Origin of the sequence: Billgrantia montanilacus (assembly GCF_003336675.1) — a bacterium.
GTDB classification, from domain to species: domain Bacteria; phylum Pseudomonadota; class Gammaproteobacteria; order Pseudomonadales; family Halomonadaceae; genus Halomonas; species Halomonas montanilacus.
This window is the reverse complement of the sequence record NZ_QPII01000002.1, coordinates 1-115,343: the sequence shown is the minus strand read 5'-3', so window position 1 is coordinate 115,343 and position 115,343 is coordinate 1. Positions and strand designations below refer to the sequence as shown.

General features: G+C 62.0%; 87 protein-coding genes and 2 pseudogenes (1 of these 89 running past the window's edge). 51 read left to right on the top strand and 38 right to left on the bottom strand.

Translation table 11 applies throughout. The features are described from left to right. Positions 1-1,642, top strand: partial view of a methyl-accepting chemotaxis protein gene (locus tag DU505_RS03145; RefSeq protein ID WP_114477552.1) — the 3' portion only. Its footprint begins 296 nt before the window's first position; only the last 1,642 of its 1,938 coding nucleotides appear in the window; its start codon lies off the left edge, out of view; it ends in the stop codon at positions 1,640-1,642. 47 nt (positions 1,643-1,689) lie between these two features. Here the strand turns inward: DU505_RS03145 and DU505_RS03140 are convergent, their stop codons facing one another. From DU505_RS03140 to DU505_RS03095, 10 genes are all read right to left on the bottom strand, one after another. After that, positions 1,690-2,097 carry a RidA family protein gene (locus tag DU505_RS03140; RefSeq protein WP_114477551.1) on the bottom strand — a complete coding sequence of 136 codons (408 nt, stop codon included), beginning with the start codon at positions 2,095-2,097 and terminating at the stop codon, positions 1,690-1,692. A 12-nt stretch (positions 2,098-2,109) separates the two neighbouring features. After that, positions 2,110-2,544 carry an acyl-CoA thioesterase gene (locus DU505_RS03135; RefSeq protein WP_245947757.1) on the bottom strand — a complete coding sequence of 145 codons (435 nt, stop codon included), beginning with the start codon at positions 2,542-2,544 and terminating at the stop codon, positions 2,110-2,112. After that, positions 2,541-4,826 carry a bifunctional salicylyl-CoA 5-hydroxylase/oxidoreductase gene (locus DU505_RS03130; RefSeq protein ID WP_114477550.1) on the bottom strand — a complete coding sequence of 762 codons (2,286 nt, stop codon included), beginning with the start codon at positions 4,824-4,826 and terminating at the stop codon, positions 2,541-2,543. The genes DU505_RS03135 and DU505_RS03130 overlap by 4 nt, the downstream gene beginning before the upstream one ends. A gap of 84 nt (positions 4,827-4,910) precedes the next feature. Then, complete coding sequence (locus tag DU505_RS03125) at positions 4,911-6,485, bottom strand: indolepyruvate oxidoreductase subunit beta family protein (RefSeq protein ID WP_114477549.1); 1,575 nt, start codon at positions 6,483-6,485, stop codon at positions 4,911-4,913. Next, entirely contained in the window at positions 6,478-8,634 is a 2,157-nt protein-coding gene (locus DU505_RS03120) for a thiamine pyrophosphate-dependent enzyme (RefSeq protein ID WP_114477548.1), read from the bottom strand. Before DU505_RS03120 ends, DU505_RS03125 begins: the two co-directional genes overlap by 8 nt. 57 nt (positions 8,635-8,691) lie before the next feature. After that, positions 8,692-10,011: a TRAP transporter large permease gene (locus DU505_RS03115; protein WP_245947756.1), complete on the bottom strand. Its 1,320-nt coding sequence runs from the start codon at positions 10,009-10,011 to the stop codon at positions 8,692-8,694. Next, a complete protein-coding gene (locus DU505_RS03110) occupies positions 10,008-10,538 on the bottom strand; it encodes a TRAP transporter small permease (protein WP_114477546.1) in 531 nt (176 codons plus the stop codon). The genes DU505_RS03115 and DU505_RS03110 overlap by 4 nt, the downstream gene beginning before the upstream one ends. After that, positions 10,531-11,508 (bottom strand): TRAP transporter substrate-binding protein DctP, encoded by a 978-nt coding sequence (gene dctP, locus DU505_RS03105; protein ID WP_114477545.1) that lies wholly within the window; start codon positions 11,506-11,508, stop codon positions 10,531-10,533. The genes DU505_RS03110 and dctP overlap by 8 nt, the downstream gene beginning before the upstream one ends. A gap of 41 nt (positions 11,509-11,549) precedes the next feature. Continuing rightward, positions 11,550-12,638 carry a cyclase family protein gene (locus tag DU505_RS03100; protein WP_114477544.1) on the bottom strand — a complete coding sequence of 363 codons (1,089 nt, stop codon included), beginning with the start codon at positions 12,636-12,638 and terminating at the stop codon, positions 11,550-11,552. 359 nt (positions 12,639-12,997) lie between these two features. Further along, positions 12,998-13,717, bottom strand: a complete 720-nt coding sequence (locus tag DU505_RS03095) for a putative metalloprotease CJM1_0395 family protein (RefSeq protein ID WP_114477543.1) — start codon at positions 13,715-13,717, stop codon at positions 12,998-13,000. 75 nt (positions 13,718-13,792) lie between these two features. Between DU505_RS03095 and DU505_RS03090 the strand changes: the two genes are divergently transcribed. From DU505_RS03090 to DU505_RS02955, 28 genes and pseudogenes are all read left to right on the top strand, one after another. Beyond that, entirely contained in the window at positions 13,793-14,014 is a 222-nt protein-coding gene (locus tag DU505_RS03090; RefSeq protein WP_114477542.1) for a DUF2835 domain-containing protein, read from the top strand. Between the two features lie 127 nt (positions 14,015-14,141). Then, positions 14,142-15,365, top strand: a complete 1,224-nt coding sequence (locus DU505_RS03085; RefSeq protein ID WP_114477541.1) for a GGDEF domain-containing protein — start codon at positions 14,142-14,144, stop codon at positions 15,363-15,365. A gap of 296 nt (positions 15,366-15,661) precedes the next feature. Continuing rightward, positions 15,662-19,690 (top strand): EAL domain-containing protein, encoded by a 4,029-nt coding sequence (locus DU505_RS03080; protein WP_245947755.1) that lies wholly within the window; start codon positions 15,662-15,664, stop codon positions 19,688-19,690. A gap of 146 nt (positions 19,691-19,836) precedes the next feature. Further along, on the top strand, positions 19,837-21,516 hold the full coding sequence (locus tag DU505_RS03075) for a PilZ domain-containing protein (protein WP_114477540.1): 1,680 nt from the start codon (positions 19,837-19,839) through the stop codon (positions 21,514-21,516). Positions 21,517-21,832: 316 nt separating this feature from the next. Then, positions 21,833-22,252, top strand: a complete 420-nt coding sequence (gene fliS / locus DU505_RS03070) for a flagellar export chaperone FliS (RefSeq protein ID WP_114477539.1) — start codon at positions 21,833-21,835, stop codon at positions 22,250-22,252. Between the two features lies 1 nt (position 22,253). Then, positions 22,254-22,646, top strand: coding sequence for a flagellar protein FliT (locus tag DU505_RS03065; protein WP_181872711.1), 393 nt, complete (start codon positions 22,254-22,256; stop codon positions 22,644-22,646). Further along, the gene (gene fliK / locus DU505_RS03060) at positions 22,643-23,950 is read left to right on the top strand and encodes a flagellar hook-length control protein FliK (RefSeq protein WP_114477537.1); all 1,308 of its coding nucleotides are present in this window, start codon (positions 22,643-22,645) and stop codon (positions 23,948-23,950) included. Before DU505_RS03065 ends, fliK begins: the two co-directional genes overlap by 4 nt. Next, entirely contained in the window at positions 23,931-24,203 is a 273-nt protein-coding gene (locus DU505_RS03055; RefSeq protein WP_114477536.1) for an EscU/YscU/HrcU family type III secretion system export apparatus switch protein, read from the top strand. Before fliK ends, DU505_RS03055 begins: the two co-directional genes overlap by 20 nt. A gap of 32 nt (positions 24,204-24,235) precedes the next feature. After that, positions 24,236-24,871 (top strand): flagellar transcriptional regulator FlhD, encoded by a 636-nt coding sequence (gene flhD, locus DU505_RS23015; RefSeq protein WP_340148239.1) that lies wholly within the window; start codon positions 24,236-24,238, stop codon positions 24,869-24,871. Next, a pseudogene (gene flhC / locus DU505_RS03045) lies at positions 24,868-25,456 on the top strand (flagellar transcriptional regulator FlhC). Before flhD ends, flhC begins: the two are co-directional and overlap by 4 nt. 200 nt (positions 25,457-25,656) lie before the next feature. After that, the gene (motA, locus tag DU505_RS03040; protein ID WP_114477534.1) at positions 25,657-26,529 is read left to right on the top strand and encodes a flagellar motor stator protein MotA; all 873 of its coding nucleotides are present in this window, start codon (positions 25,657-25,659) and stop codon (positions 26,527-26,529) included. Further along, positions 26,526-27,473, top strand: a complete 948-nt coding sequence (gene motB / locus DU505_RS03035; protein ID WP_114477533.1) for a flagellar motor protein MotB — start codon at positions 26,526-26,528, stop codon at positions 27,471-27,473. The genes motA and motB overlap by 4 nt, the downstream gene beginning before the upstream one ends. Positions 27,474-27,514: 41 nt before the next feature. Beyond that, the gene (locus tag DU505_RS03030) at positions 27,515-29,887 is read left to right on the top strand and encodes a chemotaxis protein CheW (RefSeq protein ID WP_220250359.1); all 2,373 of its coding nucleotides are present in this window, start codon (positions 27,515-27,517) and stop codon (positions 29,885-29,887) included. After that, positions 29,884-30,378 carry a chemotaxis protein CheW gene (locus DU505_RS03025; protein ID WP_114477531.1) on the top strand — a complete coding sequence of 165 codons (495 nt, stop codon included), beginning with the start codon at positions 29,884-29,886 and terminating at the stop codon, positions 30,376-30,378. The genes DU505_RS03030 and DU505_RS03025 overlap by 4 nt, the downstream gene beginning before the upstream one ends. A gap of 145 nt (positions 30,379-30,523) precedes the next feature. Then, positions 30,524-31,909 carry a methyl-accepting chemotaxis protein gene (locus DU505_RS03020; protein ID WP_245947754.1) on the top strand — a complete coding sequence of 462 codons (1,386 nt, stop codon included), beginning with the start codon at positions 30,524-30,526 and terminating at the stop codon, positions 31,907-31,909. A gap of 81 nt (positions 31,910-31,990) precedes the next feature. After that, on the top strand, positions 31,991-34,180 hold the full coding sequence (locus DU505_RS03015; RefSeq protein ID WP_114477530.1) for a methyl-accepting chemotaxis protein: 2,190 nt from the start codon (positions 31,991-31,993) through the stop codon (positions 34,178-34,180). 143 nt (positions 34,181-34,323) lie between these two features. Further along, complete coding sequence (locus tag DU505_RS03010) at positions 34,324-36,519, top strand: methyl-accepting chemotaxis protein (RefSeq protein WP_114477529.1); 2,196 nt, start codon at positions 34,324-34,326, stop codon at positions 36,517-36,519. Then, complete coding sequence (locus DU505_RS03005) at positions 36,516-37,394, top strand: CheR family methyltransferase (RefSeq protein ID WP_114477528.1); 879 nt, start codon at positions 36,516-36,518, stop codon at positions 37,392-37,394. Before DU505_RS03010 ends, DU505_RS03005 begins: the two co-directional genes overlap by 4 nt. 139 nt (positions 37,395-37,533) lie before the next feature. After that, positions 37,534-38,595 (top strand): protein-glutamate methylesterase/protein-glutamine glutaminase, encoded by a 1,062-nt coding sequence (locus DU505_RS03000; RefSeq protein ID WP_114477527.1) that lies wholly within the window; start codon positions 37,534-37,536, stop codon positions 38,593-38,595. A gap of 55 nt (positions 38,596-38,650) precedes the next feature. Then, positions 38,651-40,405 carry a methyl-accepting chemotaxis protein gene (locus tag DU505_RS02995; protein WP_114477526.1) on the top strand — a complete coding sequence of 585 codons (1,755 nt, stop codon included), beginning with the start codon at positions 38,651-38,653 and terminating at the stop codon, positions 40,403-40,405. A 62-nt stretch (positions 40,406-40,467) separates the two neighbouring features. Beyond that, complete coding sequence (gene cheY, locus DU505_RS02990; RefSeq protein ID WP_114477525.1) at positions 40,468-40,857, top strand: chemotaxis response regulator CheY; 390 nt, start codon at positions 40,468-40,470, stop codon at positions 40,855-40,857. 37 nt (positions 40,858-40,894) lie between these two features. Next, on the top strand, positions 40,895-41,584 hold the full coding sequence (gene cheZ / locus DU505_RS02985) for a protein phosphatase CheZ (protein WP_114477524.1): 690 nt from the start codon (positions 40,895-40,897) through the stop codon (positions 41,582-41,584). A 146-nt stretch (positions 41,585-41,730) separates the two neighbouring features. After that, positions 41,731-42,963, top strand: a complete 1,233-nt coding sequence (flhB, locus tag DU505_RS02980) for a flagellar biosynthesis protein FlhB (protein WP_181872710.1) — start codon at positions 41,731-41,733, stop codon at positions 42,961-42,963. Continuing rightward, entirely contained in the window at positions 42,960-45,041 is a 2,082-nt protein-coding gene (gene flhA / locus DU505_RS02975; RefSeq protein ID WP_114477523.1) for a flagellar biosynthesis protein FlhA, read from the top strand. The genes flhB and flhA overlap by 4 nt, the downstream gene beginning before the upstream one ends. 3 nt (positions 45,042-45,044) lie before the next feature. Continuing rightward, complete coding sequence (flhF, locus tag DU505_RS02970) at positions 45,045-47,246, top strand: flagellar biosynthesis GTPase FlhF (RefSeq protein WP_181872709.1); 2,202 nt, start codon at positions 45,045-45,047, stop codon at positions 47,244-47,246. 180 nt (positions 47,247-47,426) lie between these two features. Further along, complete coding sequence (locus DU505_RS02965; RefSeq protein WP_147273040.1) at positions 47,427-47,843, top strand: hypothetical protein; 417 nt, start codon at positions 47,427-47,429, stop codon at positions 47,841-47,843. Further along, the gene (locus DU505_RS23055; protein ID WP_114477520.1) at positions 47,840-48,301 is read left to right on the top strand and encodes a flagellar protein FlhE; all 462 of its coding nucleotides are present in this window, start codon (positions 47,840-47,842) and stop codon (positions 48,299-48,301) included. The genes DU505_RS02965 and DU505_RS23055 overlap by 4 nt, the downstream gene beginning before the upstream one ends. 29 nt (positions 48,302-48,330) lie before the next feature. Beyond that, on the top strand, positions 48,331-49,047 hold the full coding sequence (locus DU505_RS02955) for an RNA polymerase sigma factor FliA (protein ID WP_114477519.1): 717 nt from the start codon (positions 48,331-48,333) through the stop codon (positions 49,045-49,047). Positions 49,048-49,145: 98 nt separating this feature from the next. Here the strand turns inward: DU505_RS02955 and DU505_RS02950 are convergent, their stop codons facing one another. Both DU505_RS02950 and DU505_RS02945 read right to left on the bottom strand, forming a co-directional pair. Continuing rightward, on the bottom strand, positions 49,146-50,348 hold the full coding sequence (locus tag DU505_RS02950; protein ID WP_114477518.1) for an EAL and HDOD domain-containing protein: 1,203 nt from the start codon (positions 50,346-50,348) through the stop codon (positions 49,146-49,148). 95 nt (positions 50,349-50,443) lie between these two features. Next, positions 50,444-51,220 (bottom strand): EAL domain-containing protein, encoded by a 777-nt coding sequence (locus DU505_RS02945; RefSeq protein WP_114477517.1) that lies wholly within the window; start codon positions 51,218-51,220, stop codon positions 50,444-50,446. Between the two features lie 242 nt (positions 51,221-51,462). Between DU505_RS02945 and DU505_RS02940 the strand changes: the two genes are divergently transcribed. From DU505_RS02940 to DU505_RS02930, 3 genes are read left to right on the top strand one after another with little or no spacing between them, the layout of a single operon-like run. Next, positions 51,463-52,299: a motility protein A gene (locus DU505_RS02940; RefSeq protein WP_114477516.1), complete on the top strand. Its 837-nt coding sequence runs from the start codon at positions 51,463-51,465 to the stop codon at positions 52,297-52,299. Beyond that, the gene (locus tag DU505_RS02935; protein WP_114477515.1) at positions 52,292-52,975 is read left to right on the top strand and encodes an OmpA/MotB family protein; all 684 of its coding nucleotides are present in this window, start codon (positions 52,292-52,294) and stop codon (positions 52,973-52,975) included. Before DU505_RS02940 ends, DU505_RS02935 begins: the two co-directional genes overlap by 8 nt. Before the next feature lie 34 nt (positions 52,976-53,009). Continuing rightward, positions 53,010-54,995 carry a putative bifunctional diguanylate cyclase/phosphodiesterase gene (locus tag DU505_RS02930; RefSeq protein WP_114477514.1) on the top strand — a complete coding sequence of 662 codons (1,986 nt, stop codon included), beginning with the start codon at positions 53,010-53,012 and terminating at the stop codon, positions 54,993-54,995. 28 nt (positions 54,996-55,023) lie between these two features. Here the strand turns inward: DU505_RS02930 and argF are convergent, their stop codons facing one another. Further along, positions 55,024-55,944, bottom strand: a complete 921-nt coding sequence (argF, locus tag DU505_RS02925; RefSeq protein ID WP_114477513.1) for an ornithine carbamoyltransferase — start codon at positions 55,942-55,944, stop codon at positions 55,024-55,026. 158 nt (positions 55,945-56,102) lie between these two features. Between argF and DU505_RS02920 the strand changes: the two genes are divergently transcribed. Further along, the gene (locus tag DU505_RS02920; RefSeq protein ID WP_114477512.1) at positions 56,103-56,456 is read left to right on the top strand and encodes a Grx4 family monothiol glutaredoxin; all 354 of its coding nucleotides are present in this window, start codon (positions 56,103-56,105) and stop codon (positions 56,454-56,456) included. A gap of 40 nt (positions 56,457-56,496) precedes the next feature. Here DU505_RS02920 and rnt read toward each other — a convergent pair whose 3' ends face one another. Then, complete coding sequence (gene rnt, locus DU505_RS02915) at positions 56,497-57,162, bottom strand: ribonuclease T (RefSeq protein WP_114477511.1); 666 nt, start codon at positions 57,160-57,162, stop codon at positions 56,497-56,499. Positions 57,163-57,346: 184 nt separating this feature from the next. Between rnt and DU505_RS02910 the strand changes: the two genes are divergently transcribed. From DU505_RS02910 to DU505_RS02900, 3 genes are all read left to right on the top strand, one after another. Further along, positions 57,347-58,567 (top strand): argininosuccinate synthase, encoded by a 1,221-nt coding sequence (locus tag DU505_RS02910; RefSeq protein ID WP_114477510.1) that lies wholly within the window; start codon positions 57,347-57,349, stop codon positions 58,565-58,567. A 62-nt stretch (positions 58,568-58,629) separates the two neighbouring features. Further along, a complete protein-coding gene (locus DU505_RS02905; protein WP_114477509.1) occupies positions 58,630-58,932 on the top strand; it encodes an HlyU family transcriptional regulator in 303 nt (100 codons plus the stop codon). 123 nt (positions 58,933-59,055) lie between these two features. Continuing rightward, positions 59,056-60,195, top strand: a complete 1,140-nt coding sequence (locus tag DU505_RS02900) for a DUF294 nucleotidyltransferase-like domain-containing protein (protein ID WP_114477508.1) — start codon at positions 59,056-59,058, stop codon at positions 60,193-60,195. A 33-nt stretch (positions 60,196-60,228) separates the two neighbouring features. Here DU505_RS02900 and DU505_RS02895 read toward each other — a convergent pair whose 3' ends face one another. The 6 genes from DU505_RS02895 to DU505_RS02870 form a co-directional block, all read right to left on the bottom strand. Next, a complete protein-coding gene (locus DU505_RS02895) occupies positions 60,229-62,961 on the bottom strand; it encodes a sensor histidine kinase (protein ID WP_114477507.1) in 2,733 nt (910 codons plus the stop codon). 4 nt (positions 62,962-62,965) lie between these two features. Next, positions 62,966-63,178, bottom strand: coding sequence for a hypothetical protein (locus tag DU505_RS02890; RefSeq protein WP_114477506.1), 213 nt, complete (start codon positions 63,176-63,178; stop codon positions 62,966-62,968). Beyond that, complete coding sequence (locus DU505_RS02885) at positions 63,175-65,238, bottom strand: 3'-5' exonuclease (protein ID WP_114477505.1); 2,064 nt, start codon at positions 65,236-65,238, stop codon at positions 63,175-63,177. The genes DU505_RS02890 and DU505_RS02885 overlap by 4 nt, the downstream gene beginning before the upstream one ends. Further along, positions 65,238-65,609 (bottom strand): response regulator transcription factor, encoded by a 372-nt coding sequence (locus DU505_RS02880; RefSeq protein WP_114477504.1) that lies wholly within the window; start codon positions 65,607-65,609, stop codon positions 65,238-65,240. Before DU505_RS02880 ends, DU505_RS02885 begins: the two co-directional genes overlap by 1 nt. 256 nt (positions 65,610-65,865) lie before the next feature. Next, on the bottom strand, positions 65,866-68,037 hold the full coding sequence (locus DU505_RS02875) for a cytochrome P450 (protein ID WP_114477503.1): 2,172 nt from the start codon (positions 68,035-68,037) through the stop codon (positions 65,866-65,868). A gap of 90 nt (positions 68,038-68,127) precedes the next feature. Then, complete coding sequence (locus DU505_RS02870) at positions 68,128-69,186, bottom strand: phytoene/squalene synthase family protein (protein WP_114477502.1); 1,059 nt, start codon at positions 69,184-69,186, stop codon at positions 68,128-68,130. A gap of 675 nt (positions 69,187-69,861) precedes the next feature. Here DU505_RS02870 and ispH point away from each other — a divergent pair. The 3 genes from ispH to DU505_RS02855 all read left to right on the top strand — a co-directional run bounded on the left by ispH (position 69,862) and on the right by DU505_RS02855 (position 74,254). Further along, positions 69,862-70,869, top strand: a complete 1,008-nt coding sequence (gene ispH / locus DU505_RS02865) for a 4-hydroxy-3-methylbut-2-enyl diphosphate reductase (RefSeq protein WP_114477501.1) — start codon at positions 69,862-69,864, stop codon at positions 70,867-70,869. 365 nt (positions 70,870-71,234) lie between these two features. Next, on the top strand, positions 71,235-71,870 hold the full coding sequence (locus DU505_RS02860) for a cyclic nucleotide-binding domain-containing protein (protein ID WP_114477500.1): 636 nt from the start codon (positions 71,235-71,237) through the stop codon (positions 71,868-71,870). Between the two features lie 176 nt (positions 71,871-72,046). Next, entirely contained in the window at positions 72,047-74,254 is a 2,208-nt protein-coding gene (locus DU505_RS02855; protein WP_114477499.1) for a CHASE2 domain-containing protein, read from the top strand. Positions 74,255-74,265: 11 nt separating this feature from the next. Here the strand turns inward: DU505_RS02855 and DU505_RS22475 are convergent, their stop codons facing one another. The 10 genes from DU505_RS22475 to metG form a co-directional block, all read right to left on the bottom strand. Next, positions 74,266-75,861 (bottom strand): FecR family protein, encoded by a 1,596-nt coding sequence (locus DU505_RS22475; RefSeq protein ID WP_181872708.1) that lies wholly within the window; start codon positions 75,859-75,861, stop codon positions 74,266-74,268. 11 nt (positions 75,862-75,872) lie between these two features. Then, positions 75,873-77,285, bottom strand: coding sequence for a hypothetical protein (locus DU505_RS02835; protein WP_114477495.1), 1,413 nt, complete (start codon positions 77,283-77,285; stop codon positions 75,873-75,875). Further along, complete coding sequence (locus tag DU505_RS02830; RefSeq protein WP_114477494.1) at positions 77,282-78,055, bottom strand: 3',5'-cyclic-nucleotide phosphodiesterase; 774 nt, start codon at positions 78,053-78,055, stop codon at positions 77,282-77,284. The genes DU505_RS02835 and DU505_RS02830 overlap by 4 nt, the downstream gene beginning before the upstream one ends. Positions 78,056-78,424: 369 nt before the next feature. Beyond that, positions 78,425-78,709: a hypothetical protein gene (locus DU505_RS02825; protein ID WP_114477493.1), complete on the bottom strand. Its 285-nt coding sequence runs from the start codon at positions 78,707-78,709 to the stop codon at positions 78,425-78,427. A 149-nt stretch (positions 78,710-78,858) separates the two neighbouring features. Beyond that, positions 78,859-79,605: a YdcF family protein gene (locus tag DU505_RS02820; RefSeq protein WP_114477492.1), complete on the bottom strand. Its 747-nt coding sequence runs from the start codon at positions 79,603-79,605 to the stop codon at positions 78,859-78,861. A 16-nt stretch (positions 79,606-79,621) separates the two neighbouring features. After that, positions 79,622-80,683 carry a hypothetical protein gene (locus DU505_RS02815; RefSeq protein ID WP_114477491.1) on the bottom strand — a complete coding sequence of 354 codons (1,062 nt, stop codon included), beginning with the start codon at positions 80,681-80,683 and terminating at the stop codon, positions 79,622-79,624. Positions 80,684-80,780: 97 nt separating this feature from the next. Continuing rightward, complete coding sequence (gene nth, locus DU505_RS02810) at positions 80,781-81,419, bottom strand: endonuclease III (RefSeq protein ID WP_114477490.1); 639 nt, start codon at positions 81,417-81,419, stop codon at positions 80,781-80,783. Between the two features lie 22 nt (positions 81,420-81,441). Continuing rightward, positions 81,442-82,224, bottom strand: coding sequence for an electron transport complex subunit RsxB (rsxB, locus tag DU505_RS02805; RefSeq protein ID WP_114477489.1), 783 nt, complete (start codon positions 82,222-82,224; stop codon positions 81,442-81,444). Between the two features lie 86 nt (positions 82,225-82,310). Next, complete coding sequence (locus tag DU505_RS02800; protein ID WP_181872707.1) at positions 82,311-83,909, bottom strand: diguanylate cyclase domain-containing protein; 1,599 nt, start codon at positions 83,907-83,909, stop codon at positions 82,311-82,313. A 180-nt stretch (positions 83,910-84,089) separates the two neighbouring features. Further along, positions 84,090-86,132, bottom strand: coding sequence for a methionine--tRNA ligase (gene metG / locus DU505_RS02795; protein ID WP_114477487.1), 2,043 nt, complete (start codon positions 86,130-86,132; stop codon positions 84,090-84,092). Between the two features lie 151 nt (positions 86,133-86,283). On the opposite strand from metG, the gene DU505_RS02790 reads away from it, so the two are divergent. Beyond that, positions 86,284-86,823, top strand: coding sequence for a DUF421 domain-containing protein (locus tag DU505_RS02790; RefSeq protein ID WP_114477486.1), 540 nt, complete (start codon positions 86,284-86,286; stop codon positions 86,821-86,823). A gap of 147 nt (positions 86,824-86,970) precedes the next feature. Next, positions 86,971-87,240, top strand: a complete 270-nt coding sequence (locus DU505_RS02785; protein WP_114477485.1) for a hypothetical protein — start codon at positions 86,971-86,973, stop codon at positions 87,238-87,240. A 372-nt stretch (positions 87,241-87,612) separates the two neighbouring features. Here DU505_RS02785 and DU505_RS02780 read toward each other — a convergent pair whose 3' ends face one another. Both DU505_RS02780 and DU505_RS02775 read right to left on the bottom strand, forming a co-directional pair. Then, entirely contained in the window at positions 87,613-88,116 is a 504-nt protein-coding gene (locus DU505_RS02780; RefSeq protein WP_114477484.1) for a hypothetical protein, read from the bottom strand. Between the two features lie 116 nt (positions 88,117-88,232). Next, positions 88,233-88,368: pseudogene (locus tag DU505_RS02775) on the bottom strand (transposase); the annotation flags it as partial. 280 nt (positions 88,369-88,648) lie between these two features. On the opposite strand from DU505_RS02775, the gene DU505_RS02770 reads away from it, so the two are divergent. Both DU505_RS02770 and DU505_RS02765 read left to right on the top strand, forming a co-directional pair. Further along, the gene (locus DU505_RS02770) at positions 88,649-89,614 is read left to right on the top strand and encodes a calcium/sodium antiporter (RefSeq protein WP_114477483.1); all 966 of its coding nucleotides are present in this window, start codon (positions 88,649-88,651) and stop codon (positions 89,612-89,614) included. Positions 89,615-89,789: 175 nt separating this feature from the next. Next, positions 89,790-92,165 (top strand): DNA polymerase II, encoded by a 2,376-nt coding sequence (locus tag DU505_RS02765; protein WP_114477482.1) that lies wholly within the window; start codon positions 89,790-89,792, stop codon positions 92,163-92,165. A 56-nt stretch (positions 92,166-92,221) separates the two neighbouring features. Here the strand turns inward: DU505_RS02765 and DU505_RS02760 are convergent, their stop codons facing one another. The 3 genes from DU505_RS02760 to DU505_RS02745 form a co-directional block, all read right to left on the bottom strand. Then, positions 92,222-93,358, bottom strand: a complete 1,137-nt coding sequence (locus DU505_RS02760) for an LBF_2804 family protein (protein WP_147273037.1) — start codon at positions 93,356-93,358, stop codon at positions 92,222-92,224. Between the two features lie 158 nt (positions 93,359-93,516). Further along, positions 93,517-94,845 carry a glycerophosphodiester phosphodiesterase family protein gene (locus tag DU505_RS02750; RefSeq protein WP_245947753.1) on the bottom strand — a complete coding sequence of 443 codons (1,329 nt, stop codon included), beginning with the start codon at positions 94,843-94,845 and terminating at the stop codon, positions 93,517-93,519. 390 nt (positions 94,846-95,235) lie between these two features. Further along, a complete protein-coding gene (locus tag DU505_RS02745; protein ID WP_114477479.1) occupies positions 95,236-95,865 on the bottom strand; it encodes a glutathione S-transferase N-terminal domain-containing protein in 630 nt (209 codons plus the stop codon). 181 nt (positions 95,866-96,046) lie between these two features. Here DU505_RS02745 and DU505_RS02740 point away from each other — a divergent pair, with 181 nt between their 5' ends. The 3 genes from DU505_RS02740 (at position 96,047) to DU505_RS02730 (ending at position 100,737) form a co-directional block, all read left to right on the top strand. Continuing rightward, positions 96,047-96,319, top strand: a complete 273-nt coding sequence (locus DU505_RS02740; RefSeq protein ID WP_114477478.1) for a hypothetical protein — start codon at positions 96,047-96,049, stop codon at positions 96,317-96,319. Between the two features lie 265 nt (positions 96,320-96,584). Further along, positions 96,585-97,637, top strand: a complete 1,053-nt coding sequence (locus DU505_RS02735) for an efflux RND transporter periplasmic adaptor subunit (RefSeq protein ID WP_114477477.1) — start codon at positions 96,585-96,587, stop codon at positions 97,635-97,637. Positions 97,638-97,650: 13 nt separating this feature from the next. Continuing rightward, positions 97,651-100,737, top strand: coding sequence for an efflux RND transporter permease subunit (locus DU505_RS02730; protein WP_114477476.1), 3,087 nt, complete (start codon positions 97,651-97,653; stop codon positions 100,735-100,737). On the opposite strand, the gene DU505_RS02725 is transcribed toward DU505_RS02730, so the two are convergent. The 3 genes from DU505_RS02725 to DU505_RS02715 form a co-directional block, all read right to left on the bottom strand. Then, positions 100,680-103,898 carry a transglycosylase domain-containing protein gene (locus DU505_RS02725; RefSeq protein ID WP_114477475.1) on the bottom strand — a complete coding sequence of 1,073 codons (3,219 nt, stop codon included), beginning with the start codon at positions 103,896-103,898 and terminating at the stop codon, positions 100,680-100,682. The genes DU505_RS02730 and DU505_RS02725 overlap by 58 nt on opposite strands. Before the next feature lie 166 nt (positions 103,899-104,064). After that, entirely contained in the window at positions 104,065-105,540 is a 1,476-nt protein-coding gene (gene thiI, locus DU505_RS02720; protein WP_114477474.1) for a tRNA uracil 4-sulfurtransferase ThiI, read from the bottom strand. A 156-nt stretch (positions 105,541-105,696) separates the two neighbouring features. Continuing rightward, entirely contained in the window at positions 105,697-105,978 is a 282-nt protein-coding gene (locus DU505_RS02715; RefSeq protein WP_114477473.1) for a hypothetical protein, read from the bottom strand. Between the two features lie 623 nt (positions 105,979-106,601). Here DU505_RS02715 and DU505_RS02710 point away from each other — a divergent pair. The 5 genes from DU505_RS02710 to DU505_RS02690 form a co-directional block, all read left to right on the top strand. Then, positions 106,602-108,836, top strand: a complete 2,235-nt coding sequence (locus DU505_RS02710; protein WP_114477472.1) for a TolC family outer membrane protein — start codon at positions 106,602-106,604, stop codon at positions 108,834-108,836. Between the two features lie 109 nt (positions 108,837-108,945). Next, the gene (locus tag DU505_RS02705) at positions 108,946-111,117 is read left to right on the top strand and encodes a type I secretion system permease/ATPase (protein ID WP_114477471.1); all 2,172 of its coding nucleotides are present in this window, start codon (positions 108,946-108,948) and stop codon (positions 111,115-111,117) included. Next, positions 111,117-112,547, top strand: coding sequence for an HlyD family type I secretion periplasmic adaptor subunit (locus DU505_RS02700; protein ID WP_114477470.1), 1,431 nt, complete (start codon positions 111,117-111,119; stop codon positions 112,545-112,547). Before DU505_RS02705 ends, DU505_RS02700 begins: the two co-directional genes overlap by 1 nt. Beyond that, positions 112,547-113,170 (top strand): response regulator transcription factor, encoded by a 624-nt coding sequence (locus DU505_RS02695; RefSeq protein ID WP_114477469.1) that lies wholly within the window; start codon positions 112,547-112,549, stop codon positions 113,168-113,170. The genes DU505_RS02700 and DU505_RS02695 overlap by 1 nt, the downstream gene beginning before the upstream one ends. Before the next feature lie 207 nt (positions 113,171-113,377). Further along, positions 113,378-115,343, top strand: a 1,966-nt coding sequence (locus DU505_RS02690; protein WP_181872706.1) for a retention module-containing protein, incomplete at its 3' end; no start/stop codon positions are given.

The following is a 115,343-nucleotide window of genomic DNA, read 5'->3' as shown; positions in this document are numbered from 1 at the left end:
GGCGAACCTTGATCCGGTACGCCAGGTCGAGATCGAATCGATTCAACACCTGCTGGTACGTATCGCGGAGCAGAGCGGCTACTACGATACGCTTTTCTTCGTCGGCGAGGATGGCATCGGCGTAGCCGGCGTGAGCTATGACGGTGGAGCGGCGGTGTTGTCTAGCGACGATGCCCGTGCCTTCGACGTGGCCGACCGCGCCTGGTTCCGCGAAGCGATCCAGGGGCAGCCAGTCTTCTCCCAGCCGCTGGTATCGCGTGCCACGGGAAATCAGGTGAGCAACGTGGTGGCGCCGGTCTTCGCCGACAATGGCGATGTCGTGGGGGTGGTGCGTGCGGCGGTACGCCTCGATGTGCTGTTCGAGCGCATGGCCGAGATGTCGCTGGGCGGCAGCTCCGACACTTACCTGCTGGGGGGTGACGGCATGCCGGTCACGCCGGTGGCGGCGTTGGCGGGTGAGAGTCGTGAGCTTGCGACCCAGGCGGCGGTTGCAATTGGCACCGGCGAAAGCGGCGTGGGGCGCTATACGAATGTCGCCGGAACCGCGGTGATCGGTAGCTATACCTACCTCCCGATGCTTGACTGGGGCCTGGTTGTCGAAGTGCCGGTAGGCGAAGCCCTGGCCGAAGTGTCGCGCCTGTTCTGGATATTGGTGGGCATCACGGTTCTCATCGTCTCGATTGCCGTGCTGGTGAGCCTTGGCATGGTGCGCTCGGTGGTGAAGACGCTGGGCGGCGATCCGCAGCGGGCCGCGGAAGTGGTAAGAAGGGTGGTGCAAGGCGACCTGACCATGCGGGTACCGGTGAAGCGCGGCGATACCACTAGTCTGCTGGCCCACATGCACGAGATGCAGCAGAACCTGCAGGCGATGATGGGCGATATCAGGCAGACGGCCGAGTCGGTCAGTGTGGCCAGCAGCGAGATCGCCCAGGGCAACGAGGACCTGGCTAGCCGCACCGAGCAGCAGTCCTCCTCGCTGGTCGAGACCGCATCCAGCCTCGAAGAGATGACCGCCACCGTCAGGCAGACAGCAGAGTCGGCCACCCAGGCTCGCGAGCTGACCACTGAGCTGGACGACCAGACGCGCAATGCGAGTGGAGTGGGGCAGCAAGCGGCGGAGTCCATGGGTAGCATCAAGCAGGCCAACCGGCGTGTGGAGAGCATCGTCGAAGCCATCGACGGCATCGCCTTCCAGACCAACCTGCTGGCGCTGAATGCCTCGGTAGAGGCGGCCCGGGCCGGCGAACACGGTCGTGGTTTCGCCGTGGTGGCCACCGAGGTGCGTCAGCTGGCCGGCCGCTGCTCGGCCGAGGCCAACAAGATCCGCGAGCTGGTCGACTCCAGCGTGGCCAGTGTGGACGAGGGCGAGCGGCTGGTGAATTCTGCAAGCCAGCAGTTATCCACCATTGCCGAAGGTGTGAAGCGGGTGTCGAGCTTTATCAGCGAGATTGCCACGGCGGCCACCGAGCAGTCGTCAGGCATCGAGCAGATCAACACGGCGGTGAGCCAGCTCGATGAGGTGACCCAGCAGAACGCGGTACTGGTTCAGGAAGGCACCGCTGCCAGCCACTCCCTGAACGACCAGGCACGCGAGCTTGCAAGGCTGGTGCAGCGTTTCAAGATCGATGAAGCGGTGGCTTAGCAGGTTGTACCGGTGGCCGGGGCGCTTGATGGTGAAAATTCTTTCACTCAGTCGCCTGGCACTACCGCGGTGGCTTCGATCTCTACCCTGGCCCGATCTTCGACCAAGTCGGCGACCTGGACCATGGTCATGGCGGGAAAGTGTTTGCCCAAGACTGCGCGATAGGCGGCACCCACTTCCTTCAACCGCGCCAGGTACTCCTGCTTGTCGACCACGAACCAGGTCAGCCTTACCAAATGCTGGGGGCCGGCGCCGGCTTCTTGCAGCACTTGGAGTATATTGGTCAGTGCTTGTTGCACCTGGGCAACGAAGTCGTCGCTTTCGAACATCTGGTCACTGTTCCAACCGATCTGGCCGCCCACATAAATGGTGCGGCCCGAGGCTATGATGCCGTTGGCGTAGCCCACGGCTGGCTTCCAGTTGGCGGGATGCAGGAGTTCATGGAGGGTGGTCATGTTCTGATTCCTTCAGGTGCCGTTGAGTAAAAAGTGTTGGCGCATGGCATCGGGCCATGGCAATGGCCGGCCGGTTGTCAGGTCGATCAGTACCAGCGTCACCTGGGCGGTCAGGCGGCGCTGGTCGATGCAGGTGGCAGTGATGTCGAGCTTGAGGCTGGTGCGCCCTACGGTCTGAGGAACGAGGTGGAAGGTCAGGCTCTCTCCCAGCCGACTGGGCGCATTGAACTCAGTCTCCAAGGAGACGGTAGGAACGCCTCTACCCGATTCCACGAGTTGGTTGAATCCAATTCCCATGGTGTCATCGAACCAATCCTCGACGACCGCGTTGATCATTTCGAGGTAGCGCGGGTAGAAAACGATGCCTGCCGGGTCGCAATGCTCGAAGCGCACCTTGCGTCGGCTGGTGAAGCCTTCGTTCATGCTGGTCCTGGTGTCATCGCTCATGTCCAGCCCTCGCCGCGTTCGGCCAGGCGCTGCAGCTGATCGCGGCCGGGGCCATAGGGTTGCGGCCAGTCGCACTGGCTGTCGCCAAGGCCCGCCGCGGCGTGCAGCGTCCAGTAGGGGTCGGCCAGGTGCGGCCGGGCCAGGCACACCAGGTCGGCGCGGCCCGCCATCAGGATCGAGTTGACGTGGTCGGCCTGATAGATGTTGCCCACCGCCATGGTGGCGATGCCGGTCTCGTTGCGGATACGATCGGAGAACGGCGTCTGGAACATGCGGCCGTAGACCGGCCGGGCCCGCGTCGAGGTCTGACCGGCGGAGACGTCGACGATGTCCACCTCGGCGGCTTGCAGCAGGCGGGCGATCGCCACCGCCTCATCGGGGATGACGCCCTCGTCGCCGACCCAGTCGTTGGCCGAGATGCGTACCGACAGCGGCTTGTGGTCGGGCCACGCCTGGCGCACCGCGCGGATCACCTCCAGCGGGTAGCGCATGCGATTTTCCAGCGAGCCGCCGTATTCGTCCTCGCGACGGTTGGTCAGTGGCGTGATGAACGACGACAGCAGGTAGCCGTGGGCGGCATGCACCTCGATCATGTCGAAGCCGGCGCGATCGGCCATCGTTGCTGCGGCGACGAATTCCTCGCGTACGCGGTCCATGTCGGCGCGGTCCATGGCCTTGGGTATCTGGTTGCGCTCTGACCAGGGCACGGCGGAGGCCGCCAGAATCGGCCAGTTACCCTCGGGCAGCGGCGCGTCCATCTCCTGCCAGCCGAGCTGGGTGGAACCCTTGGGGCCGGAGTGGCCGATCTGGGCGCACAGCTTCGCCGGTGTCTCGGCGTGGACGAAGTCGCACAGTTGCTTCCAGGCCACCTCGTGTTCGGGGGCGTAGAACCCTGGGCAGCCCGGGGTGATGCGTCCCTCGGGCGAGACGCAGGTCATCTCGATATAGACCAGCCCGGCACCGCCCTTGGCGCGCTCGGCGTAGTGCACGAAGTGCCAGTCGGTGGGGCGGCCGTCCACCGCCTTGTACTGGGCCATGGGCGAGACCACGATGCGGTTGGAGAGGGTCATGCCGCGCAGCGTGAAGGGGGCGAACATGGGCGCGCGGTCGCTTTCCGGGTTGCCCGCCTGCGCCTGGAACCAGCGTTCGGCGCTCTCCAGCCACGCGGGGTCGCGCAGGCGCAGGTTCTCGTGGCTGATGCGCTGGGAGCGGGTCAGCAGCGAGTAGTTGAACTGCACCGGATCCAGGTCCAGGTAGCGCTCCACCTGCTCGAACCACTCGGTGGAGTTGCGCGCCGCCGACTGCAGGCGCAGCACCTCGGTGCGGCGTTCCTCCTCATAACGGGAGAAGGCACTGGCCATGTCGGGCTCGCTGTGCAGGTACGCCGCCAGGGCGATGGCGCTCTCCAATGCCAGCTTGGTGCCGGAACCGATGGAGAAATGCGCGGTGGCCGCGGCATCGCCCATCAGCACCACGTTGTCGACGCTCCAGCGCTCGCACAGCACCCGGGGGAAGTTGATCCATGCCGAGCCGCGAATGTGGTGGGCGTTGGTCATCAGTGCGTGGCCGCCCAGATGCCGGGCGAAGATCCGCTCGCAGACGGCGATGGATTCCTGCTGGCTCATCTCGCCGAAGCCGAAGGCCTGCCAGGTGGCTTCGCTGCACTCGACGATGAAGGTCGCGGTGTCGGCGTCGAACTGGTAGGCATGGGCCCACACCCAGCCGTGCTCGGTCTTCTCGAAGATGAAAGTGAAGGCGTCGTTGAAGGTCTGGTGGGTGCCCAGCCAGACGAACTTGCAGGCGCGCACGTCGATGTCGGGCTGGAAGTGCGAGGCATAGTGCTGGCGGGTGCGCGAATTGAGTCCATCGGCGGCCAGCACCAGGTCGAACTCGCGGCTCAGTTCATCGATGCGGGCCTCGGGAATGTCGCTTTCGAAGCGCAGCTCGATGCCGAGCTCCCGGGCGCGCTGCTGCAGCAACACCAGCAGTTTATGACGACCGATGCCGCAGAAGCCATGGCCAGTGGAGACGGTCTTCACGCCATCGTGGATCACGGCGATATCGTCCCAGTAGGCGAAGTGCTCGCGGATGCGCGCCGCACTGACGGTGTCGTTGGCAGCCAGGTTGTCCAGGGTCTCGTCGGAGAGCACCACGCCCCAGCCGAAGGTGTCGTCGGGGCGATTGCGCTCGAGCACCACGATCTCGTGGCTGGGATCGTGCAATTTCATGCTGATGGCGAAGTAGAGGCCGGCGGGGCCGCCGCCGAGGCAGGCTATCCTCATCGTTGCTCTCCAGTGTGTCACACCTAAAATGTTTAAGCTTAAAGCAAATTGGCGTACCTTGGTTCTAATAAGCCACACTTGCGTCTATATCTGCTTCACGGCGATACGCGAGTCGTCCGCTGCCATGGACGTTTCCGGCTTCCACTCACCCACGCTACGCTGCAAGGTTTCGCCCTTCTCGTCGGCGAGAGCCGCGTCGCGAAGCTGGTGCAGGCGTGCGGCGGCATCGGGCGCTTCGCCGAAGCGCTCGAAGGCCTCCATCACGGTGGTGAAGCTGGCCAGGCCGCGGCGGTGTGTATCGCCATAGCCTTTCACCAACCCTTGTGCCTTGATCACCTCCAGGGCGACCTCCGGAGAGATGGCAAGCGCACGATCGACCGCTGCCAACCAGGCAATGATGCGCTGGCGCTCATCACAATAGCGCAGGGTCTTCCTGCGCCAGCGCCGCAGGCTCGCCACGGTCAGCAGCAGCAGAAAGCCTCGCAGCCGCTGGGGGCTGATGCGTCGACCGCGCTGGGTCATTCTTGCCAGGGGACGGCGAACCCAGCCGGTACGCATCACCCAGCGTCCGAGGCCGGTCGGCAGGGTGTCGCAGATCTCTTCGACGCGTGGATGCATATACTCGGCGGTATAGACGATCTGGTCCGGTTCGGCCTTGACCTCGTTGCGCACCCGCGCCAGGCGGTCGCAACGGATTTTCAGATCGGCGACACGAATGGTGTCCTCATAGCTCATCCAGAGTGCCAGATGCCGAGCCAGCTCTCGCAGAACGCTGTGATCCAGGTGTGCTTGGATTCCTGCCATGCGCAGTTGTAACAGCTCCAGATACTCGCGCGCATAGGGGATATCCTGATAATGGATCAGGCGCAGGACGCCCTCGTGCACCACCGGACGCACCGGTTCGGGGAAGCGGCTATCAATCTCGGCTTTCAAGGCGACAAGTTCCGCCAGCTCTGCCTTGGGTGGGGTGGCTTCATTGACTGAGGTGGTGTCGCTCGGTGCGCTATGGGGTTCGGCGTCCTGTGCCTGCTGGTAGCTTTCATCGAAGGCGCGCAGGCTTGCCGAGACTCCAATGCCACCGTCGCGTATCGCATTTTCGAACGCTTCACGGGGGAAGGGCAGCGTATGGCTGCCGGCCAGTGCGCCGAACAGTACGGCACTGATGACACTGCCCTGGCGGTGCGCAGTGGCTTCCATATCGAATTCGATGAAATGCTGGGCATGCTGCCGAAGCTGCTCACGGACTGGTTCCGGGTCGAGGATGCCGTTGCCCATGGCGCTTTTTTCGGTGATGCCATATACCCGGTGGCTCGAGGCAATCACCGTGGTGCGGTCTGGCGTCACGAGCCCGCGCTCCAGGGCTCGGCCCGCTTCCATGAACTCGGCGGCCAGCACGATATCGACGTCTCCCGGCGACGGCATCAGGGCCAATACCGGTGCCTGGCCGGCGCGCTCGGCCTCGGCCTCGGGAAACAGTTCCAGGTAGTAGATGGTGGCTCCGGTGCGCTGGGCGACCCCGGGCACCGAGGTCGCCTGGGCCAGGTAGCCGTTGCTTTCGGCCAGGTGGACGATCCAGTCGGAGAGTACCCCGCCGCCCTGGCCGCCCATGGCCATGATGGCCAGCGTGATCGGTCGTTTGGCTGTGGTCACGTCAGGCATGGGTTTCTCCCGATAGGTGAGCCGATGGGGGCAACGGGGCCAGGCGCTTTTCGCGCCACGCCTGCAGGCGCTGAATGATCCCCTGGCGCCAACGGTGCAGCAGGCGATCCCAGCGATTGGGGTGGCTGATTACGTCGGCGCGATAGAAGGAGGGGCAGAGCACGGCGGCATGGGCTGCCTCGCCACACAGGCCGCAGCCCACGCAGGTGTTGTCCACGTGGGCAACGGGGTGTTCCCGCAGAGGATCGGGGTTGGGCCGTATCGATAGGGAGGGGCAGCCGGATATGCGGATGCAGGAGTGGTCCCCGGTGCAGGTGTCGCTGTCGACGCCGAAGCGCTGGCGGACGGTGCGCTTCCCCTCCTTGAGCGCCTGGCGGACCTTGGGTTTTTCGCGCCGCTGCAGATTCAGCATACACTCCGACTGAGCGATGATGACCTTGGGCCCCTTCTCCCGGGTGGTCAGGGCTTCGGTGAGCGTCGCCTTCATGCGCTGGACGTCATAAGTGTGATCGATCACCCTTATCCACTTCACCCCCACGCCCTTTACCGCCTGCTCGATCGGAATGTTGGTGCGACGTATGGGATTCTCGGCGCGAGAGGAGGGAAGGTCTTGCCCTCCGGTGGCTGCGGAATAAAAGTTATCCACGATCAGCAGCACGTCATCGTCGCCGTTGTAGACGGCATTCGCGACGCCGTTGGTCAGGCCGTTGTGCCAGAAGCCACCATCACCCATCACGCTGATGGCGCGGCCGCCCTTGGAACCGTGGAAGGCCGAAGCCGCGGAGGCCCCCAGGCCATAGCCCATGGTGGTATTGCCGATATTAAAGGGCGGGAGGATGGAGAACAGGTGACAGCCGATATCGCAGCTCACGTGGCGCGGCCCCAGCTCACGCTCGACGAGCTTCATGGCGGTGAAGATCGGTCGTTCGGGGCAGCCCGTACAGAACCCCGGTGGGCGAGGTGGCAGGGTGGGTGCCTGCTCGTCGGGGGTGGGCAGTGCCTCAGGCTGTGGCAGCAGCGTCGGCGCGACAGCCGCAAGGAAGCCGCGCAGGCCCTTGAGCATCACCTGGCCATTGTATTCACCGGCCTTGGGCAGTACATCCTTGCCATGCAGTCGAGTGTCGATATCGGCACGACGCAGGATACTGGCAAGCGCCTGTTCCAGGTAGTCGGGCTGTCCTTCCTCGATCATCAGCACGGCACGCTTGTCTGAGCAGAAGGCCTCCAGCTCATCGTTCACCAGCGGATAGGTGACGTTCAGCACATGCAGGGGGATGCGACTATTGCCGAAGGTGTCGGCCAGGCCGAGGCGCTCGAGCCCGCGAATGACCGTATTGTAGAGCCCGCCCTGAAGAATCAGGCCGATGTCGGCATGATCGCCGGGAAAGGTCTCGTTGAGGCCGTGCTCCTTGATGAAGTTCACTGCCGCCGGCCAGCGCGTATTTACCTTCTCATGCTCATGCTGAAAGCTGGCGGGCGGCAACACGATGCGGCTGGTATCGCGAACCGGGTTGGCCAAGGCGTCGTCGATGGTGAAGCTGGGCGAGCGGTTGGCCTGGGTCTGGAAGCGCCCGTGGACATGACAGGCGCGAATACGCAGCTCCAGCATCACCGGTGTGTGGCTGGCTTCCGACAGCTCAAACCCTTTCTCCACCGCCTTGACGATGGAGGGCAGGTTGGGGCGTGGGTCGAGCAGCCAAATCTGGCTCTTCATGGCGAAGGCGTGGGTGCGCTCCTGCATGATGCTTGAGCCATCGCCGTAATCTTCGCCGACGATGATCAGCGCGCCCCCGGTCACCCCACCCGAGGCCAGGTTGGCCAGTGCATCGGAGGCGACGTTGGTGCCCACGGTGGATTTCCAGGCCACCGCACCGCGCAACGGGTAGTTGACCGAGGCCGCCAACATGGCGGCGGCGGCGGCTTCGCTGGCGTTGTTTTCGAAGTGTACGCCCAGCTCCTCGAGAATGTGCTGAGCGTCGTGAAGCACATCCATGAGATGGGAAATCGGCGCCCCCTGGTAGCCGCCCACGTAGGCGACTCCTGACTGCAGCAGCGCTTTGGTGACGGCCAAGATGCCCTCGCCCTGGAAGGTTTCGCCCTCTCCCAGGCGTAGCTTCTTGACCTCCTCGACAAATGTTCTTTCAGCCATTGTGATTGCCTCGTCGCGTGGGTTTTCAGCCCAGGGCGTGAGTGGTGTTTAGCGGTTTCAGCGCATCATGTCGGGCAGGCCGGTCGCCAGCCAGGGCAGTGCAACGACCAGCGCCAGAACCAGTAATTGCAGGATCAGGAAAGGCAGTGCCGCCTGGTATACCTGGGTCAGCCGGATTCCGGGCGGCGCCACACCTTGCATCACGATCAACAGCAGCCCGAAGGGCGGTGTCAGGAAACTGATCTCCATGGCAACCAGGAACAGCACGCCGATCCAGATCGGGTCGATGCCCAGGGTCGAGACGAGTGGCATGAAGAACGGCAGGGTGATCATGATCATGCTGATCTGGTCGGCAAAGCAGCCCAGCACCAGCAGTACCAGCAGCATGCCGAGTACGACCATCAGCGGCGTCAGTTCCCAGCCCGTCACCACTTGCAGAAGCCCGCTTGTGGCACCGGAGAATGAGAGCAGTTGTGAGAAGGTGGTGGAGGCAACCAGCACGAAGAGGATCATGACCGAGACCTTGGCTGTCTCCATCAGCGACGTGACCAGTGAGTCCAGGCTCAGGCAGCGATAGCAAAGCGCGGCAAACGTGGCGGCGACGGCGCCGAAAGCGGCAGATTCCGTGGGCTCGGCCCAGCCGGTCAGCAGGCTGCCCACCACGGCCACGAAGATGCCGCTCAGCGGCAGTACATAGACACAGAAAGGTTGCCAGCGCTGCCATGTGGTCAGGCTGGTATCCACGTCGTCGGCCGGAGCCAGGTCGGGATTTCTCGCACAGCGGATCATCACGTACAGGAGTACGGCGACGCCCATGAGCATGCCAGGAATGATGCCGCCTATCAGCAGCTGTCCGATGGAGATGCCGGCCAGGCTTCCCAAGGTGACCGCCAGCGCCGAAGGGGGAATCAGCATGGCGATGCCGCCCACTGCCATGATGGGCCCCATGGCGATGGAGGGGTGGTAGCCACGCTTGAGCATATCGGGGAGCAGTGAGCTACCCATCATGGCGGTGTTGGCAATGCTTGACCCGGAGAGCGTGGCGAAGGCCGTGCCGCCAAGTACCGAGACGATACTCAGGCGGCCGGGTACACGCTTGATCAACCGCTCGATGGCGGTGATCGCCTTGTAGGCAAGACCGGTGTGAAACAGGATTTCACCCATGAGCACGAAAAGGGGGATGGGGATCAGGGAAAAGCTGGTGATGGCCTCGGCGCTGTTGCGTGCCATCTGCATGATGCCCATCTCGCCGCCCATGAAAACGAAGGCCCCGACGAGGTTGATCGCGATGAAGGCGAAAACGACCGGCAGGCCCAACGCCATGAGCAGGATGAGTCCGCCTATCAGCAGCAACAGAGCAGAATGCCATTCCATCATGTCACCTCTCGCCGCGGCAGCATGAGGCGCCACAGGCGGCGCAGGAATTCGAGAGTCAGCAGGGCAAAGCACAAGACGGGGAGCAGGAAGGTCCACCATTCGGGGAACACGAACGACTTGTAGACCATGGTTCCTCGGCTCAGGTAGTCGGTGCCGGTTGCCAGAAGGAAATAGCCGAAGCATAGGCTGATCAGCGCGCCGAGCAGGTTGATGCCCATTTCCAGGAAATTCCGATAGGGCCGCGGCAGCGCCTGCTGCAGCAGGTCAACCCGTACGTGGGCGCCGTGATAGAGCACCCAGGGGGCGGCAAGAAAAGTGGCGGCGGCAATGGCATATTCGCTGCCTTCCACTGTGCCGTAGATCGAGCCGAAACCCAGGTTTCGGCTCATGACATTGAGAACGATGACGATCGACACGACACCGATGATGACACCTGCGGCCAGGCCGCAGGCTTGCATCACGTAATGGTACGTCTTCTGTAGGGGTGAGCGCGCGGCCTTGTCATCGGCGAGTGCTGTGTCATTCACTGTCCAGAATCTCTCTCAGCCGCTCAGTATTTTCAGCATGCTCCTGAGCCAGCCGTTCCCACTGCACTTCGTAGGCCGTCTCGAGGAAGCGCTCCCGGTCCTCGCCCTCGAATTCGATCACCTCGATACCCGCTTCGGCCTGACGGCGCTCCTCCTCAATGTTGATTTCCTCATTGAGACCATTGAGCTCTTCCAGCCAGATCGCCTTGTCGGTGAGATAGTCACGTTGCTCGTCGGTCAGGTTGTCCCAGGTGTTCTGGTTGACCAATACGCCGACTTCCACGTGGTAGAAGCCGGGGTCGACGCGGTAGCGGGTATGCTCCTGCCAGCCGAGATCGAAGATGCCCTGGACCGGCCAGCCGTAGCCGTCAACCGTGCCTCGCTCCAGCGCGGTATAGACTTCGCCAGGCGGGGTCTGGGCCGCTTCGCCGCCCATGGCTTCGACGAAGGCGCGGTATACCGGCGTGATACGCATGCGCAGCCCGTTGAGTTCGGGGCCGCTGATGGGCTCGTTGAGATACAGGTGGTAGCGATTGCCGTAGTTGGTATAGGCCAGGTAGTGCACGTTCATCTGCTCGCGCCACATCTCTTGCAGCTGCTCGAAACGGCCCGTTTCCCGCAGTTCCTCGGGGGAGTAGCGCGTCAGGTTCAGGGCGTGGGCTGCCGGCAGGGAACTGGTGTAGAACGCCGAGGTGACGAAGGCCATGTCGACCACGCCGTTGCTTACCGCATTGCCTATCTGGAAGGGCGGCATGGTTTCAGGGCCGCCGATGAAGTTGATCTCGATCGGTGCATCCGGATCGTTCTGAATCTCTTCGAGAAACATCTCGAAGGTATGCGGAATGGCAGTGCCGGAGTTGAAGGCGCTGACGGTTCTCAGTGTCGCCGTGTCGGCGGCAGCCTGGGTTACCAGCCCCAGGGAGACCAGGGCGGCACCGATGGTGGTGGTCCAGTGGATATTGCGGTTCATGTTGTACTCCCTTGTTATTGTCGTGACGGGGTTCGTGATTCTCAGGGTTGCGCCGGAGTGCCGATGGCAACGGGCCTGACCGGCGCCTGGGCTGCTCCCTTCGTCAGGGTGGGAAGGATCATGGTGCAGGAAGTCCAGACCTGATCAGCCGCCAGATCTGCCAGCCGCGCGTTCTGGATCTGGTAGATGCCCGACTGCGTCAGGTTGTGGTGATGGATGGCGAAGGGCAGGCCATCCGGCACGCCTTCGGGTATTGCCTCGCCCGTCAACATGCCTTCCGGAGCAGGATCGGTGAAGGGGTTATCCAGGGCGACCAGCACGACAGCCTGCTCTTCCAGCCACGCCATGGTGTCGTAGGCAAGGCCTGGTCCCTGAGCGTAGTAGCGCTCGTCTCCTGCCTCCCATAGGTTGCCCCAGCCGGTGTGGATGTAGAGCACATCGCCGGGCAGCAGGCCACGCCATGCGAGTCCCTGGGCCTCGATCATGCCCTGGATGTCGTCGCGGGTGACCAGGTCGCCGGCCGCAAGGGCCTCACCGTCGTTAAGGTATGCCGCGGCATCCAGCAGCACGGCAGAGGAAACGATCGGCGGAAGGTTCTCGAGGCCAAGCCTTTCGAGCGGTGCATCCGGAGTAGGCTTGACGTCGTCCTGGGAGAACCCGCCGTAGTAACGCAGGTCCTCGGCGGGAAATTCCCCTTCACCGCTCCAGGGCTCGGAGAGGTGGGCGAAATGGCCCAGCCCGTCCAGTTGGGTGCCTTGACCACCGATATTTCCGTTGATCGACTCGGTATTGAAGCCGTGGCGAGTGCCTGGAATGCCACTGGAGGGGTCGAAGCGATAGGACTCGGGTTCGGCAAACGGCGACTGCGGCATTGTCGCAGTGCGTGGGTAAGCTAGCTCGTACGCCTGTGCCCCGGGCTGCATGAGGTGGAAGGCGCAGCGCTGCCATGTACCCGAACTCTGGGTATTACCCATGCCGGCTTCATCGCCGCGGGGCCAGGGTGGCACAGGTGTCTGCTGGATGCTCTCCAGGTGGGCTTGGTGTTCTCCTGGCGGGGCCGCCAGGGCCGTTGCAACGTTCAAGGCTGCTATGCACGCGACAGTGGGCAGCAGTATCAAGCGGGATGTCATTGTCGTTGTTCCCTTGCTTGCTGAATTACCAACACATTGTGATAAGCACTGCTCGCTTGGCGGCAGGGCTGAAAATCAGCCTAGGTAGAAATGAAATATATTTCAAGGTTGAAGTTTCAGGTTTGAAACTTCGTGCGCTAATGAAAAATGAGTATGATGGTCGTTCAGGGGGCGTTCAGGTGGTGTTCAGGAAGGGCATTAGGGCCGCAAACGCTAGCATCGGCGCAGGGCTGAGGTCTGAAGGCGGGAATACGCAGAGGTTAAGATGTGTGGATGCAAGATGGACAGGCGCCAGTCGCGATGGAAACCTGGAGCGCCGAACCGAGTACTCGAACAGCGATTCTCTTAGACGGGGGCGCTTACGCCTTCCCACTCAGTTTGCCGGTGCTGGTGCCGCTGCCGATAGCGGCGCGGGCGATGATGTCATAGTTGGAAAGGGAGATCTTGCTGGATTCGAGCGTGCCGCTGCCGCTCGCTTGCGAGCTGGCTGTGGCTTCCGAGGTATTGGGCTCGGGGCGCTCGGCACTGTGTCGCGCGCTGGCCTGCTGGGCTAATTCCAGCGTAGCAGTAAGCAGGTGCTGGCGGGCCTGGGCGGCAATCTGGTGGTCCTTGGGCGATGGATCGGCCGGTGCGAGGGCGGCGCTGATCACCTGCTGCATCTTGCCGATGGTGGCGCGGGGATCGCCGGGGACGGGGCCGTAGTCAATGGGCACCTCGCCGGCCACGGCATAGCGCTGGCCGTCAGGGCCGCGCTCGAACTGGTAGCTGACCGCACCGGTATACTGTCCGCCGGCGACCTGGTGGGCCAGCTCATGCTGGCGCACTTCTCGGTCGATGGTCTTCAGCTGATCGAGCTGGCGCAGCTCTTCCTGGCTGAGCCTTTCACCATTGGACTTCTGTGGGGCCTCCGCTTCTGCGACCTTGCCTTGGGTCGCATCCTCGGCAGCCCGGCCAGCCGCCTCGCCATTGGCTGGTTCACCAACCCGCCGTGCGGCGTCGGCGTTGCCGACAAGGCCGGCGCCCGGCTGCCAACTGCTGGAAGAGAAGGGCACGGGGCCGATGACAGTGGATGCATGCATGGTGAATGTCCGTAGGGCGGGCCGAATTGGGGTAAAGTATTGGCGACTTTTGCGTTGACGGCAACCTGACGAACCATGCCAACCATCGACGTGGTGATCGAGCTTTCCCATGATGCCTGCCTGGCCCATTACGAGGGCCGGGTCGGGCAGGTGCATACCCGCAGCCTGGATGGCAGGAAGGTGATCTTTCCCGCCGAGGCGCTGCGCCGGGTGGTGACCCGGGATGGGGTGCATGGCTGCTTCAGGCTGACCTTTTCCGATGTGGGGAGGTTTGTCTCGATCGAACCTCTCACCTAGTCTTGCCCTGGATCAAACTCTGTTACATTTTCGAGCGTTCAGCGCTGTTACAATTCGGCTCACTTTGGCACAGTTCGTGCGGCATGGGCTGCTCGTTGTTAAAGGCTTGTCAATTTGAGGTCAGTGGATGGTCTTCAGTAAACTGAAGGAAGCAAGGAACAGCGAGCGCCGGAGTCGCCGGCTCGACCTGCTAGCCGAGCCGCCCGAGGCGGGTCATGAGCTCTTTGTCGGCTTCAGCTCGCTGCGCGATACCTTGAGCAGTCGCCACCACTCCCGCGATTTTGCCTTTGCCCATGCCCGCTATCTGCGAAGTCGCGTATTGGCCCTGGGGATTATCTTCGCTATTCTCTCGCCGCTTTGGATCGTGGTGGACGCCCTGGTGCTGCCCACGGCGGTGCTCAAGTACACCCTGATCGGGCGGGTGGTTCTGATGCTGGGCCTGGTGGCCGTGCTGCTGCTGGCCCTGTTCAGTCAGGAGAGGATCCGCCGCATCCGGTTCTGTGCCGGTATGCTACTGGCGCTACCCGCCGCGTTTTATACCCTGGTGTTGGTCATGTTGCCCCCGGGCGAGCTGCACAACTTGGTGGGTTACGGGTTCATTCCGTTCCTGCTGGTGGCATCGCTTAGCGTCTTCCCATTCACGTTGCTGGAGTCGCTGTTCGCCGGTATCGCCCTGCTGGCGCTGCAGGTGTTTTCCCAGGTGGTCGACGGCAGTTGGTTGACCGGACACGGTGCGGAGGCCTTCTGGCTGCTGTCGAGTCTGCTGGCTGTGGCCATGGCTGCCAATCATTTCCAGCTCAGTCTGCTGCTGCGACTCTATCGCCAGGCCACCCATGATCCGCTGACGGGTCTGTTCAACCGCGGTGCCTTGGAAGTGCACCTGGCCAAGATCCAGGCCTGGCAGCGCGACACCGAGGGGCTGGATAGTGCTGGCAGCGTACCCTGTTCGCTACTGATGCTGGATCTGGATAACTTCAAGCAAATCAACGACACCTTTGGCCACTCTGTGGGGGATGGTGTGTTGAGCCAGTTCGCCGATGTGCTGATCCGGCAGACGCGCAAGCACGACTGTACGGCACGCTATGGTGGCGAGGAGTTCGTGGTGTTGCTGCTTGGCAGCGGCCAGGCGAGAGCGATGGAGATCGCGGAGCGTATCCGCTTTGCCGTGGAGGCTTTCGAATTTCTCGACCGTAACCGACGTCGTATTCCGGTGACGACTAGCATTGGTGTGACCCAGTTGATGCAGGACGAACCCGCTCAGGAGGCGCCCAAGCGTGCCGACGAGGCGCTCTATCGCGCCAAGCATGCCGGTCGCAATCGTGTCATGCCCGCAGAGTCATTTCCGGCCTGACAGGGGAGGGCTTTTTCCCTTCTTCTCTGCCTCTCTCCCTCTCTCCCTCTCTCCCTCTCTCCCTCTCTCCCTCTCTCCCTCTCTCCCTCTCTCCCTCTCTCCCTCTCTCCCTCTCTCCCTCTCTCCCTCTCTTTCCCGCGTCTTACCTGCTTTCTTGAACGAGGCGCTTATAGCGTCCGCCTTTATGGTCGCCCAGGATTCCCCTACGCAGAAGACTATTTGTGATAGGGCCTCAAGAATTTTGCCGTGCTGCCGATAACCCCGCTATCAGGACACATTCACGAGCAGGGGGCGATATGCCCAATAACTCTCAGCAGATAGCGCTACAGACCCTGCTGATTCTGGTGCCGATTCTGCTCATGGTCATGGGAGTGTTCAACGGTCTGGCGAACTGGCAGCTACCTGTTGACTTGCATCCCTCAAAGGCCAGCCTACCCTTGATGCTGCTGGTGGGCGGCGGCCTGCTTGCGACCATGCTGGATCGCCCCCGTTGGGCCCAGCTCTGCGGGGCGTTGCTGCTGCCATTCGGGCTGCATGCACCGCTGTTGGCCCTGCTGTCCGAATTGAGGGGGGAGCGGCTGATAGCCTGGTGGGAGCCGATTGCCCTCTCCACCAGTATTGCTGTGTTGGCGACAGCTGCCTGCTTGTTGGCCGGCACTGCGTCGCCCAGGGCGCGTATGAGCTGGATGACAGCAGGCCTGGTCGTGGTAGTGGCGGGTGGGCTCAGCCTGTCTAGCATGATCTGGTCGGGTGGCATCATGCCCGGCCCTTGGGGCACGGCGTTTGCAACGCCCTTTACCGCGTTACCTGCTTTGCTGAGCGGTACGGCCATGATTCTCATTGGTCGCCGCTCCTCTGCACCGCCCGTGCTGGGTCGGGCCATGGTACTGGCCTTGGCGGGAGGGGTGATGGCCAGCGGCCTTGCCTGGTATGCACTCACCTGGCAGCAGTACGAGGCCAAGAATCGTCATGCGGCGGAGCTGCTCACCAACTTCAAGGTCACCGCGGAACGTGCCGTCGATACGCAGCAACAGACGCTCCAGCGCATGGCTGAGCGCTGGTCCTACTATGCTGGCCGCCCACCTCTGCCGATCCGCGATACGGAGTTCGATAGCTACTTCCGCGATATGCCGAGCCTACTGTCCCTCTATTGGCAGGATGAGAGCGAGCGCTTTCAATGGGGGCGTGATCGAAGTCTCGACCTGTCGTTACCTCACTGGATACGACAGGAAGATACCTGGCTGCTGGATTGGCTGGCGGTAGGTGGCAGCTACCCGCGGTGGGTGCTGCCTGACGAGCTGCGCCCCGAACTGGCCCTGGTATCGGTGCCGCTGCCCGGCATGCGCAGCGGCCAGCTAGTGGGAGTGCTTGATCTCGAACGGCTGCTGGGGGAGGAAATGCGCTCAATCGTCACGCCGCAACTGCTCTCGCTTCATCGCCATGACAGCCTCTTGGCCGCCAATCACGACCCCCAGCGAGAGCGAGGCATGAAGCTGCACCGGAGCCTGCTGATGTTGCCGGGCGGGGCCACCTTGGAAGTACGTGTGCACGACGCCGCTTCGGGTCCGTTGGCTATCGGCGGCCTGATGCCACTGAACGTGGCGATCGGCGGCCTGATTCTCAGCTACCTGCTGGCCTTCAGCCTGGGCATGGCAAGCCTGAACCGCCGACGTTCGATCTCCTTGGCCAGAACCCAGCGGCACCTGCGTGCCCAGCAGCGCGTACAGACACTGATCGCCCGCGACCAACCGCTAGCCGAGACCCTCAAAGCCATCTGCCGTATGGTCGAAGCCCAGGCTCCCGGGTCGTTGTCTAGCATCATGCTTTGCAATGATGAAGGCTCGGTGCTGGATGCTGTCTATTCGGTCAGCTTGCCCGATCGCTATTGCGAAGCGGTGCGTGGCATCGGCGTGGGGCCCGAATCCGGCGCCTGCGGCCGTGCCGCCCATATCCGCGACTTCGTGGTCTGTGCCGATATTGCCAATGATCGGCGCTGGACTGGTTACCATGGGCTGGCCGCCGACTATGGTCTGCGCGCCTGCTGGTCCTATCCAGTGATTGCCAGTGACGGTCGCGTGCTGGGCGCCTTCGGCACCTACTTTCGGGAGCCGGGGGAGCCGACCCGTGCCGATCGTCGTCGCATCATCGAGTCGGCGGAGCTGGTGTCGTTGGCAGTGGAGCGCGAACAGAACCGACGCGCCCTGCGCGAGAGCGAACAGCGCTACCGCTCATTGTTCACCTATCACCCCGATGCCGTCTTCTCGCTCGATCTGCAGGGCTATTTCCTCACTGCCAACGCCGCCTGCTGCGAGATAACCGGCTACCCGCTTGAGCGGCTGACCGGCCTGCACTTCGCCGAGCTGCTCGAGCCCAGCGACCAGGCGCGAATCGCCCAGCTCTACCAGGACGCCGGCAAGGGCGAAGCCTTCCGCTACTCGCTGGCCTTCAAGCGGCAGGATGGGTCAATGGTCCATCTCGACCTGACCAACCTTCCTATTGTCGTCAACGAGCGGGTCATCGGCTTCTACGGCATCGCCAAGGACATGACCGAGCGCTATCGGCATGAAACCGAGCTGCGTATTTTGCAACGTAGCGTGGAGGCGAGCATCAACGGCGTGGTCATCGCTGATGCTCAAACGCCGGGCCTGCCGATCATCTATGCAAACGAAGCCTTCGAGCGCATGACGGGCTACGCCAAGGAGGAGGTGCTGGGGCGGAACTGTCGATTTCTGCAGGGCCGTGAAACCGACCCGGAAGCCATTGAGCAGGTTCGTCGCGCCCTGCTCGAATGCGAGGAGGTGAACGTCACCCTGTGCAACTACCGCAAGGATGGCTCGCCCTTCTGGAACAACCTCTACCTGGCGCCAGTGCGCGATACGGCTGGCGTGGTGACGCACTTCGTTGGCGTGCAGCACGACATCTCCGAGCGCAAGGCCTACGAGGCGAAGCTCTCCTTCCATGCCAGCCACGATGCCTTGACGGGCTTGGCCAACCGCTCGTTGTTCGAGGACCACCTGCTGCATGATGTGCAGCTGGCTCAGCGGCACGGCAGGCACCTGGCGGTGCTGTTCGTCGACCTGGATGACTTCAAGCCGATCAACGACAGCCTGGGCCATGAGGTGGGGGATCAGGTGCTGGTCCAGGTCGCCCAGCGGTTGGCCGATGAGCTGGATCCCGGCGATACGCTGGCCCGCTTCGGCAGTGATGAGTTTGTGATCCTGCTGCCGGAACTGAGCCGGGAGGAGGCCGCCCTGAGGCTCACCGAGCGGCTGCTGGCCTGCGTCGGCCGGCCGTTCCGTATCGCTGAACAAGAGCTCTATATCGGCGCCAGCGTGGGAATCGCCTTCCTCTACGAAGGGCTGGAGAACCCGGTGGAGCTGATCCAGCAGGCCGACATGGCCATGTATCGCGCCAAGCAGAAAGGGCGGAATGCCTGGGAATGCTTTACCAGCGATCTCAACGATGAGGTGAGCTCCCGCATGGCGTTGCGCAACGACCTGCAGGAAGCCATCGAGGCGGAGAATTTCGAGCTGCATTACCAGCCGCTGCTGAATGCAGCCGACGGCAGCGTGGCGGGCTTCGAGGCCCTGGTGCGATGGAAGCACCCGGTCAGGGGCTACCTCTCTCCGGGGCTGTTCATTCCGCTTGCCGAGGATACCGGGCAGATCGGCCCGATCAGCGAGTGGGTACTGAGGCGAGCCTGTCGCGACATGTGCCTGCTGGCCGTGCAGGGCTACGGACACCACCGGGTTTCGGTCAACCTCTCACCGCTGCAGTTCCACCGCCCCAACTTCATGACCAACCTGCAGCAGGCCCTGCTGGAGACCGGCCTCGCTCCTGATTATCTCGAACTGGAGTTGACCGAGGGCATCCTGATGAATGACACGGCCACCGCCATCGCCACGCTGCACAAGCTGCGCGACATGGGGGTCGAGGTCTCCATCGACGACTTCGGCACCGGTTATTCCAGCCTGAGCTACCTCAAGCAGCTGCCGATCGGCAAGATCAAGATCGATCGCAGCTTCATTCGCGATGTCACCACCAACCCCCATGACAGCGCCATTGTCCAGGGGATCATCTCCATGGCCCACCACCTGGGCCTCGAGGTAGTGGCGGAAGGGATCGAGGAGCGTGACCAGCGTGACTTCCTGGCCGAGCACGGTTGCGACGTCTTCCAGGGGTTCTACTTTGCCCGGCCCATGCCGCTGGATGGTCTCAAGCGTTACATGATCGAGCAACACCAGGCTTCGCCCGATAGCCCGAACCCACCGGCCGCTTCCGATAGATTGCGGCTGATAGGTAGGGATTGGGTAGGTAGGAATTGATAGCTGGTGGGAAGACGTAAATGGCAAGCATGGGCGGATATCGCGTATCAGGTTGACTGAATATGGCTTCGGCCCGGTGTTGGCAGGCCGAACGAGTGACGTAATGACATAGTCTCGGGATCGCCCGGATCGAATAAGAGGCAAGAATGACGAAGGCGCAAGGTGATTTTGTACGAGTCGGCAGCCCGGCTGACATCGAATCGCTGTTGGATTCATTGATCCAGCCCGGGGGAGCATCGCTGCTGCTCGATAAGCCCGACAGTACGCCGATCCCGGTGGTGCTCATGGAGCAGATTCCGGCGGAGTCGCTGCTGATGGATATCACCGCAGTGCGTGAGATCGGCGGTGAACTCAGGCGTGGGGTGGGGTTTCGTCTGCTGGGCCAGGTCCAGGGCAAGATCGTGCGCACCCCGATGCTCAAGATGGTGGAGAGCGAAACCCTCGGCGGCAGGGTGGTGTGCCACTGCGAGTACCCCCTCTATCTGGAAGAGATGCAGCGTCGGGAGGCGTTTCGAGCCCGGCTACGACTGGGCATGGAGGTTGGTGCCATCCTTCGCGGCGATGGCGAGGCGACCGTTCAAGGCGACCTCAAGGATCTCTCGCAGCAGGGCTGCCAGCTCGAACTGCCGGCTTCAGCCGCGTCGCTGCTCTCTTCGGTGTCAGCGATCGAGATCGAGCTCTGTTTTCCCAATGGCACACGCTTCGCGATCAAGGCGACTGCCTGTCATACCGTGGCGGATGCCGATCGTCAGACGATACGCGTCGGGTTTCGGTTCGAGGGCTGCAATGCCGAGCAGGAGCGCAAGCTCTGGTTTTTCGTGCGTGAGATAGAGCGGGAGTCATCACGCTATGCGGAAGAGGCGGATGTGGGGCGCCTGCCTTCCATGCTCTTCCAGAGCCAGACAGCCACTTCGGCGCCGGTGGGACGCCGTAACCTGCTGAGCTACCCCACTCCCATGGCGCGTCGCCTGGCACGGGTGGCCGGATACCTGGACGCCCAGCTACTGGAGTTGCAGCAGGGGGATGTTATCGACTCGATCCAGCTTTCCCGACATGCCGACATGCTGCTGATGCTGGCCGATGAGGACATGGAAGCGCTGCAGTTCGCCACCCGCTGCCTAGGCCGCGAACCCTGGCTGGTTCGCCATGGGCTCGGGGTGGCTGTTCATATTCTGGCCCTGGCGAGTGGCAGTACGGTACCGCGAGACGTTCGCAAGGCCCTGGCGGCAAGCGCCATGGTGCACGACCTTGGTAAAGGACTGGTGGCCGGCACGCTGCTGTCGGCCACCTCGCTAGAGGCGGGGGGCTACGCCCAGCTGCAGGCGCATGTACCGCTGCTGATGAATGCTCTGTCCGGTTGCCAATGGCTCTCCCCCGGGGTGGTCAAGGCGGTGGTGGAGGGGATCAATGAACGCCTGGACGGCAGCGGCTATCCGGGCGGGCATGAAGGTGATCGGCTGCAGGAGCTCTCCCGCATGAGCGCAGTCGTAGACGTGGTCGACGCCATGCGGCGCGACCGGCCCGACCGCCCAGCCTGGCGAATCGAGGCCGTGTATCGGCACTTGCTGACTCATTCCGGGCAGTTCGACCCGCGCTGGGTGAAGCGCTATATCCAGCGTTTCGGATTGCGCCCGATCGGTTCGCTGGTGCGCTTTGCCAATGGGGATTTGGCGTGGATTCAGCGGCTCGACCAGCAGGGCAAGCCATTCCAGGTGCAGCTGGCCCACGCCGTGGAGCCTCCGGGCGAGGCGCTGGGGGAGGTGCTGCGTGGCAATGTGATCGCCCGGCTAGGCGAGCCTGTCGAGGAGATTCCCGTCTCGACCTGAACAGGGCATCGGCGTTTTGCGCCCGCTGGGTATGGGGTTGCGGGCGCGGCCCGACATTTAAGTTATCCGGCATGAAGCCGATACAGGGAAATAACCCCAAGGTTGCGGGCTTTTCGCCAGAACCCCGGGCGTGGGGCCTGTCAGAATAGTCGGGATAAAAAAGTACTGTGCGACTACTGCATCCGTAAGTGTTCGCCGGAGTCCGTCTTGGGGCGCAAGGAGTACTTGTTCTTGGCTTCATAGCGTAAGTCCAGGCCTGGTAGGTCTCGTGCCACGATTGCCGCGAGACCAATCAGCTAACAGGAGAATGACTGCCATGAGTACCATGCGAGGAGCCGCCGCCTATGGCCGCGGGGCCGGAGCCTATGCCCGGGTCGGTGTGGAAAGCGGTGTGATGTCGGCGAGCCCGCATCAACTGATCGTAATGTTGTTCGACGGTGCCCAGGGGGCGGTGCGTGCCGCCCGCATCCATATGCAGTCCGGTAACGTCGCGGAGAAGGGCAAGTCCATTTCCAAGGCGCTGAACATCGTCAACAATGGCCTCCTGGCGGCGCTGGATACCGAGAAGGGCGGTGAGATCGCCGAGCGCCTCGGCTCGCTATATGAATATATCTCCCGGCTTCTCCTGGCGGCGAACCTGCATAACGATGAGGAGAGCCTCGACCAGGCCGAGCGGTTGTTGGAAGACATTTCCTCCGCGTGGCGGGAAATCGGCAGCGGCGGGGCGCAGGGTTGATATGGCGATGAACAATGCCGGTGGTCCGGAAGCGGTGATCGCCGGTTACGTTGAGCTGCAGAAGCAGGTTGCAGCGATGCTCGAACTGGTGCACGGCGGTGAGTGGGAAACGCTGATCGAACGGCAGGCCGACTATCTGCAACTGGCGGAACGGCTCAGGCGGCTCGATGCTGAAGTGCCGCTGGCCGATGCCGATGCGGCGCGCAAGGCAGAGCTGCTGGAGTCGATCCTGGTCGATGACCTGTCGATTCGCGAGCAACTCATGGCGCGTCGCGATGAGCTGGGTCAGCTGTTGGACAGCTCGCGCCGTCAGCGTGACCTGCATCGTAGCTACGGCAGGCAGGCTTCGTCAGTGGCGAGCCCCTCCGATCACTTCGGCCAGGGAATCCCGTGAGTGGCATCACGCCACTGCTGGATACGCTGCTCCATCAGGTATTGGGCAAGCGTGTCGATACGGCGCCGCCGCGTGACCTGAACGAACCGGTTCGTGCCGTCGATCCCGGCGAGGGGCCCCGGGCGCTGCACAGCGATTCGCGGCTTGAGGGGCGTCGCCCCGCCGCCACGCCTCTCCCCGGCACCAACTCACCGCAGCAGCGCGGCGAGACACCGGCCGGGCAGGCGGATACTTCCCGTCCTGCGGCTTCTATCCAGACCCACTTCAGTCCTTCGGCACGAACCATTGCCGATCTATTGGTTCGCTTTCCGGCGCCCCCCTCGGTGCTTAGCCCCACGTCGCCGCTGATGGATCTGAACGAGGCGCCGAATGCGACGACGCTGGCGAGCCGACTGCAAGCTGGTGTGCGTGACAGCGGCCTGTTCTACGAATCCCATCTGTCCCGTTGGTATCGCGGTGAAGTCTCTCGCCAGCAGTTGGAGCGGGAGCCGCAGATGTGGCGAACCCTGCGCTTTTCACCGGCTTCCTCAGCGCCCGCTTCGACGGTACCCGATGCTCGTGGTGCTACCGGGTCAGCGGCGCCGGGGACCCTGGCGTCCACCGCTGCCTCCGGGCCGCTAGCTGCCGGCAGCGGGCTTGCTCAGGGGCAGGCGGCGCAGGCAGGTACCTATGCCGCTACCGGTGCGCTTCTGCCGGGTGGGGCGGCCGGTGGCCCGCTGCCAGCTGGGGGAGCCATGGATAGCTCGGCTGCGCCACTGCGTGACACGGTGACCACCGGACGCGGTAACACTGCCCAGGGACAGGCTGTCGGTGCCGAGGCTGTCGCCGGACGGGAGGCGGGCGATGGCCAGGTCCGTGCTCGGCCGGCGGGTGGCGAGGCGGTTCACGAGAGCCTGCAGGGGGTGGTTAGACACCAGTTGGAAATGCTGGCGACACCGATCCTCCGCTGGGAGGGGGATGTCTGGTCTGGGATTTTCATGGCACTGATGGTGCAGCTGCCCGCCGGTGCCAGGCGGGACGGCGAGGAGGGGCAGGCGGGCGATGACGGCGAGGCACAGCCGGAAACCTGGCACTCCGAACTTCAGCTCAGGGTACCGAGCCTTGGCGACATCCGCGTGGGGATGTGGCTTCGCGACACTGATGTCAGGCTGGACTTGAAGGCGCACGACGATGCCACCCTGACAATCCTGCAGCGGGGTATCGCCAGGCTCGAAGAACGGTTGAGAGCCGCAGGCTTGACGACGGTGCTGATCAATGCCCAGCTCTTGCACAAGGAAGGAGCCGATGATGGAACCGGGGCCTGAAAAACGTCGTCAGGCGATTGCCCTGGCGTACCGTGATGGTGATGATGCGCCACGGGTCCTAGCGAAGGGGTATGGCGACATGGCCGATCGTATCCTGGCCGAGGCGAAACGGCAGGGGATCTACGTGCATGATGCGCCGGAACTGGTGTCGCTGCTGATGGGCCTGGACCTGGATGAGCGGATTCCGCCGATGCTCTACCAGACCATCGCCGAGCTGTTGGTGTGGGTCTATGAGCTCTCTGACACGCAGTAACAGAGTTAAAATAAGTAAAAAAATGTTATTAAATGTATATGCATATCTTTTTTTCTCGCTTGTCAATCCCTTCGGCCGCCTTTTTTTGCTTTATTGTCCAGCATCTTAACAAAATAGTGCCAGAGACTGATTTTTTTCATCACGATCATTTGCGTCGTAATGCTTTTGGCTGGTTGGCAACGCTGTTTCAAAACCTCACAATAGGTTCCGTAGAAAAGCACGTCCTTATGGGTGCTGTTCCGGCTTTTGCTGATGCACTTCATCGGCAGCCACTGCACTCTACGAAGACCATAAAAAAATATATGGACACGCGTCATCGCGTGCAGGGAACCGACATGAAGACCACGAATCACCTGGATGACATCCAGGAACTCAATCTCGCCTATCTGCTGCTGGCCCAGCGTCTGCTCAACGACGATCGCCCCGCGGCAATGTTTCGCTTGAAGCTCGATGACGAAACCGCAGACCTGCTGCTGTCTCTGGGTGCCGCCCAGTTGACCCGGCTGGCCCGCACCAATCAGTTGCTGTGCCATTTCGGGCTCGATGGCGCCGAGCAGTTGCGTCAAGTGGTCGAAAACCCCCGTGACAATGGATTGTCGCAGTTCCACGCTTCTTTGCTGATGGCAGGGCGTGGTTCGGCATCCGTTGCGCGGGGGGGAGAGGCATGACACAGCAGAAGAGCCTTGTCACCGAAATGCAGCAGGTGCAGTTGGCCATCGAGCTGATCGAGCTGGGTGCGCGCCTGCAGGTGCTGGAGACCGAGACCGACCTGAGCCGTGCACGCCTGATACGGCTTTTCAAGGAGGTGCGTGGCATGTCCCCCCCCCAAGGGAATGCTGCCCTTCTCGACCGACTGGTTCATCACCTGGTTGCCGAATGTGCATGCTTCGCTGTTTTACAACGTCTTCCGCAGCTTGCGGAAGGAGCAGCAGTGCGAGCGCATGCAGGCCTTCGTTACCGCCTATCGGCTGTATAGCGAGCAGGTGAGCATCGATCAGGTCGAGCCGGTGCTGGGTCTAACCCGTGCCTGGACTCTTGTGCGGTTCTTCGAGAGCGACCTGTTGCAACTGTCGGCCTGTACTCAATGCAGCGGCCATTTCGTCGCCCATGCCCACTCACCCGACCATGACTACGTCTGCGGCATCTGCATGCCACCATCGCGGGCAGGCAAGACGCGCAAGCGTCGTGAAAGAGAGGCGGCCCAGTTGGCGCCGGTGGCCATTGACCTGCCTGCTGCGCGTTGCGCCAGCTGACCCAGCCTCCTCGGGACCGCTAGGCATCCAGCCCTAACCGGTCCTGACTGGACTCCCTTCGCCGCCCCGGCCCTGTGCCGGGGCGGCGTTGTTTTTCTCGTTCATTTTTGTGCTTTTTTGGGCTCCGGCCTCAAGTCCTGGCAGGCCTGGCCGATACATTGAAATATCGACAAGTCGCGTCCCTATTAAGGATATCGGTTGTGCTGATTCTGCTTGGCTATCTCGTTGTCATACTCTGCGTCTTCGGCGGTTTCGTGCTCGCTGGCGGCTTCCTCGGTCCGCTCTACCAGCCGACCGAACTGCTGATGATCGGCGGGGCGGGTGTGGGCGCTTTCATCGCGGCAAACAACGGCAAGGCGATCAAGGCGACCTTCAAGATCATTCCCAAGCTCAAGCGCACCCGCAAGTACAACAAAGAGATGTACATGGAGTTGCTCGCGGTTCAGTTCAAGCTGCTCAGCAAGATCCGTCGAGAGGGCATGCTTGGCATCGAGAGGGACATCGACACTCCCCAGGAGAGTGCCCTGTTCCAGGAGCATCCCCGGGTTCTGGCCGATCCGATGATCATGGATTTCCTTACCGACTACCTGCGCCTGATGGTCAGCGGAGGCATGGATCCCATGGAGATCGATGAGCTGATGCTCCACGAGATCGAAACCTTCGAGCAGGAGGCCCATATACCCGCCGATGCCATCGCCAAGGTGGGTGACGCCATGCCGGCATTCGGCATCGTCGCGGCGGTCATGGGCGTGGTCAAGGCATTGACCTATGCCGATGCGGGGCCTGAGCAGATGGGGCAGATGATCGCCCACGCCCTGGTCGGCACCTTCCTCGGCATCCTGATGGGCTATGGCTTCATCAATCCGGTCGCCAGCAGTATCGAGCGACAGATCAAGGAGGCCGAGAAGATGCTGCAGTGTATTCGCATCACGCTGTTGGCCAGCCTGCATGGCTACGCGCCGCAGCTGGCCGTGGAGTTCGGCCGCAAGGCACTGCACACCGCCGAGCGTCCTGGCTTCACCGAGCTGGAGGAATATGTTCGTAACGCCAAGGCGGGTGCGGTAGGCGAATGAGTGCCACCGGCGACAAGCGACCGATCGTCATTCGGCGCAAGAAAGTAGTCCACGGTCATCACGGTGGCAGCTGGAAGATCGCGCTTGCCGACTTCATGACCGCGTTGATGGCGCTCTTCCTGGTGATGTGGATTCTGTCTGTGGCAAGCGAGGAGCAGCGTCAGGGGGTGGCGGATTACTTCAGTACGCCGCTGACCAGCGCCATCGGTGGTGGCGATCGCTCGGGCAGCACCCAGGTCATTCCGGGAGGCGGGCCCGACCCGGTGCACAGCGATGGTGAGCGGGCGCGGGTCGATACCCGCAGCCAGACCCGGCCCAGCGATCAGCAGCGTCGTTTCTTCATGGACCTGCAGCGTCGCATCGAGGCCGTGATCGAGGCGGACCCGGAGCTGCGCGAACTGCGCCAGCAGATGCGCTTCGACCTGACGCCCGAAGGGTTAAGGATCCAATTGCTGGATACCGAACAGCGGCCCATGTTCAACATTGGTAGCGACCGCGTCGAGCCCTACATGCGAAACCTGCTGCGCACCATCGCACCGCTGCTCAACGAATTGCCAAACTATTTGAGCATCGGTGGGCATACCGACGACCTGCCCTTTGCCGGCGGATATCGCGGCTACAGCAACTGGGAGCTTTCCGGCGACCGGGCCAATGCCTCGCGACGTGAGCTGGTGGCCGGCGGCTTCGACTCGGATAAGCTGCTGCGGGTATCCGGTTTTGCCGACCGCGTGCCGCTGCCGGATACGGATCCGCGTGATGCCGACAATCGCCGGATCGAACTCTTGATTCTGCTGCCCGAAGTGGCGGAGTACATCCGCAGGCCCAGTATCCTCAACGGTCCTGGCGTGCCCAGTCCCATGAGTTCGCGCCTGGAAGGTGAGGTGGAGCTGGCGCCAGTGGAACAATTTACGGAAAGCCTGCGTCGCTCGCTCAACCCGCAGTGATCGGGGCTTGGAACACATTCTGACACCAGGTGGTAATGCGCATGGATATCACGGATTTCTATGACACTTTCTTCGAGGAAGCCGAAGAGCTTCTGGCCGACATGGAACGCTACCTCCTGGAGCTTGACGTGGACGAGCCGGATACCGAAGAGCTCAACGCCATCTTCCGTGCCGCCCATTCGATCAAGGGCGGGGCGGGGACCTTTGGCTTCGATGCGTTGCAGAAAACGACCCATCTGTTCGAAAACCTGCTCGACCATACCCGCAAGGGAGAGCTCGCCCTGCGCCGGGATATCGTCGATACCTTTCTGGAAACCAAGGACATGCTCAGCGATCAGCTAGACGCCTACCGAAATGGCGACGAGCCCGATCAGGAAGCCTTCGAACGCATTTGCCAGACCCTGCAGCAACTGGCCCTCGAAGAGATCGGGCAGGACCTGGATGGCGGCGGTGCCGCGGCACCGCCGCCGAAGCCCGCGCCCGTTCCCGAGGTTGCCCCTGCCAGTCCGCCGGAGCCGGTCAGGTCTGCCGATGGCGACCAGCGAATCGTGACGCTGCTTAATGTGGTCGAAAAGGACCGCCAGCTGCTCGTCGAGGAGTTGGGTCAGCTTGGTGACGTGATCTCCCATCAGGGGGACGAGCAACGCTATGAGGTTGTGCTTGCCTCCAGCGACAGCGACGACGATATCGAAGCCGTGATGTGCTTCATCATCGATGCCGATCAGTTTCAGATACGGCCCGCAGTCACCGGCCAGACCGAGTCAGCGGCCGATACGCCTCTCGTCGCCGGCGAGGGGCAGCGGGTCATCACGTTGCTGAATGTGGGCGAAAAGGACCGCCAACTGCTCGTCGAGGAGCTGGGTCAGCTTGGTCAAGTGATCTCCCACCAGGGAGACGAGCAGCGCTACGAGGTTGTGCTTGCCTCCAGCGACAGCGACGACGATATCGAGGCGGTGATGTGCTTCATCGTCGACCCCGATCAGCTCCAGATCAGCAAGGCAGGTGAGGCTGTGCCGCCTGCGGAGGCAGCAAAGACAGGGGCAGCGCCGGTCGCGGCGGCGAATACCGCCAAGCCTGCTGCCACCCCCGAGCCGGCCGAGAAACCACCGGTGAAAGCGGCAACCGATAACGGCGTAAAGCCCGCCCGAGGCAAGTCCAAGGCAAAGGGGCCCGAGACCTCTTCCATTCGCGTTTCCGTCGACAAGGTCGATCAGATCATCAATCTGGTGGGCGAGTTGATCATCACCCAGTCGATGCTGGATCAGACGGTGAGCGACATGGATGCCGTTGCCGACAGCGCCCTGCTCAACGGCATGAGCTTGCTGCAACGCAATGCCAGGGATCTCCAGGAATCGGTGATGTCGATCCGCATGATTCCGATGGACTTCGTTTTCAGCCGCTTCCCCCGGGTGGTACGAGAGACCGCCGGTAAGCTGGGCAAGGAGATCGAGCTGGTCACCGAGGGCGAGTCCACCGAGCTGGACAAGAGCCTGACCGAGCGAATCATAGACCCGCTGACGCACCTTGTCCGCAACAGCCTGGACCACGGTATCGAGTTGCCGGAGGATCGTGTTGCCGCGGGCAAGCCCCGTACCGGGCGCCTTACCCTGTCGGCCCAGCATCAGGGGGGGAACATTCTGATTGAGGTGGTGGATGACGGCGCCGGCCTTAATCGTGACCGCCTGCTGGCCAAGGCGCGCGAGAACGGCCTTCCCGTCTCCGACACCATGAGCGACGACGACGTCTGGCAGCTTATCTTTGCGCCGGGCTTCTCCACCGCCAAGGCGGTTACCGACGTCTCCGGCCGCGGTGTGGGCATGGACGTGGTCAAGCGCAATATCCAGGGCATGGGTGGCCATGTCGAGATCATGTCGAAGCCCGGCGAGGGGACTCGGATTCGCATCGTGCTGCCGCTGACGCTGGCTATCCTCGATGGCATGTCCATCAAGGTGGGCGACGAAATGTTCATCCTTCCCCTGTCGGCCGTGCTCGAATCCCTGCAGCCGTCCAAGGGGGACCTCTATGCCATGGCAGGGGACGATGTCGTGCTCAAGGTGCGCGACGAGTACCTGCCCGTGGTGGCTGTCCATGAAGCCCTGGATGTGCCCGGCGCCAAGACGGAGCTGACCGAGACCATTGCGGTCATCGTACAGGGCGAAGGGCGTCGATATGCCCTGCTGGTCGATGATCTGGTCGGTCAGCAGCAGGTAGTGGTCAAGAACCTGGAAACCAACTACCGCAAGGTGCCGGGAGTGTCGGCGGCCACCATTCTGGGCGACGGCAGCGTGGCCTTGATCCTCGACATCACCGGCCTGCATCGCCTTAGCCGTGCCAAGAAGGAGGTGCGCCGTCCCGAGCGTACCTACCAATCTCTCGAAGCCTTAACCGACAAAGAGCTGGAGACTTCCTCATGAACCAGACGACCGAAGCAGCCATCACTGCGGCCGAAGCCCACAACCGTGAATTCCTGGTGTTCTCGCTGGGCGAGGAGGAGTACGCGGTCGATATCCTCAAGGTGCAGGAGATCCGCGGCTACGAGAACGTCACGCGCATTGCCAATGCGCCCGACTTCATCAAGGGCGTGACCAATCTGCGCGGCGTGATCGTGCCCATCGTCGACCTGCGCATCAAGTTCCACCTCGACAAGGTGGAGTATGGCGGCCAGACCGTGGTGATCGTGGTCAATGTCGAGGATCGAGTGGTGGGAATCGTGGTGGATGGCGTTTCCGACGTGATGACGCTATCGCCCGATCAGATCAAGCCAGCGCCGGAATTTGGGGTGACGCTCTCGTCCGACTTCCTCAGCGGGCTCGGTAGTCTAGAGGACCGGATGCTGGTGATCGTGGATATCGACAAGCTGCTGACCAGCGACGAGATGGAACTGGTCGAGCGCGTGGCTGAATAACTTGATTCGGCTCAAGTTTTCTGACTGCTGGTCGATAGTCAACCCAGTGGATGATCTGCGCCAGGCCAGGCTTTGGTTTGTCGCTCACTGCTACTTGTCTCCAACACTAAACGGGCCCTGGCCCTGCCGATCATGAGGGAATGACGTGAAGCTTCTCGACAACCTGACTGTCCGAGCCAGCTGGGTCCTGGTGCTGCTGTTCTTCGGTGGCATGATCGTGGTGCTCAGCGTACTGGGGCTGTATGCCCTGCAGCAGGGCCATGCCGCGGTTGCCGAGATGGCACCCCATGCCGGTGAATCGGGAGCCCTGTTGTTGCAGTACTTCGATGTGGCGGCCGGCTGGATGCGGTTGGCCATCCTCGCGGTGCTGGTTGGTTCGGCGCTGGTGATGGCGGTTGTCATGTGGGGGATCACGGTCAATGTGCTGCAGCCGCTGGCCCGGCTGGTCGGCTATTTCGAAGGCCTGGCACGGGGCGACCTTTCCCAGCCGGTGGAGAACCGTGGCAACAATGAGATAGGCAGGCTGTTCATCTCTCTCAAGCACATGCAGGACGGGCTCTCCGACACCGTGGGTACCGTGCGCAGCAGCAGCGAAGGCATCTATCAGGGCGCCCATGACATTGCCCGAGGCAACGGCGAGCTCTCCTCACGGACAGAGCAGCAGGCGGCTTCGCTGGCCGAGACCGCATCCAGCATGGAGCAGTTGGCTGCCACCGTGGAGCAGAATGCCGACAATGCGCGCCAGGCCAGCCAGCTGGCGGCGGAGGCGTCGCGCACTGCCGCGCAGGGTGGTGATGTGGTCAGTGATGTGGTGTCGACCATGCACGACATCAGCGACAGCTCACACAAGATGTCGGACATCATCGGTGTGATCGACAACATTGCGTTCCAGACCAACATACTGGCGCTGAATGCCTCGGTGGAGGCGGCCAGAGCCGGTGAGCACGGCCGTGGTTTCGCGGTGGTGGCCCAGGAGGTACGTAGCCTTGCCGGACGCAGCGCCTCAGCCGCTGGCGAGATTCGCGGCCTGATCCACGCCTCGCGGGAGAAGGTGGACGTGGGCACCGCTCGCGTCGATCAGGCCGGCCAGACCATGGCCGAGATCGTGGCCGCCGTTCAGCGTGTCAGCGACATCATGGACGAGATTGCTTCGGCGTCGCTGGAGCAGAGCAACGGCATCGGCCAGGTCAACCAGGCCGTCACCCAGATGGATCAGGTGACCCAGCAGAATGCCACGCTGGTACAGAATGCCGCAGCCGGGGCCACGCAGCTGGAGGCGGAAGCCGGGCGCTTGCGTGAGGCGGTGTTGCGATTCCGCTTGGCGGGGCAGGCGGTGGCTGAAGGCGCCTCAGCGAAACAGGGTGTAGGCAAGGTGCAGGTTGCTGGCAAGTCGCTGCAGGCGCCACCGACGCACGATCCTTTGCCTGCCAATCGACGCAGCGGCCATGAATCGTCGCCCGGAATGTCTCGAAACAGTGCGTCACGTCATGACGCCTCTCGAAACGAGGAAGAGGAGTGGGCCTCGTTCTGAGGCTGGAAGCTCCCACACCGGTGGAGGCACGTCATCGCGCCGCCGCTCCTGATGAATCAAGCGCTCAAGGGAATAATAAACATGCGTGACAATCAGCCGGTAACGCAGCGCGAATACGCTCTGGATGACAAGCAGTTGTTGATCTCCCGCACCGATCTCGAGGGCCGGATTACCTATGCCAACGAGGCATTCGTCGAGGTCAGCGGTTACAGCCACGAAGAGCTGATCGGGGCGAATCACAACCTGATTCGTCATCCCGACATGCCGCCAGAGGTGTTTGCCGACCTGTGGCAGGTGCTCAAGCGTGGCGAATCCTGGGAAGGGGTGGTCAAGAACCGGCGCAAGAATGGCGACCATTACTGGGTCAGGGCCACGGTCACGCCGATCATCGAGAACGGCCAATGCCTGGGCCACACTTCGGTACACACCGCGGTGGATTCGAGCATTGCCGCTGCCACGGGCCGTGCCTATGAACGCCTGCGGTCAGGCCGCACCGGTCTTGCCATTCGTGCTGGCCAGGTGGTGCGTCGCGGCCCCCTGGGCTGGGTTTCACGTATCAACCTGCATAGCATCCGTGCACGGCTCTCCATGCTCACTTTGTCGGCGCTGCTGTTGCTTGCGCTCAGTGGCGGCGTTGGGCTCTATGGTATTCAGTTATCGGGCGAGCGACTGGCGGAGCTGAACCGTGACGGCCTGCAGGATGTCATCCGGCTGCAACAGCTTGACCAGTTGATCAATGAGGGCCCGCAGCGGCTTTCCGGCTCAGAGCGGATGGCCCTGCTCAATGAGCGCCATGACATTGCCGAATCGCTGACGGATGGCGGTATTCGTCTTGACGCGCTGTGGCAGGAGTATCTCGCCCGCGAGGTCAACCGGACCTCAGTCGCGATGGCATTCGACGACGCACTCACCGACTATCTGACAGAAGGGCTGGAGCCCATGGCAGAGGCCCTGGGTGGCCCCGAGGCATTCGATGCCATGATGGCGCTGAACAACCATACGGCCGGTCTGCGTGAGAGTGCCGACATATTGTCCGGACTTGTCAATCAACTGGTGGATCAGCAGCGGCTCGCGGCCTTGAGCATGGCGGAAGACGCCGAGCGTGGGCAGCAGCAGATGCTTGTCGGCCAGCTAGGCGTCATGGCGCTGGGCTTCGTGCTGCTGTTGATTATCAGCGTATGGATCCTTCGTGCCATCACCCGGCCGGTGCGTCGTGCAGCGGACTTCACCCTGCAGATAGCCTCCGGCAACCTGGCGGTGGACACGCCGAAAAAGAGCCGCGATGAGATCGGCGCGCTGCTCGGTTCTCTGGACATCATGCGTCGTAGTCTCTACAGCACCACCCAGAATGTGCAGAAAGGCATCGACGTGGTGACGCCGGCCTCGCGCTCCATTGCCCGTGGCAACGAGGATCTCTCGGCTCGTACCGAGCAGCAGGCCGCCTCGCTGCAGGAAACCGCCTCCAGCATGGAGGAGATGACCACCACGGTGCAGCAGAATACCGACAATGCGCGCCAGGCCAGCGGGCTGGCGCTGGACAACGCCGGCCGCGTGCGAGATACCGGCGACCTGATGCATGGCGTGGTCGAGACCATGCAGCGGATCACCGCCAGTTCCAACAAGATGACCGATATCATCAACGTCATCGACGGTATCGCCTTCCAGACCAATATCCTCGCCCTGAACGCCTCGGTGGAAGCGGCGCGGGCCGGTGAGCAGGGTCGCGGCTTCGCCGTGGTGGCCGGCGAGGTGCGCAGCCTGGCGGGACGCAGCGCGGATGCCGCCAAGGAGATCCGCCAGTTGATCGACGGTTCCGCCAGCGAGATCAAGGAGGGGGCGGCCCAGGTACAGAAGGCCGAGAGCGCCATGGCGGAAGTGGTGACCGCATCCACGCGGGTGAACGACATCATGGGCGAGATCACCGCCGCCTCCGAGGAGCAGAGCAGCGGTATTGGCCAGATCAACCAGGCGATTACCGAGATGGATCAGGTCACCCAGCAGAATGCCGAGCGTGTGCAGCAGAGTGCGCGTGCGGCCAGTGATCTGCAGCGTCAAGCGGAACTGCTCGACCGGATGATTCGCGTCTTTCGCCTGGGCGGCGCTGGCCCAGAGAAGGTGCCTGGCCCGCGGGAAGCCCAAGGGCACCACTCCGGCGGCCCCAGGTGGAAGCCGACTGACAATTCAGCCTTGCAGCGCGACCCGTTACCCGCCAGACGGGCGCCAGAGAGCACGCAACGGCCATCGGCCGAGGAGGAATGGACTGCTTTCTGACGCTAGCGGAGCTGATGCATGCGTGCGCCGTGATGGAAGGGCTTATCACGAGGATCGTATGAAGGGTGGTTACGACGGACTTACGTGAAGAGTCCAGGTAAAGGGCTTGGGTTCTCCGGACTAGGGGACAAAGGATACGACACATGCGCGATAATCGGCCGGTGACACAGCGTGAGTATACGCTGAGCGATCAGCACCTTTTGATCACTCGCACGGACCTGGAAGGGCATATCACCTATGCCAACGCGGCGTTCGTCGAGGTCAGTGGCTTCAATCATGATGAATTGATCGGCTCACCCCACCATCTCATCCGTCATCCCGACATGCCGGCAGAGGCGTTTGCCGACCTGTGGCAGACCATCAAGCAGGGCGATACCTGGCAGGGTGTCGTCAAGAACCGTCGCAAGGACGGCGATCACTACTGGGTAAATGCCACCGTCACTCCCATTCTCGACGAGGGCAAGTGCCTCGGCTACACCTCTGTGTGTGCCAAAGTCGATCCGGCGGATGCCGAAAAGACCGCGCGCGATTACGCCCGTCTGCGCGAAGGGCGAGCCAGGCACCTGGCATTCCGCCAGGGTCAACTGGTGCGCCCTGGCCCGCTCGGGTTCTTCGCCCGCCTCAACCTGCATACCATTCGTGCCAAGCTGGTCATGATGACCCTGGTCCCCGTCCTGCTACTTCTGCTCAGCGGTGGCGCGGGGCTCTATGGACTGCAGGTATCGGGCGACCGCGTTGCACAGCTCAACAACAACGGCGTACAGGACATCGCCGATCTTCAGCGTATCGACCAGCTCCTGAGTCAGCTGATGATCGACCTGGAGCGTCCGGTGCGCAATCCGCGAGCGCTGCGCCTGGAGCAGATCCACGAACTCGACGATGAGGTCAATGTTGTCGTCGAGCGCATTGAAACCTCCTGGCAGAGTTTTCTGAAGGGCGAAGACGCCAGCCAGCCGGAGATTGTCACCCTGGACGGGCAGCTCGATGTTGCCGTACAGGAAGGTATTCGCCCCACGCTGGCCGCCCTTATCGAGGGCAGCGGTTTCGCCGCCTACGAGGCCTTCAATGATGTGCTTAGAGCGGAGGTCGAGCTTATCGGGGAAAGCATCAACGTGCTGGTGGAGGGCAAACTGGCATTTGCCGATTCCCTGGCGGAGCAAGCGGCCCAGGGGCAGGCAGTCATGCTCAAGGCGCAGGTCATCGCGGTATCGCTCGGTGTCGCCTTCCTGATCATGCTGGGTCTCTGGACCATGGCCTCGATCACCCGGCCGTTGCGTCGAGCGGTGGATTTCACCCTGCAGGTCGCTTCCGGTAACCTGGCGCTGCGTTCCCCCGAGCCGCGGCGTGACGAGGTTGGCCTGTTGCTCAAGGCGCTCAACACCATGCGTCGCAGCCTCTACAGCACCACCCAGAGCGTGCAGAAAGGCATCGACGTGGTGACGCCGGCCTCGCGCTCCATTGCCCGTGGCAACGAGGATCTCTCGGCCCGCACCGAGCAGCAGGCCGCCTCGCTGCAGGAAACCGCCTCCAGCATGGAGGAGATGACCACCACGGTGCAGCAGAATACCGACAATGCGCGCCAGGCCAGCGGGCTGGCGCTGGAAAACGCCGGCCGCGTGCGAGATACCGGCGACCTGATGCATGGCGTGGTCGAGACCATGCAGCGGATCACCGCCAGTTCCAACAAGATGACCGATATCATCAACGTCATTGACGGTATCGCCTTCCAGACCAACATCCTCGCCCTGAACGCCTCGGTGGAAGCGGCGCGGGCCGGTGAGCAGGGTCGCGGCTTCGCCGTGGTGGCCGGCGAGGTGCGCAGCCTGGCGGGACGCAGCGCGGATGCCGCCAAGGAGATCCGCCAGTTGATCGACGGTTCCGCCAGCGAGATCAAGGAGGGGGCGGCCCAGGTACAGAAGGCCGAGAGCGCCATGGCGGAAGTGGTGAGCGCATCCACGCGGGTGAACGACATCATGGGCGAGATCACCGCCGCCTCCGAGGAGCAGAGCAGCGGTATTGGCCAGATCAACCAGGCGATCACCGAGATGGATCAGGTCACCCAGCAGAATGCCGAGCGTGTGCAGCAGAGTGCACGTGCGGCCAGTGATCTGCAGTATCAGGCGGAACAGTTGGACCAGGCCATACGGGTGTTCCGCTTGCGCGGTGCGGGACCTGAAAAGGTCGAGCTCCTGACGTCAGCTCAGACGAAGACCAGGGAGCAAAGCCCGAGACCTACCGTGCCGTCTCTACAGCAGGACCCACGTCCGCTGAAGCCGTCACCGGCGAAGCAACACGGCAAGGCAACATCATCCATGGATGAAGAGTGGGAAACGTTTTGACGACAACAGACTCCGGCTCCGGCCTCGATCGGGGCCAGTGGTCCGGGCTCGGTCAGCTCGAGCGTGATCTGATCCTGACCGACGAGGACTTCAACCAGATTCGCAAGCTGATCTACCAGCGTGCGGGCATCGTATTGGCGGAGCATAAGCGCGAGATGGTCTACAGTCGACTTGCCAAACGCCTGCGCCACCACGGCTTGACCCGTTTCAGCGATTATCTGGCAAAGCTTGCACGCCAGCCTGATGCGCGGGAATGGGAGGCGTTCACCAACGCGCTGACCACCAACCTCACCGCATTCTTCCGCGAGATGCACCATTTCCCGCTCCTGGCCGAGCACGTTCGCCAGGTCAGTGGACCGGTGCGTGTCTGGAGTGCCGCGGCGTCTTCGGGGGAGGAGCCCTATTCGCTGGCCATGACGCTGCTCGAGAGTCTGGGTGCGAAGGCGGCCGATGCCCGGGTGGTGGCAACCGACATTGATACCGAAGCGCTCGAACGAGCCCGAGCGGGGGTCTACCCCATCGAGCAGGTGCGCAAGCTCGATGAGGCTCGCGTCAAGCGTTTCTTTCACAAGGGCAAGGGGCAACACGAGGGATTTGCCAGGATCCGGCCCGAAGTCTCTTCGCTGGTGGAGTACCAGTCAATGAACCTGCTGGCACCCCAGTGGCCGATCAAGGGCCCGTTCGATGCGATCTTCTGTCGTAACGTCATGATCTATTTCGACAAGGAGACCCAGGCTCGGATTCTCGAGCGCTTTGCCCCTCTGCTCAAGCCCAACGGACTGCTGTTTGCCGGCCACTCCGAAAACTTCTCCTATATCAGCAAGGTCTTCCGGCTGCGAGGGCAGACAGTCTACACATTGGCAGGCCATCGCTGAACGTACTTGCCGTCCTGTACGGCTGCCATCTTTTGCCGTCTTGGCGCTAAAGTTTTGGCCTTCCAGGCCGATGGTAAAGCTATAACGTCATTCGCCTTGGGTCGCGTCGAGCGGCCCTGGCCATCAAGGAGGCCTCGTCTTGGGATCGAACAGGATCAAGGTGCTGTGTGTCGATGACTCAGCGCTGATACGCGACCTGCTGACCGAGATCATCAACTCCCAGCCGGATATGGAGGTCGTGGCCGTAGCGCCGGATCCATTGGTAGCGCGTGATCTCATCAAGCGCCATAACCCCGATGTGCTGACGCTCGATGTGGAGATGCCGCGCATGGACGGCCTCGACTTCCTGGAGCGATTGATGCGCCTGAGGCCCATGCCGGTTCTGATGGTGTCGTCACTGACGCAGGCGGGCTCCGAAGTCACGCTTCGAGCCCTTGAACTGGGTGCTGTCGATTTCGTGGCCAAGCCGGCACTGGGGATACGCAATGGCATGATGGATTATGCCAACGATATTGCCGAGAAGATCCGTGCCGCCGCCAAGTCGCGTCCGCGACAGGCCAGGCGGCCGGAGGAGACCGCACGTCCGACGCTGAAGGCGCCGCTGGTTTCCAGCGAGAAGCTGATCATCATCGGGGCATCGACAGGAGGCACGGAGGCGATACGCGCCGTACTGGAGCCTCTACCGGCCAACAGTCCGGCCATTCTGATCACCCAGCACATGCCGGGCGGATTTACCCGCTCCTTTGCCGAGCGACTCGATCGCCTGTGCCAGATATCGGTCAAGGAGGCCACGGACGGCGAGCGCGTATTGCCGGGGCATGCCTATATCGCCCCGGGTGACTCCCATCTCAAACTGGCTCGTAGTGGGGCCAACTATGTCGCTCGGCTGGACGACGGTCCGCCGGTCAACCGGCATCGCCCATCGGTGGATGTGCTCTTTCATTCCGCTTCGACCCAGGCGGGCCGCAATGCCATCGGTGTGATATTGACCGGAATGGGCAAGGACGGTGCGGCGGGGTTGCTGGAGATGCGTCAGGCCGGCTCGGCCACGTTGGCCCAGGACGAGGCGAGCTGCGTGGTATTCGGCATGCCCCGAGAGGCCATTGCCCTGGGGGGGGCCACGGAAACCATCGGCCTTGACGATATCCCGGAACGCCTGATGGCCCTGGTGGCGGCTTCCGGCCGGGCACAGCGGGTATGACCAAAACAATGATGATTGAAGCTGCTAGCGTCACCGCGCGCGAGGAACTGCCGATATGAGTCGATTCATCCGCAACATCAGTATTCATGCCGCCATGGTGTCTGTCCTGGCAACTTTCGTCGTCTTCATTGCGTTGATCGCCGGCATGGGCTTCGTGGCGGAACGAAATGCCAATCGTGCGCTGTCAACATTGAACGAGATCAGTGCCGAGCAGCTGAACGAGATCAACCGGGCTGATGCTCTGCTCAATGCGGCAAGGGTTAACCTCGAGATCGCTTCCAACCAGGTCATGCTGGGTCGCATGCAGCAGGCCAACGAAAAGCTCGACCTGGCGCTCAGCCACCTCGACCGTTCCGCGCAGCGACTTGCCAATTTTTCTGCCGTCCCCAAGTCGGCCCAGGGCTCTGCCCACGCTACCGAGGTGGAGTCGTATTTCACCACCGTGCTCGATCTCGTTCGCCAACAGCATGTTGCTCTCGACGAGCTCAATACACCGGGTTTCGGCAATCTGCGCGAAGAGCTGGAAGCGCCGAGCAATGCGCTTGCGGAAAGCATTACCGCATTCGTTGACTATGGTTTCGGCACGACTGATGCGCTTATCGAGGACTTCCACACCCAAGCCCTCTGGTTCGAGCGAGCCGGGCTTGCTTTGCTGATCCTGATCGGTTTGTTGGTGATTGGGATCTATGCCGGCTTGCGCCAGATCGTTATTCGCCCCCTGCATTCGGCGGTACAGCATCTGCAGACCATCTCCAAGGCCGACCTGACCGGGAAAATCCCGGAGGGGAGCCATAACGAGATCGGTAAGCTATTCAATGCCATGCGTAACATGCAGCAGAGCCTGGTGCGTATCGTCGGCCAGGTGCGCGACAGCAGCGGCTCGATTCATATCGGTACTCGCGAGATCGCCGGCGGCAATGCCGATCTTTCGTCGCGCACCGAGCAGCAAGCGGCTTCGCTGCAGGAGACCGCTGCGAGCATGGAGGAGATCACCGCCACCGTTCGCCAGAACGCCGACAATGCTCGCCAGGCCAGCGGCCTGGCGCTGGATGCTTCCACCACCGCGGAGCGCGGCGGGGAGGTGGTCGATCGGGTGGTGCAGACGATGGGCGGCATCTCGACCAGCTCGAAGAAGATCAGCGATATCACCAGTGTCATCGACTCCATCGCGTTCCAGACCAATATCCTGGCGCTGAATGCCTCCGTGGAGGCGGCCCGGGCCGGCGAGCAGGGTCGCGGTTTTGCCGTCGTGGCTGGCGAGGTGCGTAACCTCGCCAGTCGCAGCGCCACGGCCGCCAAGGAGATCAAGGAGCTGATCGACGATTCGGTCGCCCAGGTGAAAGCGGGGTCGACGCTGGCCGAGCAGGCCGGGGAGACCATGGACGAGGTGGTGGCGGCGGTTCGTCGTGTCACGGACATCATGGACGAGATTTCCGCGGCCTCGCAGGAACAGAGCGACGGTATCGAACAGGTCAGCCAGGCGGTGGGGCAGATGGACCAGGTTACCCAGCAGAATGCCTCGCTGGTGCAGCAGGCAACCGTGGCGGCATCTTCTCTGGAAGAGCAGGCCAGTCGACTTGAGCAGGCCGTGGCGGTGTTCCGTCTGGCCGGTGATGCGCTCCAGGCCCCGCGACACACGGCCTCCAGCGCCTCGACCGATAAGGAGCCGAGCCGTGCCGACAGGGCGGCCCGTACTCGAGTGCCGGCATTGGCCAGACCTGCTCAGCGCCAGGTTGCCGAGGTGGATCCCAAGCCGCAGCGCAAGACGCGCAGCGAGCCTGTGGCCGAGGGCGAGTGGGAAGAATTCTGAACCACGACGGTGGTGAGGGCCGCCGTCAGACAACTATTGCATGACACTAACGAGGAATCCCGATGACTGACAAGAACATGAGCTTTCTGGTGGTCGATGACTTCCCGACCATGCGCCGGATCGTTCGGAGCCTGCTCAAGGAGCTCGGCTACACCAATGTCGAGGAGGCCGAAGACGGCCAGGAAGCATTGAGCAAGCTTCGATCAGGGGGCTTCGAGTTCGTGGTCTCGGACTGGAATATGCCCAATCTCGATGGACTGGAGATGCTGAAGCAGATTCGTGCCGACGATGGGCTCAAGGGGCTGCCGGTACTGATGGTCACCGCAGAGGCCAAGAAAGAAAATATCATCGCTGCTGCCCAGGCAGGCGCCAGTGGCTATGTGGTCAAGCCGTTCACGGCCGCAACCCTGGAAGAAAAGCTCAACAAGATATTCGAGAAAATGGGCAAGTGATTGCCAGGCGGTGGATCCTGGTGAAGGAGACGACAAGATGAGCGCAAACGAGCAGCCTTGCGAGGCGCAGCCGTCCAGCGCCGCAGGCGATGATCTGGTGCAGCGTATCGGCCAACTGACGCGTACTCTCAGAGAAAGCATGCGTGAGCTGGGCTTGGACAAGGAGATCGAGAAGGCGGCGGAAGCCATTCCCGACGCCCGTGACCGCCTCAGCTATGTGGCGACCATGACCGAACAGGCCGCCGAGCGGGCATTGAACGCCATCGACAAGGCGCAGCCATTGCAGGATTCACTCACCGACGGTGCCGCATCGCTGGACAAGCGTTGGGCGGAGTGGTTCGCCGAACCCAAGGAATTGGACGAGGCGCGCGAACTGGTCAGCGAGACCCGCTCCTACCTGGCTGCTGTGCCGGACAAGACCCAGGCGACCCAGAAAGAGCTACTCGAGATCATGATGGCCCAGGACTTCCAGGACCTGACGGGCCAGGTCATCAAGAAGATGATGGATGTGATTCGTGAGATCGAGCACCAACTGGTCCAGGTGCTCATCGATGCCGTACCCGAGAATATGGACCGGGAAACCATGCAGCAGAAGGCCAACGATCAATGGGAATCGGATCGCAAGCGTGAAGAGAGCTTGCTTAATGGCCCTCAGGTCAAGCCCGGTGTCGATATCGTGACCGACCAGGACCAGGTTGACGACCTGCTCGACCAGCTGGGTTTCTAGCTCCCAGCCCGCCTACGTTGTTACCAATAACGCTTCTGCGCCGGAGGTCATGGTCGATAAGGCCACGATCATCGGCGCTTTTTGGCGTATTACCCCTCCCCTGAAGCCCCCACAATGGCCAGCGTGCACACGAATGCCCGGATGCCATGGCCGACGAAAGCAGTGATCAGGAAAAGACCGAAGAGGCCACGCCACGACGACTCGAGAAGTCGCGCGAGGATGGCGAGGTTGCCCGTTCCCGCGAGCTGACCACGTTCATGCTGCTGCTGGGTGGGGTCGTTGGAATGTGGTCCATGGGTGCCATGCTCTATGACCAGTTGGGCCTGGTGATGGAGCAGGCCTTCCTCTTCGAGCGGCAACAAGCCTTCGAGACGGGGCCTATGCTGGTCAACGTGCTGAACCTGGGGCAGCGCACGCTGTGGACGATGATGCCGCTGTTCCTGTTGTTGACGCTGATCGCCCTGGTGGCACCGGCGATGCTGGGAGGCTGGCTGATATCGGCCAAGTCGCTCAAGCCCCAGCTGTCTAAGCTGAATCTGTTCAAGGGCTTGAAGAGGATGTTCGGCGTGCAGGCCCTGGTCGAACTGTTCAAGGCGGTAGCCAAGTCGATGCTGATCGGTGGGGTAGGGATGGCCTACCTCTATTTCAATCGCGGGGAGTACCTTTCGCTGTTGGATCAGCCCACGACCCAGGCCCTGGCGCGTGCGCTGATGATGGCAGCAGAGGCTTGCGGACTGATGGTGCTGACGCTGCTGGTGGTCATCCTGATTGACGTGCCCTATCAATTGTTCAGCCATGCCAAGAAGCTGCGCATGTCCAAGGAGGAGGTCAAGCGTGAACACAAGGAGAGCGAAGGTGATCCGCATGTCAAGGCGCGCATCCGCTCCCAGCAACAGGCTATGGCGCGAGGTCGGATGATGAGCAAGGTGCCCGAGGCAGACGTCATTATCACCAACCCGACCCACTATGCGGTGGCGTTGCAGTATGACGAGAAACAGATGGGTGCGCCGCGCGTCGTGGCCAAGGGAGCCGACATGGTGGCGGCACGCATCCGGGAGCTGGGGCAGGAGGCCGGCGTGCCCCTGCTCGAGGCACCGCCGCTGGCGCGAGCGCTGTATCATCACGTCGATATCGACAGGGAGATACCGCTGGACCTGTATACCGCAGTGGCGGAGGTGCTGGCCTGGGCCTTCCGTCTCAAGCATGTGTCGCACGAGGGAGGTGACGTGCCGCCTACGCCCGAGGATCTACCCATACCGCCTGCGATGGCCGTGCCCGTGCCCGGTGACAACGTCGAGGCTGATCGAAATGCGCCACAGGACAATGCGTCACAAGGCGGTGCGCCACAAGACAATGACTCCACCGGGGGACGCCAATGAAGTCCCTTAGTCACTTCATCGGTCGTCGCGACTGGATGGGCGACGTGCGCATGAAGCTGCTGGCAGGCCCGATCCTGATCCTCATGATCCTGGCCATGATGATCCTGCCGCTGCCGCCTTTTGCGCTGGACATGCTGTTCACCTTCAATATTGCGCTGGCGATCATGGTCTTGCTTGTCAGCATGTTCACCCAGAAACCGCTGGACTTCGCCGCCTTCCCGGCGGTCCTGCTGTTCACGACCTTGCTGCGACTCTCGCTCAACGTGGCCTCTACCCGCGTCATTCTGATGGAGGGGCACCAGGGGGGCGATTCCGCCGGCAAGGTGATCGAAGCCTTCGGCACCTTCCTTGTAGGGGGCAACTTCGCCGTCGGCCTGGTGGTGTTCCTGATTCTCGTCATCATCAACTTCATGGTGATCACCAAGGGCGCCGGTCGTATTGCCGAGGTGGGTGCCCGCTTCATGCTCGACGCGATGCCGGGCAAGCAAATGGCCATCGATGCCGACCTCAATGCCGGGCTTATCGGCGAGGAGGATGCCCGCAAGCGGCGCGGGGAGGTGGCCCAGGAGGCGGACTTCTATGGTTCCATGGACGGTGCCAGCAAGTTCGTGCGCGGTGATGCCATGGCCGGCCTGGTGATCATGGTGGTCAATATTATTGGCGGGCTACTGATCGGCATGCTTCAGCACGACATGGGCTTCGCCGATGCGGCCAGGACCTATACGCTGATGACCATCGGTGATGGCCTGGTGGCTCAGATTCCGGCGCTGGTGATCTCCACTGCCGCAGGCGTCACCGTCTCCCGGGTCAACACCGAGGAGGACGTGGGTCAGCAGATGATCAGCCAGCTGTTCGTCAATCCCCAGGTGCTGATTCTGGCCGCGGTGGTCATGGGCCTGCTGGGCATGGTCCCGGGCATGCCCAACATGGTGTTCCTGATCTTTACCGGCCTGCTGGCAGGCCTGGCCTGGATGCTGACCCGTCAGGCGGAGCAGCGCCTGGTCGAGCAGGAGATCAGTGCCGAGCCACCACCACCACCCGAGGCCCCCGAGGCGAGTTGGGACGATGTCCAGCTGGTCGATACCCTGGGGCTCGAGGTGGGGCACCGGCTGATCCCGCTGGTCGATCAACGCCAGGCGGGCGAATTGCTGGGCCGCATCAAGAGTGTGCGCAAGAAGTTTGCGCAGGAGGTGGGTTTTCTACCGGCGGTGGTGCATATCCGCGACAATCTTGAGCTGGGTGCCAATACCTACGTCATTACCCTCAAGGGTGCCGAGATCGGCCGTGCCGAGGCTTTCCCAGGGCAGTGGCTGGCCATCGATCCCGGCCAGGTGACGGGCCAGCTGCAAGGCACCCCCACCGAAGATCCGGCTTTCGGCCTGCCCGCGGTGTGGATCGATTCCAGCCAGCGCGAGCATGCCCAGGTCTATGGGTATACGGTAGTCGATGCCGGCACCGTGGTGGCGACGCACCTCAATCACGTCCTGCATCGTCACGCTGCCGAGATGCTGGGGCGTCAGGAGGTGCAGAAGCTGCTCGACAAGATGGGTGAGGAGCAGAAGTCCCTGGTCGAGGACGTGGTGCCCAAGGCGATCAATCTGACCACGCTGCAACGCATCCTGCAGAACCTGCTGGAAGAGGACGTTTCGATTCGCGACATGCGTACCATTCTCGATACGCTGGCGGAATATGCGCCCCAGCAGCAGGATGCCAATGAGCTGACCGCCCTGGTGCGAATCGCCCTGGGCAGGTCGATCACCCAGCAGTGGTTCCCCGGCCAGGATACGCTCAATGTCATTGGTCTGGAGGCGCAGCTGGAGCAGGTGCTGATGCAGGCTATGAACGGCAACGGCGCCCTTGAACCTGGGTTGGCGGAGACACTGATGAGCCAGTCGGAGCAGGCATTGAGCCGCCATGAAGCGAGTGGTGAACCGCCTGTCATGGTGGTTCAGCACAGCCTGCGCCCGTTGCTTTCCCGTTTCCTGCGTCGTCGACTGCGTCATCTCGTGGTCATGTCACAGGCGGAAATTCCCGATGATAGGACACTGCGCGTCACGACGCTGGTGGGAGGTCGATAAGCGATGAGTGTCATGCGTTTTACAGGCGTCAACAGCCGAGATGCCATGCGTCAGGTGCGCGAAGCGCTGGGCGACGAGGCCCTGATTCTGGCCAATCGGCGGGTCGACGACGGCGTCGAGATCCTGGCCATGGCCGAGTCGGCTGCGCCCGCTGGTAGCGATGCCCCCGAAAGCCATGTGCATGAACCGAGCCCTGCTCAGCCGGCTCCTGCTGTCGAGCCGGCGGCCTCGAGTGCCTTCGAGGCCATGAGCGCAAGGCTGCTCGAGGAGATGCGCGACATGCGGGCATTGCTGTCACGCGAGCAGGGACCGCCGGAAGCTGTCGGCGGCCTGCGCGAACAGCTGTTGCAGATAATGCGTGAAGCCGGGTTCGGCCAGGAGCTGGCCGGTGAGGTGGTCTCGGCACTGCCGGAAGAACTGGCCGGTCATGGCGTCGATGACCGTGCCATGAGCTGGTTGCAGCGCCAATTGCTTAATCGCCTGGAGGGTCTCGACGACGAGGGGGCCTTCCTGGATCGTACCGGTATCGTAGCCTTGATCGGGCCAACGGGAATTGGCAAGACCACCACCACGGCCAAGCTGGCCGCGCGTTACGTGATGCGCCACGGTACCCGCCCGGTCGCCCTGGTGACAACGGACAGCTTTCGTATCGGCGCCCATGAGCAGCTGCGCATCTATTCGCGCCTGCTCGATGTCCCCATGTATGCGCTTAACGCCGATCAGCCGGTCTCAGACTTGCTCGAACGCATGCGCGGCAAGTCCTGGGTGATCATCGATACCGTGGGCATGAGCCAGCGAGACCATCGTGTCATCGAGCAGGTGGCGCATCTGCGTGGCGGCGACGCCCCGGTGAGATTGGTGCTGCTGTTGAATGCAGCCAGCCAGCCCGAGACGCTGGAAGAGGTCGTGATCCGCTATCGCCAGGCGGCACAGGCGGCGGGCGCCGAGCTCGTAGACTGCATCATCACCAAGCAGGATGAGGCCGGCCGCCTGGCGCCGGTTTTGGATATCGTCATGCGTCATGGCTTGCGCCTGCTGTTCGTCTCCCATGGGCAGCGCGTACCTGAGGACATGTCGGTGGCCGACGTACCGATTCTGATCGATCAGGCGCTGGCGTCCCGAGTCTCCGTCCCGTCATCGACGGCACGCCAGGGCGCGGCGGACATGCCGGCTCGCTCCCCGAGCCTGCTGGGGCAGGGGCGTCGTTTATCCAGCACGCTGCAGGCCTTGCGACAGCGACTGTCCGGCTTCGGGCAGCTGGAATCGGTCTGGGACCTGCTCGGTTTGCCGGAGTCCGTTCAGCAGCACCGGCTGGGGGCAATGCTGGCAGTCTATCCGAAAGCCGGTCAGGCACTGGGCATGCTGTGGAGCGAGCGACGGCGCGTCAAGGGTGAGCGTTGGTCGATGCCGGATATCGCCCTCGATCCGGATGGAGTCTGGCTGGCATTGCCGTTGCTTCAGCACCTACAGGTGCCAGGGCAGAAGGCGCGGCTGGAAGAAACGTTGCACCGCTTGTCGGTCAGCGTACACCTGTTGAACGGCCTGCCCGATGGAGAGGCCGCAGACTGGCTGGAGCAGCAGGCGTTGACCTGGTGCAGCCAGGTGCGCGGCAGCCAGCGTGTCGAGCATGCCGGCGAGCGTCAGTCGCTATCGGCACTGGGCGAGCTGGCCGAGCCAATGGGTGACGTAGCGTGCCGCTTCCGCGGCGCGCCGGGGCGCATGAACCTTTCAAGTCTGCCGGTGGCGGTGTCCCCCAAGGCCGGCAAGGGCGTCAGCGAGACGATCGCGTCGCGAGCCTGGCTCGGCGAAGTACGGGACGCCGAAAGCGGTCGCGTCCTGGCGAAACGCTACTGGATCGCACCGGCGCGATTGGGACGCGACCCGCAATCGCTGCTGCTGGCGCAGCTTCAGGGTGACGCACTGCCTCAGCTTACCCGTCGAGCCTGGCAGCGGCTGGCGCCAGCGGAACTGGGTGAGGTCCGGCCTGATGTGCGGCTGCTGATGGCAAGTGGGCTGGCCGCAGTTGCGGTGCATCTGGACCTGGCCGAAGACGAGGGGGCCATGGACTTGCGTGCCGAGCTGCTGGGGCTGGCCGGGGGGAGGCAGCGTCGCCGCGATCTGGCACTGCTCGAATCGCTGGTGCAGCTGTTCATGGTACGCGATGCCATTCGGCATCTGGGTCTTGGTGAAAGGGAGGCTGGCTAGATGGGAATGGATCAGGCGGCCGGTCTACGCAAGTTGGCGACCACGGCCCCAAGGCCACCACAGGAGACGTGCCCCGATCACGTTGCCGAGATGTTGGTAACGATGGTAGGGACGCAGCCAACGGCTGCCCATTCAGTTGACCCTGACCGCCCCGCTCGGGCTTCCGCGGGCAAACCGACGTTGGAGAGACGACCGGCCAGTCATCTGGTGGATGAGACGACGCTGATGGTGTTGGGGCTCCCCGGTAGTGGCTCGTCTCATACCGGCAGGGTGATCGAGCTCTTCGAGTACTGGGCCGACCAGGGCCGGGAATGGGTCGGTAACCCCCATGCCTGGCGTGTGGTGGCCCTGCCTGTCGGCAGCCCGCACCTGCCTGTGCTGGTCAGCGAGCAAGCGCGGTGGGCGCTATGGGTGGATGCCGATCCAGAGGCATTCCGCCGCGCCTATCGGGTGCTCAAACAAGTGGCCGAGCGGGGAGGGCCCAAGCGGTTGGTCCTGGTGCATCCCCCGAGCGTGGGGCGACAGGGGCTGCTGAGCAATCTTCGTCATGCTGCGTCAAGCTACCTGGGCATCGAATTATTAGTGTTGGCGAGATGAAACGAATCCGAGCGTGGACGAGGCTGGTAACCGGGTTGGGGTGCGCTCTGCTGGCCTCCCAGGCACAGGCATCGGGTAGTTGGGTGGCGACCGCACCTTCGGTGCAGGTGGTCATGCCCGACCGTCCGGTTCAGTCAGCCGATTTGGCACCTCCCACGGCTGGACTGGCGATAGGCCAGGTAGTGGGACGGGTAAGCTGGCAATTCACTCCCCCGGCAGGAGGAGAGGTGGACGCTCGACTCTGCCACGTGGGGGGCTGTGTGGTTCTGGCAGGGCCGCGTGGGCATACCGAGGCATTAGCCGGCATACCGGCGGACTCGGTGCTCTACTTTCAGTTTGCTCTGCAGGATAGCCGACAGCGTGCCATGACACTGCAGGGGCTTCAGGTCATCGTCAATCATCATCCTGGGCCGTCCTTGAACCAAGCGAGACCGGTTGAGCGAATCAGAACCCTTTGAATTGGGCTGTCAGCGACGAGAGCAAGAGTATGTACACAGCACGAGGCAAGATCGACCAGGGGGATATGCTGGCGGAATATTATCCGCTGGTGAGACGTCAGGCGCTCACCCTGCAGGTGCGTCTTCCGGCAAGCATCGAGCTGGACGACCTGATTCAGGCCGGTACGGTTGGGCTACTCGAGGCCATGGGGCGTTTCGACTCCTCGCAGGGCGCGAGTTTTGCCACCTTTGCCAGTCAGCGCATACGTGGCGCCATGCTCGATGAGTTGCGAAACCGTGACTGGCTGCCGCGCAGCGTGCGGCGTAACGCCCGGGCTGTCGACGAGGCGGTCCGGCGACTAGAACAGCATCTTGGCCGGCCCGCCGAGGAGACGGAAATTGCTGCCGAGCTGGATATGGATCTGGCGACGTATCGCCAGTTGCTGAACGATACCAACAGTGGCCATTTGCTGCCGTTCGAGGCGCTGCTGGCAGAGGGTGTTGAGCCTGGCGTCGCGGACGCCACCATGGATACGCCCTACAAGCAGTTGATCGATCAGCAGAAGCGGCAGCAACTGGTGGAAGGAATAGAGGCGTTGCCGGAGCGGGAGAAGCTGCTGATGGCACTCTACTACCAGGAGGAGCTGAACCTCAAGGAGATCGGTGTCGTGATGGGCGTGACCGAGTCCCGGGTCTGTCAACTCCATAGCCAGGCGGTCAGTCGGCTTCGCAGCCGACTCGCCGAACAGGGCGATGAGGAAGACTAGCGGGTCCTGTATCGCCCTGGCGGGTTCTTTACCAGGGTTCTTCAAGGGTTCTTCAAGGGTTCTTCAAGGGGTCTTCAAAGGATCCTTTGAAGCGCTGATCATAGATTGTTCATCAGGGAGCGGGCGCTGGCCAGGGCTGCCATGTAGCAGCTATGCAACTGATCCGCAGGCATGTCGTTGGCCGCTTCCTCGACCTGACGCTCATGATTCTCGCAGAGTGTCAGCACGGCACCGAGCGGACCGGTTCGATCCTTCACGGCATGAATGATGAGGGGATTGAGCGGTAGCTGTGCGAACAGGGTGTCTCGGTCCTCTTCGAGCAGGGCATCCATCATGGAGAATAGCCCGGTGGTGAAGGCATCTTCGGCGTCCAGGCCGCTAAAGGGGGCCGACAGGTTGCGGCACATGAAGGCGCGGATCAGCGCCATGCGCAGGATGATTCTGGATGAGGGCTGGAGGCTGGCCAAGGTCAGGGTAAGGATGAGGCGGCGCAACTCGATCAGGCCGAGTACTTGCATCGCCCGGTGCAGGTCGATCTCCCTGCCTCCGCGATTGAAATAGGTCGAATTCGCACGGCGCAGCACGGCCACATGCAGGTGGGGGATCTGCACCACGAGCTCCTGGAGACGATGGATGTCGCTATCGTCTTCATAGAGTGCGCGAATCAGGCGGATCTGGGCCGCGCGGTTGCCGTGTCGTCCCCGCGGTGCGGAGGCGATGAAGCTGGGGCGTGCCAGGTAGTGACCATTATAGTAGGCGCAGCCGATCTCGCGATAGCGCTCGAGCTCTTCTCGTTCCTCGATATTCTCCACCAGAAGCTTGATGTTGCGGGCGGGGAGTCGTTCGAGTGTCTTGGCATCGAGTTCATCGGGTTTCTTCACCAGGATGATGTCGGTTCGGGGCAGCATCGCTTCGAGATGCCGCTTGATCAGGCTGGCGGGAAAGATCATGCGATAGCCCCGCTCGCGGATGTCGTCCAGGCGAGCGAGCAGGACGTCGTCCACTTCCGGCATATCGGCGATGCCGATGGCCAGGCGGGGCGCCGGGGTGGGGAGAAGCTCGGGGCGGTCGAGCCACGCCATCGGCAGGTCGATGAATAGCGTACGCTCGCCGAGCAGGCCCGCATCCCCGAGCTCGTAGACCGCGCCGGTCAACGCCCTGGCGGTGGCGGCCATGGTGTCGTCCGACTCGGATGCGCTGTTTGGCCGATAGACCAGGCGGTCAGCCACATGGGCGTGATTCGCATCGTGAATCGGATGGAGGGCGATGGTGCAAGGATCGAGATCCACTTGCTCTGGCATGCTGCTGGGCTCCCTGCTGAGCGACACGGCGCTCAGATGTCGTCATGATTCGATGTTCTGCGTCTTTTCGACCGATCGAGGTTTCTTGCACACCGCTACAGTGCCTGTTTCAAGGCGTGAAGCTTTGGCTCCAGACCGGAAGTCAGGCTTGCCAGGCTGGGGCGCGCATAGAAGAAGCCCTGCTGATGCGTGAGACCGTTGCGCCCCAGCCAGAGGGCTTCTTCTCGGGTTTCCACCCCTTCGGCGATGAGGGCGATATCCAGGGCTTTGCCAAGCCCGACGATGGCTCGAAGGATGGCCTGTCGGCGTGGGTCGCTGTCGCAGCCATCAATCAGGACGCGGTCGATCTTGAGCCGATCCGGGCGGAGATCGGTCAGCAGATCGAGGTTGGCGAAGCCGTTGCCGAAGTCATCAAGGGCGGTGGTAAAGCCCATGCTACGGTAGGCTTCGATGATGCCATGGAGGTGTGCCTGGCTGTGGACCTTCTCGGTCTCGGTGATTTCGAAGACCAGTCGGTTCGTGGGCCAACCCACCTGGGCAGCGATTACCAGGGTTGCCTGGATGCAAGCGGAGGGCTCGTAGACGGCATTGGGCAGGAAGTTGATCGACAGGTCCTCGGTCATGCCCAGCTGGCTGGCGAGCTCGATGGCTCGGACGCGGCAAGCCTGGTCGAACCGGTAGAGGAGGTCGGGAGTGACCTGGGACAGGATACTGTAGGCCGACTCGCCGCCGGGGCCGCGTACCAAGGCTTCATGGGTGGTGACGCGGGAAGTTTCCAGGTCCACGATCGGCTGGAAGGCCATGGTGAACGCAAACGGGAGCGGTCCCTCGCAGATGGTGCAGCGTCCTTCCTTTTCGGCGCATTGATGCATGCAGACTCCCGTCGCTTTCAGTCGACTGTGGGGAGCGGATTCCCCGTTACCCGTTGAATCGGCAGACGCGGACGAAACTTGAGCCCCGTTTCTGCCCATGCTGAACGCTGCATAATTTGGAGGGAGCAGCGAATTGCTTGACATAGATCATGTGCGGCCGGCTTCTCGCCAGCTTGCACCTCAAGTTTCGGCTTACCCCGCCGATTGATGCCCTAGACTCGAAGCCCCTATCAGGAGCCCGCATGAACCCTTCAACCATCATCGGTATGTTCGCCAGCGTCATCCTGCTGGTCAGCGTACTATTCTTCACCGCCGAGTCGCCACAGAGCTTTGTAAACCTGCCCGGGCTTGCCATCGTATTGGCTGGAACCATGGCGGCCACGTTCATCAGCTATCCGCTCAAGGAGGTCGTGCGGGTGGTTCGCCTGGTGGGGCTGGTGTTTCGGCGCGAGAATACCTACATGCGAGACGACATCAAGGAACTGGTGGATATCTCGCGGCTGTGGTTCAAGGGTGATGTTCGGGCCGTCGAGGAGGCCTTGGAGAAGGCGCGCAATCCCTTCCTGCGTACCGGCATCCAGCTGGTGATCGCCAATACCAAGGAGGACGAGATCTTCGACCTTCTGCGCTGGCGCATCGCGCGACTGAAGGCACGCGAACATGCCGAGGCGCAGATATTCCGCACCATGGCCACCTATGCGCCGGCCTTCGGCATGATCGGCACCCTGGTGGGGCTGGTCAACATGCTGGAGGTCATGGAAGCCGGCGACCTTCATGTCATCGGCCCGCGAATGGCCATCGCCCTGCTCACGACCTTCTACGGCATCCTGCTGGCCAACCTCGTCTTCAAGCCCATTGCGGTGAAGCTCGAGCGCCGCACCGAGGAGCGCCTCATCGCCATGAACATGGTCTTCGAGGGGATCTCGTTGATCACCAAAAGGCGTCTGCCCTCTTTCATCGAGGAGACCCTCAACTCTTTCGTCGCCAACTATCACGACGAGATTCGCGACCCTATCGTGACCGAGCGCTCGCGTGCGGCGGGCAATGGGTCGGCAGGAGGGAAGGGGCAGAATGCTTGATCGCGGTATGCGTGACATGCTTGCCCCGCCGACGGTGGAGAGCGACGGCGATGGCTGGCTGATGAGCTATCTCGATGTCCTTACGCTGCTCATCACCCTGTTCGTATTGCTGCTCTCGTTGTCAGGCAACGGCCTGGCCATCAAGGGAAGCCAGCATGGCGGCGAGCTCGCTGCATTTATCACGCCCCAGGCCGAGGCGTCGGCGCGTATGGTCGCAGGGTCGGGGCTCAAGCCGCGCCATGATGGCCTGCAGCCCCAATTCTCCGGACTCGATATCGAAGGCGTCAGCATGGCAGAGGGGCAGCAAGGGATCACGCTGCGGATCGATGACAACCTGCTGTTTTCCAGCGGCCAGGCGGACCTGACCTCTCAGGGGCGAGAGGTGCTGGGTCGCTTGCGCGACGTGCTGGATGCCTTCGATGGCGACGTCTCGGTGGAGGGGCACACGGACAGCATTCCCATTGCCACGGCACGCTTTCCCTCCAACTGGGAGCTCTCGTCGGCGCGGGCCATCGCCGTGCTGCGGTACCTGGCCGAACTGGGCGTCGATATCGAGCGGCTGCGCGCGGTGGGTTACGCCGAGACCCGTCCCCTGGCAAGCAACGACTCCGCAGAGGGCCGCGCCGAGAACCGTCGGGTGGAACTGCTGCTCAAGCAGGAGCTGGGTGCGAGGTGACTGAAGGCGAAACGATCTCACGGGCCATCGAGCGATGATTCATGCTCGAGACCAGCGGCCGCGGCGGCGCTGGTCGACACGACAGGCCACTGCGCTGTATCTCGTGTCGATCGTCGTCGTGCTTCCCGGCATGGCCTTGGCCGGATACGGCGTGCTCGGCCCGCTGACCCCATGGCACCAGAAGGTGCTGCTGCTCTCCTTCGGCTGGCTGCTGATAGCGGCACTCGGCCTGTTGATCCTGCTTCACTATTTGCGTCTTTCTCGCACTGAAGCGGAGCTGCAACGCAGCGAGCAGTCTCTGCGACAGATCAATGATTCACTGGAGGCGGAGCTGCGTATCGCCGCCATGGCATTCGAAACGCATCTTGGCATGTTCATCACCGATGCCGACGGCATCATTCGCAAGGTCAATGTCACCTTCGAACGCATCACCGGTTACAGTGCCGATGAGGTGCTGGGCGAGAATCCGCGGCTGCTCAACTCCGGCCGTCACGATGCGGACTTCTATCGTGAGATGTGGGGTAGCATCCATGAGAAGGGCAGCTGGCAGGGTGAGGTCTGGAACCGGCGCAAGAACGGCGATACCTATCCGCAGTGGGTCACCATCAGTGCGGTAAAGGACGCGGAAGGGAAGAGCACCCACTACGTGGCGACGATCAGCGACATCACGCACCGCAAGGCCGCCGAGCAGGAGGCGCATCGGCTGGCCTTCTTCGATCCGCTGACGGGGTTGCCCAACCGTCGCATGTTGCTGGACAGGCTGGCGGAGGCGCTCGAAGCGTCACGGGAGAGCGAACAGCAGGGTGTCCTGCTGTTCATCGATCTGGATGGTTTCAAGCATATCAATGACAGCCTGGGCCACCAGTGTGGCGACGAACTTCTGCAGCTCATGGCCAGGCGCATCCAGGCGGTCAGTCGCGATGTCGACCTGGTGGCCCGCCTGGGGGGCGACGAGTTCGTGATCCTGGCGGAGGGCCTGGGCGAGACAATCGACGGAACCTCGCAGGCGGCGGAGCGCCTGGCAACCAAGCTGCTGGGTAAGCTGACCGAGCCCTGCTGGTTGAACGAGCGTCGACACCTGCTCTCCGGAAGCATCGGCATTACCCCGCTCGGCGATGGTGTCGGGCGAGCAGAGGAATGCCTGCAGCAGGCGGAGATGGCCATGTACCAGGCGAAGCAGGCGGGCCGCAATACGCTGCGTTTCTTCGACCCCCTGATGCAGGCGGTGGCGGTGCGACGCGCCATGATCGAGTCGGACCTGCGCCAGGCAGCCAAGCGCGGAGAGCTGAAACTCTTCTATCAGATCCAGGTGGACGGCAAGTCGCAGGTGACCGGAGTCGAGGCGTTGCTGCGCTGGGAGCACCCGGAGCACGGCATGATTCCGCCGAATGATTTCATCCCGGTGGCTGAAGAGAGCTATCTGATCGTTGCCATCGGTAATTGGGTGGTGGCGACGGCATGCCGCCAGTTGGCGAGGTGGGCCAGTGATCCCCGAACAGCCGAACTGACCATGGCAATCAATATCAGCCCGCTGCAGTTCCAGCAGCCGGATTTCGTGGCCAATCTCGCAGCGGTACTCGAGACGACCGGGGCGCGGCCGGGGCGGCTGAAGCTGGAGCTGACCGAGACGCTATTCATGGAGGAGCCCGAGGCGGTGCGCGAGACGATGCTGCGGGTTCAGGGCATGGGGGTGCGTTTCTCGCTGGACGACTTCGGCACCGGGTACTCATCCCTTTCCTATCTCAGCTGCCTGCCGCTCGACCAGCTCAAGATCGATCAATCCTTCGTGCGCACCCTGTTCGAGGATGCGTCGAATGAGATGATCTCCGCCACGATCATCAGCCTGGGGCGCAATCTGGGACTCGAGGTCATCGCCGAGGGCGTGGAAACCCTGGCGCATCGCGACTGGCTGGAGGCCCACGGCTGCCATGCCTACCAGGGCTATCTCTACTCGCGGCCGCTGCCCATCCATGCGTTGACCAGGCTGCTCGAGTCGTCCACCTGTGCCGCCGGGCGCTAGCCTCTGTACGAAAACTGCCTGCGCTCGGTCAGTCCTCTACCCGCCCCAGCAGCAGGAACTCGATCAATGCCTTCTGGGCGTGCAGGCGATTGCCGGCTTCCTGCCATACCACGCTGCGAGGGTCGTCGAGCAGCGTCTCGCTGATCTCTTCGCCACGGTGGGCCGGCAGGCAGTGAAGGAACAGCACGTCGTGACTGGCACGGTCGAGCAGGGCCTCGCTGACCTGGTAGCCGGCGAAGTCCGCTTCACGCTTGGCCTGCTCCTCCTCCTGCCCCATGGAGGCCCAGACATCGGTGGTGATCAGGTCGGCATCGACAACGGCCTGCTGCGGATCGTGGAGGATGCTGACGCGATCGCCGGCGGCATCGAGAATGTCCTGGCGCGGCTCATAACCTTCGGGGCAGCAGATCCGCAGCTGGAAATCGAACTGCCGTGCGGCGTTGATCCAGGAGTGGCACATGTTGTTGCCGTCGCCGACCCATACGGCGGTGCGCCCCTTGACGCTGCCCCGCAGCTCGGTCCAGGTCATCACGTCGGCCAGCAGCTGGCACGGGTGGTAGTCGTCGGAAAGCGCATTGATGATCGGCACCGAACTGGCGGCGGCGAACGTTTCCAACCCCTCATGGGCGAAGGTGCGGATCATGACCGCGTCGACCATCTCGGCCAGCACCCGAGCGGTATCGGCGATGGGTTCACCCCGGCCGAGCTGGGTATCGCGCGGAGAAAGAAAGAGGGCGTGGCCACCGAACTGCGCCATGGCGGTCTCGAACGAAACGCGAGTCCGGGTCGAGGATTTCTCGAAAATCATCGCCAGGGTACGGTTGGTAAAGGGCGAGTAGCTTGGCCCCTGGGCACGCAAGCGGTTCTTGATCGTGATGGCGCGTTGGATCAGATAGTGGAGCTCTTCCGGGCTCAGGTCCAGCAGGGTCAGGAAATGGCGTGTCGCCATGGCGATCTCTCCGCGCGAAAAAACCCCCATCCTATCCAGCCCGCGGGGGATGCGCAATGCGCTCGTCATCAGTAGAATGAGCATCATGAGCAAAGACTGAGCGTCATGGTCGGGTATTCGGCGGCGGCGTCAGAACCATTGATCCAACAGGAGCGCACATGAGCACTACCCTAGAGAACATTCAGCGCCAGATCGGCGAAAACCCCATCCTGATCTACATGAAGGGCACCCCGCAGCTGCCCCAGTGTGGCTTCTCCGCGCAGACCGTCCAGGCCCTGATGGCCTGTGGCGAGCGTTTCGCCTTCGTCAATATCCTGGACAACCCGGATATTCGCGCCGAACTGCCGAAGTACGCCAACTGGCCGACCTTCCCGCAGCTGTGGGTCGAAGGCGAACTGGTCGGCGGTTGCGACATTGTCGGCGAGATGCACCAGAACGGTGAGCTGGAAACCCTGATCAAGGCCGCTGCGGCACGTGCCAAGGAGCAGGAGGAACAGGGCGGTAACGCCTGATCTCCCGCGTAAGATAGGCTTTCACGGGTAGCAGGGGCGGTTAGAGTTCTTCCAGCCCCTGCTCCCTCTGGGCCAACGCCCAGCCGCCGAGATCCTTGTAGCGATTGACGATGGCGCAGAACAGCTCGGCGGTACGTTCGGTGTCGTAGCGCGCTGAGTGGGCTTCTTGGTTGTCGAAGTCGATACCGGCGGCACGACATGCCCTGGCCAGTACCGTCTGGCCGTAGATGAGTCCCGACAGGGTCGCGGTATCGAAACTGGAAAAGGGGTGAAACGGGTTTCGCTTGATGCCGCAGCGAGCGACGGCGGCGTTGAGAAAACCGTGATCGAAGGCGGCGTTGTGGCCCACCAGCACGGCTCGGGTGCAGCCATGTGACTTGATCGACTTGCGCACCGACTTGAATATCTCCCCCAGGGCGTCGGATTCGCTGAGTGCGACACGCAGACGCAGCGGGTCGTCGAGCTTGATCCCGGTAAAGTCGAGTGCCGACTGCTCCACGTTGGCGCCCGTGAAGGGCTGTACATGAAACGCATGGGTGGCGTCCGGAATCAGGTTGCCCTCCGGGTCCATGGTCAGCGTCACCGCGGCGATCTCGAGTATTGCGTCGCGTTCGGCATTGAAGCCACCGGTTTCCAGATCCACGACGACGGGCAGGAAGCTCCGAAACCGTTGGGCCATCAGCTCGCGGGCGATCGCCTCACTCATGCGCCTCTCCTTATCGTGAGCATCGTGTTCCTTATTGGTCGGCTCGAGAGAAGTCGGGGCCAGGCCCCGCTGAATCCGCGAAAGTCTAGCAGTTTGCCGCGCAGACGTCCCGCCGCCGGTATTCGTCGGGCAGCAGCCACGCTATACTTGACGGCCTATGACGCTTACCAGAAAGGAGCCCCGAATGTCCGATGTCAAGAAGGTCGTGCTCGCCTACTCCGGCGGCCTGGACACATCCGTCATCGTCAAGTGGTTGCAGGAAACCTACAGCTGCGAGGTCGTGACCTTTACCGCCGACATCGGTCAAGGCGAGGAAGTCGAGCCGGCACGAACCAAGGCCGAGGCCCTGGGCGTCAAGGAGATCTACATCGAGGACCTGCGCGAGGAGTTCGTTCGCGACTACGTCTACCCGATGTTCCGTGCCAATACCATCTATGAGGGCGAGTACCTGCTGGGTACCTCCATCGCTCGCCCGCTGATCGCTCGGCGCCTGATCGAGATCGCCAACGAGACCGGCGCCGACGCCATCTCCCACGGGGCGACCGGCAAGGGCAATGATCAGGTGCGTTTCGAGCTGGGCGCCTACGCGCTCAAGCCCGGCGTCAAGGTCATCGCCCCCTGGCGCGAGTGGGACCTCACGTCTCGCGAGAAGCTGATGGCCTACTGCGAGCAGCACGACATCCCCGTCGATTTCTCCAAGAGCAAGAAGAAGTCGCCGTACTCCATGGATGCCAACCTGCTGCACATCTCCTACGAGGGCGGCATCCTCGAGGATCCCTGGGCCGAGGCGGAAGAGGACATGTGGCGCTGGAGCGTTTCGCCAGAGGCGGCGCCCGACCAGCCCACCTACGTCGAGCTCACCTATGAGCGAGGCGACATCGTGGCCCTCGACGGCAAGGCCATGAAGCCCCACGAGGTACTCGAGACACTCAACAAGCTGGGTGGCGACAATGGCATCGGCCGTCTCGATATCGTCGAGAATCGCTATGTCGGCATGAAGTCCCGTGGCTGCTACGAGACCCCGGGCGGCACCATCATGCTCAAGGGCCACCGGGCCATCGAGTCGATTACCCTGGACCGTGAAGAAGCTCACCTCAAGGATGAGCTGATGCCCAAGTACGCCAAGGTGATCTATAACGGTTACTGGTGGAGCCCGGAGCGCCGCATGCTCCAGGCCGCCATCGACGAGACCCAGAAGAACGTTTCCGGCGTGGTGCGCATCAAGCTCTACAAGGGTAGTGCCAGCGTGGTCGGGCGCAAGTCGGAGCAGTCGCTGTTCGACGAATCCATCGCCACCTTCGAGGACGATGCCGGCGCCTACGATCAGAAGGATGCCGAGGGCTTCATCAAGCTCAACGCCCTGCGCCTGCGCATCGCCGCTGGGAAGGGCCGCAAGCAGGATTGATCCCTGGCCAGCCTCCCTCCATGCAGGAGGGAGGCTATGCTTCGCGAGCGCAGGAGAGCCCCATGCTGAAGAAACTGTTTTCTGGCCTGTTCGGTTCAGGTGACGAAACCCCGAAAAACGCGCCGGCTGCCGAGTCCGTCGAGTACAAGGGCTACCAGATCATTTCCGAGCCGGCCGACCAGAGCGGCCAATGCCGCGTCAGCGGCTGGATCCGCAAGCCGGGCGCTGACGGCGAAATGCTCGAGCATCGCTTCGAACGCTCCGACCTGGTGCCCGGCCGCGAGGCCTGTGACCAGTTGATGGTCAGCAAGGCCCAGCGCTATATCGATCAGGTCGGCGACGAGATGTTCAAGCTGCGCTCCTAGCGCTCTTGTCCATAAGGCTGTTATCCATTAGGCCTCTTATCCATTAGGGCTCTTATCCATTAGGACAAGGGTAAACAGTACGGTGCGGCATTACACTGGGGCTAGCCTATTTCGGGAGCCTCCATGCGCCTACTGCACCGTGCTTCGCCCTGGCGTGAACTCTTTGCCGCCGACACTCTCCCCGCACCCGAGACGCTTCCCTCCCTGCTTTCCCCCCTGCGTGATGCGCTGGTCGAGCTGGGGCCCGATCCCGATATGGCGGTGGCTCACGCCTGGCAGGCACGCCTGGTCGAGGCATTGCAGCGGCTCGATATTCCCGCTTGGCGCATCAGCCAACTGATCAGCGATCATAACGAGCTGCTCTACCGCCGGGCCATCCAGCTCTCTCTCAATGAGATGCAGGGGCTGGGCTGGGGAGCACCTCCCGTTGCCTTCTGTGTATTGATCCTGGGCTCCGGCGCTCGTCATGAGAGCCTGCTGGGGCCGGATCAGGACAACGCCATGATCATCGCCGATTACCCGGACGCGCGGCATACCGAGATCGATGGCTTCTTTCAGTCACTGGGGGAGCGCTTCACGACTCGGCTGGACGAGGCGGGGATCCCGCTATGTAACGGACATGTCATGGCGCGATGGCCGATGTGGCGCAAGCGGCTCTCCGAATGGCAAGATCAACTAACGCTGTGGACCAGCGATCGGCGCATCAAGCGCGTCCAGCAGAGCAATATCCTGCTCGATTTCCATCCTGTCCATGGCGATGGCGGCCTTGCCGAATCGTTGGGCGACCATGTTCAGCAACTAATGCCGCGCTCGAGCCTGTTCCTCGATGAGATGGCGGCGTTGCTGAGTGAGTCGCCCGTGGCGATGGACCGTTTCGGGCGCCTGGCGGGGAACGGGGAGGGCGCGCCACACGAGAACGCCATCAACCTGAAACATCAGGGGCTGATGCCGCTGGTCAACGCCGTGCGGCTGCTGGCACTTCGCCATGGCGTGAGAGCCACCGATACGCGCCTGCGACTGCCTGCACTGGTGTTGAAGGACGTACTGACAGCGGCCCAGGCTCGTGGACTGATTGCCGCCCTGGATCGGCTTCAGGAGAGGATATTGCTGGCGCAGCAGGCCAGCCTGAAGGCCGAAGCCTTTCCCGATGGATGGGTCGACGTTTCTCGGCTGGATGACGACCAGCGCCTGCTTCTTCGCCATGACATGCAGTCGATCCGTAGCCTGGTCAGGCTGGCCCAGGGGGGGGCGGGAACGCGTTGAACTGGACTGCCCCTTGTTTCCCAGGCTGCTACTTCATTCAGGCGCCTGGGGCAACTCCATGATCAGGCAGGCGCCCTGTAGCTGGGGGGCATCCTCTACCCAGAGCCTGCCGCCCAGGTGGGCGACAATGCCCCGGCTGATAGGCAGTCCCAGGCCACTTCCCCTGGGGCGCCCCTTGGCCTTGCCGGCGCTGCTGCTCAGGCGTTTTATCTGGTGGAACTTCTCGAAGACTCGCTCGCGCTCTTCCGCAGAGATGCCGGGGCCGTTGTCCTCCACGCTGAGTCGAAAGTGCTCCTTGTGTTGCGTCAGGTGGAGGCGAACCTTGGGGTCGTCGTCGTCGGCAAATTTCCCGGCATTATCGAGCAGGTTGATGATGACCTGCTCCAGACGGTCCGGATCGCCGATGACGGGTGCTTCATCCACGTCGATATCCAGCTGTAGCGTTACCCCGCGGTCTTCCTGCAGGCGGTGGACGGCGTCGACGCTGTGCCGGGTCAACGACACCAGGTCAAGCTTCTGCGGCGTCAGGGTCAGCCTGCCGCTCTCCAGCCGCGCCAGGTCGAGTATCTCCTCGATCAGGCGGGAGAGCCGTTGGCTCTCCAATACCACCACTTCGAGGAAATGAATGCGCTTGTCCTCCGGCAGGTCCTTGCCGTCGCGCAGGATCTCGGCGAAGGCGCGTATCGAGGTGAGCGGCGTGCGGAGCTCATGGCTTACCATGGCGACGAACTCGTCCTTGAGACGATCCAGTTCACGCAGGCGCTCGTTGGCGGCACGCAGTTCCTCGCCGATCTTGGCCAGCTCGTTGGACTTCTGTTCGAGTCGGCGGTTGTATTCGAGCGTCTGGGAGGTGGTGTCGAGAATGCTCAGGATCGATTCCAGGTCCAGGGCCTCACCACGCACCACGGAATTGATAAGCACTCTTGCCGAAGCGCTGCCAAGGGCGCCCGACAGGGCCTGTTCGGCGCGGGCGATCATCGCCGGAGGGGCCGGGTCGGAGTTGTCACGGTTGCTGGTCTGGTCGGCGAGTATCCGGGCGGTGGCATTGGCCCCCAGGTAACGGCTGAGCAGGGTCTGGAGTTCGCCGCGTGTGGTCTGCCCGCGCCACAGGGAAGTGTGCTGCAACCCTGGATTCATGGCGTTGGTGAACAGTGCAGCCTGGGTCTGCTCCAGCGGGCTCTGGCGTGTGAACAGGGATATGCCGACCAGGATGCCGACATTGGCCAGCAGGCTCCACAGCAGCGAGTGGCTGTAGATGTCCCATCCTTCCAGGCCGAACAGCGCATAGGGGCGAAGCCATCCCAGTCCCCAGAGCCCTCGTTCAAGGAAGTCGGGGTCGAGCCACCCCGACTGGGCGAAGCCGGGTAGCAGCAGGGTGTAGACCCAGATCAAGAAGCCGGCGATCAGTCCGAGACTCGCCCCCGCCCGGGTGGCGCCCCGCCAATACATGCCGATCAAGAGGGCGGGGGCGAACTGGGCGGCGGCGGCGAAGGAGACCAGGCCAATGGTGACCAGGCTGTAGGAGTCGCCGATCAGCGCATGGTAGAGGTAGCCCAATAGCAGGATAAGCACGATGGCCACGCGCCGAATACCCAGAAGCCAGCCGGCCAGCTCGCCCTGGGAGCTGAGCTGAAGATGCTTGTAGCGTAGCAGTAGCGGCATCACCAGCTGGTTGCTGACCATGGTAGAGAGAGCAATGGTCTCGACGATCACCATGCCGGTTGCCGCCGAGAGACCACCGATGAAGACCAGCAGCGGTATCCCTTCGAGCCCTGCGGACAAGGGCAGTGTCAGTACGAAGCTGTCCGGGTCGCTAGTCCCGACCGGCAGCAGCAGGCCGGCCATGGCAATGGGAATCACGAACAGGTTGATGGCGACCAAGTAGAGCGGGAAGAGCCAGCTGGCGCGTTTCAGGTGGCGTTCGTCCACGTTCTCGACCACCAGCACCTGGAACTGGCGTGGCAGGGTGAGAAACGCCAGGAACGCCAGTACCAGGGTGCCAACCCAGCCGGTTGCGCCGCCCGGCACCGCATCGAGACTCAGGGCACCAACCAGTCGAGGGCTCTCGGCAACCTGGCTGAACAGGTCCATCGGGCCATTGAACAGCACGAACACGACGAACACGCCGACGGTGAGGAAGGCGACCAATTTGACCAGCGACTCGAAGGCGATTGCCGCCACCATGCCTTCGTGGCGCTCACTGGCGTCCAGGTGTCGGGTGCCGAACAGGATGATGAACACCGCCAGGACCAGAGCGACCCAGAAGGACTTGTCGACCCAGAAGCTCTCGTCGGCCATGCGGAATTCGGCAGCTTCCGGATAGTTGACCAGCACGGCATGGCTCAGGGTGATGGCTTTTAGCTGCAGGGCGATATAGGGGGTGATACCGATCAGGGCGATCAGTGCCACCAGGGCGCCGAGGCTCGAGCTCTTGCCGTAGCGGGCGCTGATGAAATCGGCAATGGAAGTGATGCGCTGGGTGCTGGCGATGCGCACCATCTTGCGAATCATGAAGGGGGCCATGAGCATGGCCAGGGTCGGCCCCAGGTAGATCAATAGAAAGCTGGGGCCGGATTCCGCAGCGCGCCCGACACTGCCATAGAAGGTCCATGCGGTGCAGTAGACCGCAATCGACAGAGCGTAGACGGTAGGTGAGCCGATCACGGAGCGGCCCTTCTCGGCTCGCCGGTCTCCCCAGGCAGCAATGACGAACAGCAGCGCCAGGTAGCCGAAGGCGACCGTCAGCACGACCGGATCGGTTCTCATTGCGTCAACTGTCCTCCTGGCGGTGTTCCATCAGCCAGGCGGCCAGCCCGATCACTAACAGCCAGACGATGAAAATATAGAGGGGTAACCACGAAAGGCCCTGCTCGGCGGGTTTGTCGAAGATCAACACAAGGGGTGGGGAGAACAGCAGGACGGTGAGACAAATGAGGGCGATCAGCCGGGCATGGGTGCGGGCTTCGTTCCTGGATTCGTTCATGTGCAGGCGTCCTCCCTGTCGAAGGCGCTGGCCTGAAGCGCAAGCGCCTGTTCCAGGGTCTCGATGCCTCTTGCCTCAAGGCGGGGCAGCAGTGCGAGCCACAGCTCCGCCGTGACTCGGGCGTCACCCAGCGCGGTGTGTCGCGTCCCGGGGGGAAACCTGAGGCTGTAACGGTCGGCCAGGGTATCCAGGTCGTGTCCGTCAAGGCTCTCGTCCAGCGCCCGAGATATCAGCAGGGTGTCCAGCACTGGCATATCCAGGGTGACACTGGCCCCCGGGGGCTGCAAGGCGAGCAGGTCGAAGGCGGCGTTGTGCGCCAATACCACCGCGTCGCCGATATAATTGCGAAAACGCGGCAACAGGACGGGCAGGGGAGGCGCGCCGCTGACGTCGCTGTCGGTCAGGCCGTGGATCGCCGTGCTGGCTGGGGGAATCGGCTTGCCGGGATCGACGCGAACGTCGAAGACATCACTGGCCAGCAGCCTGGCGTTGACGATACGGCAGGCACCGATGCTGATCACCGTATCACCGCGGCGCAGTTCGAGGCCCGTTGTTTCGGTATCGAAGGCCACGATCTCCAATGCACGCAGCGGCCTGCGGGCGAGTTCGGCATCGGGCGGCGGCAGGTCGGCGATGCCGAAGTCGTGGAATTCTGGGCGGGGTGCCGCCAGCGTACGGGGGGCACCGACTCTTTCCACGGCGGGGAGTGGCAAGCGCAGCCTGGCGTACTTGCCGTCACTGTCGGCCAGGCTCCAGGCATCGCTGGCATGCTGTCGCAGCAGGTCGCCGACCCGCGGCGACAGCGGCAGTGCGTCGAGACGCTGGTCACTCCATGCCGCCAGTTCGCGCTGGGAAAGCGGCTTGCCGGTCCAGATGAGGTCGAGATAGACACGCCGATTGCCGAGCAGCATCTCGGCCTCGAAGGAGGCAGTGCCGGCATGGCGCTGCAGTCGTTCCAGCAGGGACTCCAGCAGCACCAGCAGCGCAGGGGCGTCGCCCTTGAACCAGGCGGGCATCCCGATGGGCAGGACTTCCAGCGGGTCATCGCCGAGGCGTTCGTTGAGCGACTGCCACAGGTCGTTTGACCACAGCGGCACCAGCCGCTCTCCCTGCTGCTGCATGTCCTCGATCAGCTTGCCCAGGCTTTCGATGCCCTGGCCCAGGGCCTGGCTCTCCTCGTCGATCACGGATTCGAGGCGGTCGCGAAGATCGTCGTCCAGCCGGCCGGCATGACGCGCGCTGCTCAGCGCTTCTGCGGCGCTGCTAAGGCTGGCTCCGTGGCGACGCAGGGGAGGCAGCATATCCGCGAGCCCGGCGCGGGCGCCCATCTCGCTGGTCCATGCGGCGGTGGCATCGGTCAGGGTGAGCAGCGTTTCGCCGTTGCTGTTGGGTACGCGCCGCATCACCACGTGCAGCCAGCGCTCGTCGCAGGGAATCAGCAGCTCACGCGGGGCGCCATCTTCCGGCAACTGGGCCAGGGCGTCCTGTAGGCTCGAGACGGGCAGCAGAGCATCAAGACGCTTGCCGAGCCCGAGGGCGGGGTTGTCATCGAAGAGGGTCTCGGCCGCCTGGTTGAACAGCAACAGGCGTCGGTGGTGATCGCTAAGCAGCAAGGGGGTATCGAGGACCTGCAGCAGCGTCTCGAGCTCCTGGCGGATGCGCGCGGCACTGCGCGCCCCTTCGGCGTGGGCGGTGGCCAGGCGCTGTCGATCGGCACGCCAGGCTTCTCGAACCCGCATGAGATCGGGGCCCAGTCCGCGCAACCACCCCTCGGGGGGATAGTCCTCACGGGCATCGGGGTTGGCGACCAGTCGGGCGAGCTGGACCTGGAGGTGGCGCAGGGGGGTGAAGAGCATGCGCTCGAGCAGCAGTCCGACCAGGAAGATCGTCCCGCCGCCGGAAAAACAGCCCAGCCAGAGTACCAGTCGCGCCAACCCCTGGGGCTGGAAGAGACTATCCAGCCAGGCGGCGAACAGTGCCCCGCCAAAGAGGCTGATGCCGCTCAGCAGCAGCCACAGGCCGATCAAACGCTGACGCTTGGGGAGCTTGCCCCGAATCATCATGCATCCTCGGCCAGCAGGGTCTTGACCTTCTCGACCAGCGCCTGGGTGGAGAAGGGCTTGGTCACGTAATCGTCGGCACCCAGGGCGAGGCCCTTCTCTCGTTCGACTTCACGGCCATGGGCGGTGAGCATGATGATCGGCAGGCGGGCATGCTGTGGGTCGCTGCGCAGCTGCTCCAGTACGTCGAACCCGCTGATGCCCGGCAGGCTGATATCGAGCAGGATCAGGTCCGGTGGTGTTTCCGCGACCCGTTCGAGTGCGCTCTCGCCATCCTCGGCGGTGACCACATCGAAGCCGGCCTGCTGCATCAGGAACTCGATCGACAGGACGATATTGGGCTCATCGTCCACCACCAGGACCTTGGCCATTGAGTACTCCTCTAGGGTCTTTATACGTTGTTATCGATCAGTCTAGTGGCCGCGGCGGCGCCGGCAAAGACGACCTTGGGCCAAACTGGTTCTGACATTGAGGAATGCCGGTTCCCTTTACTCGGGTAGTGCGCTGGCCGCGCAGCACAACACGAACCGACCCGTCGCAGGTCGGCGCCCAGGTGGAGACTCTTTCACCCATGGCGAGTGGTCCTCGTGAATCGAGTTCTGCTCGCCCTTGATTACGTTCAGATTATTACAGCGACCCTGAACGGATTCGGTCCAGAATGATAGATGCAATATCCTTGCGTGCCTGAGGGTCCTGTTCTACCAGTTTCAGCAGGGCGTCGCGGGGGATGGCCAGGGTTTCCACCGGTCCATCCGGCGTAACCTGTACCGTTGCCGTTCGCGCTCTGGCTTCGAGAATGCCGATTTCACCAAAATGGTCGCCTGCCTGCAGCGTTGCCACCTGTTGTGTCCCATTCGCATCCTCGATCAGCACGGCAACTGCCCCGGTGAGCAGGATGTAGAACCAGTCGGCATCATCTCCCTGGTGAATAATGATGTCGTCGGCCTCGAAGCGTTTCAGTGAGCCGGTCCCGGCCAGCGTTCTCAGCCGCTCTGAGGTGAGCGCAGGCAGGGCTTTGTGCACGCGAGTGGTCAGGTAGCGCTGGCGCAGCGCAGCCGCGATTTCGCCGGGCACCAGATCATCCTTGAGCACAATGGCAAGGAAGTCTTCCCGCGTCATCTCCAGTACCAGCGTACGGGTTGTCGACAGGCAGTTGGCGGTTCTATGACCCTCGCCGAGCAGGCCGATTTCGCCAAAGTAGCTACCTGGCACCAGGGTGGCCAGGTGTTCATCCGACCCCGACGTGACCTCGACGGTGCCTTCAATCAGAACATGGAATGTCTCGGCCCGCTCTCCCTTACGCAGGATGTAATCACCTGGCTCATGGTGGCGGGCGGTCACATGGTCCAGCCGTTCGCGCATGGCGGGTTTCGCCAGACGACCACTTTCGAAAAGCTCATCGAGTGCGTTGACGGCCAGTTGCGAGTGATCCGTCTTGTCCGCCGCATGCTCGGTGCGCTCGGCTATAAAGCGGATACGGAATTTGCGATCCGGTGCCGGCAGTGGAGCGAGGACGGTGCGCAGCGGATCATTGGCCGGTACGCGTTCGAACGTCCGTCGGTGAATGATCCGGCTGATCGAAACCAGCGTACACGTCTCTACCAGCCCCCCCGCTGGGCAGACGCGTTTGCCATATCCGTAAGGCGCGTAGGCGCGGCGCTGTTTGTGTTCATTGCGTGGTGCGCGACACCGGTCTGGATCGAATCGGTGAGGCTCCGGATAAAAGTCGGCACTAAAGTGGTTAGGGACCCCGCTATAGACGCAAAATTGCCCCTTGGGAACCGTGTGGCCGTTGAACTCGAAGGGTTCATCGACCATGAACGGCATGCCAAGTGACACTGGATGCAGTCGCATCGACTCCTTGAGCGCCGCATTCAGCGTGCTCATGCCGCGCAGATCGAGACTGTCCGGCAGCCCGTCGGCATAGGCGCCGTCCACTTCCTCGCGCACACGCTCGTAGTGATCCGGGTTCGACAGCAGGTCGTGCAGCAGGAAGGCGACGGTGCGGTTCATATACACCACGGTACCGATAATGCCGTACTGCAGCGTTGCCACCAGATCCTTGCGCGGCAGCGGGTTGCCGTCATCGTCTGTGGCGCTGACGAGGGCATCCAGGATCGTGTAGGGCATGCCATGGTCTGCCGGGCGATTTTCATAACGCGTGAGTATTTCATCCGCCATTTTCATGACGTCGCGCCGCAGCTTCTTGTAGGCCGGCAGATGGACGCTGAACTCCGGCACCTTCTTCACACCAATGTTCATGACCCACACCGCGTAGCGGTTGGCGGTATCGAAGTAGGCGTCCAGGCTCTCACCGCACAGCAAGCGGCTGTATTGATCGAAACTGATGCGCGTGCACAGGTCCATCACTGACACGGTGCTGCCCGGCGAATGTCGGTCCAGGCCCTCATCAACGCAGCTAACGAGGTCGGGAATAAACTCGGCGGCCAGCTGACGAGAAAACGCGAGACGTGCCTGATTGCGCAGATTCTGATACGCACCGACGGGCTGCGTCAGCAGCACGACACCTCCGATCTGTTTGTCCACCGGACCGAAAAAAGCCTCTCGGCTCATGCCCTGTTCGCGGAATTCCAGGAGGTGGTTCAGCGATTCCGGGCCCGCCATGATGGTGTAATTGCGAAACAGGTAATTGACTTGGAACACTGGGCCGAGCTTTTCGTACGCCTCACTGAAAAATCGATTGGCGTCTTTGGTCAGCAACTCGATGGTGTTCCCGAGCAGGGGTAGGCCAGGTAGGGTGGGCGGAGGCGTGGACTCGGTGGGTTTCGATGCTGTCATCAAGCAGTTTCCTGTGATTGGGCTCGTGGACCGGCAATACGCCGCATGCTATCGGCACTGTGCCAGAGTGAGAATAAATGGGTCGCGTCTTCAGGCACGCCCGTCATGCCCTGCCTGCAGGTGGCCGACCTCCTTTTCCCGAACGCTTGGCAGTCGGTAGCAGCTCAGTCGAAAAACACCGCGCAGGAGCGTATCGCTGACCACCGAGAGATTGTTCGTGGCGACGATCAAGCGGAGGCGTCGCCGCGAGATCTTGACCTGTTCGCTGGCCGTGTAGCCCGGATTGTCGGCAATCTTGCGCAGCGTGGAGAGTGCCATGCCGATCGACCAGCTACAGAAGCGTCGAATGCCGATCTCAGAGGCCGGAATGCGCAGCGTGTACTCTTGGGCCAGGCGCAGATGATGATGGGCGACGGCCACCAGAAAGCGGATGCCGTCGTGATAGCCGGGATGATCCTGCCAGTTTTGTGTCCGCATCAGGTCAACGCCACGCGCCTCGAAGACGTCACGCGGGAGCCAGCAGATGCTGCGCTGGCGATCATCCCAGACGTCTTTCAGAATGTTGGTCAACTGCAGCCCCTGGCCGAAGGACAATGACAGGCGCCGAAGCTCATCCCGCTGATCGTGGATATGCGGATTGATATCGGCGAACAGGCGGGTCAGCATTTCGCCAACGCAGCCAGCCGCCACGTAACAGTAATCGCGCAGGCAGCCACTGTCTTCGAGACCATGCGGGTTCTTCAGGCGTTCGAAATCAGCCATGCCGTGGCACATGGTGGTGACACAGTCGCGCAATGCCCCCTGTTGATCGACCGGCAGTTCGCCGAACGCGCGCAGCACGCCGGGTGCCTGGACGATGAGTTCTCGTTCCAGCGGGTCTTGTACCAGTCCGGTACCGAGCAGCCCCTCGGAGAACCTCTGGGCGGTGCTGGCATCACTCAGTCCTGCCAGCAGACGCCGGTAGTGAGCGTCCTTTTCGTCGGGCGCCATGGCGGTGCTATCTTCCACCGTGTCGGCAATACGACACAGGAGATAGGCGTTGGTGATTGCCGGGCGCAGGGGCATCGGTAACTGTGGAATGGTCAGGGCAAAGGTCCGAGAGACACCGGGCAGCAGCCGGTTCTGTAGGGCGAGCGAGGCAGGCCTCATAGCAGTCTCATCTCCGATGTCGGGAACAGGGTGTTTCCCGCTCGAGCCAGATCATGTTGAATGTCTCCGATGTCTCGGGATTGACGTGAAAAAAGCTATGCGCGATAAACAAGGCGCATTTTTCCACGAACATGCAGCCGGGCTATTCTAATCAATTGGCCGCATCAACAGGCGTTAACCAGTAATACACGGAAGGAGGCCGTTGGAATGAAAGCGTACCGGTCCGCCCAGCGACCTGCAACGGCCCCGGTCACGTTAACCCAGCTTTTTCATCAGGGTGCCAGATTGGCCCTTTCTGCTGGTTCGGGTCTGGCGCCGGCCCACTGAGGCGCGATCAAGCCGCCTGATGACCATCAGTTCTCTTCCATTTCTATCTAAGGCTTTTCTGGCAAAATGCTGAGCATAAGCGCAGGCGGGCTCATCGGCCATCGACAGGCTTTGCCTGTTTGTGATTGGATTGTTGGGAAAGGCTAGGGCGGATAGCGGCGCGGCTGTGTCGCTGGTAGTGTGACGGTGATTCAATCGGGGTGGCCTTTAACCAGACGCTAGCAGGGCGTAACCTGACTTTTGAGATCGACGTTCTCGTCGTTGAGCTGGGCTGACCCATTAAACGCGCTGTTTATTGTTAACGGCACTCTCCATTTTTTTGCGATGCAGCGGCATCAAGGGATGAGCATGGCTTCTGAAACAGCCTCCAAGACGCTCCCGGAGACAACAAGTGAATCCCCTGTGCAGATCAAACTGGCCAACCCGCGCGGTTTTTGCGCCGGGGTCAACCGGGCAATCGATATCGTCAATCGCGCACTGGATGTGTTTGGCCCGCCAATTTACGTGCGCCATGAGGTCGTCCACAACCGTTTTGTGGTCGAATCACTGCGCGAGCGTGGCGCGGTGTTCGTCGAAGAGCTGGATGAAGTGCCGGATGACGTCATCGTGATTTTCTCCGCCCATGGCGTGTCGCGTGCGGTGCAGCAAGATGCCGAGAGGCGCGGGCTGAAAGTCTTCGACGCCACCTGCCCACTGGTCACTAAGGTTCACATGGAAGTGCTGCGCTACGCCAAGCGCGGCCAGGAGTGTGTGCTGATTGGTCACGAAGGACACCCCGAAGTGGAAGGCACCATGGGGCGCTACGACACCTCCCATGGTGGCCGCATCTATCTAGTCGAGGATGAACACGACGCGGCCAATCTGGATGTCAAAGACCCCACCCAGCTGGCATTCGTGACCCAGACTACGCTCTCGATGGACGACACCGCCAAGGTAATTAACGTCTTGCGGAATAAATTCCCCGAGATCAGTGGCCCGCGAACGGATGATATTTGCTATGCCACCCAGAACCGACAAGATGCGGTGCGTGAGTTGGCCGCCGAGAGCGATTTGGTTCTCGTGGTCGGTAGTGCCAATAGTTCCAACTCCAATCGGCTGCGTGAGCTATCCGAGAGCATGGGGAAACCGGCGTATTTGATCGACAGCGCCGAGCAGATCGATGCGAGCTGGCTGGATAACGTGCAGCGCGTGGGTGTCACTGCCGGGGCCAGCGCGCCCGAGGTGCTAGTGAAAGGCGTGATTGAACGGCTGAAATCACTTGGCGCCGCCGCACCGAAAGAGCTAGAAGGCCGCGAAGAAACCATCACTTTTTCCATGCCCCGTGAGTTGCATCAACTGGTAATTGCTAGCAGCTGATGCAAAGTGATGCTACCCAGTCGCAGTGGACACCCCGTTAACGCAGTTCACTACAACGAGGTGCCTCATGGCGAAGCAAGCTATCCCAAGGAAATCGTGCATAGCGATTATGGCAGCATTGTTTTCATCTATTCATAGAGATTATGTTGTAGTTTTCTGCCATAAAATGATTGACATAAAGAAATTTCATTCGTCTGGATGAATCTTCGCTGATCCGGTTGGGTTTAAATGCAGTAAAATTTTGCCAGTTGGAAGCATCGTCAGGGCGGATGATCGATATGGTGGAGCCCTTTTCTGTTCGTAGGGGACGTTGCGCGAAAGCTTCAGGCCAATCACCTGCGTGACGTAATGTGTTGGAGGGTCATGTGCACACAGTGGCATTGTTTTTCTTTGCTAATGTATTGTTCTGCCTTGCCTATATGGTTCGTGACATGGCCTATTTGCGCGCCATTACAATTCTTGCAGCGTGCAGTACGCTGCCTTATTTTTATTTACAAGCAGTACCGCTCTATTCTGCAATGGGGTGGCAGGTGGCTTTTATCGTTATCAATTCCTTTAACCTGACTGTACTGCTGCTTCATCGCCGCCCCATCAAGCTTGATCAACTGGAGCAATGGCTACATGAAACCACGCTGCGTTTTCTCAAGCCACGAAAAATGCGTCGATTGCTCCGGCTGGCCAAAACCCATGATATAAACAAGGGCGAGGTTCTCATCGAGAAAGACCAGGAACTGAATGCGCTGCTTCTTATACTGTCGGGGAGGGCCAGGGTCGAAGCCAACCGGCAGCAACGCGCTATGCTATATCCCGGTGATTTTGTCGGTGAGATGAGCTTTATCAGCCGCAAGCCCACCAGTGCAGATGTAATTGCGGAAGAGCCACTACGCTATTTAGTGTGGCAAGCCGAAACCCTTGAGCAATTGTATGTGCGTGATCCCGAAATGAAAGATGCCTTGCAAAGCGCTATTGGTATGGACATGGCGAATAAGCTTGCCCGTTGATTCTTGGCCTTGATGTCTGTGTGCCGAACCCAGGAAGATGGCCGAATGGTGTGTACGATTCCCGCTTATCCTGACACTGGAGGCTATACGCTGCCGGTCCCACCAGTAGTAACCAAGCTTCTGTTTCAATAAGCGAATCGTGGTAGTGTGAGGAAAACCTTGAGGAATGTTCGGGCATGGCATCAAAGGCTCCCATCCATACCCGCAAGCGCTATTGGCACTGGCTGCAGTACGCTGGCGGTCTGTTGATCGTGATGCTGTTGCTTGTCGAGAAAACCGGCCTGTTGCCCTTCCCGTTGCTGGAGCGTCTGGAATGGCAGGCATACGACATGAAGGTGCGCAGCACCTTGTCGGAACAAGCGGACCCCTCCCTGGCCATCGTCGATATTGACGAACGCAGCCTGTATGAGGTGGGCCAATGGCCATGGCCGCGGGCTACGCTTGCGGATTTGGTGGACACGCTGTTCACTGAGTACGAGGCTGGGTTGCTGGGTATCGATGTGGTCTTTGCCGAACCTGAAACCTCGCTATGGCAACAGCACTGGGAGGAACTCTTCCGCGATTACCCGGCGCTCGGTGAACTGCCGCCGCCTGTCGATGGCGACGAGCAGTTGTCGAACGCCCTGGCGGCCCACCCCGTTGTACTTGGGTACTATTTCCAGGCGTCACGCCAACCCAACGATCCGCCCTCTGTCGGGCAGTTGCCCCGCCCTGCGTTCGTCGAAGCGTCTGACCCGCTGCCGTTTCCCGCGCCCGAGCGCTATACCGCCAACCTGCCGATTCTGCAGCAGAACGCGATGAGTGCGGGGTTTTTCGATAATCCCCGTGTGGACGACGACGGCGTATTTCGTCGCGTGCCCATACTGCAACGCTGGGAAGGGGAGCTTTACCCCAACCTACCGCTTGCGATGTTGCTCACACTGCTGGGCGAGCCACCGATCACACCGGTGCTGGGCGAGGGCGCTGGGGTGACGCAGATGGAAGCCCTTGACGTGGGAGGGTTCGAGATCCCGGTGGATGGTCGTGGCGCCGCACTCGTGCCCTGGTACGGGCCGCGTGGGCATTTTGACTATATTCCGGCAGTCGATGTGCTGGAGGGGCGCCTGGAGCCGGGGGCGCTGGCGGGAAAGACGCTGATACTGGGGGCCTCCGCCCCTGGGTTGATGGATTTGCGCTCCACGCCGGTGGGGGGTGTCTACCCCGGGCCCGAGATCAACCTCAGCCTGCTGGCCGGCATGCTGCATCAGAGCATTCACGCCCAGCCGCCGTGGGTACTCGGGTTCGAGCTTGTGAGCCTGGCAGCCTTGGGCATTCTGATGGTGCTGCTCTATCCGCATCTCAATGCGCTACTGCTGGTCGCGATCAGCAGCGTACTGCTGGCGACGGCGATAGGCGGTAACCTCTGGGCGTGGTACCAGGGCCTTGCGTTGCCAATCGCCGGGTTGCTGGTGCTGCTGGTGGCCCAGATGATATGGCACCTGGCGATGAACTTCCTGCGCGAAACCCAGCAGAAGCGCTGGGTTGCCGAGCGTTTTGGGCAGTACATCCCACCGCAGCTTGTCGAGGATATGGTCGATAGCGGCGAAAGCTTTGGGCTGGAAGGGGAGGAGCGTGAACTCACCGTGCTGTTCTCGGATGTACGCGGCTTTACCGCCTTCTCGGAGACCATTGCGCCTGCAGAGCTTACTGAGGTGATGAACCGGCTGTTGACGCCGCTGACCGGTGCGATCCATCAGCATCGCGGTACCATCGACAAGTACATGGGCGATGCCATCATGGCGTTCTGGGGCGCACCGCTTCGCGACGCGCAACACGCCGAACACGCACTCGAGGGCGCCTTTGCCATGCTCGACGCACTCGATGCCGTCAACCGCGAATTCATTGCCGAAGGCAAGCCCGCACTCGCCATGGGGGTAGGGCTCAATACCGGCCCCATGAGCGTTGGCAACATGGGATCCAGCTTCCGCATGGCGTATACGGTGATGGGGGATAACGTCAACCTTGGCTCGCGCCTGGAGGGATTGACCAAGGCCTATGGCGTGAGCGTGATCGTCAGCGAAACCACCGCTGAGCGGGTACCCAACTGGTGTTTCCGGCGGTTGGATAAGGTGCGGGTCAAAGGGCGCAGCGCACCGCTTTGGATTCTCGAGCCGCTCGGCCGCCGGGAAGCGCTTAGCGAGTCACGGCGTGGGTGGCTCGCCACGTACGAGCAGGCGCTAGACCTCTACCACGCGGCGGATTTTACTGCCGCCGAGCGCGCCTTCAAGGTGCTAGCCAATCAGCAAGACGCCCCTACGCAGATGTACCTTGAACGCATCGAGAAGTTCAAGGTAGAGCCACCCCCATCCGACTGGGATGGGGTCTGGACGCACATGGAGAAGTGACGTTACCCGAGTTATTCAGGTTGAGGGCCATCAATCGGGATGTCTGACTGCTCGAATACGCCGGTACCGCTGTAGCTGCCGATATCGCCCCAGGCTTCAATCAAGCTAATGATGGCGGCGGCATCTGCGCCGATATAGCGGCCTGTGAACCTCCCGTCGTCGAAGCAGGCACTATCCTCACAGCTCACATGATCAAGCGGGATATCAATGAGATTGAACGACTCCCCGCTGCCCAATAGCGTGCCAAAGTCGTCCAGGCGAATCTCAATGTCAATACCAAAGTTGGACAGCTGAATAGCGCTATCGCTGAGAATAGGGATGATAGCGCCACCTTCGTTGGGTACCAGCCCGGTGCCATCCATCCATCTAAACGTAACGGAAGCCAATTCATCAATCTCGAAGGGATACGCTTCGTTTATCGTTAAATCCGGTGAGGCGGCGATAAAGACGACCGACTCCGGCAGTACATCGGTAGTGCCATCCAATGTCACTTCCTGCCCGCTCTCCCAGTAGCCCCAAACCACCTCACCGGTTTCAATTTCCCTCGAGCCCTGAGCGAAAGGCGGCGTGTTGGACTCATATAGCGCGCCTATATAGTCAGTGCCGACTATTGTGGTAAGGGTATTTTCAAAAACAACGGGTTCAAAACCTATCCAAGGCTCTGGCTCCGGTTCCGGCTCTGGCTCTGGTTCCGGTTCAGGCTCTGGTTCCGGCTCGGGTGTGGACGTTACAACATCTTCGGCATCACGCTCAGTCTCGCTTAGCAGCTCATTGGTATCGGTTGCACTCAAGGTTGCCTGCAGTTCCGTGGTGTCCGTTGGTGTCAGCTCGGCATTGTCGAAAAAAGTGTCTTGAGTGGCAGGTGTGTCCGGGTCAGTGGGGGTTGTGCCTCCTTGTGAAGCCTCCGTCGGGTGTGTGGTGTCATCCTCCTCGCTGCCCTGGGGCATGCTCTCTTCGAGTTGCTCGAAGATACCGATGCCACCCGGTACCAGGCGCGGCGGTTCATCCAGCGCAGGGGAGAAATAGACCTGGCCGGGGCGCACCAGGGTTTCGCCGGCGGCGGTAGACATGACAAGCAAGCCGCTTTCCACATAGAGGTAACTGCCGGCTTCGACGTCGGGCAGGGAGGGTATTCCTTGCTCGGGAACATGCAGCATCTGGAAGCTGGTCCCGCGGATGCCCATGGTGGCAACCGGGGTACTGTTGGTGACATTGTCCGGGGCATCTCGGCCAATGGCGCCGGTGATGGCACGCAAGCCGCCGCGGACAAGCTCGCCACCCTGGGTTGAGTTTTCCGGACTATCGTCATCGAGCTCATAGCGCTCAAGCGTGTAGGTACTGTCTGGGCGAATGGCCTTGGTGCCGCCATCGCTGTAGCGCAGCTGTAGCGTGCTGGCGTCAGCGGTGTGGAAGGTGTCACCGGCAAAGAAGTCGGCACCGCGTTCAGCGGCAATGCGCTCGCCATCGCGTTCGATGGTGGCGTCACCGTGAACAAACATGACTTGCCCTGCAGGCGTATCGGCGTAGACGAACGTGGGCAGCAGCGCGAAACCGCCGACACTCAGCGACATGAAGCATGACAGGGGGTGCTTGGGAAAGTAACTCATGACCGGCTCCGTCAGAAAAGGTAGCGAATGCCGACTTGTGTCTGGCGGCGGCGGGTATCAAAGAAGTCGACCGACGAGCGTCGGCGCTCGACATCGGCACTGGCTTCCACCAGCCAATCGCTGCTGAGCTGGTAAAGCCAGGTGAGGCGTGCCTGCCAGATTCGATCGCGGCGCTTCACTGACGAGAAATCGTTGTAGGGTGCGAAGCCGTCGTCTTGATAGCTGCGCATGCGATGGCTGAGGTCGGCGCGTAAAAGCTGTCGGTCGCCGATGGGGTAGTCCAGGCCGCCACCCAGGCGAAGCTGGGTCAAGTCGCCACCTTCGCGGTCATCGGTGGCCCATTCACGCTCGATCTGAGCCACCAGGCGTGTGCGCCATGCTGAGTGCCGGCGGGTGAGTTGAATGCCAAGCAGGCCTGTATCGTGATCGTTTCTCGCTTCACTATAGTGGTTGTGCTGGGCGCCCAGCTGCCATGTCAGCTCGCTGTCGAGACCAATGGGTTGACTCAGAGCCGCACGGGTGCCCCAACGAGTCAGCAAGCGGTCCTGGCTGCGTCCACTCCATCCCCTTAGCGCAGAGCCCCGCAGCGTGAAGACCTGCTGCTGGGCCAGGTCGCGTTGGTAGCCTAATTGGGCCTGAGCCAGGGTGAGATCATAATCATGAACTGCATCCAGGGTGTAGCGCTGCGTCTGGCCCACGGCATTGATTAGCCAGCGCGACTGCTCATCCACTGGGAATGTCCCTTGGTAGCTTCCTTGTAGCCGCTGATAGGTGCTGGAATCAGGGCTGAATACCTGCTCATCCAACCGGGCCACGTCGCCATCGGGTACCAGTCCCATCTCGGTCAGCGCTTCGATCGCGCTGCGTAAGCTCGGTTGCAATGGATCAATCGCGACCTCACTGGGAAACCGCTGCGGGTTACTGTCGTAGCCGATGTCCATGCCAAAACGCCCCTGGTGTTGAGGGCTGTGTTCTGCGTGACGGCGCTGCGTGATCGCGGCTTGAAACCGCCCGATCGCCGCCTGTGCTTCAGGGGGCGGTGAGAGCGCCTGCAGGCGCTCGATTTCGCGCTCGGCGGCGGCACGCTGGTCGAGTTGCAATAGCGCCGCCACGCGCTCCATGCGGGCACCTCCGTGGCCCGGTTGACGGAGAATCACGCGATCCAGAGCGATCAGGGCATGGCTTGGCGACCCGGCACGCAGAGCGGCCACGCCGAGCCAATAATCGAATTCAGGCTCGCCGCCGTGTTCAAGCTCACCCGCCTGAAGCTGGTCGTAGGCGGCCTGGTGTTCGCCTCGTTCAAGTGCCTGGCGGGCTTCATCGAGGTCGGCTTGATACGCCATGGCGGGTGAGCAGAGCAGAACGAAGAGCACACTCACCAGGGAGGCGAGTCGGGCCGGCGAAAACGTAAAAAATCGCCTCATGAGGGAAGGCTCCAGGCCAGTGTATCGGGTAGCGCATGCCGCAGTTCGGTGGAAATCTGCTCGCGCAGGTTTGGCTTCAGGTGGGTGACCCAGAGCGCCTTGGGCACCGATTCGAGCGTGGCAAGCAGCGCGGCGAGGCGGTCCGGCGTCAAGTGACAAGCGACTTCGGCCAGGGCATCGAGGTGGTTGGCAAAGGCACACTCGATGATCAGGCAGTCCAGCGCACCTAACCGATTGAGCGACTGCGTCAAGGTGACATCCAGGCCGGTGTCGCCACTGAAAGCGAATTTCATGGTGTCGTCACTCACCAGGTAGCCGCATGCGGGCACGCTGTGGGAGACGGGAAAGGGAGTGATGGTCAGCGATTCTCCACCAGTAGTGGGAATCGTGAGGGAGTCCCAGTGGGTTAGGGGTGAAAAGCGCAATACGGCGTTATCGGAGGAGGGTAAGGTGCTGAAGTCCGGCCAGATAGCACCATTGAAGATATGCCGCTTGAGTGTCTCTATCACCTCGGGCAGTGCGTAGACAGTCAGAGCCTCCTCCTGCTCAACCAGTCTTTCGTATTGGGTGTCGATGAGTAGGGGCAGGCTTGCAATGTGATCGAGGTGGGCATGGGTCAGCAGCACGGTGTCGATACACGCCATCTGGGTCGGGGTGAGTTGCTGGGTGCCGGTGCCAGCATCCAGCAACAGGTTCGGCGCGAGCAGGAAAGCGGTAGTGCCTTCCCGGCTTTCAATTCCGCCGCTTGCCCCGAGTGTTTGAATGTGCATGGTATCTGTCCGTCAGCGATGGGTGTGAATATCAGCGCTATCGAAGGCACCATCATTGCCACTTGAGGCAGTCGTTGGATGAGGCGTTCTGTCTACGTTGTCAGCTGAAGTCGAGCCTTAGGCTATACGGATTGATTGCTGACTGTCGAGTTACACGGATAGAACGTTGCGAGATCATGGCGGGACGCCTTATCGGGCAAGCAGAACGCCCTTCTGGCACTGGAAGGACACTTAACCTGCCTGAATCAGGTAGGAGCAGGTGGAGATCATGGACTGCTTACGAAATCTCTCGATCGTTGTCGCTAGCTAAGTGGCTACCGTCGAGTGGTGGAGTAGGGCGAAGGCGTTCGGATCAACTATCGCCCTGCATTAACGGCTTTCATCTTCGTTTCCCGCCTTGCGGAATTTCGGCCCCCATGGGCCAAGCCACAGCCAGACCTGAAGCACGACGAGAATAGGCAGCAGCCAGGGCGGTGCGCCGGTGACCGATGCAAGGACGTGATAGATCAGATAGGCCGTGAAGCCGGCAATGAGGCCCACGACCGGGAACATGAAGGGGCGCTCATAGCCGGGCCGGCGGGTCAGGCGGAACAGTGAGCCGGTGAAGGCGCCAAAGGTGGCGGCCATGGCGAGGGGCAGCAGGATCTCTTGCATGGGAATCTCGTTATTCTGGATAGCGTCTGGCGTCGAACTCAGCGTAACGCGTTCGCCTTGGGAAGGACATTACGACCTTTGACTAGGCGGAAGGAACGGGTCTTCGGCTACCATCGCTGGGCTCCTGAAGGTTGCCCTTGCCCGGCCGACTAAAGAGGCAGCCTGTCGCGCAGGGCAATCCAGGCACGACCCAACCACTCGTTCAGCGCCCGGGTGCTCTGGTTGAGGTGATAGGCCCGGGGTATCCAGGCGTGCCACCCTTGTGGCGGCGGGCTGGCGAATTGCGTCGGTGCAGGGATGACAGTCATCCCGGCGGCTTCGAACTCGGCCACAGCCCGAGGAAGATGCCAGGCCTGGGACACCAGCGCCACATGGCTGATATCCGCGGCGAGGAGCATCTCGGCGCTGAACCGGGCGTTCTCGGCGGTATTGCGGCTTTCGCCCTCCAGCCAGCGCACCGGCACGTCGAAGACCTCGCGCAGCGCTGCCGCCATCAGGCTGGCTTCGGCGCTGTGCTCGTCATGCACCCGGCCGCCGCTGACCAGTATCGGCAGCTCGACGCTGCGATGCAGATGCGCCCCGTAGGCGAGGCGTCGCCAGGTGGCGTTGGCGGGGGCATCGCCCCAATCGAATTCCGGGGCATCGTAGTCACGGCCGCCGCCCAGGATCACGATGGCCTGCGCGGTCTCCAGCTGGCTGGGCATAGGTACGGGGTAGGGCTCCAGGCCCTGGCGCAGGGCGTGGCTGGCCAGAGGGGTGGCGAGAGCCAGTAGTCCGATCAAGCCCAGCATGGCCAGCAGTGCGCCAAGCAGGCGCCGAAGTCCGAGCATCAGCCCGATCAATACCAGCAGCACATTGAGAGTGGGTGGCAACAGCAGGAGTTTCAGGTCGCTCATGTCGATCTCCGGCGGGTCAGGCGTCGCTGAGCAGTTCCAGCCGGCGGCTGGGCCAATGGACCACGGCGGTACGCCGAAGCATGCGCTTGGCCAGTTTCGGGTGTTCGCGGTGGATGACCCGAGTGGCGAATTCCGTGAGAAAGTGGGACTTCATCACGGCTCGGGCTCGGTCGACGCCGACCTCCTGGTAGGGGGTCGAGGCCAGCAGCAGGAAGCCGTCATCGGGAATCCTGCTGGATTTCATGTTGGCATCGATGATGCCCGCCGCGGTGCCGATGGGCTGCGAAAGGTCGGGGCTATAGGGGCCTACGATCAGGGCGGTGTTGGGCAGGTGCAGGAAGTCGAAGCCGCGGCCCACGCAAATCACCCATTCCCGATGCTCGATATCGAGTTCACGGGCGACGCCCCGCAGTGAATCCACGTGCTGCAGGTTGCCTTCCAGCAGTGGCAGCAGGTCGCGACGAATATCGCTGGGCATATCGGGGCACAGGGCGGTGACTCGCCGCTCCAGGTCGCTGGCGTCGGCCAGGCCCAGTTCGCTCATGTCGAGGCGTGTGTCGCCTTCGCCATGCACGATCAAGGCGTCGCCGTCGGTTTCGAAACCACAGACCAGGGGATAGACATGACGATGGTCATGGCCGAACAGCTGCTCGGCCTGGGCGCGAATCTCTCGGGCGTGGGACAGGGCAGCCTCGGCGTCACAGTCAAAGCCGGCACAGCCGCGATTCTTCTCGCCCCGTGAAAAGTGATAGGTGATGATCATCAGCACGCCATGGCCACCGCGAGTCGCCTCGTACACCGTATCGGTGAGCATTTCGCCCAGGTAGGGCCAGCCGAGATGGAAGATGCCACCAAGGTTGCGAAAGGGCGTGATGATGCCCAGCGGCGTGCGGGTGGCATGGGGAATGTGAATGCGGCCGTCCATGCACTTCATGACCATGATGCGCGTGGGGTGCGCGGCGAGATAGCGCTCCCGAGCCAGCCAGGCGGAGGGGCTGCCGAAGGTGTCGGCGTGCTCCCGGGAGAGGGAGAGCAGCGCCTCGATTCGTTCTTGAATGGGGCGGTCGTGGATGCGCATGGAGCGGCTCGATCGTTGTTATTGTCGGCTTGCCTGAATCGCTATCGTCCAACAGCTTGCGCGAATATGCAAAACCGCCCTTGGTCGCATTCGTGGCTCAGGCGATGTCGATCTTGCCCTTGAACTCGCAGAGATCCTCGATGACACAGCTGCCGCAGCGTGGCTTGCGTGCCACGCAGGTGTAGCGTCCGTGCAGGATCAACCAATGGTGGGCGTCCTGGAGAAACTCCCTGGGGACATGACGCAGTAGTTTCTTTTCCACTTCCACCACATCCTTGCCCTTGGCCAGGCCTGTGCGGTTCGAGACCCTGAAGATATGGGTGTCGACGGCAATGGTCGGCTCGCCGAATGCGGTATTTAGGATCACGTTGGCGGTCTTGCGGCCGACGCCCGGCAGCGCTTCCAGGTCGATACGGGTTCTCGGGACTTCGCCGCCATGCTGTTCGACCAGAATGCGGCAGGTCTTCATCAGGTTCTCGGCCTTGGTGTTGTACAGGCCAATGGTCTTGATGTGCTCCTTGAGCCCGTCGATGCTGAGGTCGAGTATCGCCTGTGGTGTATTGGCTGCCGGGAACAGCCTTGCGGTGGCCTTGTTTACGCCGACGTCCGTGGCTTGGGCGGAGAGCAGCACTGCGGTGAGCAGCTCGAAGGGGGTCGACCAGTGCAGCTCGGTGGTGGGCTCGGGGTTGTGCTCGCGCAATCGAGTAAAGATCTCGTGGCGTTTCTGGGCGTTCATCTCGGGGCCGCTTCTCTGGAGGTCAGCATGATGGGGTGATGTCGAGGGATGCGCGGGCATCGTCAAGCAGCCTGCTCGCCTGTGCTACCCGATCCCGCGCCGTCTCGATCGCCTCGACAGTGCCCTGGCGCTCGGCATGGGCCAACTGCTGCCTGGCCCGGCGCAGGGCCTGTTCGGCGGCGTTGACGGCCATCTGCCGTTGTCGCTGTTCGAGCCGGTTGTCCGAGGTATTGCGGCTGGCCCGTGAGGTCTGGCGGATCAGGCGTCGCTGGCGTTCCAGGCGCTTCTCCCGTGCCTGGCGCGCCAGGCGTCGGTTGCGAGCCGTGAAGCGTTGGCGACCATTGCGGGCACGGGCATGCAGATAGTCTTGCTTGGCTGCCTCGCTGTCGGCTGCAAGCCAGTCGGGGTGGGGCAAGAGGTCGATGCAGTCGACCGGGCAGGGTGCGATGCAGAGCTCACAGCCGGTGCACTCCGCTGCGATCACCGTATGCATGCGCTTGGATGCCCCCAGGATGGCGTCGACCGGGCAGGCCTGGATGCACTTGGTGCAGCCGATGCACTCCGCCTCGCGAATCAAGGCCACCAGGGGGGGCTGGGCGGGCTCTTCGAGCGGCGAGGGCTCGCGACCGGTCAATTCAGCGAGTCGAGCGACGGTAGCATCGCCACCAGGCGGGCAGCGATTGATCGGCTCCCCGGCCACGATGGCTTCGGCATAGGGGCGGCAGCCAGGATACCCGCACTTGCCGCACTGGGTCTGCGGCAGGGCATCGTCTATGGTGTCGATCAGAACGTGCTGGCCCGTCACAGTGGCTCCTTGTTGGGCTCGTCGACAGGCCGATATTGTACGTGCTTTGATGCTGAACAGGTACCTGCGCACGGCCAGACGCCGCGTCAGCTCGAGGGCGTCGTGGTCCACTCCTGTCGACCGGCAGCGCCGGCCTTGACCCGATTTCGCCCGCTCTCCTTGGCCCGGTAGAGCGCGTTGTCTGCGGCCTGCATCAGCGCAGTAGGATTATTCGACGCGCTGGGGTGGCAGCTCGCAACACCGATGCTCACCGTCACGCAGGCGGCGGTCGGCGAGGTGGCATGGGGCAGGGCCCGCTCTTGGATGGCCAGGCGCAGCGCCTCCCCATGATCGATGGCGGCTTCGAGCGAGGTATCCGGCAGCAGCACGCTGAACTCCTCGCCTCCGGTGCGCGCGACAAGGTAGTCCTGGCGGCCGAGATGGCGGCTCATGCATTCGGCGAGTGCGATCAGGCACTCATCGCCGGCAAGATGACCGTAGTGATCGTTGTAGAGCTTGAAGTGGTCGATATCGATCATCAATGCCGACACCTCATGGCCGGAAGCCTGTGCCATATGCACGGCCTTTTCGAGGCGCTCATCGAACAAGCGGCGGTTGGCGAGACCCGTCAGCGAATCATGTTGTGACAATTCGAGCAGCAGGGCGGACTGCTGGTGCTGGTGGTCGAGGAGATTACGAAATTCCTGGGCCAGGGTGCCGATCTCGTCGCGTCGCTTCAGTAGCGAAGCCGGCATGGGGGGCGGCAATGCATCATGATGCATGCGTTGGGTGAAGTGCGAGAATTGGCGAATCGGCGCCAGCACAATTCTCTCGAGAAGCCACAGTACTACCAACAGGGTCACGACCAGTACGCCAACTGTCCAGTAGAGGGCGAAACGAAAGGTTTCAAGGCTGGCCTGATAGCGCTGGCGGGGAAGCAGGGTATCGATGCGAATCAGGTGATCATCGGGCATGGCCTCGACCGTTCGACTGGCCGTCATGCGATTGGCTGAAATACGCTCAAGGCCGTCGTGGGTCACGTCATTGTCTTGGGCGATGCTGGTCAGGCTCAGGTCGATGCCGGTCGTGTCGCGCAGCTGTTCGACCCAGGGCGCCGAAAGGGGGCGTACCATCAGCAGCCAGCCGGCTGACGGGGACACTTCCCGACTCTGGTAGATGCCTGACATGGTCGCCATGGCCAGTTCGGGCTTGGCGAGCAGCCAGGTCTGTGGTTCCTCGTTTTCGCCCTCGAGCCTGGCTTGCAGGAAGTCGATGTAGGTATCGGCCCAGTCGCAGGGGGGTGCCGTGCCGGGGCATGAGGTGAACTCGCCCTCGCCGTTGTAGCCCACTACCCATCTGGGCTGATTGTGGGCATCGAGAAAGATCATCAGGTCAAGATCGAGGGTTTCCAGGGTGCTCTCATAGAGGTTGGAGTCGACATACTCCGGCCGTTCACCCTGAACAAAGTCGTAGGTGTCGTCCCAGAAGGCCCAGTCCTCAACCAGGCGCCGCATATGGCCCAGCTCACTGCCAATGGCGCGCTCGACTCGGTCGAGTTCACCGCCGGCATACTGTTCCTCGTCCTCCAGCAGAATCGGCATGATCTGGAAGCGTGCAATCGCGACAAGGGCAAGAAGAGCCAGGCACAGCACGGCACATAGCGACAGGAGAAAACGATTACGCAGTGAGCTGTACAGTGCAGTCATCTGGCGCGCCTGTGTCATTTGTCGCCGGTGGAGTCGAGAGACAGGCGACGTTAAAGTGGGTGATCTCTTACACAGTTATCGGCCAAGGACTACATGTCTTTAATATAATCAGGCGCGATAAGCCAGCAAGGGCACGGTTTTAGCCGTGCCCTTGCTGGTGTGCTCATGCTGGTCTTGGGGTCATCTGACGCGCTGGCCGGGCTCGGCGCCGGAGTCGGGCGAGAGTAGGTAGATACCCCCGTCGTCTCCTGCCGCCAGCACCATTCCTTCCGAAACGCCGAAGCGCATCTTGCGTGGCGCCAGGTTGGCGACCATGACCGTGAGTCGGCCCTCCAGAGCCTCCGGCGCATAGGCGGCGCGAATGCCGGCGAAGACGGTGCGGCTCTCGCCGCCCAGGTCCAGGGTCAGTTGGAGCAGCTTGTCGGCACCCTCAACGTACTCGGCCTTGGCGATGCGGGCGATTCGCAGGTCGACCTTGGCGAAATCGTCGAAGGAGATCTCGTCGGCGATGGGGTCTTCGGCCAGCGGCCCCTTGACCGCCTCCTTGAGCTTCTGTTCTTCCACCAGGTCCTCCTTCGATGCCTCGATCATGGCATCGATACGATCACGTTCCACGCGGGTCATCAACGGCTTGAACTTGGCGATGCCGTTGCCCAGAAGCACGTCGTGACGGCTGTGCCAGTCGAGCGAGTCGAGCTGCAGGAACTGCCGCGCCTGTTCGGCCATGGCCGGCACTACCGGGGTCAGGTAAACCATGAGCTGGCGGAACAGGTTGATGCCCACCGAGCAGATGTCCAGTACTTCCTGTTCTTGTCCATCCTGTTTGGCCAGTACCCACGGTTCCTTGTCGGCGATGTAGGTGTTGGCCTCGTCGGCCAGCTCCATGATCTTGCGCACCGCACGACCAAACTCGCGGGCCTCGAAGTCCTCGGCGATACCGTCGCCGGCGGCGATGAAGCGCGCTACCAGCTCCGGCTCGGCGCAGTGTGCCGAGAGTCTGCCATCGCCCAGCTTCTTGACGAAACCGGCACAGCGGCTGGCGATATTGACCACCTTGCCTACCAGGTCGGCATTCACCCGGGCGGCGAAGTCGTCGAGGTTGAGATCCAGGTCGTCGACTCGCGAGGTGAGCTTGGCGGCGAAATAGTAGCGCAGGTACTCGGGGTTGAGATGCTCGGCGTAGGTGGCCGCCTTGATGAAGGTGCCGCGCGACTTCGACATCTTGGCGCCGTTGACGGTGACGAATCCGTGGCAGTTCACCGCCGTGGGCGTGCGGAAGTCGGCACCATGCAACATGGCGGGCCAGAACAGCGCATGGAAGTAGACGATGTCCTTGCCGATGAAGTGGTAGACCTCGGCCTCGGAGTCCTTCTTCCAGAAGGCATCGAAGTCGATGCCGGTACGCTCGCACAGATTCTTGAAGCTGGCGAGGTAGCCGATCGGCGCGTCCAGCCATACGTAGAAGTACTTGCCCGGTGCATCGGGAATCTCGAAGCCAAAGTAGGGGGCGTCGCGTGAGATGTCCCACTCGTTGAGCCCCGATTCGAACCACTCCTGCAATTTGTTGCTGATCTGGGTCTGGACATGGCCGCCGCGAGTCCACTGCTTGAGGAAATCGGCGAAGTCCGGCAGCTTGAAGAAATAGTGGGTGGAGCTGCGTACCTCTGGCGTGGCGCCAGAGATCGCCGATACCGGGTCGATCAGCTCCGCCGGGGTGTAGGTGGCGCCGCATGCCTCGCAGTTGTCGCCGTACTGGTCGGCGGTCTTGCACTTGGGGCAGGTGCCCTTGATGAAGCGGTCGGCGAGGAACAGGCCTTTCACCGGATCGTACATTTGCTCGATATCGCGGGTGGCGATATGTCCGGCATCGCGCAGGCGAGTGTAGATCAGCTCGCTGAAGTAGCGGTTCTCGTCGGAATGCGTCGAGTGATAGTTGTCGAAAGCGACCCCGAAGGTGGCGAAATCCGCCTGGTGTTCTGTCGAGACGCGCTCGATCAGTGCCTCCGAGGTGATGCCTTCCTGTTCGGCGCGCAGCATGATCGCGGTACCGTGGGCATCGTCGGCACACACATAGTGGCATTCGTTACCGCGGCTCTTCTGAAAGCGTACCCAGATGTCCGTCTGGATGTATTCCAGCAGGTGGCCAAGGTGGATCGAGCCGTTGGCGTAGGGCAGGGCACTGGTGACCAGGATCTTGCGCGGGGCGCTTGCGTTGTTCGACATATCGGCTCTGATATTTCCAGGAAAAACAGTCCCCGATTGTAGCCCTGTTGAACCATCACTGCACCCGGTCGGTGGGAGTCGTCGAATGGGTCACCACAGGAGCTGTCATCCTGCACTAGGCTGACATTGACTCGCTGACAAGGAGGCTTGCGTGGATCCGATCTTCTTCGACACTATTGTCGCCCTGCTTCGCACGGCAGTGCTGGGTGTGCTGGGCTATGCCAGCCTGGTGTGCCTGCTGCGGATATCCGGGCGTCGTACGCTATCGAAAATGAACGCCTTCGACCTGGTCGTGACGGTGGCACTGGGCTCGGTGCTCGCCACGGTCATGCTCAGCAAGGATGTAACGCTGGCTCAAGGGGGGCTGGCCTTCGCGCTGCTAGTTGGCATGCAGTACATCGTTACCTGGGCGAGCGTGCGCCAACGCTGGGTACGGCAACTGGTGACCGGTGAACCGGCGCTGCTTTTCTTTCGTGGGGATTATCTGTCACATGCCTTGGTGAAGGCGCGAGTCACCAAGGATGAGGTGCGCGCAGCAGTGCGCGCAGCCGGCCTTGCCGATTTAAGCAAGATCGAGGCCGTCGTGCTCGAAACCGACGGCTCCTTCAGCGTGCTGGGCAACCGGTCCGTGGGAGATGCGTCAAGCCTCGAGGGAGTAACGACCCCGGGGCAGGACAGGCGGCGTCAATAAGCGCAATGGATAACGGGTTGGCGGTACAACTGCGTTCCCCTAGAATGAAGAGATGCGGTGGATGGCTAATGGATTGGCCCCCATGGCATGCTCTCGCATTGCCCGTTACGCATCATCCGTAAAACGAACGTTTTTGAGGATGATACGATGAAACTGCGAAACGCACTTCCCCTGCTCATGGTAACTGCATTGGTGGCCGGCTGCGGTGCCAACGCCGTAGCGCCACGCTATACCAGCGAAAATCTCGATATCCTCCGGATCGGCAACGACCGCCCGGCCGACCCTGAAAAAAGTGTCGAGGACCTGGGGTCCTACTGCATCGAAGTGACCGAAACCTGGAATTCTCACGGCACCACGCCGGACGGCCAGACCCTGTGGGCCAAGAACACCAGTCGTGCCGTGGTACCCTGCGACTGAAGTGATTCCTTCTTAGTGCTTCCCCGGCCCATCCTTGCATGGGCCGGACTTGCCCGCACCGCCCCATCTGAAATGGTCCCCGAACATCGGACCAGGCGCTAAGGAAACGCTGAACAAATCGACGAGCGAGAGGAAGCGCAAGGCGCACGGAGCACAGGAAACGGAGCATATGGGGTATATGTGAGGATTCCGACCGTGCTGGCGCACCAGCACCGCGCAACGCAGCGATTCGCTCGCGCAGGCATTTGTGCAGTGTTTCCCTAAGCTCTGATCAGACCGAACAGGAGAGCCTGATCATGAGCGAGAAACGGCGAAAAACCAGAATTTGCCGGTTTACAGCTGACGGTCTCGCCTTCCTTGGCTAGCCAGATGTCATTCCAGGATGAAATCTACATAGGGGGCGGGGGGTGTCTCGCCCGGTGGAAGGTAGGGAGGAGCCGGTTCACCCAGTGTCTCGAACGAGCGAATGTAGTGATAGAGAGCACTGGAGTCCTCTCTGCTCATCTCGTTCAGGTTGAACCAGGGCATCGGGGGACGTGTGCGCAGGTTGTGCGTCATCTCGTTCCACTGTTGCTCGTCCAGCTTGTCCGCCAGTAGTCGCAAGTTGGGCGGATAGGTGGTGCCCCATGGGCCGCGCCAGCCCAGCGCGTCGCCGGTCAGCCAGAGTTCCTCAGGCACTTGGCCCTCGGCCACTCCGTAGTTAGGGGTATGGCAATCGTTACAACCGCTGATTATGGCGATGTAGCGTCCATGTTCCACGACCTTGGCAGGCACGTCCAAACCGTTACCTGTCTGGGCCAGGGTGAAAGTGGCAGGCAGCAACACAATGGCTCCCACGGCGATTCCACCCTGGCACCTCGATTTCAGGTTCTTCATGTATGTTTCCTCGGAGAACGGACTATGAGCGTCCGCTCAAAAATAGTAGATTTGCTTTCGCAATCGGGCTAGTGGCCGGTCAAGCTTGAAGTGAAAAATATTCCCGGTTACGCATGGCAGCCAGTGGTGTTGCCACAGTCGGAGCACACGAACCCCTGGGCCAGCGAAGCTGGAAAAAGCAGCTTGGCACTGCGCTTCCGTGCCGCGCTGCTCAAGAAATGCGGGCAACGCCAGGCCGGGATGAAACTGGATTGGTTTCGTGCCAGGACGTCGCCTCTTCTACTGGATATAACGCCAGAAGGGGAAGCCTGACAGGATGGTGGCTGATCAACATGAGTAATCAGGTATCAGAATGGTCTGAACGTCAGCGTCTGGCCGAATGAGGAATGTTAGTCTATGCTGATGGATGCTATTTGGCTGCTTACGATCCGAAGACGACATTCAGGCAAAGGCAACCGGCATGCTCGTTGCGTTTTAGGCAGTCCAACCTGATGCAGAAATCTCTCATGAAGTTCGCAACCGGAAGCTCAAAATTTTGTTGAACCTGCTGCTCGTCGCGATTGGGGTTTTGCTTCTTACAGGTGGCGGTGAGGCACTTATCAGAGGGTCTCTGGCTGCGGCAAATCGGCTGGGAATCTCACCTTTGCTCAGCGGGTTGCTGATTGTAGGTTTCGGTACGTCTGCTCCAGAGTTGGTTGTCTCAATCGAAGCTGCTTTGAGTGATCGGCCAGACATCGCAATCGGTAACGTTGTGGGGAGTAATATCGGCAATATATTGCTGATTCTAGGCTTGTGCGCGCTGATAACGCCTCTTGCTGTCAAGCCGCTTGTATTGCGGCGTGATGGCGTCACTGTTGTCGCGGCTAGCATTTTGTTTCTAGTTCTTGTCGGTGGAGATGCACTGGAAAGGTCTGACGCTGCCATATTCATTTTGGCGCTCGCCGCTTATCTGATCTGGGCTTATTTGACTGAGCGCTCAGGTGAAGTGCCTTCCGCAGAGTTACACAGAGCTGAAGGGAAGGAAGTTACCTCTCTTCCCAAAACAACGCTATGGATAGTCATGACGGTCGTGCTGGGTTTGGTGCTTTTGATCGCAGGTTCACAAGTACTGTTACAGGGGGCCATAGGAATAGCCGAGTCCTTCGGAGTCTCAGAGGCCGTAATTGGTCTGACCCTTGTCGCGGTCGGCACGTCGTTGCCAGAGCTTACGATCTCAGTAATCGCGGCACTCCGGCGACATGCCGATGTTGCGATTGGGAATATCCTGGGGAGCAATATTTTTAATCTACTGGGGATACTCGGAATTTCCGCGTTGCTGCAGCCGCTTCCAGTTCATGAGCGAATCCTGCAATTTGATCAGTGGGTCATGCTGGGAACGTCGGTGATTCTGTTGTTCTTTCTCTACACTGGGAGGCGGCTTAGCAGATTTGAAGGCGGATTACTTCTACTGGGCTACGGCGTATATGTGAGTCTGAGTTTCACGGTGTTCGGTACATAAACTATGGGAGCGAAGTGGTGGGGCGTCCTGGCCGATTTCTGCCGATTAACTGATTGAGCATCCCTGGTGAACTGTCGCTGCGACGGAGGGAGATCCGGCTTGTTGGCGTCGGCGACGACATTCCCCCCGTCACCGAGTAACATTCCACCCAGGTTCAGGCGGGTGCGAGGTAACGGTGGAGCGACAGCAGGGTTTCGTGTTGACCCGCCATTGGCGGGATACACCCGCGGGTACCGAGGTCACATTCTGGCTGGCGACCGATGATGGCCCACGGCATGTTAGCCTGCCGCCGCAGCCTTCGGTGGCCTTCATTCCTGTCGAACAGCGCGTGCACGCGGAAGTACTGCTGCATGGCGAACGCGACGTCGAGCTGCGCCCGCTCAAGCTGCGTGACTTCCAGCAGCGCCCGGTGCTGGGGCTCTACTGCCGGCAGCATAGACAGCTGATGAACCTGGAGAAACGGCTGAGCGAGGCCGGTGTCGATGTCTTCGAGGCGGATGTGCGGCCGCCGGAGCGCTACCTGATGGAGCGCTACATCACCGCTCCGGTATGGTTCGCGAACCAAGAGACGTCCCGAGGTGCATTGATCGAGACCCAGCTCAAGCCGGCGCCTGAGTACCGGCCTCGGCTCAGTCTGGCGTCGCTGGACATCGAGACCAGCGAGCGGGGCGATCTCTACTCCATTTCCCTGGAGGGCTGCGGCCAACGCCACGTCTTCATGCTGGGGCCGGCGAATGGGTGGGAGGCCGAGTCCCGGGACTTTTCCCTGGTGTACTGCGACGATCGCAAGGCACTGCTGACTCATTTGAACGAATGGGTTGCTGACTACGACCCGGATGCGATCATCGGCTGGAACCTGGTGCAGTTCGACCTGCGTATCCTGCAGCGCCACGCGGAGCAGCTCGGCGTGCCGTTATTGCTGGGCCGTGGCGGCGAGCCCATGGAGTGGCGCGCCCATGGTAGCAACGCCAGCCACTTCTTTGCCTCGGCCGCAGGGCGGCTGATCATCGACGGTATCGAGATGCTGCGCCAGGCAACCTGGCGTTTCGACTCTTTCAGCCTGGAGCACGTTGCCCAGGAGCTGCTGGGCGAGGGCAAGGCCATCGACAGCCCCTATCAGCGCATGGACGAGATCAACCGCATGTTCGCCGAGGACAAGCCCCGGCTTGCCCGCTACAACCTCAAGGACTGCGAGCTGGTCACGCGCATCTTTGCCAAGACCGAGCTGATCGACTTCCTGCTCGAGCGGGCCGCCGTGACCGGTTTGCCCGCCAACCGGAGTGGCGGCTCGGTGGCGGCATTCTCGCACCTCTACCTTCCGCGCATGCACCGGCTCGGCTACGTCGCCCCCAATCTTTCGCCACGCCATGGCGTGGGAGCGAGCGAGGAGAGCCCCGGCGGCTTCGTCATGGATTCCCGGCCGGGGCTCTACGATTCGGTGCTGGTGCTCGATTTCAAGAGCCTCTACCCCTCGATCATCCGCACCTTCCTGATCGACCCGGTGGGGCTGGTGGAGGGGCTTGGCGAGCCGGAGGAGGATAGCGTGCCTGGCTTCCGCGGGGCCCGTTTTTCACGCACGCAGCACGCCCTGCCTGGTATCGTGGAGCGCGTTTGGCAGGGCCGCGAGGCGGCCAAGTGCGAACGCAATGCGCCTCTGTCCCAGGCGTTGAAGATCATCATGAACGCCTTCTATGGCGTACTGGGTTCCCGGGGCTGTCGTTTCTTCGATCCACGGCTCGCCTCGTCGATTACCCTGCGCGGCCACGCCATCATGCATCGGACGCGGGAGCTGATTGAAGAGGAGGGGTATACCGTTATCTATGGTGACACCGACTCGACCTTCGTCTGGCTCGGCCGCCGGCGCAGCGAGTTGGAGGCCAGCGCCATCGGGCACGCACTCGCGGAGCGGGTCAACCGCTGGTGGGACGAGCACCTGGCCTCGACGCTGGGGTTGGAAAGTGCTCTGGAGCTGCAGTTCGAGACGCATTACTGTCGCTTCCTCATGCCCACCATCCGCGGTGCCGAGCAGGGCAGCAAGAAGCGCTACGCCGGGCTGGTATGGGGGGAGGGTGGCGACGAGAACATCGTCTTCAAGGGCCTCGAGGCGGTCCGCGCGGATTGGTCGCCACTTGCCAAGGCCTTTCAGCAGGAGCTCTACCGGCGCATATTCACCGAGCAGCCACACCGTGAGTTTGTACGCGACTACGTGCGGCGCACGTTGGCCGGTGAACATGATGAGCGGCTGATCTACCGTAAGCGCCTGCGACGCAGGCTCGACGACTACCGTCGCAACGTGCCACCCCATGTGCGTGCCGCTCGACTGGCCGACGAATACAATCAACAGCAGGGCCGGCCACGCCAGTATCAGAACGGCGGCTGGATACGCTATGTGATGACCGTGGCGGGCCCTGAACCGCTGGAAACACGCCGCTCCGCCATCGATTATCACCACTACCTGAGCCGGCAGCTGCAGCCGGTCGCCGACGCCATCCTTCCTTTCGTCGGCGATGATTTCTCTGCCCTGATCGATCGTCAGCTCGGCCTGTTCTGAGGTGACACACGCCCCGCCTCCTGGACGCTGAGGGAAAGGGGCCCGCGTTGTCGATGCTAGGTTGGCTGACGGCCTTCAAGCATTTCCTTGCGCCGCGCCTGCAGGCGCTCTTCGTCGAGCGTTGCCCCGCAGGCCTCGTGGACCTCCTGTAGAAAGCGCCGGGGCCTGCCCTGCCATTTGCCGCTCAGCACTGTGGCGATAGTCATGATCTCGAGGACCCATTGCGTTTCTGCCTCGTCGAGGGTGTCGAGTTTACGCCGATGGCCCGGCCAGTCGATCGCCAGCTCCCTGTCGCTGACCTCGAAGGCGTCGAGTAGCCGGGCGAGAAGATAGACGTGGTTGGGATGTGCGTCCTGGCTGCGCATGATCAGCTCGCCCATGCCGTGCAGGATCACGTCTCGCGCGGTGCTGCCCAACCGGTCGAGGTCGGCTTCCAGGCGTTGCATCAGGAACTCTATCGTATAGGGGCCAAGAGCCTGGACCTTGGCCTTGCGCATGATGCGCCAGGTGATGATGGCGTTCCATATGGCATAGAGCGGCCCAGTAACCAGTGGCAGCAAGCCACGCAGGGCCATGCGGCCGAATACCCGCCGCATCAGCACGCGCAGTATGAAACTGCTCACCCCGACCTTCATTCGGTACAGGATAGAAGTGAGAGCCAGCTTCCAGCGGCCCATCTGGGCATAGGGATCGATGCCGTAGATGCGGTGCCTGGGGCTGGGGAGCTCCAGTGCCACTCGCGACATGCCGCTCACCAGCAGCCGTGCGTACTGGCTGTCCTGCAGCGGGATGCCGGCGATCCGGCTGATCCGGGCGACGCCACGCAGGGCATTCCAGTAGAGGAAGAGGATTTCCACAGCGCTGACTATTCCCGCGACCACGAAGAAGCCGGCCCAGTAGGGAAGTTGCTCCATCAGGGTCATGTCCTGCATGCCATCGAGGATGCCTTGGCGCATGAACCACTCCATGCCGCCAATGATGCCACCCGAGAGGATGCCTGCAATAGCCGACCAGATTATCGCCCGGTGTTTCGCCCGCTTGAGGCCGGCCAGCTCTTCATCACCACACTCCTGCAATGGATAGCGCGCTCTGGGATTCTGTTTTTGCAGATAGTCCGCTGCGCGGCGTTCGAGGATATTGGGTTCCGGAGAGTACTGCTGTCCCGGACTCTGGGGAGTAACGGTTTCTGCCATAGGGGATTGGGCCGACGTGGGATGGCTTCAGGATTCGAGATCATGATGCTCAGGGTAGTCGCAGATCGGCGAATCGGACGAGAGGATGATGTCGGTAGCCAAGCCGGAGCTGAGAGGGGGGCGAAGGCCGCGCGGTGGCGCGGCCTTGGAATCGCAGTCTAGTCGTTGCGTTGCATGCAGTTGTCGTAGAATGCCACCGTGGCGGGCCAGTCGGTGAAGATGGCGTTGATGCCGACATCCTGAACCAGTACGTCCAGTGTGATCAGCTTGTCGCCTTCACGGCGAATGACGTCCTCGGTGGTGCTGTGGTACCACTGGCCGCCTTCAGCCAGGGGGCCAGAGCGCTCCAGGGTCCAGGTCATCAGCTCGAGTCCCGCCTCCCTGGCTCGTTCGGTATAGATCGAGGGGACGATACGGCTTTCGTCTTCACCGAAGTCGGGGTTCGAAGCCAGTAGCATCCAGGTCGGAGGGGCGATGGTATGTACGCCCATCTCGACGAGCTCTTCCATGTTGGGTGACCAGCTGTCCGGGTCTGTGTGGTCGAAGCCGTCGTCGTTGTAGCGGCCGTCCAGGTAGTAGGCCTGTGCGCCGAATTCGGGTTCGTTCTCTAGCCAGTACAGCACGTCATCGAGCAGGAAGGACTGGGCATAGACGTCGCTGGCGGGAACCCCGGCCTCCTTGTATTCATCGATCATCTTCTGGGCATAGTCTTCCTGCGAGAAGCCGTTGAAGGGCATCTCTACGCTGGGCTCCTTGAGCTCAGGCGTCATCTTCACCCCGAGGTCCTTGAACAGCGCAATGGTATCGGCGTGGCTCATCAGCGTGCCTCGCGTGGCGTACAGGTCCGAGCGCCAGCGGGGAGTGCCGTCGAGGTACGCTTCGATACTGGTGGCCTCGCGATTGGCGCCTTCCATGGTGCCCTGCAGGGTGCGGAATTCGGCCAGGGTGATATCGCTGGTGCAGCACTGGATATCGGCGGCATTGGTCAGCTCGCCGCTGTCCGGATCGAACTCGGGGGGTACGCTGCATTTTTCGACGAGGTCGGTCTCGACGATATTGGTGGTGTAGTGCAGGTCGCACTGCCCATGGCGACAGACGAGCTCTTGGTCGGCGGTGAAGGTCACGTCGCACTCGATGACCCCGGCACCACCCTGTGCTCCGGCGAGGTAGGATTCCAGGGTGTGTTCTGGAAACTGAAGGGGTGCGCCACGGTGGGCGACCGTCAGTTGTGATGGCTGCCAGTCGGTTTTTTCCGCGGCGCAGTTCATCAGCCTCGACTTGAGTTCCCGTTCGCGGGTGGTTTCTTCGCTCATGTCGTTGACCAGGAATAGGGGGCGAGGCCCGAGCGTCACGTTCTTGGCGGCGGCGATCAGAGTGTCGTCCCATTCGGGGCCACTGGTATCGCCGGCATGGGCCGTTGAACCAAACATCAGGCAGAGCATCAGGGCAGCGAGGCTGCCCAGCTGAGTCAGGGGATTATTGTTCATGAGGTATCTCGCTGGCTTCCTTGTTAGGGAAACACTGCATAAATGTCTGCGCGTGCGAATCACTGCGTTGCGCGGTGCTGGTGCGCCAGCCCGGTCGAAAACCTCACCTATACCCCATAGGCTCCGGTTGACTCGTAGCCTTCGGCTTCTCGCCCCTTCGGGGCCAGCCTACGGCTGTTTGTCGCTTCGCTCGGTTCTGTGCTCTGTGCTCCGTGCGCCTTGTGCTTCATCCCGCTCACCGATTTATTCAGCGCTTCCTCAGCGTTATGGAGACCCCTACTGTCAACGCCAAGCATGACAAGCGTATGGCGGGACGGAGACAGTCAAGGGGACCCTTACTAGCGTAGAAGCTTTGCCGGACTCTGCGACCGATTCGGTCGCCCGGTGCGGTCAGGGCTGGGGGATCGCGTTCACTTCCTTCGGGCAGTGATAGCCTCGTTGAACCGCCGATCTGGCGGCTATCTCCTTGTACCAGCGTTTTACGTTGGGATAGTCGTTGAGGTCGATGCGTTGCCACTCGAACCGGGAAATCCAGGGCCAGGTCGCCATGTCGGCGATGCCATAGTCACCGGCGAGGTACGCCCTCTCGTCAAGGCGTCTGTCGAGGACGCCGTAGAGGCGCTGTGCCTCTCCGTGAAACCGCTCCTCTGCATAGGGCGCCTTTCCCGGGTTGAAGTGCAGGAAGTGGTGGGCCTGGCCCAGCATGGGGCCGATACCGCCCATCTGCCACATCAGCCACTCCAGCGCGCGATGGCGCCCCTCCAGGTCGCTGGGAAGGAAGCGACCGCTTTTCTCGGCGAGATAGACCATGATGGCTCCCGACTCCATCAACGCGATGCCGGTCTCATTGTCACGGATTGCCGGGATCTTGTTGTTGGGGCTTACCGCTAGAAATGCCGGCTCGAACTGCTCGCCCTGGGTGATATCCACGGCGTGAGCGCGGTAGGGCAGGCTGAGCTCTTCCAGCAGGATGGAGACCTTGCGGCCGTTCGGGGTGGTCCAGGTCCAGAGGTCGATCATCGTCGTTTCCTTGTCGCGTTTTTACCGTCTCAAGCAGGTTGGCACAGCCAGCGTAGGCTTGCCATCCAGACGATGAGAACACTGTTCGAAAAAGATTGACGGTAATGGGAATGCGATGCTATTTAGCGCTACCGGCAATGTCTGCCGGAGCGAAAATCGTAACTTCCGAGGGTTTGTGAACATGCCGCTGCGCCGCTGTTTGCCCATTCTGCTGGTGGCTCTCTTTGCCACTGGTTGTGCCAGTAACACCACCATTGCTCCGCGATACACTACCGACAATCCCGACCTGTTGAGAATCGGCGGCGACCGTCCTTCCAATCCGGATGTGCGTACGGAAAATGCCGGTTCCTTCTGTGTCGAGATCACCGAGCGCTGGAACGAGCATGGCAAGACGCCCGATGGCCAGGTGCTCTGGGCGAAAGACACGCTGCGCAAGGTCGTTCCTTGCCGCTAGGCATCCTGAACGCTTGATGCGATGGATGCTATACCCAGCCCGGCGCGCCAGCGCCGGGTTTTTTTTCGTCTTGCGGTCGGGGTATACGTGTCGTGACTCGGATATCAAACATGTGTTTGAATAAGCCGAGGCAGGCGCTACCCTGATCGTGCAAGGCCCTCTTCTAGGCTATGTTGTGTTGTCTGTTCTGGCGGTGTGGCGCTATTCGACAGGGCGAGCCGCCGGGTACGGCAGGGGGCGGGGAATACGACAGGGAGGTGGAAACATGAAGCCGGCTTTGCTGCTCTTGGCGCTACTGACGATGGCGGGCTGCGGTGATGGCTCGACGCCGGAGGATGCCGAACGGACACCACGGGTCGTCAAGCTCATCGAGGTGAGTGGGCAGACCCACTTGCCGAGCCGTCGCTTCGTCGGGCGGATCGAGGCGCTTCGCACGGTCGACCTCTCGTTTCGAGTGGGTGGTCAGCTGACCGAACTGCCGGCGACCCAGGGCGAGGTGATTCCTCGTGGAGAGCTGATTGCACGGCTCGATCCCGCCGATTATGAGCTGGCGGTCAGACGTGCCGAGGCGGAATATCAACTGGCCAGAAGGGAGATGGAACGCACCCGGCAACTGCTCGAGAATCAGTCGATCTCCCGGTCCGCGTTCGACGAGATACGGACCACCTACGAACTCGCCGAAGTGCAGCGCGACAGCGCCCGTCAGGACCTCTCCTACACCACCATCAACGCCCCGTTCGATGCACTGGTGACGAGGCGCCTGATCGAGAACCACAGCAATGTCCAGCCCAACACTGCCATCGTTCGAGTACAGGACGTGACCGAGCTGAGGGTTCGGTTCAATGTGCCCGAGTCGCTGATGCATTACGTCGTCGAGCCCCAGCGATTCGAGGTCGAGGGTGAACTGCTTTCCCTTCCCGGCGAGACATTTCGACTGGCGTACCGCGAGCATGTCACGGAGCCCGACGAGGTTGCCCAGACCTACGAGGTCGACTTCGCCATCGTCGATCACGAAGCGGTAGGCGCATTGCCGGGCATGACGGTAGCCGTCATGGTGGCGCTGACCGATGCTGTCGAACATGGTGCCCTGATGGTGCCGCTTGCCGCCCTGGACAAGGACAGCGAGGGGAATTTCCGGGTCTGGGTTTATCGGGACGAGGAACGACGCGTCGAGCCGCGGGGCGTTGTGGTAGGCGAAGTGCACGGAGAGAGGGTGCCGGTGGTGGCTGGCCTGAAGCAGGGCGAGCGTATTGTCGCAGCGGGGGCTCATCTGCTGCAGGAAGGGGCGCGCGTACGACCGATGGAAGAGACGCTTTGACCGGGAGCAGGATATGGATATCGCCAGGACTTCGATCGAGCGGCCGCTCTATACCTGGCTGATCGTGGTCGTTTGTTTGTTAGGGGGCATCTGGGGCTTCAACAGCCTGGGTAAGCTGGAGGACCCTTCGTTCACCATACCCAATGCCATCATCAATACCCAATACCCTGGTGCGACCGCCCAGGAGGTCGAAGAGGAGGTCACCGAGCGACTGGAGATGGCGATCCAGGAGCTGCAGCAGATCGACGTGATCGAGTCGCTGTCGCTACCGGGACGCTCCGAGATCGAGGTGGAGGTGGCCTCGACCTATCGCAGCCATGAGCTGCCGCAGATCTGGGATGAGCTGCGGCGCAAGGTCAACGATGCCCAGGCGATATTGCCGGAGGGTGCCTTGGCCTCGCGGGTCAACGATGACTTCGGCGAGGTCTATGGCATTTTCTATGCCGTGACGGCGGAGGGCTACTCTCACGACGAGATCCGGGATATCTCACACTTTCTTCAGCGTGAGGTGCTGACTGTGCCCAACGTGGCGAGGGTCACTACCGCTGGCGAAAGGGAAGAGACGATCTACATCGAGATTCCCAACGAGCGCCTGACCACCCTGGGAATTCCGGTCGATCACGTCATCAATACCATCCAGACGGAGAACAGGGTCACCGATGCCGGGGCGATGCGTATCGGCGACGGCCATGTCCGCATCGTCGCCCGTGCCGGCGTGGATAGCGTGGCCAATATCGAGGCGATTCGCATCGGCCGGCCCGGTACCACCGAGCAGATCTCCCTGGTCGATATCGCCGAAGTCTATCGCCAGCCGGTGGAAGTGCCGGGGCATGTGATACGCCACAACGGCGAGCCGGCCTTCACCTTGGCGGTGGCGGGGGTGGCCAAGGCCAATATCGTGGAAGTGGGCAATGCCGTCGAGCGTCACCTTGCCTCGCTGGAAGGGCGAATTCCCCTCGGGGTCGAACTCCATCCCATCTATGAGCAGCACCATGTCGTCGACGATGCAATCAATGACTTCCTGATCAACCTGGCGATCTCGGTCACCATCGTGATTGCCGTACTCTGCCTGTTCATGGGCTGGCGGGTCGGCATGGTCGTCGGTGCCTCGCTGCTGCTGACGGTGCTCGGCACGCTGTTCTTCATGTGGGTGTTCTCCATCGAGATGGAACGGGTTTCCCTGGGTGCGCTGATCATCGCCATGGGCATGCTGGTGGACAACGCCATCGTTGTGGCCGAAGGCATGCTGATCAACATGCAGCGTGGCAAGTCCGTCAAGGAGGCTGCCAGTGATGCGGCCGGGCGAACCCAGGCCCCCCTGCTGGGGGCCACCGTCATCGGCATCCTGGCCTTCTCCGGCATCGGCCTTTCCGACGATGTTACCGGTGAATTCCTGTTCTCTCTGTTCGCGGTGATCGCGATCTCGTTGCTGCTGAGCTGGGTGTTGGCCATCACCGTCACTCCCCTGTTCGGCCATTATCTGTTCCGCGGTGCCGACATCGAGGACGACAGGGACCCTCATGGGGGGCTGATCTATCGCCTCTATGCCCGCTTCCTCATGGCTGCGGTTCGCCTGCGCGTAGTGACCGTGGGGCTACTGGTTGCGTTCACGGCAGCCTGTGTCTGGGGGTTTACCCTCCTTTCGCAGTCGTTCTTTCCCGACTCGAACACACCGATGTTCTACGTCAATTACCAACTGCCTCAGGGCAGCGACATCCGCGCCACGCAGCGGGATGCCCGGGGGATCGAGACCTATCTATTGGAGAAGGACGGTATCGAAGCGGTATCGACCTTCATCGGTCGTGGGGCGACTCGGTTCATGCTGACTTATGTTCCCGAGCAGCCGGACCCCGCCTATGCCCAATTCGTGGTAAGGGCAGATAGTCTGGAGCGAATCGCCGAGCTTGACCCTGTTATCGACGCCAACTTGCAGGCGGCCTATCCCGCGGCCCGGGTCCGAACCGAGCGAATCCAGTTCGGGCCCGGTGCCGGGGCTCAGGTCGAGGCACGCTTCCACGGCAGCGATCCTGCCGTCTTGCGTTGGCTGGCCGATGAAGCCGAGGAGATCATGCGGGCCAATCCCGCGCTGATCGACGTGCGTCATAACTGGCGCGAGCTGGAGACGGTGGTCGTGCCCACCTTCAACGAGGAGCGCGCAAGAATGGCCGGCGTCAGCCGTGATGAACTGGCCCAGACCCTCGAGTTCGCCTCTTCCGGGGTGCGTGCCGGTACCTATCGAGAAGGCGACAACCTGATACCGATCGTGGCGCGCCCGCCCGAGAGCGAGCGTCATGATGTCTCGCGGCTGATCGACCGCCTGGTCTGGAGCAGTGCCGAGCAGCGCTTCATTCCCATCGCCCAGGTGGTCGATGCCTTCGAGACCCAGAGCGAGGAGGCGCAGATACATCGCCGCAACCGGGTGCGCACGCTGACGGTGCAGGCCGAGCCGGGGGCAGGGCAGACCGCAGCGGGCGCGTTCTCGACGGTGCGTGCCGACATCGAAGCCATGGCGTTGCCGCCGGGCTATGCGCTCTCCTGGGGCGGTGAGTACGAGAATTCGACCGACGCCCAGGAATCATTGGCCCGGCAGCTGCCGCTGAGCTTTGTCGCGATGCTGCTGGTGTCGATACTGCTGTTCGGTAAGCTGCGCCAGCCGTTGATCATCTGGCTGGTGGTGCCGATGTCGATCTGCGGCGTGGTGATCGGACTGTGGCTGACCGGGCTGCCTTTCTCGTTCACGGCTCTGCTGGGCATGCTCAGCCTGTCGGGCATGCTGATGAAGAACGCCATTGTGCTGGTCGATGAGATCGATGCCCAGATCCAGTCCGGCAAGGAACGCCTGGGGGCGCTGATCGATGCCAGCATCAGCCGCCTGCGCCCCGTGGCCCTGGCGGCCGGCACCACCAGCCTTGGCATGCTGCCGCTACTGGCCGATGCCTTCTTCAACAGCATGGCGGTAACGATCATGGGCGGCCTGGCCTTCGCGTCGTTGTTGACGCTGATCGCTGTGCCGGTGCTCTACTCGCTGTTGTTCGGCATTCCCTATCGTTGTGCCAGTTCCTGTGCCGACAAGGGAGAGGCGGCCGAATCCGGCGCGTGACCCGCTGACCCGGCGAAAAGAAATACATCCGTCTCGTCGGTGGGCACACAGGTGCTTCTTTCGGGCTGAAGGTAGGGGCGCAGGATCGGCTCCATGCCCTTGAGTACCTGCACCGGAAGCGCCGAGGTGAAGCGGAAATTGTCGGACTCACTGCCTGCGACATAGGCGGTGAGGGTGCCGAAATGATCGTCACCGAGATAGAACACGAAGGTGGCGGTGCGATTGCGTGCCCGGGAGTCGATGACCTGGCCGCCTCGGGTCACAGTCTCGATACGGTTGTCTCCGGTGCCGGTCTTGCCGCCCAGGGGCAGGTCGGACCCATCCTCCAGGGTAAAGCTGCCCTGAAGTCGTCGGGCGGTGCCCCCATCCACCACGCTGGAAAGCGTTTCACGTAGGGTCGCCGCCACTTCAGGCTCCATCACTTGCTGGGCGTGTCGATCAGAGTGGCGAAAGCGGGTTTCGTAAGGCGTGTCGGCCGCGAAGTGAAGTTCGTCGATGCGCAGTGTCGGCAAGCGCACCCCATTGTTGAGGATGATGCCCATCAGCTCGGCCAGGGCTGCTGGACGGTCCCCGGAAGAGCCTACCGCGGTGGCGAGCGAAGGAACGAGATGCTCGAAAGGGTAGCCCAGGCGCTCCCAGCGTTGATGGATGTCGAGGAAGGCCTCGACTTCCAGCATGGTACGGATACGAACATCCCTGGCGCTGCGGTGACGGGTCTTGAACAGCCAGCCGTACACCTCCTGGCGCTCCTGCTGGCTGGCGGCGGCGATATCGAAGAAGCTCGCTTCTGGGTAATCCATCAGATAGCCGAGCAGCCACAGCTCAAGAGGGTGGACCTGTGCGATATAGCCCTGGTCCGACAGCGAGAAGCTGCCCGGCGCATGGCGTTCATAGAGCTCGTTGATCGGCTGTTGGCTGAGCGGAGTGCCGCTGGGCAGCCACTCGGCGAGGAAGGCGGCAAAGGTGATGCGGTCGGCCTCGGGGTACAGGTAGCGGTGAACCGCCGCCAGGCGTGGCGCGGTAATTCGCAGGCCGCCGAGGAAGACCGCCATGCGCTCGTTGCTGTCCAGGTTGCGATACTTGCGCCAGAAGCGCTGCAGGAAGACGCGGCCTTCGCGGTCGGCAAAGCGTTGCAGGTACTCCAGCCGGCGGGGGTCCCTGTCGTCCTCGAGCAGCTGGCTGCGATGCTCGTTACGGTGGGTGCTGTAGCGGACCAGATCCCGCAGCAAGCGGATGAATGGCAGGTTGAGCGACTCGCGCATGGCTTCCTTCAGCGTCGGGTTGCGTCCGTTGTCTTCACGTCGGAAATTGCTGAAGGTGTGGCGCCCGCCGCCGGTGAAGTAGGCCTCGCTGGGGCTGGCGGAATAACGGCGATCCATGGCGGCATCGAGCAGCTCCGCCAGGGAGAGGTCGGGCCGGTTGGCCAGGCTGTCGACGACCCAGCGGCTGAGAACGTCCTGGCGGTCCAGCTCGACCCGTCGCAGCGATTCCGCCGGTTCGCCGGCGTAGCGCCGGTGGAGCTCGGCGATGACTTCCAGATAGGTGGCGAGCACCCTGAGCTTGGCAGTGGAGCCGAGCTCCAGCTTGCTACCCTCGTTGATATCGAAGGGCTGGCCGGTATTGTCGGTCTGTACGCGGACGCGGAAGCTGTCCTCGCCGCGCTCATAGAGCGTGAAGCTATAGCGCACCTCCTGGGTTTTTTCCGGGGACAACAGGCGATCGCCGAACAGGCCGATTTCGCTGGCGAAGTCAGGGTCGGCCAGGCGGTGCAGATAAGCCGTGACCTGCTCCTGCAGTTCGCCGTGCAGCGTTGTTCGAGCACTCAGGTCGAGCCTGTCCAGGTCGTAGAATGACTGGCCCAACAGGCTTCCGAGGCGGCCACGAGCTGTCTGCAGCCCCTTGTCCTGCTCGATCCGCAGCCCCGCCGGGTCGAGGCTGAAATTGCGAAAGGTCAGGCGCTGAGCGAGAGCCGTGTCGCGTAATTCGGGAGCGATGATGCCGTCGTCGGCGAGAAGCCTGAGGTAGCTGTCCGTGAGTTGTTCCAGCGCCTGGCGACCACCGTTGAGGTACCAGGAGGGCCGTCGCTGGGCAATCATCAGCGCCACGATCTGGCGCAGGGCCAGGCCTTTCTGCGCCAGATCATCGTCCCGACTGCCGCTCGCCACCAGCTGGCGATTGAAGCTATCGAAGTCTTCGCCGAACCACACCCAGAGCGCATCGCCGATGCCGTGGACCTCGCCGTATCCAGGAGCCGCTGCCAGCGGCACCGAGTTGACGTAGTCCAGCGCTACGTCCTGGCGCGCCGACAGTGTCTGGGGGCCATGACGGTAACTACGCACGCTGGCCGAGATCATTTGGCGCAGCTTCTCCATGGGTGACCCAGTCAGGCCGTCGGGCGAGTGGCGGTACTTCTCCAACTGGGTGGCAAGCGTGCTACCGCCGGAAGACTGGCCGGAGACATCCAGCGCTCTGCCGACCTGGGATACCGCGGCCATGGTGAACCGAGGCCAGTCGACGGCTGGATTGGCATACGGCGTGCTGTCATCGAGCAGGTGACGATTCTCGATGAACAGAAGAACCTGCACTATCAGCGGTGGGACGGCGTCGAAATGGGGGTAGTGGCGCTGCGGATGACGAAATGAGTAAAGCATTTCCCCGCGACACTCAAGCAGGGTCAGGCCGGCTTGTGTCTTCTCCGCATAGGGTGGGAAGAAACCGCGCTTGGCATACTCCAGCAGGGAAGGGGAGAATCGTGCCTGTTGGGTTACCTCGTAGCCTTTGCCCAGCAGGCGCGTCTCGATAGTGGGCAGTTGGGTATAGCCCAGTCGCTGGTCGAAGGGCCCATGACTGGGATACAGAATGCGGTCGCTCTGTCCCGGAGCGAGTGTGTAGCGCAGGGTACCCGCATAGCGCGATAGCTCCTGGGCCTGGAAGTGGGAAGTGCGTGCTTCAGCCACCAGAAGGGTGGCCAGGGTCACGGCGAACAGGGCCAGCAGAACCGCCAGCACGATATACAGTAGCCGGTGGGACCTGGCCGGCACAGGGGCCGGCTCGAGCGACGGTTCCTCGATGAACAGGGATGCCTTGCGGCCTGATGCGTCTCTCTCGATCCAGGACGCAGCGGATGAGTTCTGGCGTGACGAACCATCGTACGATGCCATACACCCCTTCCTCTGCCGTTTCTCCCTCTTCTTCTTGTAGCCTAGTTCGCCGCGAGAAATACAGTAGTTTTACCAACGGTAAGAGAAATGTAATTGTCAGGCAGAAAAAACGGCCCTCTGGGGCTGTCCGAGAGATGGAGTCGCTAGTCGGCGAGCCGCTCTGCCGTCAGGCGCCTCGATAGATACCGAAGTGAGTGAGGCCGCGGTCGAGCAGGTGCAGGACCTGCATTCGACTCATCACGCCCTGATCGCAGTAGAGCAGGTAGCGGCGGTCGCCCGGCAGAGACTCGGCCTGTGCCTGAAGCTCGTAGAAGGGGATCTGCAGGCACTCGACGCTCGGGAGCGTCAGTGGAGTCGAGTCACGCTCGGCGTCGGGTCGAATGTCGATCACGCTGACATTCTTTTCTCGAGCCAGCTCATGGGCGCTCTGCACGACATGAAGCAACGGCTCCGGTGTTGTCAGCTGTTCCAGTAGCCGCTCGGAGCGGGTCATGCTGACGCGCTCGATGGCGTTATCGAGTACACGAAAGTCGAAACGCTGTTCGGCAGCTACTACTCGGGGGCGCTGTGCCTGGGTGTTGGGGCGCTGGGAAATGGCTCCGCAGACTTCCGGCATCACCTCAGCGAAGCGAGCAGTGCCGATTCGACGAGCAGTATCGATGATGTCCTGCTTGTCCTCGGCGATCAGCGGGCGAAGAATCGGCAGGTCGCTGGCCTCGTCTATGAGGGCGAGGTTGGTCAGGCTCTGGCTGGATACCTGGGCGATGGCGTCGCCGGTGACCAGCATGGGTATGCGGGCGCGAGCGGCGATACGACTGGACGCCCGCATCATCATCCGCTTGAGGACGACGCCGATCAGGCCATCGGGAATGCTGCGTTGAAGCTCGTCGACGACCCCCTCGAAGGGCACCGAGAAGAAGTGCACCCGGTGCGAACGTCCATAGGCTTGCCAAAGGTGGTGACAGACTTCACGAACGGCTGGTTCATGGCCGGCGCCACCCAGGTCGAAGAACAGGAAGTGAGACTTGATCCCGCGCCGGATCATCTTCCAGGCGGCAACCGGAGAGTCATAACCGCCCGAGATCAGCGTCATCGCCTGGCCTTGCACGCCCAGCGGATAGCCGCCCAGGCCGGGTCGGCTGCGCCGAACCAGTCGCATTCGGTCGTCGATGACATCCACCCGTACATTGATATCCGGTCGACCGAGGTTGACCCGGGCGCTGGGCACGGCGTCCAGCAGGGCCTGCCCCAAGTACCGCTCCATCTCTTCGGAGGTGAATTCATGTTGGCCTCTGCGTTTCACGGTGACGCGAAAACTGCGGTCAACCAGAGACGCCTGCCAGGCTGCCAGCAGATGCTGCGCGGTATCGTCGAAAGAGAGGAGCGGCAGGTCATCGACGCTCTGCACCTCGTGTATACCAGGGATGCGGGTCAGGGCAGCCTCCACCTGGCGACTCCATTCCGGGACCGCCGTTTCCGGCAGTTTGACATGCAGGGCATCCCAGCTCCCCTGGACTTGAATGCCTTCGCCCAGAGGGCGCAGTACGTTGCGTACATTGCCGACCAGGCAGCGGATCATCTGGCGGCGGACGGAACGGGACTTGATGGTGATCTCGGGAAACAGCTTGAGCAAGTAGTACATTGGCAGAGTTCTTGTAAAAGAATCGTAAAATCAAGTGTTTGCCCATTGTAGCAGAGCGAGGGGGCGTGCTGACAGCCAGGCATTCCTGTGTCGTGAAACAGCATGCCCGGCCGAGGCCGGGCATATCATCGGGTGGAGGCTGGGGCAGTGCCCGGCTCAGTAGAGGGCCTGCTCCTCACTTACTACTTCCTTGAGCAGTTCAAGAAACAGTTTGTCGGCTTCGGAGTGATCGGCGGGGTCTTCGGGAATATGGATGCCGGTAGTGTCGGAGATTTCGTTGGCGATACGAGATACCACACCCTCCTGGCTGTCCTCGCCCAAGTGACGCCTTGCGATGGCAAGCGACTGCTCGAGGATCTGCGGCTCCTGAAGGAGCTTCTTGATGAACCCACGCAATTCATTGATCACGCGAGTCTTTTGAATTTCCGATGCGGACATGGCGGTCTCCTTGTGATGATTGCCGTGTCGGTGATGGCCTGACGATAGCATGTTTGACGGCGGTCGGGAGAGGCCAGTAAGGGGAGTCGCGACACGGTACAGGTTCCCCCCGAATCGTCACCGGGCCGTGCCTGACCCGAAGAGTGGCGGAAAATTGAAAGAGCGTTTACACGGAATCTGTTGGACAAAATGTCAAGCTCGGTTACGCTATATTACAAAGAGGCGCGCATCAGTAAAAAGGTTGTTTTGGTCCATACTTTGTCGGCTGGCACGCTTAGCGCTGAAATGGATTGAGATAGCACTGAGGTAGGTGGCCCATCAGGACAAGTATCAGGTACCTCAGGTTAGGGTATTGAGAAGTGATATGAGACCAGGGTGCGACATAAGTCGGACAATGCGACATAAGTCGGACAAGCGAGCGGCAGCGTAGTACTGTGGCTGACCGCTTGTTTTCCGTGCCGACATCACGCGATGCGCGCGATAGCACAGATTTCGAAAGGGAATCGGGAAAGGATGCACCACCCGAGTTGTCCGGGTGAGCCCCGAAATAACAACAAGTCAAAAATATTTCTAGCCGGACCAGCCTGCATGGCGGGCGTCCGATCTCATGAAAAGGGAACACCATGAAAAAGAATACTGACTTCTCGCGTGCCCGCCTTCTGGCCAAGGCCGTCGTACTGAGCTCGTCGTTGACCCTGCTTCCAATTACTGCTGCCGTGGCGCAAAGCCTTCCTCCGGGTATGGCTTCTCCGGGGGCTTCCGACCTGCAGCAGGTCATTCGTCAGGCACTCACCACCAACCCTGAAGTACAGGCAGCCTGGAACGGGCTGAGTGCTGCCGGAAACGATGTGGGGGTGGCTCGCGGCAACTACCTGCCCAGTATCGATGTATCGGCCGGCATCGGCCGTGAAGATACCCAAGGGGATGGGCGCGGTAGCTACGAGACCGATTTCGCCGAGCTGACGCTGAACCAGATGATCTATGATGGTTTCGCCACGCGCAGCGAGGTTGAGCGTCTGGACCGTGCCAAGCTGGTGCGCTACTACGAGCTGCTGGGTGCCAGCGAGAACGTGGCGCTCGAAGCGGCGCGTGCCTATCTGGATGTCAGCCGTTATCGGGACCTGGTGCGTCTGGCCCAGGACAACTATGCCGAACATCAGCGCGTCTTCCGACAGATCGAAGACCGGGTGCGTTCTGGCGCAGGGCGTGGGGTCGACCTCCAGCAGATCTCTGGTCGCCTGGCGCTGGCCGAGTCCAACCTGATGACCGAAGCCTCCAACCTGCACGATGTGACGGCACGGTACCAGCGGATCGTGGGCTCCCTGCCTGCCGAGAACCTCGCCCCGGCGCCACAGCTCGATGACCGCCTGCCGCCGTCGGTGGCCGACGCGGTCAACATGGCCTTCGAGGGGAATCCCGACTTCCATGCCGCCATCGAGAATATCGAGGCGTCGCGCGCCGAACAGGCGGGTACCCGGGCGGGGTTCCAGCCCAGGCTGGACCTGCGAGGCCGTACCGGCACCAACAACGAAAGTGGTATAGCGGGGCGTCGCGACCAGCACAGCATCGAGCTGGTCGCGAGCATGAACCTGTACCGTGGTGGCAGCGACCTGGCCTCCTTCCGTGCCGCCAGCGACCGTGTCGAGCAGTCGATCAACTTGCGCGACAAGGCGTGTAACGATGTCAGACAGACCACCCAGATCGCCTATAACGACACTCAGCGACTGCGCGAACAGATGCAGTACCTGAATGAGCATCGCCAGTCCATCGACCGTGTTCGCGGTGCTTACCAGCAGCAGTTCGATATTGGAGAGCGTACGCTGCTCGACGTGCTGGACAGCGAAAACGAATACTTCGAGGCTAGCCGCGCCTACGTGAACGCCGAATATGACGTCGTGCTCGCCGATGCCCGCACGCTGGCAGCCATGGGGCAGTTGATGCAGGTGCTGGGTGTGGCGCGTGATGACATGCCCACTCTCGCGGAAATGGGCAGCGACGGTGTCGAACTCGATCCCAGCGTGATCTGCCCGGTGCAGGGCCCCGCCGGCTTTACCCTGGCGGACCTGACCGGTGGGGCGGACCTCCCGGCACCTGTCCGGGTGCCGGATGTCACCCTGTCCGCCGATGCCCTGTTTGCCGTGAACAGTGCGGATCTGACTCCGAACGCCAGGACCGAACTCGATGCGCTGGTCACCCAGATTCGCAATCGGGAAAACCTCGGCGGCGTCTTCATCGCTGGCCATGCCGACAGCACCGGCACCGATGCCATCAATGACCCTCTGTCACAGCGCCGTGCAGATAGCGTTGCCGACTACCTGGCCAGCCAGGGCGTGCCGCGCAACCTGATCGAAACGCGGGGTTACGGTTCCCGGCAGCCCATTGCCAGCAACGACACGACTCAGGGGCGTCAGCAGAATCGTCGTGTAGAGGTAACCCTGGAAACTCGCCAGGAGAATGCCAGCCGCCTTCAGCAGCAGGGGCCGCAGGCCGAACCCGTGTTCGGCAGCGTGTCCAAGCCTGATGCGCGGAAGCCGGAAACGGCCGAGCAGGCGATCGAGGCACCCCTGGGCCTCTATGTCAACATCCCGCAGGGTTTGGCTGACATCGAACGCACCAATATTGCAGCTATCGTGCCGGAACATGCCGTGTTCCTGCAGGTCGCAGCGCTGTCACAGGAGGAATCGGCGCTTGGCCTGCGTGATGAGCTGAGCCGCGTGCTGGATCGTCCAGCCACCCTCGCCAGCAGTTCCGGCTTGCACCGGGTTCGTCTGGGGCCGATCGACTCTCGCGAACTGGATGAGCTCCAGACCCGGCTCGACCGGATGGGGTATCACGACGCCTATGCGGTGCGTGGCTAGTCACGAGCGATGCTCTCCCTATGAGCCCGGTTACGGCCGGGCCATTGCCTGATGTCAGGCCGCACGTCCGCTGCAGCCTGCATCGCTCCCGCTTTCGCAAGAGGTGGCTGTGACCCTACAGGAAAATTTTGAACCGGCACCGGAGTCGGCGCGGTCCGCAGTGCACGACGAACTGCTCGCTTGCCTGCAGAGTATCGCCCTTGCGCATGATCACGGTGTCACTGACGAGTCCCTGACGGCGGGCCTACCGCTCGAAGACGGCAGGCTCACGCCCGGTGTCTTTCCTCGTGCAGCCAGTCGGGCCGGCATGACGGCAAGAATCGTCAAGAGCCGCCTGATACAACTCAATCCTGCGCTCTTTCCTGTCGTCCTGCTGCTTGAGCCGGGCCGCGCCTGCGTGCTTGTCGCCCTGGATATCAAGAAACGACAGGCTCAGGTGATCTTTCCCGAACTGGGAGAGGCAGTCGCCGAAGTCAATCTCGATGGCTTGCTCGACAGTTACAGCGGCCAGGCCATCTATGTGCGTCCCCGTTTCCGTTTCGATGAGCGCGGACCTGAAGTGAAGCAGCAGCGGGCTCGCCACTGGTTCTGGGGCGTGATCCGTGAGAATCGCAAGCTCTACCGCGACGTCATCATCGGCTCGTTCCTGATCAACCTGTTCGCCGTGGCGATGCCGCTGTTCGTACTCAACGTCTATGATCGGGTGGTCCCCAATCAGGCGACCGAGACGCTCTGGGTCCTGGCCGCCGGTATCTTTGTCGTGCTCTGTTTCGACCTGGTGCTTCGCTTGATGCGCAACGCCTTCGTCGACCTCGCCGCCAGCCGAGCCGACGTCAAGCTTTCGTCCTCAATTATGGCCAGGGTGCTGGGCCTGCGCATGGAGGCGCGACCGGCCTCCACGGGCTCCTTTGCCGCCACCCTGCAGTCCTTCGAATCGGTACGGGCCTTCATCGGCTCTGCAACGGTGGTCTCCCTGGTCGATCTGCCGTTCGTGTTGCTGTTTGCCGGCATTATCGCCCTGATTGGCCCGCCGCTTGTTCTGCCCGTCATTGCCGGCATCCTGTTCGTCCTGCTTTATGCCATGGCTGCGCAGGGCAAGCTGCATGAGCTTTCCGAGACGACGTGGCGGATCGGTGCGCAGCGCAATGCCACCCTGGTGGAGTCGATCTCGAACCTGGAAACCGTCAAGACGCTGCGTGCCGAGAGTCGTATTCAGGGCTCCTGGGAGAAGGCGAGCGCGTTCCTGTCGCGTACGTCAGCCCAGTTGCGCCTGGTCAGCTCCTCGGTGTCCAGCGTCGCCCAGTGGGCGCAACACAGCGTCGCCGTCAGCGTAATCATCATCGGCGTCTACCTGATCATCGATGGCCAGTTGACCCAAGGTGGCCTGATCGCGGCCTATCTGCTCTCGTCCCGCGCCATGGCACCGGTCAGCCAGGCCGCGGCGCTGCTGGCTCAATATCACCAGTCATCCACGGCTTTGCAGTCGCTCAATGGCGTAATGGAGCGCCCGGTGGAGCGGCCCGAGGGCAAGCAGTTCATCAGCCGGCCCGTCATCCGCGGTGAGATCCGCTTCGATAAGGTGACGCTGCGCTATCCGGAAGAGGAGCGCGATGCCCTGCGCGATATCTCCCTGAAGATCGAGCCTGGCGAGAAGGTGGCGCTGCTGGGCCGGGTGGGATGTGGCAAGTCGACGCTGAACAAGTTGATGCTGGGGCTCTACCAACCCACTGGCGGGGCCATCCTGGTGGACGGGGTCGACATTCGCCAGTTCGACCCTATCCAGTTGAGGCGACATATCGGCTACGTTCCCCAGGATGTCAGCCTGTTCTTCGGTTCGTTGCGTGACAACGTGGTGGCGGGTGGGGGCAGCGATGGGGTGGACGACGAGGCGCTGCTGCGTGCCCTAGAACTGGCCGGCCTGCAGGGTCTGGTCAACTCTCACCCCCACGGCGTCGACCTGCAGGTGGGCGAACGAGGCCAGTCGTTATCCGGCGGCCAGCGCCAGGCCGTTGCCATTGCCCGTGCGCTGGTGCACGACCCCCAGATACTGCTGCTGGATGAGCCATCCAGCTCCATGGACCACGCCAGCGAGGAGAGCTTCAAGGCGAGTCTCCAGTCCTATGCCCAGGGCAAGACCATGATCGTCGTCACACATCGGACGTCATTGCTGTCGCTGGTCGATCGTATCATCGTCATCGACGCCGGCAAGGTGGTCGCCGACGGTCCTCGCGACAAGGTGGTCGAGGCCTTGCGCAAGGGGCAGATCGGGAGGGCCAGCTGATGGCGAAGGCGAAAGGGCCAACGGCCGAGCAGCAGGGGTTCGAGGCGATCGGGCGCTTTTCAGAGGTGGGCGGCAAGCCGTTTCGGCCGTTCATCGACCGGCTCTTCTCCCGACGGGTCACGTCGGCCCACCTCAATCGCGATTGGGCCAGCGACGCCGACTGGGCGCGCATGCAGCAGGATCCGATTCGGGCGCGGGCGTTCCTCTACACCTTTGCGCTTGCCGTGGCAGCGCTGGTCACCTGGGCTTACTTCGCGTCCATCGACGAAGTGACGCGCGGTACGGGGAGGGTCATCCCCTCCAGTCAACTGCAGAAGGTCCAGTCATTCGACGGCGGTGTGGTCCAGGAGATCCTGGTTCGGGAAGGGCAGATGGTCGAGGCGGGAGAGGTATTGATGCGCATCGATCCCACCCGCTTCGTGGCAAACTTCCGCGAGAACCGGGCCCAGGCGCTGTCGCTCAAGGCCCGGGCCGAGCGTCTCCGTGCCTTGATAACGGATACCCCATTCGATCCGGATGAGGACCTGCGTACCGAGGCGCCCCATATCGTGGCCCAGGAACGCGAGGTTTACGAGAGCCGCCGTGAAGAACTGCGCGAGCAGGAGAGCATCCTTCGGGACCGTATCCGCCAGCGCGAGGAGGAACTCAACGAGGCGAAAGCCAGACGAGACACGGCCCAGCGCGAAGCCAACATGGCCGGCCAGGAACTGAACCTGACCCGACCACTGCTGCAGTCCGGGGCTGTTTCAGAGGTAGACATCCTGCGGTTGGAACGGGAGGTGTCGCGGGCCACCGGTGAGCGCAACCAGGCGGCATCGGCGGTGGCAAGGCTCGAAGCGGCGGTGGAAGAGTCGAGGACACAGCTGCGTGAAGTGAGTATCGAAAGGCGCAGCGACTGGCGCAACGATCTAGCCCAGACCCTGGGTGATCTCAATGCACTGGACGAGTCGAGCGCCGGTCTCGAGGATCGGGTGCGTCTTGCCGAGGTGCGTTCCCCTGTCAGTGGCGTGGTGCAGCGCCTGGCGATCAACACCATCGGTGGCGTCGCACAAGCCGGCCAGGAGGTGGTGGATATCATTCCCAGCGATGACCAGCTGCTAGTCGAAGCGCGAATCGCCCCCCAGGACATCGCCTTCCTGCGTCCCGGGCAGCCCGCCACTATCAAGTTGACCGCCTACGACTTTGCCATTTACGGCGGATTGCAGGCCGAACTTGACCATATCAGTGCCGATACTATCACCGACGATGAAGGCAACACCTATTACCTGGTTCGTGTGCGGACGCTCGAAGGCGAGGAGCTCGCGAGCGAGCTGTCGGTGATACCCGGCATGACCGCTCAGGTTGATGTCATGACCGGAAAGCGCACCGTGATGCAGTATCTGCTCAAGCCTGTCCTGCGGGCATGGAGCGACTCTATGGGAGAACGTTGATGGTACATTTCTTCGTTTGTCACGGACGCGACGAGATTCCTCGCTGGCGCATGGCTTTTCCCGAGTCGAGCTGGGTAGGGCCGACACAGGCGATGGAACGGGTGGGGCGAGGTGATCTGGCATGGGTCATGAGTAACCTCGACGGCTGGGAGACGCTTGTCCGGGGGCTCGCTGACCGGGGTGCCATCCTGGTCGTACTGAGTTACACCCCGGACCCTGCTGAAGCATCGTCAGCCCTGAATGCCGGTGCTCGCGGCTATGCCCACGCGCTTTCGCCTGCGGCACTGCTGCGTCAAGTGGCGCTTGTCACGACCAATCAGGGCATCTGGGTGTTGCCCGAACTCTTGACCAGCGTGGTCGGGGGCACCTTCAAGGCGCTGGGAGGCAGGGCGCGGATGCAAGGTGACGTTCTGGCAGCGTTGACCGAACGGGAGCGGGCGGTGGCTGTCGCCGTGGCCGAGGGCAGGACCAACAAGGAAGTCGCCCGTGAACTCGATATCACCGAGCGGACCGTCAAGGCCCACCTGGGCGCGATATTCCGTAAGCTTGGCATTCGCGACCGCATGCAGCTGGTGCTGCGGCTTTCACAACAGGAAGTCGTTAGCGCCGATCCCAGTCACTGATTCGCGCCGTTTTTCCCCTGCTGCTCGTTATTGCGCCCGCCCATCGTGTCGGGCGCTTCTTATTTGTGTCCCCTGTCCATCGGTCCAATATCAATGCAACGTTTCGTAACCTAATGTGACAGCATAAGCCAGTAATGGGCCGGTCCGAATGAGCCAGGCCGATCCGTTCAGGCACCGATAATGATCAAGTTCGCAGGGAGTCACCACATGAGCATTGCTACTGTCGTATCCATTTCCGGTCAGGCCTGGGCGCGTGATGCCGATGGCAACATGCGAGAGCTACGTGTTGGTGACACCCTGGCTGAGGGCGAGTCGCTTATCACGTCGGATAACGGTCGCGTTGAGCTCGATTTTGCCGATAGCCTGGAGCCGACCGTCATCGAGGGTGGTCAGGTCGTTGCCATGACACCCGAACTCGATGCCGACCTGCCTGTGGACATAGGTGAGTTCAGCGCCCTGGATGAAGACCTGGAGGCCCTGCTGGCCGCCCTGGACGACGATGAGCTCGACCTGCTCGACGTGCTTGATGCTACCGCGGCCGGTGCTGGTCCGGGCGGCGGCGCCGATGGCGGCCACAGCTTCGTCCAACTGGCCCGTATTGCGGAAAACGTCGACCCGCTGGCGTTCGAGTTTGGTATGGGAGCCTTCGAAGAACCGCCGGAAATTGAAGGGGCGGGGCTGTTGGTTGCTGAAGCGGATGAAGCAGAAGGAATAGAAGAAGTAGAAGAAGTAGTTGCACCCACTGCCGGTGAAGCCAGTCTCCTCCTTTCCGATGAGCTGTTGAGTGCAGAGGGTGGCTCTACGGCATCAGGCGTGCTGCCCTTCAGCTTTGGTTCCGGAAGCGGTGGCAGTGTCAGTTTTGCGGACATGGATGGCGTCGAAAGACAGGTAGGCCAGGAAACCCTGATCTTCAGCTGGGATGCCGGCACCAATACGCTTACGGCCTTCTCACCAGCGCGTGAACTCAATATCTTCACCCTAGAAGTCAACCCCAGCACGGGGGCTTTCACTGTCACCCAGATCAACAACCTCCTACATGAGGAAGGTCTGGATGAAGCCTTGGTCGGACTGACCTATACGGTAACGAGCGAGAGCGGAACGGCGACGGGCACACTTAACCTTACCATCATGGATGACGTGCCGAGCCTCGAGCTGGGCGACGTCGACCTGAGTGAAGTGGCCCTGATCACCTACGATCAAGAGACCGCTGACGGCACCTCCATCGCCACCGGCAGCGTGGCCGTAGCCTTCAACGCCGCGGTCGATGCCAGCTACGGCGCCGACGGTGCCGGCAGCACCGTGATCAGCGGCTATGCACTGACCCTGAACGACATCGAGCACGGCCTGGAGAGTGGCGGTGAGCCGATCGTCTTCGAACTGGTCGATGGTATCGTCATCGGTACCGCCAATGGCAGCGAAGTGCTGCGTATCGAGGTTGACGCCGAGAACGGCGAGGTCACCGTGACCCAGTCCGGACCGGTGGATCATCCTGAGCAAGGCGCCGATAGCATCGGCCTGCCGGCCGGCCTGGTGGGCGTGAGCGCCACCGTGACCGTGACCGACGCGGACGGCGACACCGCTACCGACACCATTAATGCCGACCTGAGCGGCAACGTCACCATCGTTGACGACCTGCCCGAAGTTGGCGTGGCAGGTGACACGCTTGCCACCGAAGGTGGTGACGTTATCGACGGTACGTGGAGCAGCGACCCCGGCGCCGACAGCGCCGGCGCCACGCTGGAAGTGCAGGTTGGCGACGAGACTCAGTTGTTGACCGGCAGCGAATCCGTCAGCTTCATCACCGAGCTGGGTGAGCTGACCGTCAACGCCGACGGCACCTGGAGCTTCGTGCCGGGCACCGACGTTGATCACAGTGACGGCAACCCGAGTCTCGAGTTCACCCTGATCAAGACCGATGGTGACGGCGACGTGGCCGAAGAGAGCCACACCATCACCCTCGAGGACGGCACCGGCCCGACGCCAGGCGACGAGGACGGCGAGGGCGGCAGCCTCACCCTGGCCCTGGCCGACGCCCAGACCGTGAACGGCAGTCACGTGGTCGATGGCCAGTTGGCCTTCACCGCTGGCAGTGATGCGATTACCACTTTCGCCTTCGGTGACACTGCTGGCCTCACGGTCACCGGACTCGACGGCGAGCTGGTGTGGACTGCCG

Excerpts from the sequence above, each read along its gene's own strand:
- DU505_RS03030 (WP_220250359.1), top strand. The coding sequence starts at position 27,515 with ATGGATATCACGGATTTCTATGACACTTTCTTCGAGGAAGCCGAAGAG.
- cheZ (WP_114477524.1), top strand. The coding sequence starts at position 40,895 with ATGAGCGCAAACGAGCAGCCTTGCGAGGCGCAGCCGTCCAGCGCCGCA.
- DU505_RS02870 (WP_114477502.1), bottom strand. The coding sequence starts at position 69,186 with ATGAGGCCTGCCTCGCTCGCCCTACAGAACCGGCTGCTGCCCGGTGTC.
- DU505_RS02700 (WP_114477470.1), top strand. The coding sequence starts at position 111,117 with ATGGCGAAGGCGAAAGGGCCAACGGCCGAGCAGCAGGGGTTCGAGGCG.
- flhD (WP_340148239.1), top strand. The coding sequence starts at position 24,236 with ATGTATATGCATATCTTTTTTTCTCGCTTGTCAATCCCTTCGGCCGCC.
- DU505_RS03065 (WP_181872711.1), top strand. The coding sequence starts at position 22,254 with ATGGCGATGAACAATGCCGGTGGTCCGGAAGCGGTGATCGCCGGTTAC.
- DU505_RS03025 (WP_114477531.1), top strand. The coding sequence starts at position 29,884 with ATGAACCAGACGACCGAAGCAGCCATCACTGCGGCCGAAGCCCACAAC.
- DU505_RS03115 (WP_245947756.1), bottom strand. The coding sequence starts at position 10,011 with ATGATGGAATGGCATTCTGCTCTGTTGCTGCTGATAGGCGGACTCATC.
- DU505_RS02945 (WP_114477517.1), bottom strand. The coding sequence starts at position 51,220 with ATGCATCAATGCGCCGAAAAGGAAGGACGCTGCACCATCTGCGAGGGA.
- DU505_RS02735 (WP_114477477.1), top strand. The coding sequence starts at position 96,585 with ATGAAGCCGGCTTTGCTGCTCTTGGCGCTACTGACGATGGCGGGCTGC.
- DU505_RS03120 (WP_114477548.1), bottom strand. The coding sequence starts at position 8,634 with ATGGCTGAAAGAACATTTGTCGAGGAGGTCAAGAAGCTACGCCTGGGA.
- DU505_RS02905 (WP_114477509.1), top strand. The coding sequence starts at position 58,630 with ATGCTGAAGAAACTGTTTTCTGGCCTGTTCGGTTCAGGTGACGAAACC.
- dctP (WP_114477545.1), bottom strand. The coding sequence starts at position 11,508 with ATGAACCGCAATATCCACTGGACCACCACCATCGGTGCCGCCCTGGTC.
- DU505_RS02745 (WP_114477479.1), bottom strand. The coding sequence starts at position 95,865 with ATGATCGACCTCTGGACCTGGACCACCCCGAACGGCCGCAAGGTCTCC.
- DU505_RS03015 (WP_114477530.1), top strand. The coding sequence starts at position 31,991 with ATGCGTGACAATCAGCCGGTAACGCAGCGCGAATACGCTCTGGATGAC.
- DU505_RS02780 (WP_114477484.1), bottom strand. The coding sequence starts at position 88,116 with ATGAAGAACCTGAAATCGAGGTGCCAGGGTGGAATCGCCGTGGGAGCC.
- DU505_RS02920 (WP_114477512.1), top strand. The coding sequence starts at position 56,103 with ATGAGCACTACCCTAGAGAACATTCAGCGCCAGATCGGCGAAAACCCC.
- DU505_RS02695 (WP_114477469.1), top strand. The coding sequence starts at position 112,547 with ATGGTACATTTCTTCGTTTGTCACGGACGCGACGAGATTCCTCGCTGG.
- DU505_RS02890 (WP_114477506.1), bottom strand. The coding sequence starts at position 63,178 with ATGAACGAATCCAGGAACGAAGCCCGCACCCATGCCCGGCTGATCGCC.
- DU505_RS03100 (WP_114477544.1), bottom strand. The coding sequence starts at position 12,638 with ATGACATCCCGCTTGATACTGCTGCCCACTGTCGCGTGCATAGCAGCC.
- DU505_RS02800 (WP_181872707.1), bottom strand. The coding sequence starts at position 83,909 with ATGACTGCACTGTACAGCTCACTGCGTAATCGTTTTCTCCTGTCGCTA.
- ispH (WP_114477501.1), top strand. The coding sequence starts at position 69,862 with ATGGCTTCTGAAACAGCCTCCAAGACGCTCCCGGAGACAACAAGTGAA.
- DU505_RS02885 (WP_114477505.1), bottom strand. The coding sequence starts at position 65,238 with ATGATTCGGGGCAAGCTCCCCAAGCGTCAGCGTTTGATCGGCCTGTGG.
- DU505_RS02875 (WP_114477503.1), bottom strand. The coding sequence starts at position 68,037 with ATGACAGCATCGAAACCCACCGAGTCCACGCCTCCGCCCACCCTACCT.
- DU505_RS02710 (WP_114477472.1), top strand. The coding sequence starts at position 106,602 with ATGAAAAAGAATACTGACTTCTCGCGTGCCCGCCTTCTGGCCAAGGCC.
- DU505_RS02725 (WP_114477475.1), bottom strand. The coding sequence starts at position 103,898 with ATGGCATCGTACGATGGTTCGTCACGCCAGAACTCATCCGCTGCGTCC.
- DU505_RS03135 (WP_245947757.1), bottom strand. The coding sequence starts at position 2,544 with ATGAGCGATGACACCAGGACCAGCATGAACGAAGGCTTCACCAGCCGA.
- flhB (WP_181872710.1), top strand. The coding sequence starts at position 41,731 with ATGGCCGACGAAAGCAGTGATCAGGAAAAGACCGAAGAGGCCACGCCA.
- cheY (WP_114477525.1), top strand. The coding sequence starts at position 40,468 with ATGACTGACAAGAACATGAGCTTTCTGGTGGTCGATGACTTCCCGACC.
- motB (WP_114477533.1), top strand. The coding sequence starts at position 26,526 with ATGAGTGCCACCGGCGACAAGCGACCGATCGTCATTCGGCGCAAGAAA.
- DU505_RS02880 (WP_114477504.1), bottom strand. The coding sequence starts at position 65,609 with ATGGCCAAGGTCCTGGTGGTGGACGATGAGCCCAATATCGTCCTGTCG.
- DU505_RS03090 (WP_114477542.1), top strand. The coding sequence starts at position 13,793 with ATGCCAACCATCGACGTGGTGATCGAGCTTTCCCATGATGCCTGCCTG.
- DU505_RS02825 (WP_114477493.1), bottom strand. The coding sequence starts at position 78,709 with ATGCAAGAGATCCTGCTGCCCCTCGCCATGGCCGCCACCTTTGGCGCC.
- DU505_RS03010 (WP_114477529.1), top strand. The coding sequence starts at position 34,324 with ATGCGCGATAATCGGCCGGTGACACAGCGTGAGTATACGCTGAGCGAT.
- DU505_RS22475 (WP_181872708.1), bottom strand. The coding sequence starts at position 75,861 with ATGAGTTACTTTCCCAAGCACCCCCTGTCATGCTTCATGTCGCTGAGT.
- argF (WP_114477513.1), bottom strand. The coding sequence starts at position 55,944 with ATGGCGACACGCCATTTCCTGACCCTGCTGGACCTGAGCCCGGAAGAG.
- DU505_RS02785 (WP_114477485.1), top strand. The coding sequence starts at position 86,971 with ATGAAACTGCGAAACGCACTTCCCCTGCTCATGGTAACTGCATTGGTG.
- DU505_RS23055 (WP_114477520.1), top strand. The coding sequence starts at position 47,840 with ATGAAACGAATCCGAGCGTGGACGAGGCTGGTAACCGGGTTGGGGTGC.
- DU505_RS02730 (WP_114477476.1), top strand. The coding sequence starts at position 97,651 with ATGGATATCGCCAGGACTTCGATCGAGCGGCCGCTCTATACCTGGCTG.
- DU505_RS03125 (WP_114477549.1), bottom strand. The coding sequence starts at position 6,485 with ATGCCTGACGTGACCACAGCCAAACGACCGATCACGCTGGCCATCATG.
- DU505_RS02830 (WP_114477494.1), bottom strand. The coding sequence starts at position 78,055 with ATGCACATTCAAACACTCGGGGCAAGCGGCGGAATTGAAAGCCGGGAA.
- DU505_RS02835 (WP_114477495.1), bottom strand. The coding sequence starts at position 77,285 with ATGAGGCGATTTTTTACGTTTTCGCCGGCCCGACTCGCCTCCCTGGTG.
- DU505_RS02815 (WP_114477491.1), bottom strand. The coding sequence starts at position 80,683 with ATGCGCATCCACGACCGCCCCATTCAAGAACGAATCGAGGCGCTGCTC.
- flhA (WP_114477523.1), top strand. The coding sequence starts at position 42,960 with ATGAAGTCCCTTAGTCACTTCATCGGTCGTCGCGACTGGATGGGCGAC.
- DU505_RS02740 (WP_114477478.1), top strand. The coding sequence starts at position 96,047 with ATGCCGCTGCGCCGCTGTTTGCCCATTCTGCTGGTGGCTCTCTTTGCC.
- flhF (WP_181872709.1), top strand. The coding sequence starts at position 45,045 with ATGAGTGTCATGCGTTTTACAGGCGTCAACAGCCGAGATGCCATGCGT.
- DU505_RS02995 (WP_114477526.1), top strand. The coding sequence starts at position 38,651 with ATGAGTCGATTCATCCGCAACATCAGTATTCATGCCGCCATGGTGTCT.
- rnt (WP_114477511.1), bottom strand. The coding sequence starts at position 57,162 with ATGAGTGAGGCGATCGCCCGCGAGCTGATGGCCCAACGGTTTCGGAGC.
- DU505_RS02820 (WP_114477492.1), bottom strand. The coding sequence starts at position 79,605 with ATGAGCGACCTGAAACTCCTGCTGTTGCCACCCACTCTCAATGTGCTG.
- DU505_RS02895 (WP_114477507.1), bottom strand. The coding sequence starts at position 62,961 with ATGAGAACCGATCCGGTCGTGCTGACGGTCGCCTTCGGCTACCTGGCG.
- DU505_RS02955 (WP_114477519.1), top strand. The coding sequence starts at position 48,331 with ATGTACACAGCACGAGGCAAGATCGACCAGGGGGATATGCTGGCGGAA.
- DU505_RS03075 (WP_114477540.1), top strand. The coding sequence starts at position 19,837 with ATGACGAAGGCGCAAGGTGATTTTGTACGAGTCGGCAGCCCGGCTGAC.
- DU505_RS03080 (WP_245947755.1), top strand. The coding sequence starts at position 15,662 with ATGCCCAATAACTCTCAGCAGATAGCGCTACAGACCCTGCTGATTCTG.
- DU505_RS02900 (WP_114477508.1), top strand. The coding sequence starts at position 59,056 with ATGCGCCTACTGCACCGTGCTTCGCCCTGGCGTGAACTCTTTGCCGCC.
- DU505_RS02855 (WP_114477499.1), top strand. The coding sequence starts at position 72,047 with ATGGCATCAAAGGCTCCCATCCATACCCGCAAGCGCTATTGGCACTGG.
- DU505_RS03140 (WP_114477551.1), bottom strand. The coding sequence starts at position 2,097 with ATGACCACCCTCCATGAACTCCTGCATCCCGCCAACTGGAAGCCAGCC.
- DU505_RS02715 (WP_114477473.1), bottom strand. The coding sequence starts at position 105,978 with ATGTCCGCATCGGAAATTCAAAAGACTCGCGTGATCAATGAATTGCGT.
- DU505_RS02935 (WP_114477515.1), top strand. The coding sequence starts at position 52,292 with ATGCTTGATCGCGGTATGCGTGACATGCTTGCCCCGCCGACGGTGGAG.
- thiI (WP_114477474.1), bottom strand. The coding sequence starts at position 105,540 with ATGTACTACTTGCTCAAGCTGTTTCCCGAGATCACCATCAAGTCCCGT.
- DU505_RS03055 (WP_114477536.1), top strand. The coding sequence starts at position 23,931 with ATGATGGAACCGGGGCCTGAAAAACGTCGTCAGGCGATTGCCCTGGCG.
- DU505_RS02760 (WP_147273037.1), bottom strand. The coding sequence starts at position 93,358 with ATGGCAGAAACCGTTACTCCCCAGAGTCCGGGACAGCAGTACTCTCCG.
- DU505_RS03130 (WP_114477550.1), bottom strand. The coding sequence starts at position 4,826 with ATGAGGATAGCCTGCCTCGGCGGCGGCCCCGCCGGCCTCTACTTCGCC.
- DU505_RS03095 (WP_114477543.1), bottom strand. The coding sequence starts at position 13,717 with ATGCATGCATCCACTGTCATCGGCCCCGTGCCCTTCTCTTCCAGCAGT.
- DU505_RS03085 (WP_114477541.1), top strand. The coding sequence starts at position 14,142 with ATGGTCTTCAGTAAACTGAAGGAAGCAAGGAACAGCGAGCGCCGGAGT.
- DU505_RS02910 (WP_114477510.1), top strand. The coding sequence starts at position 57,347 with ATGTCCGATGTCAAGAAGGTCGTGCTCGCCTACTCCGGCGGCCTGGAC.
- nth (WP_114477490.1), bottom strand. The coding sequence starts at position 81,419 with ATGAACGCCCAGAAACGCCACGAGATCTTTACTCGATTGCGCGAGCAC.
- DU505_RS02930 (WP_114477514.1), top strand. The coding sequence starts at position 53,010 with ATGATTCATGCTCGAGACCAGCGGCCGCGGCGGCGCTGGTCGACACGA.
- fliS (WP_114477539.1), top strand. The coding sequence starts at position 21,833 with ATGAGTACCATGCGAGGAGCCGCCGCCTATGGCCGCGGGGCCGGAGCC.
- metG (WP_114477487.1), bottom strand. The coding sequence starts at position 86,132 with ATGTCGAACAACGCAAGCGCCCCGCGCAAGATCCTGGTCACCAGTGCC.
- DU505_RS02750 (WP_245947753.1), bottom strand. The coding sequence starts at position 94,845 with ATGAACAATAATCCCCTGACTCAGCTGGGCAGCCTCGCTGCCCTGATG.
- DU505_RS02940 (WP_114477516.1), top strand. The coding sequence starts at position 51,463 with ATGAACCCTTCAACCATCATCGGTATGTTCGCCAGCGTCATCCTGCTG.
- DU505_RS02950 (WP_114477518.1), bottom strand. The coding sequence starts at position 50,348 with ATGCCAGAGCAAGTGGATCTCGATCCTTGCACCATCGCCCTCCATCCG.